Origin of the sequence: Streptomyces sp. NPDC015125 (genome assembly GCF_043080045.1) — a bacterium.
Taxonomy (GTDB): domain Bacteria; phylum Actinomycetota; class Actinomycetes; order Streptomycetales; family Streptomycetaceae; genus Streptomyces.
Window position 1 is genome coordinate 758,825 of the sequence record NZ_JBIBVF010000002.1, and the last position, 114,688, is coordinate 873,512.

General features: G+C 71.0%; 99 protein-coding genes and 4 pseudogenes (2 of these 103 cut by a window edge). 60 read left to right on the forward strand and 43 right to left on the reverse strand.

The features are described from left to right. Together ACF088_RS08860 and ACF088_RS08865 are read left to right on the forward strand one after the other, a co-directional pair. Positions 1-545, forward strand: partial view of a phytoene/squalene synthase family protein gene (locus ACF088_RS08860; protein ID WP_392374703.1) — the 3' portion only. Its footprint begins 445 nt before the window's first position; only the last 545 of its 990 coding nucleotides appear in the window; its start codon lies off the left edge, out of view; the stop codon is at positions 543-545. Further along, a complete protein-coding gene (locus tag ACF088_RS08865) occupies positions 542-1,555 on the forward strand; it encodes a DUF5914 domain-containing protein (protein WP_392374704.1) in 1,014 nt (337 codons plus the stop codon). The genes ACF088_RS08860 and ACF088_RS08865 overlap by 4 nt, the downstream gene beginning before the upstream one ends. A 55-nt stretch (positions 1,556-1,610) precedes the next feature. On the opposite strand, the gene ACF088_RS08870 is transcribed toward ACF088_RS08865, so the two are convergent. Both ACF088_RS08870 and ACF088_RS08875 read right to left on the reverse strand, forming a co-directional pair. After that, positions 1,611-3,170 carry an FAD-dependent oxidoreductase gene (locus ACF088_RS08870; protein WP_392374705.1) on the reverse strand — a complete coding sequence of 520 codons (1,560 nt, stop codon included), beginning with the start codon at positions 3,168-3,170 and terminating at the stop codon, positions 1,611-1,613. Positions 3,171-3,269: 99 nt separating this feature from the next. Further along, positions 3,270-4,460: a lycopene cyclase family protein gene (locus tag ACF088_RS08875; RefSeq protein ID WP_392374706.1), complete on the reverse strand. Its 1,191-nt coding sequence runs from the start codon at positions 4,458-4,460 to the stop codon at positions 3,270-3,272. 304 nt (positions 4,461-4,764) lie between these two features. On the opposite strand from ACF088_RS08875, the gene sigK reads away from it, so the two are divergent. The 10 genes from sigK (at position 4,765) to tgmB (ending at position 14,277) form a co-directional block, all read left to right on the forward strand. Continuing rightward, on the forward strand, positions 4,765-5,352 hold the full coding sequence (gene sigK, locus ACF088_RS08880; protein WP_392374707.1) for an ECF RNA polymerase sigma factor SigK: 588 nt from the start codon (positions 4,765-4,767) through the stop codon (positions 5,350-5,352). Next, on the forward strand, positions 5,349-6,095 hold the full coding sequence (locus ACF088_RS08885; protein WP_392374708.1) for an anti-sigma factor domain-containing protein: 747 nt from the start codon (positions 5,349-5,351) through the stop codon (positions 6,093-6,095). Before sigK ends, ACF088_RS08885 begins: the two co-directional genes overlap by 4 nt. Before the next feature lie 346 nt (positions 6,096-6,441). Continuing rightward, a complete protein-coding gene (locus ACF088_RS08890; RefSeq protein WP_392374709.1) occupies positions 6,442-7,707 on the forward strand; it encodes an NAD(P)/FAD-dependent oxidoreductase in 1,266 nt (421 codons plus the stop codon). After that, positions 7,704-8,477, forward strand: a complete 774-nt coding sequence (locus ACF088_RS08895; RefSeq protein ID WP_392374710.1) for a DUF1365 domain-containing protein — start codon at positions 7,704-7,706, stop codon at positions 8,475-8,477. Before ACF088_RS08890 ends, ACF088_RS08895 begins: the two co-directional genes overlap by 4 nt. Further along, complete coding sequence (locus tag ACF088_RS08900; protein ID WP_392374711.1) at positions 8,474-9,790, forward strand: class I SAM-dependent methyltransferase; 1,317 nt, start codon at positions 8,474-8,476, stop codon at positions 9,788-9,790. Before ACF088_RS08895 ends, ACF088_RS08900 begins: the two co-directional genes overlap by 4 nt. Next, positions 9,790-11,085, forward strand: a complete 1,296-nt coding sequence (locus tag ACF088_RS08905; RefSeq protein ID WP_392374712.1) for a class I SAM-dependent methyltransferase — start codon at positions 9,790-9,792, stop codon at positions 11,083-11,085. Before ACF088_RS08900 ends, ACF088_RS08905 begins: the two co-directional genes overlap by 1 nt. Continuing rightward, a complete protein-coding gene (locus ACF088_RS08910; RefSeq protein WP_392374713.1) occupies positions 11,082-11,909 on the forward strand; it encodes a DUF1295 domain-containing protein in 828 nt (275 codons plus the stop codon). Before ACF088_RS08905 ends, ACF088_RS08910 begins: the two co-directional genes overlap by 4 nt. Before the next feature lie 104 nt (positions 11,910-12,013). Continuing rightward, the gene (locus ACF088_RS08915) at positions 12,014-12,727 is read left to right on the forward strand and encodes an alpha/beta fold hydrolase (RefSeq protein ID WP_392375001.1); all 714 of its coding nucleotides are present in this window, start codon (positions 12,014-12,016) and stop codon (positions 12,725-12,727) included. 422 nt (positions 12,728-13,149) lie between these two features. Further along, entirely contained in the window at positions 13,150-13,341 is a 192-nt protein-coding gene (gene tgmA, locus ACF088_RS08920; RefSeq protein ID WP_030079154.1) for a putative ATP-grasp-modified RiPP, read from the forward strand. Positions 13,342-13,347: 6 nt separating this feature from the next. After that, entirely contained in the window at positions 13,348-14,277 is a 930-nt protein-coding gene (gene tgmB, locus ACF088_RS08925; RefSeq protein ID WP_392374714.1) for an ATP-grasp ribosomal peptide maturase, read from the forward strand. A gap of 136 nt (positions 14,278-14,413) precedes the next feature. On the opposite strand, the gene ACF088_RS08930 is transcribed toward tgmB, so the two are convergent. The 3 genes from ACF088_RS08930 to ACF088_RS08940 form a co-directional block, all read right to left on the reverse strand. Then, on the reverse strand, positions 14,414-14,923 hold the full coding sequence (locus ACF088_RS08930) for a hypothetical protein (RefSeq protein ID WP_392375003.1): 510 nt from the start codon (positions 14,921-14,923) through the stop codon (positions 14,414-14,416). 195 nt (positions 14,924-15,118) lie between these two features. Then, positions 15,119-16,396: an acyl-CoA dehydrogenase gene (locus ACF088_RS08935; RefSeq protein WP_392375004.1), complete on the reverse strand. Its 1,278-nt coding sequence runs from the start codon at positions 16,394-16,396 to the stop codon at positions 15,119-15,121. Positions 16,397-16,684: 288 nt separating this feature from the next. Beyond that, positions 16,685-17,143 (reverse strand): RrF2 family transcriptional regulator, encoded by a 459-nt coding sequence (locus ACF088_RS08940; RefSeq protein ID WP_392374715.1) that lies wholly within the window; start codon positions 17,141-17,143, stop codon positions 16,685-16,687. Positions 17,144-17,321: 178 nt separating this feature from the next. Between ACF088_RS08940 and ACF088_RS08945 the strand changes: the two genes are divergently transcribed. From ACF088_RS08945 to ACF088_RS08975, 7 genes are all read left to right on the forward strand, one after another. Continuing rightward, the gene (locus ACF088_RS08945; protein WP_392374716.1) at positions 17,322-17,858 is read left to right on the forward strand and encodes a (2Fe-2S)-binding protein; all 537 of its coding nucleotides are present in this window, start codon (positions 17,322-17,324) and stop codon (positions 17,856-17,858) included. A 1-nt stretch (position 17,859) separates the two neighbouring features. Next, the gene (locus ACF088_RS08950; protein ID WP_392374717.1) at positions 17,860-18,858 is read left to right on the forward strand and encodes an FAD binding domain-containing protein; all 999 of its coding nucleotides are present in this window, start codon (positions 17,860-17,862) and stop codon (positions 18,856-18,858) included. Then, positions 18,855-21,104, forward strand: coding sequence for a xanthine dehydrogenase family protein molybdopterin-binding subunit (locus tag ACF088_RS08955; protein WP_392374718.1), 2,250 nt, complete (start codon positions 18,855-18,857; stop codon positions 21,102-21,104). The genes ACF088_RS08950 and ACF088_RS08955 overlap by 4 nt, the downstream gene beginning before the upstream one ends. A 118-nt stretch (positions 21,105-21,222) precedes the next feature. After that, positions 21,223-21,933 carry a response regulator transcription factor gene (locus ACF088_RS08960; protein ID WP_392374719.1) on the forward strand — a complete coding sequence of 237 codons (711 nt, stop codon included), beginning with the start codon at positions 21,223-21,225 and terminating at the stop codon, positions 21,931-21,933. Continuing rightward, entirely contained in the window at positions 21,930-23,423 is a 1,494-nt protein-coding gene (locus ACF088_RS08965; protein WP_392374720.1) for a sensor histidine kinase, read from the forward strand. Before ACF088_RS08960 ends, ACF088_RS08965 begins: the two co-directional genes overlap by 4 nt. A 52-nt stretch (positions 23,424-23,475) precedes the next feature. After that, a complete protein-coding gene (locus ACF088_RS08970) occupies positions 23,476-23,880 on the forward strand; it encodes a hypothetical protein (protein ID WP_392374721.1) in 405 nt (134 codons plus the stop codon). Continuing rightward, positions 23,877-24,107 (forward strand): hypothetical protein, encoded by a 231-nt coding sequence (locus ACF088_RS08975; protein ID WP_392374722.1) that lies wholly within the window; start codon positions 23,877-23,879, stop codon positions 24,105-24,107. The genes ACF088_RS08970 and ACF088_RS08975 overlap by 4 nt, the downstream gene beginning before the upstream one ends. Before the next feature lie 193 nt (positions 24,108-24,300). Here ACF088_RS08975 and ACF088_RS08980 read toward each other — a convergent pair whose 3' ends face one another. Together ACF088_RS08980 and ACF088_RS08985 are read right to left on the reverse strand one after the other, a co-directional pair. Continuing rightward, a complete protein-coding gene (locus ACF088_RS08980; protein ID WP_392374723.1) occupies positions 24,301-24,960 on the reverse strand; it encodes an NADPH-dependent FMN reductase in 660 nt (219 codons plus the stop codon). Positions 24,961-25,178: 218 nt separating this feature from the next. After that, positions 25,179-25,436, reverse strand: a complete 258-nt coding sequence (locus ACF088_RS08985) for a WhiB family transcriptional regulator (protein WP_392374724.1) — start codon at positions 25,434-25,436, stop codon at positions 25,179-25,181. 671 nt (positions 25,437-26,107) lie between these two features. Here ACF088_RS08985 and ACF088_RS08990 point away from each other — a divergent pair. From ACF088_RS08990 to ACF088_RS09000, 3 genes and pseudogenes are all read left to right on the forward strand, one after another. Beyond that, a complete protein-coding gene (locus tag ACF088_RS08990) occupies positions 26,108-26,725 on the forward strand; it encodes a hypothetical protein (RefSeq protein ID WP_392374725.1) in 618 nt (205 codons plus the stop codon). Between the two features lie 135 nt (positions 26,726-26,860). Then, positions 26,861-27,850, forward strand: coding sequence for an ornithine cyclodeaminase family protein (locus ACF088_RS08995; protein ID WP_392374726.1), 990 nt, complete (start codon positions 26,861-26,863; stop codon positions 27,848-27,850). A 214-nt stretch (positions 27,851-28,064) separates the two neighbouring features. Next, positions 28,065-28,698, forward strand: a pseudogene (locus tag ACF088_RS09000) (chloramphenicol phosphotransferase CPT family protein). 760 nt (positions 28,699-29,458) lie between these two features. On the opposite strand, the gene ACF088_RS09005 reads toward ACF088_RS09000, so the two are convergent. Next, complete coding sequence (locus ACF088_RS09005; RefSeq protein ID WP_392374727.1) at positions 29,459-29,992, reverse strand: GNAT family N-acetyltransferase; 534 nt, start codon at positions 29,990-29,992, stop codon at positions 29,459-29,461. 147 nt (positions 29,993-30,139) lie between these two features. Here ACF088_RS09005 and ACF088_RS09010 point away from each other — a divergent pair, with 147 nt between their 5' ends. Further along, a complete protein-coding gene (locus ACF088_RS09010) occupies positions 30,140-30,577 on the forward strand; it encodes a protein-tyrosine phosphatase family protein (protein ID WP_392374728.1) in 438 nt (145 codons plus the stop codon). 441 nt (positions 30,578-31,018) lie between these two features. Here the strand turns inward: ACF088_RS09010 and ACF088_RS09015 are convergent, their stop codons facing one another. Further along, entirely contained in the window at positions 31,019-31,447 is a 429-nt protein-coding gene (locus tag ACF088_RS09015) for a DUF6086 family protein (protein WP_392374729.1), read from the reverse strand. Between the two features lie 192 nt (positions 31,448-31,639). Between ACF088_RS09015 and ACF088_RS09020 the strand changes: the two are divergent. Continuing rightward, a pseudogene (locus ACF088_RS09020) lies at positions 31,640-31,801 on the forward strand (GNAT family N-acetyltransferase); the annotation flags it as partial. 112 nt (positions 31,802-31,913) lie between these two features. On the opposite strand, the gene ACF088_RS09025 reads toward ACF088_RS09020, so the two are convergent. After that, positions 31,914-32,051: a hypothetical protein gene (locus ACF088_RS09025; RefSeq protein WP_392375026.1), complete on the reverse strand. Its 138-nt coding sequence runs from the start codon at positions 32,049-32,051 to the stop codon at positions 31,914-31,916. Between ACF088_RS09025 and ACF088_RS09030 the strand changes: the two genes are divergently transcribed. Next, entirely contained in the window at positions 32,050-32,187 is a 138-nt protein-coding gene (locus tag ACF088_RS09030; RefSeq protein ID WP_392374730.1) for a hypothetical protein, read from the forward strand. The two genes, ACF088_RS09025 and ACF088_RS09030, sit on opposite strands and share 2 nt — an antisense overlap. A gap of 81 nt (positions 32,188-32,268) precedes the next feature. Here ACF088_RS09030 and ACF088_RS09035 read toward each other — a convergent pair whose 3' ends face one another. The 3 genes from ACF088_RS09035 to dacB all read right to left on the reverse strand — a co-directional run bounded on the left by ACF088_RS09035 (position 32,269) and on the right by dacB (position 35,933). Continuing rightward, the gene (locus tag ACF088_RS09035) at positions 32,269-33,528 is read right to left on the reverse strand and encodes a globin domain-containing protein (RefSeq protein WP_392374731.1); all 1,260 of its coding nucleotides are present in this window, start codon (positions 33,526-33,528) and stop codon (positions 32,269-32,271) included. 230 nt (positions 33,529-33,758) lie between these two features. After that, positions 33,759-34,205, reverse strand: a complete 447-nt coding sequence (locus ACF088_RS09040) for an RrF2 family transcriptional regulator (RefSeq protein ID WP_392374732.1) — start codon at positions 34,203-34,205, stop codon at positions 33,759-33,761. 96 nt (positions 34,206-34,301) lie between these two features. Continuing rightward, the gene (gene dacB / locus ACF088_RS09045) at positions 34,302-35,933 is read right to left on the reverse strand and encodes a D-alanyl-D-alanine carboxypeptidase/D-alanyl-D-alanine-endopeptidase (protein ID WP_392374733.1); all 1,632 of its coding nucleotides are present in this window, start codon (positions 35,931-35,933) and stop codon (positions 34,302-34,304) included. Between the two features lie 400 nt (positions 35,934-36,333). On the opposite strand from dacB, the gene ACF088_RS09050 reads away from it, so the two are divergent. Beyond that, a complete protein-coding gene (locus tag ACF088_RS09050; RefSeq protein WP_392374734.1) occupies positions 36,334-37,908 on the forward strand; it encodes an alpha/beta hydrolase in 1,575 nt (524 codons plus the stop codon). A gap of 152 nt (positions 37,909-38,060) precedes the next feature. On the opposite strand, the gene ACF088_RS09055 is transcribed toward ACF088_RS09050, so the two are convergent. Beyond that, a complete protein-coding gene (locus tag ACF088_RS09055) occupies positions 38,061-39,881 on the reverse strand; it encodes a TIGR03767 family metallophosphoesterase (protein WP_392374735.1) in 1,821 nt (606 codons plus the stop codon). A gap of 1,193 nt (positions 39,882-41,074) precedes the next feature. On the opposite strand from ACF088_RS09055, the gene ACF088_RS09060 reads away from it, so the two are divergent. The 13 genes from ACF088_RS09060 to ACF088_RS09120 all read left to right on the forward strand — a co-directional run bounded on the left by ACF088_RS09060 (position 41,075) and on the right by ACF088_RS09120 (position 61,246). Then, positions 41,075-43,081 (forward strand): glycoside hydrolase family 5 protein, encoded by a 2,007-nt coding sequence (locus ACF088_RS09060; RefSeq protein WP_392374736.1) that lies wholly within the window; start codon positions 41,075-41,077, stop codon positions 43,079-43,081. Between the two features lie 766 nt (positions 43,082-43,847). After that, the gene (locus ACF088_RS09065) at positions 43,848-45,263 is read left to right on the forward strand and encodes a condensation domain-containing protein (RefSeq protein ID WP_392374737.1); all 1,416 of its coding nucleotides are present in this window, start codon (positions 43,848-43,850) and stop codon (positions 45,261-45,263) included. 153 nt (positions 45,264-45,416) lie between these two features. Beyond that, the gene (locus tag ACF088_RS09070) at positions 45,417-46,373 is read left to right on the forward strand and encodes a fatty acid desaturase family protein (RefSeq protein ID WP_392374738.1); all 957 of its coding nucleotides are present in this window, start codon (positions 45,417-45,419) and stop codon (positions 46,371-46,373) included. A gap of 19 nt (positions 46,374-46,392) precedes the next feature. Next, a complete protein-coding gene (locus ACF088_RS09075; RefSeq protein ID WP_392374739.1) occupies positions 46,393-47,058 on the forward strand; it encodes a GNAT family N-acetyltransferase in 666 nt (221 codons plus the stop codon). Beyond that, positions 47,030-48,739: an aspartate aminotransferase family protein gene (locus ACF088_RS09080; RefSeq protein WP_392374740.1), complete on the forward strand. Its 1,710-nt coding sequence runs from the start codon at positions 47,030-47,032 to the stop codon at positions 48,737-48,739. The genes ACF088_RS09075 and ACF088_RS09080 overlap by 29 nt, the downstream gene beginning before the upstream one ends. Before the next feature lie 107 nt (positions 48,740-48,846). Further along, entirely contained in the window at positions 48,847-50,364 is a 1,518-nt protein-coding gene (locus ACF088_RS09085) for an AMP-binding protein (protein ID WP_392375006.1), read from the forward strand. Beyond that, positions 50,361-51,437, forward strand: coding sequence for an amidohydrolase family protein (locus ACF088_RS09090; protein ID WP_392374741.1), 1,077 nt, complete (start codon positions 50,361-50,363; stop codon positions 51,435-51,437). Before ACF088_RS09085 ends, ACF088_RS09090 begins: the two co-directional genes overlap by 4 nt. Next, positions 51,434-51,682, forward strand: coding sequence for a phosphopantetheine-binding protein (locus ACF088_RS09095; protein WP_392374742.1), 249 nt, complete (start codon positions 51,434-51,436; stop codon positions 51,680-51,682). Before ACF088_RS09090 ends, ACF088_RS09095 begins: the two co-directional genes overlap by 4 nt. Continuing rightward, on the forward strand, positions 51,679-52,662 hold the full coding sequence (locus ACF088_RS09100; RefSeq protein ID WP_392374743.1) for an amidohydrolase family protein: 984 nt from the start codon (positions 51,679-51,681) through the stop codon (positions 52,660-52,662). The genes ACF088_RS09095 and ACF088_RS09100 overlap by 4 nt, the downstream gene beginning before the upstream one ends. A gap of 124 nt (positions 52,663-52,786) precedes the next feature. Continuing rightward, positions 52,787-59,152, forward strand: a complete 6,366-nt coding sequence (locus tag ACF088_RS09105; RefSeq protein ID WP_392374744.1) for an amino acid adenylation domain-containing protein — start codon at positions 52,787-52,789, stop codon at positions 59,150-59,152. Positions 59,153-59,226: 74 nt separating this feature from the next. Beyond that, positions 59,227-59,451 (forward strand): MbtH family protein, encoded by a 225-nt coding sequence (locus ACF088_RS09110; RefSeq protein WP_392374745.1) that lies wholly within the window; start codon positions 59,227-59,229, stop codon positions 59,449-59,451. Next, entirely contained in the window at positions 59,448-60,275 is an 828-nt protein-coding gene (locus ACF088_RS09115) for a thioesterase II family protein (protein ID WP_392374746.1), read from the forward strand. The genes ACF088_RS09110 and ACF088_RS09115 overlap by 4 nt, the downstream gene beginning before the upstream one ends. Beyond that, positions 60,272-61,246, forward strand: coding sequence for an aldo/keto reductase (locus tag ACF088_RS09120; RefSeq protein ID WP_392374747.1), 975 nt, complete (start codon positions 60,272-60,274; stop codon positions 61,244-61,246). The genes ACF088_RS09115 and ACF088_RS09120 overlap by 4 nt, the downstream gene beginning before the upstream one ends. Before the next feature lie 63 nt (positions 61,247-61,309). Here ACF088_RS09120 and ACF088_RS09125 read toward each other — a convergent pair whose 3' ends face one another. Beyond that, entirely contained in the window at positions 61,310-62,533 is a 1,224-nt protein-coding gene (locus tag ACF088_RS09125) for an MFS transporter (protein WP_392374748.1), read from the reverse strand. Between the two features lie 389 nt (positions 62,534-62,922). Continuing rightward, the gene (locus ACF088_RS09130) at positions 62,923-63,615 is read right to left on the reverse strand and encodes a TetR/AcrR family transcriptional regulator (RefSeq protein WP_392374749.1); all 693 of its coding nucleotides are present in this window, start codon (positions 63,613-63,615) and stop codon (positions 62,923-62,925) included. A 75-nt stretch (positions 63,616-63,690) separates the two neighbouring features. Between ACF088_RS09130 and ACF088_RS09135 the strand changes: the two genes are divergently transcribed. The 4 genes and pseudogenes from ACF088_RS09135 to ACF088_RS09150 all read left to right on the forward strand — a co-directional run bounded on the left by ACF088_RS09135 (position 63,691) and on the right by ACF088_RS09150 (position 65,957). Beyond that, positions 63,691-64,206: an NAD(P)-dependent oxidoreductase gene (locus ACF088_RS09135; RefSeq protein ID WP_392374750.1), complete on the forward strand. Its 516-nt coding sequence runs from the start codon at positions 63,691-63,693 to the stop codon at positions 64,204-64,206. After that, positions 64,203-64,632, forward strand: a pseudogene (locus ACF088_RS09140) (pyridoxamine 5'-phosphate oxidase family protein). The gene ACF088_RS09135 and the pseudogene ACF088_RS09140 overlap by 4 nt, the downstream one beginning before the upstream one ends. Before the next feature lie 7 nt (positions 64,633-64,639). Then, positions 64,640-65,512, forward strand: coding sequence for a haloalkane dehalogenase (locus ACF088_RS09145; RefSeq protein ID WP_392374751.1), 873 nt, complete (start codon positions 64,640-64,642; stop codon positions 65,510-65,512). Between the two features lie 148 nt (positions 65,513-65,660). Further along, positions 65,661-65,957: a PASTA domain-containing protein gene (locus ACF088_RS09150; RefSeq protein ID WP_392375007.1), complete on the forward strand. Its 297-nt coding sequence runs from the start codon at positions 65,661-65,663 to the stop codon at positions 65,955-65,957. Between the two features lie 25 nt (positions 65,958-65,982). Here the strand turns inward: ACF088_RS09150 and ACF088_RS09155 are convergent, their stop codons facing one another. Further along, positions 65,983-67,131 (reverse strand): Glu/Leu/Phe/Val dehydrogenase, encoded by a 1,149-nt coding sequence (locus ACF088_RS09155; protein ID WP_392374752.1) that lies wholly within the window; start codon positions 67,129-67,131, stop codon positions 65,983-65,985. Between the two features lie 69 nt (positions 67,132-67,200). Beyond that, positions 67,201-70,125: an FAD-binding and (Fe-S)-binding domain-containing protein gene (locus tag ACF088_RS09160; RefSeq protein ID WP_392374753.1), complete on the reverse strand. Its 2,925-nt coding sequence runs from the start codon at positions 70,123-70,125 to the stop codon at positions 67,201-67,203. Between the two features lie 186 nt (positions 70,126-70,311). Between ACF088_RS09160 and ACF088_RS09165 the strand changes: the two genes are divergently transcribed. Then, on the forward strand, positions 70,312-71,226 hold the full coding sequence (locus ACF088_RS09165; RefSeq protein ID WP_392374754.1) for a LysR substrate-binding domain-containing protein: 915 nt from the start codon (positions 70,312-70,314) through the stop codon (positions 71,224-71,226). A gap of 75 nt (positions 71,227-71,301) precedes the next feature. Here ACF088_RS09165 and ACF088_RS09170 read toward each other — a convergent pair whose 3' ends face one another. Both ACF088_RS09170 and ACF088_RS09175 read right to left on the reverse strand, forming a co-directional pair. Continuing rightward, complete coding sequence (locus ACF088_RS09170) at positions 71,302-72,699, reverse strand: amino acid permease (RefSeq protein WP_392374755.1); 1,398 nt, start codon at positions 72,697-72,699, stop codon at positions 71,302-71,304. Positions 72,700-73,082: 383 nt separating this feature from the next. Beyond that, the gene (locus ACF088_RS09175; RefSeq protein ID WP_392374757.1) at positions 73,083-74,009 is read right to left on the reverse strand and encodes a LysR substrate-binding domain-containing protein; all 927 of its coding nucleotides are present in this window, start codon (positions 74,007-74,009) and stop codon (positions 73,083-73,085) included. A 179-nt stretch (positions 74,010-74,188) separates the two neighbouring features. Between ACF088_RS09175 and ACF088_RS09180 the strand changes: the two genes are divergently transcribed. From ACF088_RS09180 to ACF088_RS09195, 4 genes are all read left to right on the forward strand, one after another. Then, the gene (locus ACF088_RS09180; protein WP_392374759.1) at positions 74,189-75,358 is read left to right on the forward strand and encodes an NAD(P)/FAD-dependent oxidoreductase; all 1,170 of its coding nucleotides are present in this window, start codon (positions 74,189-74,191) and stop codon (positions 75,356-75,358) included. Between the two features lie 28 nt (positions 75,359-75,386). Continuing rightward, positions 75,387-76,778, forward strand: a complete 1,392-nt coding sequence (locus ACF088_RS09185; RefSeq protein ID WP_392374760.1) for a 2-oxoadipate dioxygenase/decarboxylase family protein — start codon at positions 75,387-75,389, stop codon at positions 76,776-76,778. Positions 76,779-76,834: 56 nt separating this feature from the next. After that, the gene (locus ACF088_RS09190) at positions 76,835-78,364 is read left to right on the forward strand and encodes an aldehyde dehydrogenase family protein (protein WP_392374762.1); all 1,530 of its coding nucleotides are present in this window, start codon (positions 76,835-76,837) and stop codon (positions 78,362-78,364) included. Between the two features lie 354 nt (positions 78,365-78,718). After that, positions 78,719-80,548, forward strand: coding sequence for a M28 family peptidase (locus tag ACF088_RS09195; RefSeq protein WP_392374763.1), 1,830 nt, complete (start codon positions 78,719-78,721; stop codon positions 80,546-80,548). Positions 80,549-80,690: 142 nt separating this feature from the next. Here ACF088_RS09195 and ACF088_RS09200 read toward each other — a convergent pair whose 3' ends face one another. The 5 genes from ACF088_RS09200 to ACF088_RS09220 form a co-directional block, all read right to left on the reverse strand. Then, positions 80,691-81,017 carry a hypothetical protein gene (locus tag ACF088_RS09200; protein ID WP_392374765.1) on the reverse strand — a complete coding sequence of 109 codons (327 nt, stop codon included), beginning with the start codon at positions 81,015-81,017 and terminating at the stop codon, positions 80,691-80,693. 98 nt (positions 81,018-81,115) lie between these two features. Then, positions 81,116-81,958 carry a DUF1206 domain-containing protein gene (locus ACF088_RS09205; protein ID WP_392374766.1) on the reverse strand — a complete coding sequence of 281 codons (843 nt, stop codon included), beginning with the start codon at positions 81,956-81,958 and terminating at the stop codon, positions 81,116-81,118. Positions 81,959-82,215: 257 nt separating this feature from the next. Next, entirely contained in the window at positions 82,216-83,505 is a 1,290-nt protein-coding gene (locus tag ACF088_RS09210) for a PP2C family protein-serine/threonine phosphatase (RefSeq protein WP_392375009.1), read from the reverse strand. A 184-nt stretch (positions 83,506-83,689) separates the two neighbouring features. Next, entirely contained in the window at positions 83,690-84,583 is an 894-nt protein-coding gene (locus ACF088_RS09215; RefSeq protein WP_392374768.1) for a virginiamycin B lyase, read from the reverse strand. A 115-nt stretch (positions 84,584-84,698) separates the two neighbouring features. Next, positions 84,699-85,463: a TetR/AcrR family transcriptional regulator C-terminal domain-containing protein gene (locus ACF088_RS09220; protein WP_392374769.1), complete on the reverse strand. Its 765-nt coding sequence runs from the start codon at positions 85,461-85,463 to the stop codon at positions 84,699-84,701. A gap of 69 nt (positions 85,464-85,532) precedes the next feature. On the opposite strand from ACF088_RS09220, the gene ACF088_RS09225 reads away from it, so the two are divergent. From ACF088_RS09225 to ACF088_RS09235, 3 genes are all read left to right on the forward strand, one after another. Beyond that, complete coding sequence (locus tag ACF088_RS09225) at positions 85,533-86,492, forward strand: hypothetical protein (protein ID WP_392374770.1); 960 nt, start codon at positions 85,533-85,535, stop codon at positions 86,490-86,492. 10 nt (positions 86,493-86,502) lie between these two features. Then, positions 86,503-87,120: a hypothetical protein gene (locus tag ACF088_RS09230; protein ID WP_392374771.1), complete on the forward strand. Its 618-nt coding sequence runs from the start codon at positions 86,503-86,505 to the stop codon at positions 87,118-87,120. Positions 87,121-87,269: 149 nt separating this feature from the next. Beyond that, positions 87,270-88,154, forward strand: coding sequence for a SigB/SigF/SigG family RNA polymerase sigma factor (locus ACF088_RS09235; protein WP_392374772.1), 885 nt, complete (start codon positions 87,270-87,272; stop codon positions 88,152-88,154). A 210-nt stretch (positions 88,155-88,364) separates the two neighbouring features. Here ACF088_RS09235 and ACF088_RS09240 read toward each other — a convergent pair whose 3' ends face one another. The 3 genes from ACF088_RS09240 to ACF088_RS09250 all read right to left on the reverse strand — a co-directional run bounded on the left by ACF088_RS09240 (position 88,365) and on the right by ACF088_RS09250 (position 91,078). After that, on the reverse strand, positions 88,365-88,784 hold the full coding sequence (locus tag ACF088_RS09240; protein ID WP_392374774.1) for a PPOX class F420-dependent oxidoreductase: 420 nt from the start codon (positions 88,782-88,784) through the stop codon (positions 88,365-88,367). 179 nt (positions 88,785-88,963) lie between these two features. Further along, the gene (locus ACF088_RS09245; RefSeq protein ID WP_392374775.1) at positions 88,964-90,202 is read right to left on the reverse strand and encodes a PP2C family protein-serine/threonine phosphatase; all 1,239 of its coding nucleotides are present in this window, start codon (positions 90,200-90,202) and stop codon (positions 88,964-88,966) included. Positions 90,203-90,319: 117 nt separating this feature from the next. After that, a complete protein-coding gene (locus tag ACF088_RS09250; protein WP_392374776.1) occupies positions 90,320-91,078 on the reverse strand; it encodes an IclR family transcriptional regulator in 759 nt (252 codons plus the stop codon). A gap of 224 nt (positions 91,079-91,302) precedes the next feature. Here ACF088_RS09250 and ACF088_RS09255 point away from each other — a divergent pair, with 224 nt between their 5' ends. Next, positions 91,303-91,929, forward strand: a complete 627-nt coding sequence (locus tag ACF088_RS09255) for an alpha-ketoglutarate-dependent dioxygenase AlkB (protein WP_392374777.1) — start codon at positions 91,303-91,305, stop codon at positions 91,927-91,929. Between the two features lie 68 nt (positions 91,930-91,997). On the opposite strand, the gene ACF088_RS09260 is transcribed toward ACF088_RS09255, so the two are convergent. From ACF088_RS09260 to ACF088_RS09285, 6 genes are all read right to left on the reverse strand, one after another. Then, a complete protein-coding gene (locus ACF088_RS09260) occupies positions 91,998-92,276 on the reverse strand; it encodes a hypothetical protein (protein WP_392374778.1) in 279 nt (92 codons plus the stop codon). 315 nt (positions 92,277-92,591) lie between these two features. Next, positions 92,592-94,076 (reverse strand): PLP-dependent aminotransferase family protein, encoded by a 1,485-nt coding sequence (locus tag ACF088_RS09265; protein WP_392374779.1) that lies wholly within the window; start codon positions 94,074-94,076, stop codon positions 92,592-92,594. A 200-nt stretch (positions 94,077-94,276) separates the two neighbouring features. Further along, positions 94,277-94,423, reverse strand: coding sequence for an SDR family oxidoreductase (locus ACF088_RS09270; RefSeq protein WP_392374781.1), 147 nt, complete (start codon positions 94,421-94,423; stop codon positions 94,277-94,279). A gap of 114 nt (positions 94,424-94,537) precedes the next feature. Further along, positions 94,538-95,302, reverse strand: a complete 765-nt coding sequence (locus tag ACF088_RS09275; RefSeq protein ID WP_392374782.1) for an ankyrin repeat domain-containing protein — start codon at positions 95,300-95,302, stop codon at positions 94,538-94,540. A 22-nt stretch (positions 95,303-95,324) separates the two neighbouring features. Continuing rightward, positions 95,325-95,519 (reverse strand): DUF4180 domain-containing protein, encoded by a 195-nt coding sequence (locus ACF088_RS09280; RefSeq protein WP_392374783.1) that lies wholly within the window; start codon positions 95,517-95,519, stop codon positions 95,325-95,327. 76 nt (positions 95,520-95,595) lie between these two features. After that, on the reverse strand, positions 95,596-96,204 hold the full coding sequence (locus tag ACF088_RS09285; RefSeq protein WP_392374784.1) for a TetR/AcrR family transcriptional regulator: 609 nt from the start codon (positions 96,202-96,204) through the stop codon (positions 95,596-95,598). Between the two features lie 121 nt (positions 96,205-96,325). On the opposite strand from ACF088_RS09285, the gene ACF088_RS09290 reads away from it, so the two are divergent. Next, on the forward strand, positions 96,326-97,285 hold the full coding sequence (locus tag ACF088_RS09290) for an alpha/beta fold hydrolase (protein WP_392374786.1): 960 nt from the start codon (positions 96,326-96,328) through the stop codon (positions 97,283-97,285). Positions 97,286-97,423: 138 nt separating this feature from the next. Here the strand turns inward: ACF088_RS09290 and ACF088_RS09295 are convergent, their stop codons facing one another. The 3 genes from ACF088_RS09295 to ACF088_RS09305 form a co-directional block, all read right to left on the reverse strand. After that, positions 97,424-98,692, reverse strand: coding sequence for a glycosyltransferase (locus ACF088_RS09295; RefSeq protein ID WP_392374788.1), 1,269 nt, complete (start codon positions 98,690-98,692; stop codon positions 97,424-97,426). Positions 98,693-98,872: 180 nt separating this feature from the next. Then, on the reverse strand, positions 98,873-99,934 hold the full coding sequence (locus ACF088_RS09300) for a class I SAM-dependent methyltransferase (RefSeq protein WP_392374789.1): 1,062 nt from the start codon (positions 99,932-99,934) through the stop codon (positions 98,873-98,875). A gap of 128 nt (positions 99,935-100,062) precedes the next feature. Beyond that, complete coding sequence (locus tag ACF088_RS09305) at positions 100,063-101,259, reverse strand: acyltransferase family protein (protein WP_392374790.1); 1,197 nt, start codon at positions 101,257-101,259, stop codon at positions 100,063-100,065. A gap of 620 nt (positions 101,260-101,879) precedes the next feature. Between ACF088_RS09305 and ACF088_RS09310 the strand changes: the two genes are divergently transcribed. Next, on the forward strand, positions 101,880-102,956 hold the full coding sequence (locus tag ACF088_RS09310) for a S1 family peptidase (RefSeq protein ID WP_392374791.1): 1,077 nt from the start codon (positions 101,880-101,882) through the stop codon (positions 102,954-102,956). Between the two features lie 484 nt (positions 102,957-103,440). Here ACF088_RS09310 and ACF088_RS09315 read toward each other — a convergent pair whose 3' ends face one another. Together ACF088_RS09315 and ACF088_RS09320 are read right to left on the reverse strand one after the other, a co-directional pair. Then, positions 103,441-104,214: a hypothetical protein gene (locus ACF088_RS09315; protein WP_392374792.1), complete on the reverse strand. Its 774-nt coding sequence runs from the start codon at positions 104,212-104,214 to the stop codon at positions 103,441-103,443. A 263-nt stretch (positions 104,215-104,477) separates the two neighbouring features. Further along, entirely contained in the window at positions 104,478-104,804 is a 327-nt protein-coding gene (locus ACF088_RS09320; RefSeq protein WP_392374794.1) for a hypothetical protein, read from the reverse strand. 262 nt (positions 104,805-105,066) lie between these two features. Between ACF088_RS09320 and ACF088_RS09325 the strand changes: the two genes are divergently transcribed. The 4 genes and pseudogenes from ACF088_RS09325 to ACF088_RS09340 all read left to right on the forward strand — a co-directional run bounded on the left by ACF088_RS09325 (position 105,067) and on the right by ACF088_RS09340 (position 109,210). Then, positions 105,067-105,759 (forward strand): hypothetical protein, encoded by a 693-nt coding sequence (locus ACF088_RS09325; RefSeq protein ID WP_392374795.1) that lies wholly within the window; start codon positions 105,067-105,069, stop codon positions 105,757-105,759. A 117-nt stretch (positions 105,760-105,876) separates the two neighbouring features. Further along, positions 105,877-106,622, forward strand: a pseudogene (locus ACF088_RS09330) (IPT/TIG domain-containing protein). Positions 106,623-106,789: 167 nt separating this feature from the next. Continuing rightward, complete coding sequence (locus ACF088_RS09335) at positions 106,790-108,364, forward strand: IPT/TIG domain-containing protein (RefSeq protein ID WP_392374796.1); 1,575 nt, start codon at positions 106,790-106,792, stop codon at positions 108,362-108,364. A 210-nt stretch (positions 108,365-108,574) separates the two neighbouring features. Further along, on the forward strand, positions 108,575-109,210 hold the full coding sequence (locus tag ACF088_RS09340; RefSeq protein ID WP_392374797.1) for a GNAT family N-acetyltransferase: 636 nt from the start codon (positions 108,575-108,577) through the stop codon (positions 109,208-109,210). A gap of 146 nt (positions 109,211-109,356) precedes the next feature. Here ACF088_RS09340 and ACF088_RS09345 read toward each other — a convergent pair whose 3' ends face one another. Continuing rightward, positions 109,357-109,950: an HD domain-containing protein gene (locus tag ACF088_RS09345; RefSeq protein WP_392374798.1), complete on the reverse strand. Its 594-nt coding sequence runs from the start codon at positions 109,948-109,950 to the stop codon at positions 109,357-109,359. A 209-nt stretch (positions 109,951-110,159) separates the two neighbouring features. Next, positions 110,160-111,308, reverse strand: coding sequence for a serine hydrolase domain-containing protein (locus ACF088_RS09350; RefSeq protein ID WP_392374799.1), 1,149 nt, complete (start codon positions 111,306-111,308; stop codon positions 110,160-110,162). A gap of 344 nt (positions 111,309-111,652) precedes the next feature. Here ACF088_RS09350 and ACF088_RS09355 point away from each other — a divergent pair, with 344 nt between their 5' ends. Continuing rightward, positions 111,653-112,234, forward strand: coding sequence for a DUF6817 domain-containing protein (locus ACF088_RS09355; protein WP_392374800.1), 582 nt, complete (start codon positions 111,653-111,655; stop codon positions 112,232-112,234). Between the two features lie 152 nt (positions 112,235-112,386). Continuing rightward, positions 112,387-112,950, forward strand: coding sequence for a GNAT family N-acetyltransferase (locus tag ACF088_RS09360; protein ID WP_392374802.1), 564 nt, complete (start codon positions 112,387-112,389; stop codon positions 112,948-112,950). Positions 112,951-113,055: 105 nt separating this feature from the next. Here ACF088_RS09360 and ACF088_RS09365 read toward each other — a convergent pair whose 3' ends face one another. Together ACF088_RS09365 and ACF088_RS09370 are read right to left on the reverse strand one after the other, a co-directional pair. Further along, positions 113,056-114,615: a SufS family cysteine desulfurase gene (locus ACF088_RS09365; protein WP_392374803.1), complete on the reverse strand. Its 1,560-nt coding sequence runs from the start codon at positions 114,613-114,615 to the stop codon at positions 113,056-113,058. Next, positions 114,602-114,688: the final stretch of a family 2B encapsulin nanocompartment shell protein gene (locus ACF088_RS09370; protein ID WP_392374804.1), read on the reverse strand. Its footprint extends 1,296 nt past the window's final position; only the last 87 of its 1,383 coding nucleotides appear in the window; the start codon falls outside the window, past its right edge — the gene reads right to left on this strand; its stop codon occupies positions 114,602-114,604. The genes ACF088_RS09365 and ACF088_RS09370 overlap by 14 nt, the downstream gene beginning before the upstream one ends.

The window sequence follows — 114,688 nt, forward strand, 5'->3', positions numbered from 1 at the left end:
TGATGGGGCTGGAGATGCTGCCGGTGCTCGGCACGGTCGTGCCGCAGGAGGAAGCCGCACCGCACGCCGCCGCCCTCGGTATCGCCTTCCAGCTCACCAACTTCCTGCGCGATGTCGGCGAGGACCTCGACCGGGGCCGGATCTATCTGCCCGCGGACCTGCTGGCGGCGCACGGCGTCGACCGCACACTGCTGCGGTGGAGCCGGGACACCGGCCACCGCGACCCGCGGATCACCGCGGCCATGGCGGCGGCCGCCGAGCTCACCCGCGGCGTCTACCGCGAGGCGGAGCCCGGCCTCGCCCTGCTCGATCCGGTGTCCCGCCCGTGCATCCGCACCGCGTTCGTCCTCTACCGCGCCATCCTCGATGCCGTGCGCGACGACGGGTACGCCGTGCTGCACCGCCGCTCGGTGGTCTCCCGCAGACGCCGCGCGGCCACCGCTATTGGCGGGCTGGCCCGGGTTGCCGCCGCCCGCACCGCCGCCCGCCGCCCTGCCGTGCGGCGTGCCGGGGCGCCACACCGCCCGCAGGAGGAGACCTCATGACCCGACAGGCCCGCCGGCCTCCGCGGCTCCCGGTCCGGCTGCGGCCGAGGCCCGTGCCGTGGGAAGCGCAGCGTCCGACCTGGCGCGACGCACCACCCGCGCGTATCGCCGACGCAGTCAAGGCCGCCCTCGCCCGCCCGTCCGGCAACTGGTTCGTCCTCGGCGCGACCGGCGACATCGGCGCCCACCGCGCCTTCGGCCGCACCGTCGCCGGTGTCGAGGTCGTCGCCTGGCGCGATGCGGCCGGCCGGCTGATGGCAGGGCCGGGGGCCTGTCCGCACCTCGGCGCGCCGCTGGACCAAAGCCCCGTGCACTGTGGCATCCTCCGCTGCCGTTGGCACGGACTGGCCCTGGACGGCGCTCCGTTCGCGGGCTGGGAGCCGTTCCCCGCGCACGACGACGGGCTGCTGGCCTGGGTCCGCCTCGACGAGGCCGGCGGCGAGCAGCCGCTGCCCGAGCCGGTCCTCCCCGCCCGGCCGCGGACGGCGGGTGCCGTCACCGCGGTCCACACCGTCACCGGCCGATGCGATCCCGAGGACGTGATCGCCAACCGTCTCGACCCGTGGCACGGCGCATGGTTCCACCCCTACTCCTTCGTCGACCTCACCGTGGCCGGCACCCCCTCGGGGAGTGGCGGGGAGCGGTCCGACGGCATCGCCGTCGAGGTCTCCTTCAAAGTCGCCGGGCGCGCCGTGGTGCCGGTCACGGCCCTCTTCACCGCCCCCGAGCCCCGGACGGTGGCGATGCACATCGTGGCCGGCGAGGGCCGGGGCTCCGTGGTGGAGACCCACGCCACTCCGCTGGGCCCGGACGACCGGGGGCGCCCGCGCACCGCGGTCACCGAGGCGGTCGTCGCCACGTCCCGGCGCCCCGGATTCGCCCTCGCGCGCGCGGCCGCGCCCGCCCTGCGCCCGCTGCTGCGCGCCGCCTCGCGACGGCTGTGGCGGGACGACCTGGCCTACGCCGAGCGCCGCTGGGAACTGCGCAGCAGCGGACGCCTCCCGGGCTGACACCGGCCGACGGCCCCGAGCCCCGCCGCCTCGACGGACCGGGAGCACACCCCGGTCACCGCTCCGCCCACCGCGCCGCCCACCGCAGCGCCGCGGAGCGTCCCCTGCCCGGCACGGTCCACAAGGTCTGGCCGCGCACACCCCAGCGCCTCAGCAGCGCATTGGCCGCGAGGAACCCGGTCGTCGCCGCGCGCTCCATCAGCGCCACCGGGAACGCGGTGCGCACCGCATCGCCCGCGACCACCACCCGAGGGTCGGGCGTGTGCACGGTCGGCCGGTCGCCGAAGCCGCCCACCGGGAACAGCGGGCAGTCCGCGCGCCACTCGTGCCGCCGGTCGACGATCCGGACACCGCGGGTCTCCGGGTAGACGGAGTGCAACTGCTCGACCAGGCGCCGCTGTTCGCCTGCCCGGTCGGCTCCCGGGGCGACGGCATAGGCGTGCAGTTCCAGCACCGAGCCGCCGGTGCGGGCCGCCCAGCGGGCCGCCTCCCCCTCCCAGCGCTCCAGCACGCTGACATTGTCCAGCGAGCCGAAGCCGCTGGTGCCCAGGAAACCGGGCCGGTCGGCGCGCACCCGCCGCTCCAGCCACAACCGCGACACCAGGAAGGGCGGCGCGGTCCGCAGCCGCCCGATCCGCGCCCGCCATGCGGCGTCCCCCAACCCGTCCGACGCGGCGACGAGTTGCCGCAGCCCGCCGGGGTCCAGCGCCAGCACCACCGCGTCGAACCGGCGCGCCTCGCCCTGCGCGACGACGTGCACCCCGCCGCCCGCCGCCGGCCCGACCCGCGTCACCGCCGTGTCCGTACACAGCCGTACCCCGTGCCCCGTCAGGTACCGGCCGAGGGGATGCCACAACGCCTGCGGGAAGGGCTCGGCGGGCACGTCGAACAGCAGCCCTTCGCTGGAGCCGAGAAAGTAGATGTGGAACATCAACACCAGTTCCGCGGCGGAGAGCTCTTGAGGGTCCGCGAAGAAGCTCCGGGAGAACACCTCGAACGCGAGGTGACGCGCGGCATCGGGAAAGCGGATCCGGGAGAGGAAGTCCCCGGCGCTGATGCCGTCCAGACGCTCGTAGACCTGCGGCACCCGTACGTCGAGCAGCGGCAGGGCCGCACCCGGACGCATCCGCGCCAGATCCCGCCAGGTGAACGTGGGACTGAGCGCCACAAAACCCAGTGCGCTCCACGGCGGTGTCCGGGGCACCCGCGCAAAACTGTCCCGCGGGCCCGCACGGTGGCGCAGCGGGTAGTCGGGCAGCCGTCTGAGGATGTCCAGTCCCGGGTCGACCCGGCGCAGCAGCCCCCGCAGGTTGTAGTACTGCGGGAAGAAGGCATGGAAGCCACGGCTCATCGTCGCCGTCGAGCCGTCGGCCAGCCGCACGGGCCAGCCCGCCAGCCGGCCACCGAGGTCCCCTGCGCGTTCGTACAGCGTCACCCGCACCCCCCGCTCGGCCAGCGCGGTCGCGGCGGAGAGGCCCGCGATACCCCCGCCCACCACCGCCACACCGGGTCCGTCGGGCGCGGCCCGCTCCCGCCCCGGCGGCCCCGGCACCCGTTGCGCCCGGCGGTCGCGTCCGTGCCGCAAGGCACCGCCCCGCTCACGTCCGCAGATCACGATCTCTCCCGCAGGGCGCGCCCCGTGGACGGTTCGCCCTGGTGCGGCAGTGTCATGGCTGACTCTCCTCCGGTCTTCGGGGACGTGCGACGGGCCGGTTCACCGCACCGTGGTCCGACGGGGCAGCAGCGGAAGTTCGGCGGCGGTGCGGAGCATGGGCGGCACCGGGGTGTGCAGGCCGATGGTGAGGTCCTCCCACAGGCGGGAGCGGCCGTCGAGAAACCGCAGCAGCCGCTCCATCGGCACCGTGCGGAACAGCCCGGTGAAGAACTCGGCTCCGTCCACCCGGCCGCAGTCCAGTGCACGCAGCAGCACGGCGTCCATCGCCCGGTGCCAGGCGGTGTGCGCAGGAGGGGGGAGCGGGGTCCGGCCTGCCAGGAGGGCGGCCGCGATGTGCGCGGACTGCCGTTGTACGGCGGCAAAGGTGTATCCGGTCGACGCACGGGTGGCGCCGCCCGCGGTCCCGATGCGGAACACCGAGCGGCCCGCCCGCCGCGGAAACCGGCCGTCGGTCATCGGGATCGCGCCCTGCTCGGTGGCGGTCACCCGGAACCCGTCCAGCCGCAGGACCTGCGCGGTGTACCGGCGCAACGCCCGCTCGTAGGCGGCGGTGTTGCCGATCCGGCGGGAGAACTCCGTGTACTCCACCAGCGCGGTGCGCTCGCTCAGCGGCAGGACATACCCGAAGGACAGGCCGTGAGCGGGCTGCGGGGTGCGGAAGTCCATCAGATCCGCGGTCCCGGGATCGAACGCCGGCCGCCCGGTGCGGACGAACCAGCCCCGGAAGTGCTGCTGGAGAGTGGTACGGGCCGGCGGGAGCCGGACGCCCGGACGGGAGTCGAAGGCCCAGCGCGCCCGGAAGACCACCGGCCGCCCGGCCTCGTCGTGCCCCCGTACCTCCGCGCCCTCGGCGGCGTCCCGCACGGACTCCACGGTCGCGGTGGCCCGGACGACGGTGCTCCGGCCGGAGAGGCGGGCGCCGACGAGGGCCTCGAAGTCGCGCGAGCGCAGCATCTTGTACCGGAAGGGTGCGGGCCGTCCTTCCGTCGCCGCCCCGTCGGGGCCGTGCACCCGAAGCCGCTCCCACGAAGCGGTCAGCGCGGCGTCGAACGCGCCGTCCGGCGCTTCCCAGTAACACCAGGTCCGTTCCTGCGGGGTGCGCGGCCCGTGCGGGGCGTCGACGAGCAGCACCCTTGGCTGCCGGTCGCCCGCCGCGGATGCGCACAGCCGGTAGGCGAGCGACAGCCCGGCCGCTCCCGCGCCGACGATGACGGCATCCGCGTCCCGCACGCCCGGTCCTCCCTGCGCCTCGATGAGCCCGACGGTGATCCTTCCGCAGCCAGGGGCCGGGAGGCGGTGTCCGACGCGCGGGAAACCGGTGGGCCGATCGACGCCCGGGCCCCGTGGCCACTTTGACTACCGGCCAGGAGCCCAGGAGCACAGGAGCACAGGAGCGCACGGTGGCGGGCCGGCACCGTGGTGGCCGGGCCCGCCCGCGGCGCCCGCCGCGGCATAGGCCAGAATCCTTTCCGACCAATCCAGGTGTCGCCCGGCGCCGAATCACTGGTGACCCTGTCACAGTCCGGAGGTGTCCATGCCCGTCGCAGCCCGCGGCGACCGATCCTCAGCGCCGCATTCCGGTGCCCTGGAATCACTGCTCGACCGCGTCTCCCGCGGTGACCAGCAAGCGTTCGAGAGTCTCTACACAGCAGTGGCCGGTGCCGTTCTGGGTCTGGTGCGCCGGGTGGTACGCGATCCCGCCCAGTCCGAGGAGGTGGCACAGGAGGTGCTGATCGAGGTGTGGCGGTCCGCGGCCCGCTACGACGCGCGGCAGGGCAGCGCCATGGCCTGGATCATGACCTTGACCCACCGGCGCGCGGTGGACCGGGTGCGCTCGGCCCAGGCGGCGGCCGACCGCGACCACCGGGCCGGGGTGCACGGCTACACCGCGGCCTTCGACGAGGTCAGCGAACAGGTCGAACGGCGGTTGGAGCGTGAGCAGGTGCGCCGCTGTCTGGGGCAGCTCACCGAACTCCAACGGGAGTCGGTGACGCTTGCCTACTACCGCGGGTACACCTACCGGGAGACCGCCGATCTGCTGGGCACGGCGCTGGGCACGGTCAAGACCCGGCTGCGTGACGGACTGATCCGGCTCCGCGACTGCCTGGGGGTGTCGGCATGAACACCGTCGATCTGCACACGCTCACCGGTGCCTACGCCCTGGGTGCGCTGTCCGGGCAGGAGGCGGCGGAGTTCGCCCGCCACCTCGCCCAGTGCGAGGCCTGCGCCCGGGAAGTGCGGGAGCTGCAGGAAACCGCGGCCCGGCTCGCCCTGGCGGTCGCCGAAGTGCCCCCGGCGGACCTCCGGATGCGGGTGATGGCGGCCCTTCCCGAGGTCCGGCAGCTTCCCCCGATCCAGCGCGAGGCCACGGTGGTCCCGCTGCGCCGACGGGCGCGGCATCGCCTGCCCTACCTCGCGGCCGCCGCCTGCCTGGCCGTCGCCGCGGTCGCCGGCGCACTGGCCGTCGATGCCCGCTACGACGCCGACCAGCAGCGCGACCGTACCGCGCGCGCCGAGGCACAGGCGGCCGAGGTCAGTGCCCTGATGACCGCGCCGGACGCCACCTTCCACACCACGGCCTTCAAGGGCGGGGGCAGCGGGACCGTGGTGGCCTCCAAGCGGATGGGACGGACCGCCTTCCTCTACCACGGCCTGCCGGCACTGCCGGGACAGCGGGTGTACGAACTCTGGTACAGCCGCAACGGCACGATGGTGCCCGCCGGACTCGTCGAGCCCGGCCGCTCCTCGGGCACGATGCTGCTGACCGGCGGACCGCAGGGCGCGGACGGAGTCGGCGTCACGGCCGAGCCCCCGGGCGGCTCCAGCAGTCCCACCAGTCCGCCGCTGGGTCTCCTGCGGGTGTGAGCTGAAGGAAACGACGGGTGACACCGGCGGCCGGCCGTCCCAGGGCCGGCCGCCGGTGTCTTTCGGGTGTCCCATGGCCGGTCGTGGGGCAGCCGGCCCCCGGCCCGTCGGCCGCCCCACGGCCGGCCGCCCGTCCTGTCGAACGTCCCCCGGCCGGCCGGCAGGCACCCCCGCCCTCTCCGAGCGACCTGCCCGACCCCGACCCACCGCGCGCCACGGACTCCGGCTCATCGCCGTGGCCCGGCACATCACGACCAATCCACCCCGCCCCCGGCACCGAATCCCTCGGTGAGCGGGCCGCCGCACCCCGGACGCGGCCCCGCCCCGACATGAGGAGGCACCTGCTGTGGAGCGCCGACGGATAGCTGTGGTGGGCGGCGGGGTGGCGGGACTCACCGCCGCGTATGTGCTGCAGCAAGGCGGCTGTGAGGTATCGCTGTACGAGGCGGACGACCGTCTCGGCGGTCACGCCCACACCCACGAGACGGCCTCGTCGGACGGCCGGGTGGTACGCGTCGACACCGGCTTCATCGTCCACAACGAACGCACCTACCCGCTGCTGCTGCGGCTGTTCGGCGAACTCGGGGTGGCCACCCAGGACTCCGAGATGAGCATGTCCGTACGGTGCGAGGGCTGCGGCCTGGAGTACGCCGGCGCCCGCGGTGCTGCCGGGCTGTTCGCCCAGCCGCGCAGCGCCCTGCGCGGGCGCTATCTGCGGATGCTGACCGAGATCCGGGCCTTCCACCGCGCGGCGCGCACCGCGCTCGCCGCAGAGCGCGGGGACACGCCGACCCTCGGAAGATTCCTGAGCAATTGCGGCTTCTCACGGTATTTCGTCACCCACTTCGTCACCCCGCTGGTCTCCGCGGTGTGGTCCTGCGCGCCCACGACCGCCGTGCAGTACCCGGCCGTCTACCTGTTCCGTTTCCTCGAACACCACGGGCTGTTGTCCGTCGGCGGCTCCCCGCAGTGGAAAACGGTGACCGGCGGCTCGGTGGAGTACGTCGGCCGGGTCGCCAAGCAGCTCACGGCGGTCCGCACCGGCACTCCGGTGCGGGCGGTGCACCGCGGCCACGACCGGGCCGGGATCGTGACCGAGGACGGCACGGAACGCCCGTACGACGCGGTGGTGGTGGCCGTCCACCCCGACCAGGCCCTGCGGCTGCTCGCCGACCCCACCGACGACGAACGGCGGGTCCTGGGCGCGTTCTCCTACTCGCGCAACACCACCCTGCTCCACCGTGACACCTCGCTGCTGCCCCGCGCACGCGCGGCCCGGGCCTCGTGGAACTACCTGATGGACTCCTGCGCCACCCCCGCGGACAAGGTGCAGGTCAGCTACCACATGAACCGATTGCAGCGGCTGGACACCCCGGAGGACTACCTCGTCACTCTCAACGCCACCGACCGGGTCGGGGCCGACCGGGTCCTGGCGCGGATGGTCTACGAACACCCCCTCTACACACCGGAGTCGGTCGCCGCCCAGCAGAGCCTGCCGCAGCTGAACACGGCGGTCACCGCCTTCGCGGGCGCCTACCACGGCTGGGGCTTCCACGAGGACGGCTGCCGCTCCGGGGTCCAGGCCGCCGCGGCCCTGGGGGTGCGCTGGTGACACCCCGAACGGCCGCCCCGGCCACCGTCCCCGCCACCGGAGTCCGCACACCCGCGCTCTACGAGTGCCTGGTCTCCCACGCCCGCACGGCCCCGGTGCACCACTCCCTGCGCCACCACACCTACCTGTGGCTGGTCGATCTCGACCGTCCGCCGCGGCTCCCGCCCGCCCTGCGCCCGCTGGCCCGGTTCGACCCCCGGGATCACTTCGCCGGCACCGCACCGACCATCCGGGCCGGTCTGGAACGGTTCCTGACGAGCCGTGGGGTACGGCTGGACGGCGGGCGGGTGCTGATGCTCGCGCACGCCAGGGTCCTGGGCCATGTCTTCAATCCGCTGACGCTGTACTGGTGCCACGACGCCGGCGGCGCGCCGGTCTGCGTCGTGGCCGAGGTGCACAACACGTACGGCGAGCGCCACTGCTACCTGCTGCACACCGACGAGCAGGGCCGGGCGGACGTGGCCAAGGACTTCTACGTCTCACCGTTCTTCCCGGTCGACGGTGCCTACCGGATGCGCCTGCCCGAACCGGCCGGCCGGCTCGATCTGACCGTACAACTGCGGCGTGGTGACACCAGGCCGTTCACCGCGACCGTGCGCGGCACCCGGCGGCCCGCGACCCCGGGGCACCTGCTGGCCACGGTGCTGCGCCACCCCTGGTCGACGGCCGCGGTCACCGCCGGGATCCGCCGCCACGGCATCGCCCTGCTCCTGCGAGGTCTGCCCGTCCGGACCCGCCCCCGTCACCGTATCCAGGAAGGTATGCAGTGAAGACTTCCGTCCCGGACCGCACCGAAGCCGGTGCCGCCCTCGCTCCGGCCGCCGCACCCACCACGGCCCGGGAGCGGGTGGACCCTGCCAAGTGGCCGGATGTGGCGCGCCGTCCGCGCGGCGCGGCCGCCCGTACCGCCGTGACCCGGCTCCTCGTCCGACGGGCCCTCGCCTCCCTGCCGCTGCGGGTCGCACTCGGCGACGACCCCGTCACGGGCGTCGAGGGGCCCCTGCTGCGGGTGCACGACCCGGACGCGTTCTTCCGCCGGATCGGTGCCGACGGGCTGATCGGCTTCGGCGAGTCCTATATGGCGGGGGAGTGGGACACGGACGAGCTGGTCGGCGCGCTGACCGTCCTCGCGTCCCACCTCACCTCACTGGTGCCCCGCCCCCTGCAGCGGCTGCGCGGCGCCTGGGCGCACCGCCGGCCGAGCGCACAGCGCAACACACCGGAGGGCGCACGGGAGAACATCCACCGTCACTACGACCTGTCCAACGACCTGTTCGCGCTCTTCCTGGACCGGACGATGACGTACTCCTCGGCCCTCTTCCCCCGGCGCCCCGCCGCATGGAGCGATCTGGCCGACGCCCAGCACCGCAAGATCGACCGGCTGCTGGACCTGGCCGGCGTCGGTGAGGGCACGCGGCTGCTGGAGATCGGCACCGGCTGGGGAGAGCTGGCCCTGCGCGCCGCCGCCCGCGGCGCCCGCGTGCTCTCCGTGACCCTGTCACAGGAGCAGCGCGCGCTCGCCCTGGCGCGTATCGCGCAGGCCGGTTACGCGGACCGGGTCTCGGTCGAACTGTGTGACTACCGGCAGGTGACCGGGGTCCACGACGCCGTGGTGAGCGTGGAGATGATCGAGGCGGTCGGCGAGGACTACTGGCCCGTCTACTTCGAGACCCTCGAACGCCTGCTGGTGCCCGGTGGCCGGATCGCGCTCCAGGCGATCACCATGCCGCACGACCGGATGCGCGCCACCCGCACCACCTACACCTGGATCCACAAGTACATCTTCCCCGGCGGCCTGATCCCCTCCGTCCAGGCCATCGAGGAGTGCGCCGCACCCGCCGGCCTACGGGTCCAGGAGAACGACGGATTCGGCGGCCACTACGCCGAGACGCTGCGGCTGTGGCGCGAGCGCTTCACCGCACAGCCCGCCACGGTCGGCGCACTGGGCTTCGACGGGGTGTTCCGCCGGATGTGGGAGTTCTATCTGGCCTACAGCGAGGCCGGATTCCGCGCCGGCTACCTGGACGTACGCCAGCTGCTCCTGACCAAGGCCGCTGCGACGGCGCAGCAGGGAGGCCTGTGATGAGGCAGGTCGCGCCCCGTCTGGCCGCGCTGCTCGCGGGCCACTTCGCGGGAAATCCGCCGGTGCGGCTGCGCGCCTGGGACGGCAGCGAAGCCGGGCCGAAGGCGGCGCCGGTCGTGGTGCTGCGCTCACCCCGGGCGCTGCGCCGTCTGCTGTGGCAGCCCGGTGAACTCGGCCTGGCGCAGGCGTACATCGCCGGTGATCTGGACATCGAGGGCGACCTCGCCGACGGTCTGAGCAGAGTGTGGCGCTCGGTGCGGGAACACGGCCCGGCGCCCACCGCTCCCGGCCCCGGGCAACTGGCCAGGACGGCCCTGACCGCACTGCGGCTCGGCGCACTGGGCCCGCGCCCGCCCGCGCCCGGGGCCCCGCGGGCACGGCTGCGGGGCGCTCTGCACAGCACCGCCCGCGACCGGGCCGCCATCAGCCATCACTACGACCTGTCCAACGACTGGTACGCCCTGCTGCTGGACGAGACCATGACCTACTCCTGCGGCTACTGGAAACGCCCCGCCGACCCGTCCTACGGCCCGGCCGACGCCCAGCGCGACAAACTGGAGCTGGTCTGCCGCAAGCTGGGCCTTCGCCCCGGTGCCCGCCTCCTGGACATCGGCTGCGGCTGGGGCAGCCTCGCGCTCCACGCGGCGCGGGAGCACCACGCACAGGTCACCGCGGTCACGCTCTCGCGAGAGCAGCACGAATTCGTGACCGCCCGCGTGCGGGAGCTGGGGCTGACCGAGCGGGTCGACGTCGAACTCCGGCACTACCGGTACATCACGATGGACGGCTACGACGCGGTGTGCGCGATCGAGATGGGCGAGCATGTGGGCGACGCCGAGTACCCGGGTTTCGCCGCCCGGTTGCACGCCCTGGTGCGCCCCGGAGGGCGGGTGCTGATCCAGCAGATGTCCCGTGGCGCCGCCGCACCCGGAGGCGGTGCCTTCATCGAGTCCTACATCGCCCCCGATATGCATATGCGCCCCCTGGGCGAGACCGTGGGCCTGCTGGAGGCCGGCGGGCTGGAGGTGCGCTCGGTCGAGTCGCTGCGGGAACACTACGCACGGACCATCGCCGCCTGGCACCACACGCTGGAGACCCGCTGGGAGGAGTTCATCGCGCTGGCAGGGGAACCGACCGCCCGGGTGTGGCGGCTCTATCTGGCCGGTGCCGGCCTGGCGTTCACCGAGCGCCGCATGGGCGTCGACCAGATCCTCGCCGTACGCACCGCACCGGACGGGGAGGCCGGTATGCCGGCGACGCCTTACGGCTGGTATGCGCGGGAAACACGGCAATGACCGGATTGCCCTGGGCGGCCTTTGCCGTCAACCTCGCCGTGGCGGCCGGTGCCGCGCTCGCCGTCATGCTCACCACGTTCGCCGTCGCCCGGGCCAAGGGGGCGCACCGGCTGGCGGACATCGCCTGGGGCGCGGCGTTCACGGCGGTGGCGCTGACGACGGGTGTCCTGTCCGCCGGTTACGGGGACGACGGCCGGCGGGTCCTGGTCACGGTCGCCACGGCGGTGTGGGGGCTGCGGCTGTCCGTCCATATCGCCCGGCGCGGGCGCGGGCACGGCGAGGACCCCCGCTACGAGCGGCTGCTGGCCAAGGCCCCCGGCAGCCGCGACGCTTACGCCCTGCGCACGGTGTACCTGTTGCAGGGCGGGCTGGTGTGGCTGATCTCGCTCCCGGTGCAGGTGGCTCAGTACGTTGCGGTGCCGCTGGGGCCGAGCGCCGTCGCCGGCGGGGTGGTGTGGGCGACCGGCTTCGTCTTCGAGAGCATCGGCGATTTCCAGCTCGGCCGGTTCAGAGCCAACCCCGGCAACCGGGGCCGCGTCATGGACCGCGGCCTGTGGGCCTGGACCCGGCACCCCAACTACTTCGGCGACTTCCTCGTCTGGTGGGGGCTGTTCCTGCCGGCCTGCGGCACCCCGCAGAGCGCCGCGGTCGCCGTGGTCTCGCCACTGGTGATGTCCTACCTCCTGATCTACGGCAGCGGTAAGAGACTGCTGGAGAACCACCTGGGCGACCGCCCCGGATACGCTGCCTACACGGCCCGCACCAGCGGTTTCTTCCCCCTGCCACCGCGCCGGCACCCCCACCCGGAGGACACCCGCCCATGACCACAGGCCCCCAACGGCGCACGGACCCCGGCGACGGCGATGGCGACGGCAACGGCGACGGCAACGGCGATGACAGCGGTATGAACCTGGGCATGGGCATGGGCATGGGCACTGGCGGCGACGGCGGCGACGGCGGCAGCGGCGGCGGGCGCCGGGGCCCGCACCGGCCGCTGCTCGTCCATCGCCATCCGGATCCGCCACGGGCCGCGGTGCTGCTGCTGCACGGGGGCCGGGCGGACGGCCGCACTCCGCCGCCGCGGCTCAACCTTCCCGCACTGCGGATGCGGCCCTTCGGATCCGCGATGTCCCGGGCACCGGGCGGGCGGAAGCTGCTGCTCGCCTCCGTGCGCTACCGCTGCCGCGGCTGGAACGGCCCGCAGGCGGACGCCGCCCAGGACGCCCGCCGGGCGCTCGACGAGCTGGCCGCGCTCGCCGCTGACGTCCCGGTCGTGCTCGTCGGCCACTCCATGGGCGGCCGGGCCGCCCTGCACACCGGCGGGCATCCGGCGGTCCGCGGCATCGTCGCGCTCGCGCCGTGGTGCCCGCCCGGGGAACCCGTCTCCCATCTGCGCGACCGGACCGTCGTCCTGCTGCACGACAACCGCGACCGGATCACCGACGCCGAGGGCTCCCGGCTCTTCGCCGACCGCGCCCGGCAGTCGGGGGCCCGGGCGCACTCGGTCGCCATGCCGCGCGGCGGCCACACCATGCTCCGCGGCGCCCGTGAGTGGCACCGGCTGACTGTGAGGCTCGTCACTGCCATCCTGGACGGTGCGCCGTTGCAGGTGCCGGCCGCAGAGAGTTCGCCTCCCGGGTAGCGGCCCGTATCCCGCACACCAGCCCCGTACGGCACACCTCTTTGCACGCGTCCCGTCAGTCGCAGACGAGGCGGGTACGGAGGGGAAGGTGCACCCGATCCGGCGCGCGGTTACGCGCCTCCTGGATTGCCGTGCCGGGGCCCTTCCGCGTGCTCAAGTCCCGTGTGGGGAAGTCTTCTTCAGGGTGGGCAATCGGTGTGCGCGCTTCCCCGAACGGGCCGTCAGGGCGTGCCTCGACGGCGGTACTTGGCAAGGCCGGCGAGTACGTGATCGTCGCATTTGCGTCAAGAGGATCGCCGGAAACGAGCAAATGAGGCAACTTACTGACCAGATTGTCGCGTCTTCCGTGCAGAGTCATCAAACGGGGCCTTGAAGTGTGCCCCGTGCCAAGGGCTCAGAAACCGGGCTTCGAAGGAGAAGGTATGCGACCGTTTGCGTTGAGCTACGCCCGTCCGGCGGTGAAATCACCGACCACCACCCCTTATAGCTATGACGCCACGCGGCAACTCAACGTCCTCCCGGACGGGCGCCCGGCTACCTGTAGCCGGGCGGTGCTGCTGGCAACCGGCACCACCGCCTCCACCGCCGGTTCCAAGACCCACTTCGACGACTGAGCGCCGATGACCGTCCTGGTCCTCACCTGCGAGGAAGACTTGACGGCGGATATCGTGGTGTCCACGCTGCAGGACCTCGGTGTCCCGCTCGTCCGCCTCGACCCCGCCGACCTGCCCGGAAGGGTCGCCCTATCGGCGGAGTACGCCGGGGACGACTTCCACGGATATCTCAAAGCGGGCACACGCATGGTGAGCCTCAGCAGCCTGCGCTCGGTATGGGTCCGCCGCCCCGGCACCCCCGGGGCGCGCGCCCCGGAACAGTCCGCCTGGATCACGGCGGAATCCGAGCAGGCGCTGTACGGCATGCTCTCCTGCACCCCGGCGCGCTGGATGAACCACCCCGTCGCGTCCGTGCAGGCACGCAACAAGCCCTGGCAGCTCCATATCGCCCATCGCAGCGGTTTCCTCGTGCCCCCCACGCTGATCACCACATTCCCGGCGGTCGCCCGGCAGTTCGCCGCCGCCCACCAGGACCTCGTGGTGAAGTCCGTCAGCGGAAAGCACCCCGGCGACCCACCACTCGTGCTGCCCACCACGCGCATCAGCCCGGACGCGGACTTCAGCGGGGTCGCGGCGGGCCCCACCCTGCTCCAGCAGCACATCCATAAGGAGGCCGATATCCGGCTGACCTGCGTCGGCGAGGAACTCTTCGCCGCCCGCAAGAAAGCCGATCCCGACGAGGTGGACAGCCGTTTCACCCAGCACGGCACCTGGGAGCCTGTCGAGGTACCGGACTCCGTCCACCGGGCGGTGAGCACCTATATGACCACCGCCCACCTTGCCTATGGCGCCTTTGACTTCGCCGAAGACCCGGACGGGACATGGTGGTTCCTCGAATGCAACCAGGGCGGCCAGTTCGGCTTCGTCCAGTTGGAGACCGACCAGCCCATTGCCCAGGCCATCGCCACCTGGCTGGCGGTGGAACCCCTCCCCTGATTCCCCGGAGGCGGCCGTCCGCGGGACCGCGGTGCCGCGAGGGCGGGGGCGAGGCCGTCTCGTTGCCCCTCGCCCTCGCGGTCCCGGCGGGCCGGCGTCCGAGGGCGGCCCGCCCCTGGGCGGCCACCGCCGTCCCCTACTTGCTCAAGACGTTCGCCACCACGATGAACAGCCCGATCAGCACATCGACGCCACCGACCCGGAAGGACCCCGCCCAGCCCCGGCCCGCCACCCGGGCCGCCCACACCCCCCAGCCGAACAGCGCCACCATATTGAAGCCCAGGGCGACGTCGATCGCGCTCGCTTCGCCCCACCACCTCGCCTGGGCGCCGAGCAGCACCGCGATCGTCGGCACCATCGCGGCCACCAGCGGCCATTCGGTCAGCATCGAACGCACCGCGCCGGCGGTGACCTGGGTGTCCTCGTCCGTCCGGTGCGCGATGGAGTGGGCGTAGCCGTGCGCCGCGGCCGACGCCACCGCCGACAGCGCCACCCACAACGCGTCGTACCCGGGATCCGCCGGGGTGCCTTCATGGCCCAGCGCGGCCGCCAGCGCGCTGGCGAGCACCGAGCCGTACACCCCGCCGAACAGCAACCGCTGCAGGGGCTCCCCCCGTCTGGCGGGCGGCAGGGAATCGTTGCGCATCACGGACACGGCGCCACCTCACAGGACCGACGGGGCTGCCCCCGCTCGGGGAGGCCCCCACGAGATGTAGCAGCCCGGGGCGCGGATACGTCCGAAGCTGCGCCGACCGTTCCGGGCGAATTGCCCCTTGTCGCGACGGCGGGGTCCCGCGTATCGCGCGGAACCCCGGACTCCGCCCGATCGGCGGCAGCTTCGTCAGGCGCGCAAGGTCAAGGCCGGATGCGTACCGTTCAGATAGTGGTCGCCGATGTCGCGGAGACTGTGGGTGGGGGAGGCCTGCGCCGTCAGGAGGCGAGCGTTGCGCCAGAACCTGTCGAATCCCAGGACCCGGGCAGGGGAGTCGGCGCCCTGGGTGAGTTCCAGCACGCGGGTCGTGATGTCCATCGCCGACCTGCTGGTGACGGCCTCGGCCGCGGCCACGAGGACCGCGATGTCCGCGCGCTCGTCCACACCGAGTTCCTGCCCCGCGAGGAGACCTCGCGCCAGTGCCTCGGTCGCCGATTCGACCACCGCCGCGGCGGTGTGGGCGGCGGTCACCAACTCCCCGTAGGCGAGCAGCAGGTAGGGATCCGCACCCGCCCGGTCCGGGTACGCATCCGGGTACGCACCGCCGTCCGGACCCGTGGCCGGCCGGCAGCGCGACGCGGCCCGGTCGATGTCCCGGGCCTCGGCGAGTGCTCCTTCGGCGGTCCCCAGGCTGACGTGGACAAGGGCGAGCCGGAGCGCCAGCGGGGCGAGCGTGGCGAAGGGGGAGATGGCGTGTTCATCGTGGGGGACGGCGCCGAGGACCTGGTCGGCGGGGACGGGGACACCGTCGAAGCCGATGCGTCCGGCGCCCGTGAGCCGCTGGCCGAGACGGTCGTTCTCGGGATCGGCCACCGCCCCCGGGTGGGCCGGGTCGACGCATACGATCAGTGACTCACCGCTCGCGGTGCACACCGCGCCGAGCATCAGCCGGTCGGCGACCTGGACGCCCGCGGCGAGCGCCTTGCACCCGTGGAGGACGTACCCGCCGTCGACCGGGGTGAGTGTCAGGTCGGGGCCCGCCGTCGGCTCCAGGTCCGGGATATCGGTACTGCCGCCCCAGAGCCACTGCTCCGCCGCCGACCGGAGTTCGAGCCCGTCGGCCCGTTCCGGGGTGCTGAAGAACCGCGCGCTCCACGACAGCACATAGTGCCGGGCCAGCAGTTCGCCGATGGAGCTGTCGGCCGCCGCGATCTCCCGGATGACCGCGCAGGCGGTACGCCAGTCGGTGCCGCGCCGGGCCGGACCGGGTGGTGTCAGGAGGGCGGGCAGACCCGCTTCGCGCAGCCGTGCGGCCTCGTCGAACGGAGGCTTGCCCGCACGGTCGCGGCTGAGTGCGTCGACGGCGAGATCATCCGCGATCTCCCGGGTGACGCGGAGCCGGATCCCTTCATCGGCAAGGGGGCGGGCCTCCGTGAAGGCGGGGTGTGCAGCGGATTTCTTCGGCATGGCGCCGTTCACCGTCCTGTCGGGTGTCTCCGGCGCGGGCGGGGAGACCAGGCCGCCGGCCGGCGGATCGGTACGTACCGGTGTCCGCACGCCCACTTCTCCCACCCCGGCTTCCCTAGTTTTCCCACTGGATTGATAGGGAATAGAATGCTTCCGGACTGCGGGCGGATCAAGGGGTGTTCAAGGGGCGGACAGGCCGGTCTTGCCATCCGGACCCTCGTGTGGAGGCGCCCTGAGGGAGCCTTAAGGGAGCCCTGAGGGAGCCCTGAGGGAGTCCTGAGGGAGCCCCTAAGGGTTGGCCCAGGACGCCGGGTCCTCGGTCAGGGCGGATACCGGGTCCGGCAGTTCCGCCGAGGCGACATCGGCCAGAGAGACGCCGTCGAGGATCTGGCGGACATTGGCCCGCAGCGCAATCCACAGCGGCAGCAGTGACTCGGCGGGTCCCGTGTAGGACAACTCCGGTGGGCGGACTCCGCGTACCGACACCAGCGGGCCGTCCACGACGCGGATGACATCCGCGATGCTGATCGCCTCCGCGGGCTTGGCCAGCCGGTAGCCGCCGTTGCCACCGCGCTGGCTGTGGACGAGTCCGCCCCGGCGCATGTCGTTCAGGATGCCTTCGAGGAATTTATGCGGAATGTCCTGCGCTTGGGCAATGGCCTCCGCCTTGAGCGGCCCCGCGTCCCGGGCAGCGGCGAGTTGCAGCGCCGCCCGCACGGCATAGTCCGCTCTGGCTGAAATCCGCATGCTGCGCATTATCCCGTAAGGGGCGCGGTCCGGGACCTCCGGGTGCACCCACGCCCGCCCCCCGGAACCCCTTTCGTCACACCCTTCGCCACCCCCTTCGTCACACCCTTCGTCCGGTTGCGAGCCCGCACGACCGGACGGAGGCTCGACGTAGGGCACCGACTCCGAGGTGAGTGTCGTGGCACACAAAGGCGCGTCAACGTCCGTCGCCGAGTCCTCGGCCAGGGAAACGCGAGGGCCCGACAGCGTGGAAATGGCCCTGGTCGTCAACGGCGTCTCCCGCGTCCTGGACCTGGAACCCCGCGTCAGCCTGCTGGACGCGCTGCGTGAACACCTGGCTCTCACCGGTTCCAAAAAGGGCTGTGACCAGGGAACCTGCGGGGCGTGCACGGTCTGGGTCGACGGGCGCAGAGTGCTGGCCTGTCTGACGCTGGCCGTCACCTGCGAAGGCCGGGACGTGACCACCATCGAAGGCCTCGCCGAGGGCGATGAACTGCACCCGATGCAACGCGCCTTCCTCGAACACGACGCCTTCCAGTGCGGGTACTGCACCCCCGGCCAGATCATGTCGGCCGTCGCCGTGCTCAACGAGGGGCATGCCGGCTCCGACAGCGAGATCGCCGAGTGGATGAGCGGCAACATCTGCCGCTGCGCGGCCTATCCCCATATCCGCTCCGCCATCCGCGAGGTGCGTGGCCAAAAGACAGGACAGTGATGTGCGTGCCATCAGCTACACCCGTGCGACGGATGTGACCGGTGCGGTCCAGGCGGTGACGAGGGATCCCGGAAGCTCCTACCTGGCGGGCGGCACCACGGAGGTCGACCTGCTCCGCCTCGATGTGCTGCGCCCCCATCGGCTGGTGGACATCAACCGACTGCCGCTGGCCGGGATCGAGGACCGTGCCGACGGGGGACTGCTCATCGGCGCGCTGGCGCGGATGAGCGAGGTGGCCGAGGCACCGCCAGTCGTGCAGCGCTTCCCGATGCTCTCCCAGGCACTGCTTCTCGGGGCCTCCGCCCAGCTGCGGAACATGGCCTCCATGGGCGGAAACCTGATGCAGCGTGTGCGGTGCGCCTACTACCGGGACCCCGAATCCGCATGCAACAAGCGCGTTCCGGGCAGCGGCTGTTCCGCCCTGGAGGGGGCCCATCGCGGCCACGCGATCCTCGGCACCAGCGACCACTGCATTGCCACCCACCCCTCGGACATGGCGGTCGCGCTCGTCGCCCTGGACGCCGTCGTACACGTGGAGGGAGCCCATGGCTCCCGCAGCATCCCGGTCGACGACTTCTTCCTGCTCCCGGAGGACACACCCGAGCGGGAGCACCCCCTCACGCCCGGTGAACTGATCACCGCGATCGAGGTGCCCCCGGCCGCCGTGGCGCGCAGGTCGCTCTACCTCAAGGTGCGCGACCGCGAGTCCTACGAGTTCGCCCTCGCCTCGGCAGCCGCGGCGCTGGCGCTGGAGGACGGGGTGATCCGTGAGGCCCGGCTCGCCCTCGGCGGCGTGGCGACCAAGCCGTGGCGCGCTCACCGGGCCGAGGACGTCCTCGTGGGGCGGCGCGCCGATGCGGACCTCTTCGCACGGGCCGCGGCCGCGGAGCTGGCCCCCGCCGTCACCCGCCCGATGAACGCGTTCAAGGCGGAACTCGCCCGGCGGACCGTCGTCCGTGCCCTGCAGACCGCTGCCGCGCAAGGAGGCGGGACGGTATGACCACGGGCGCCACCCTCAGGGCCGTCGGCCGGCCTCTCGCTCGCGTCGACGGCCGGGCCAAAGTCACCGGAAGCGGCCGCTACGCAGCGGAGTACACCCTGCCCGGCACCGTATATGCCGCCCTCGTCGGGGCCCGCACCGCCTGCGGCCGGGTCACCGGCATCGACACCGGCGCCGCGGAGAACGCCGGCGGTGTGCTCGCCGTACTGACGCACCGGAACCTGCCGAAAGTCGCCGGCCGCCCCCAGCTGCTGCCGTCGCTGGCCGGTCACGCCGCCCCCGGGGAGAGCTTCTTCCCGATGCAGGACGATGCCGTGCACTACTTCGGGCAGCCCGTGGCCATGGTGATCGCCGACTCGTACGAACGCGCCGGGTTCGCGGCCCGGCAGGTCCATGTCGATTATGAGCGCAGCGCCTCGGTCACCACCCTCGAAGAGGGCCGGGACCAGGCTTATGAACCCGAGGCGATCTTCGCGGGATTCCTCCCCGCACGCAGTGTGCGCGGAGACGTCGAGGCCGGTTTCCGGGCGGCGACCCAACGCCTCGATGCGACCTACCACTTCGCGGCAAACCATCACAATCCCATCGAGCCCTCGGCCACCACAGCGGTCTGGGACGGCGACCGGCTCACCCTCTACGACGCCACCCAGGGAATCGTGGCAAGCCAGAGCACCGTGGCGGCGCTGCTGGGCATCCCCCCGTCGAACGTGCGGGTCCGTGCGCCGTTCGTCGGTGGGGGATTCGGCTGCAAGGCCATGATCTGGCCGCATGTCACCCTGGCCGCCATGGCCGCACGCCATGTGCGGCGCCCCGTCAAGCTGGCACTCACCCGCGAGCAGATGTTCACCTCCTGCGGCCACCGCGAGGAGCAGGAGCAGCGCATCGAACTCGGCGCCACGGACGAGGGCCGGCTCACCGCTCTGCGCCACCACAAGCTCTCGCTGACCTCACCCTTCGACGAGTGGGCCGAACCCTCGCTCAGCATCGCCTCGCAGGCGTACGCCTGCCCCAACTACGAGGGCGTCTACCGGCTGATCCGCAGCAACACCATGACACCCACCTTCACCCGCGGGCCCGGCGAGACCACCGGCATGTACGCCATGGAATGCCTGATGGACGAGCTCGCCCACCGCATCGGCGTCGACCCGGTGCAACTCCGGCTGCGCAACCACGCCCAGTCCGACCCCCGGACCGGCCATCCGTGGTCGAGCGACGGCGCGGAGGAGTGCTACCGCCGCGGCGCGGCCCGCTTCGACTGGCACTCCCGCAACCCCGAACCCCGCTCCCAGCGGGACGGCAACTGGCTGATCGGCAAAGGCATGGCCACCGCCGGATATCCGGTGTTCTTCCCCATGCAGCCGCAACGTGCCCGGGCCCGCCTCTACGCCGACGGCTTCGCCGTGGTGCAGGCCGGCACGCAGGAGTTCGGTACCGGATCGGCCACCGCGATGACCCAGGTCGCCGCCGACGGCCTGGGGATCTCCGTGGAGAAGGTCCGCTTCGAGTACGGCGACACCGACCTGCCGAACGTCGCGGCGACGGTCGGCTCGGCAGGTGCAGGCATGATCAGCGCCGCGGTGCACACCGCGGCCACCACGCTCCGCGACCAGCTGATCGAGCAGGCGATCGCCGACCCCGGCTCCCCACTGCACCAGACGGACCCGGCCGCCGTCGTCGTCCGTGACGGGCGGATGGAGCTACCGGACCGGCCCGGCAGCGGTGAGTCCTACCGCGACCTGATGCAACGCCACTTCATGACCGATATGGACGCCCTCGGCAGCTGGAGCCCGCCGCCCCCGGACCTGCCGTACGGGCTCGCCACCTTCGGTGCGCAGTTCGCCGAGGTCGCCGTCGATCCGGACCTCGGTGTGGTCCGGGTACGCCGGATGGTCGGCGCCTTCGCCCCGGGCCGGATCCTCAACGCCAGGACCGCGCGCAGCCAGGTCATGGGCGGCATGCTCTGGGGAATCGGCCAGGCGCTGTTGGAGGGCACGGTGGTCGACACCCGCGACGGCCGCTGGGCGAACGCAAGCCTGGGGGAGTACTTGGTACCGGTCAACGCCGACGCCCCCGACGTCGACATCGAGTTCGTGGAAGTACCGGACACGGTCGTGAACCCGCTGGGCGTCAAGGGCCTCGGAGAAATCGGCATGGTCGGCGCCGCGGCAGCCATCGCCAACGCCGTCTTCCACGCGACCGGATACCGAGCCCGGGAACTGCCGATCAGGATCGAACACCTGCTGTAGGGCCGGCCGCGCCAGGACGGCCAGGCCGCCTCCCGGACCGTGGCTGCGGGCCCCCGGAGCCCGCCCCGGAGCCCGTGACGGATGATTTCGTCAGGCGGCGGTCGTCACGGAGGCAAGCATGTACGGACAAAGCGGTGCCGGTCGGGTCCTGCTGGTGGACGATGACGCGGCGATCCGGCGGTCGCTCGGCCGCGGGCTGCGGCTGAACGGCTTCACCGTGGGGCTGGCGGACGGCGGCCGGGCCGCGCTGGAGCGGATGGCCGAGGCGCCGCCGGACGTGATGGTCCTCGATATCTCGATGCCCGACCTCGACGGCATCACGGTCTGCCGGCAGCTCCGGGAGAACGGCAGTGACCTACCCGTGCTGATGCTCTCCGCGCTCGACGAGGTCACCGACCGGGTCGCCGGACTGCAAGCCGGCGGGGACGACTACCTCGTCAAACCGTTTGCCCTGGACGAACTGGTACTGCGCCTGCATGCGCTGCTGCGGCGCCGCCCGCCCGCCCCCACCGACGGCGTACGCGTCGGCGGTCTGGCGCTCGACACGGCGGCACACCGCGCACGACTCGACGACCGGGAGGTGGAGCTGACCCGACGCGAGTTCGCCCTGCTGGACGTCCTGGCCCGCAACGCCGGGCAGGTGCTGACCCGCGACCAGCTGCTGGAACGTGTGTGGGGCTACGACTTCGAGGTGCGCACCGACGCGGTGGACACCTTCGTCAGCTATCTGCGGCGCAAGCTGGAAGCGGACGGGCGGAGCCGGATCGTGCACACGGTCCGGGGCGTCGGCTTTGTGCTGCGGGACGACGAGAGCGGGTCCGCGCGATGAGACTGTCCACCCGGATCGCGCTGGTCGTCGGGATGGTGGTGCCGCTGCTGGTGGTGGTGTCCGGCTGGCTCCTGGTGCAGCTGGTGGGCAAGGATCTGCGCATCCAGGCGGACCAGCGTCTCGCCGAACGTGCGCAGAGCGTGGCGGTGGCGGCGCGCGGCCTCTTGCGCGCCAGCTCCCACGACCGGCCCCGCGCCGCACAGGCCCGCCAGCGGAAGCTGTTCACCGCGGCCCTGGACGTCGGCGTCCGGCTGTCCGGCCCCGGCACCACTGTCATGGACGGCCCGCAACCCGCCGCCTCGGTTCCGCTGCCCGCGGGAACACGGCATCCGTCCACCGTGCGGTCACAGGGCAGGAGCTGGCGGGTGCTGGCCGTGCCGGTCACCGACGGCGGCACCGGGGTGCACGGGATGCTGTGGCTGTTCTCCCCGGACACGGCGCGCGAGGCACAGCTCGGGATGGTGCGGCGGAGGGTGATCATGGTGGCGCTGCTCGCGGCCCCGCCGGCCGGTGCCGCGGCCTGGCTGCTCGCCGCCCGCGCGGCCCGGCCGCTGCGGCGTCTGCAACAGGCGGCCGGCGGACTCGACCCGCACACCAGCGCCGCTCGGCTGGATCACGCCCCGACCCACATCACCGAGGTCGACGACCTTGCCCGGACGCTGCAGACCTTCCTGACCCGGTACGACGAACAAGCCGCCCGCACCGCCGAGGCGCTGGCCTCGGCACGCTCGTTCTCCGCCGCCGCGTCCCACGAGCTGCGCACACCGCTGATGAGCATGCAGACCAACCTCGACATCCTCGAGGCGTTCCAGGACCTCGATGCCGCCGACCGAGCGGAGACGGTGGACGATCTGCGGCATGAACACGCCCGTCTGCTGGGCCTCTTGGTGATGTTGCGGGCACTTGCCCAAGGCGATCTGGTCGAGGCGGACTCGTTCGCCGTCATCGACATGGCCGATCTCGCCGACGAGGCCGCCGCTGATGCCCGGCGTCGGCACCCCGGGGCAGAGGTGGTGGTCCACAGCAGCCCGGGGCTGACGATCCACGGATGGCAGCCCGGACTGCGTTCGATGCTGGACAACCTGCTGACGAACGCGCTGGTCCACGGCCGGTCCGCCGAGGCCGGCGCCCATGTCGCGCTCTCCCTCCACACCGGTGAGGACAGCGGCTCCCCCTGCGTCGTCCTCGGTGTCGAGGACCGCGGCCCGGGTGTGCCGCACCAGCGCCGGGAGGCGGTCTTCCAGCGTTTCCAGCGCCGTCCGGACAGCCCGGGTTCCGGCCTCGGTCTCACCCTGGTCGCCCAGCAGGCCGCCCTGCACCGGGCGGGGCTGCGGCTGCTGGACGGCCCCGGCGGCCGGGGAGCCCGCTTCGAGGTCGTCTTCCCCGCCGCACCCGCCCACCGTCCTCAGCACACGGCACTGCCGGCACACCGGGACTGGCTGGCGGACGCCGCGGACCGCCCACAAGGTTTCCACAAAGAACATCCCTAGCTTCTCCTCGTGGACGGGCACCGTGCCCGTCCCGCTCATGAGGAGGACCTTCATGCGTACCCGGAGCATCGCCCTCTCTTCGGTGGCTGTCGCGACAGCCCTGCTCGGTGTCGCGGGCACCGCCGCCGCGGACAGCACCCCGGCACCGTCCGCCTCCGCCAAGACCCGTACCGGAGACGGCGCACAGGCCCTGTGCAAGCGCGCCCCGAAGATCGAGAAGCGCCTCCACCGGGCACTTCACCGTCTGCAGGGCAAGGCCGGGGTCCGTGGATCCGTCGCCCGCCTGGAGCAGCGCGTGGAGAAGGCGAAGGCCGCCGGGCACACCGAGATCGAGACCTTCCTCAACCACAAGCTCGCCCACCGCAAGTCCCTGGTCCCCACGCTCCAGCAGCGGCAGAAGGACCTCGCCAAGGTCGCCACCTGGTGCGGGGCCCACCGCAACACGACCTCGTCGTGACCCGGACCGGACAGGCCGGGGTGCTCGCGGCGACCACCCTGCTGTGCGGACTGCTCGTCGCCGGATGCGGAAACGGGGTGCGTGCCGAGGGCGATGCCCCGCACGCGACACCCTCGCCCTCCGCACCCACACCCGCGCCCACCGGCCTGGCGGACATGCGCAAACTGCTGGACGGCGCCGAGAGCGCGGCGGCTGCCGCGGACTCCGACGCGGCCGCGGACCGCTAGGGCTTGTCTTCAACGTCCCGTCGTTCGCCCGTAGGGCGGGCCTCGCGTGAAGACGGGCCCTGGACCGCACCGGGACGGCGCCCCGCGCACGGGGCGCCGCCCTATCCCGCCGCTTCCTCGCCCCTCGTCTCTCGCCCTTCGCCCCTTGTCCCTCGCCTGAGCGTGCCGGCCCGGCGCGCTCGGGCGAGGCGGCTCAGTCCTCCGCCCGCTGGGTGACGGGAGCCTCTGTACGGTCGCCCGGGAACTCGTACCAACGGCGTTGCAGACAGACATAGCGCGCATCGGCCTCGACCAGATGGAGGAAGGCCGTCACGGTCTCCCGCAGGCGCTCCTGCAGCGCGGGATCGGTCAGCTGTCCGTCCTCGGTGAAGCCCTGATGCGCCGAGGCAAGACTGAACATATCGGGGTAGACACGGGTGCCCAGATGCTCCAGCGGAACCCTGAGTGCCCACAGCCCCCGGTTGCCGCCGACCAGGGACGGGGAGGCGGAGACCAGCAGCGCATGTTTGGTCTTGAACGGCTGCGGCCGGACCCGCGAGACCCAGTCGATCGCATTCTTCACGACCCCTGGCAGGGAAGCGTTGTACTCGGGGGAGGCGAGCACAAAGGCATCGCAGCGCTCCAGCCGGTCACGCAGCGCCAGAGCACCGTCCGGCAGGCCCCTTTCGGCCTCGACATCACCGTCGTACAGCGGCATGTCGAATTCCCGCATCGTGGCGAGATCCACCACGGCGCCGGCCTCGGTCATCATGCGTCCGACAAGGGAAGCCAGCCGGGCATTGGTCGACCCTGCCCGCAGCGCGGCGCCGAGAACAAGGACGTGCAGCGGTCCGGGGTGCGCATTCGTGGGCATGGTGACGTCCTTCCGGCACAGCAGAGCGTGTGCCCGTTGCCGCACACACGGTCACTGCCTGGGGGTGACGAAAGCGTACAGGCGCACAAGCGGCGCACCCGGTACCGACCGCGCCATGTCCCGACCTGCGCCGCAGTCACCGGAACGCGCCGATCCCGTGGGTACCCCGGTGCCGGTGCCGGTGCCGGTGCCGACGCCGAAGTCGGCGCGTGCGCCCCCTACACGGAGGCGCTGCGCGCCCGGTTCCGGGCGGCCCGGCGCCGCATGGCGCGCCGCTCGTCCTCGCTCATCCCGCCCCAGACACCCGCATCCTGACGGGATTCGAGCGCCCACTGCAGGCACTGCCCCATCACCGGGCAGCGGCGGCACACGACCTTGGCCTCCTCGATCTGCAGGAGGGCGGGGCCGGTGTTGCCGACGGGAAAGAAAATCTCCGGGTCCACTTCGCGGCACACCGCATCGTGACGCCAGTCCATGGCTACCTCCGTTCTCCGCGGCCGAGCGCGGTCGGGTCCCTCACTTCGAGGCGCCGGGGCTGTCTGCGCATTTCCTCAACTGCCATGCCCGGCCCCCTTGTTGTCCTTGCTGTCTTGCTGTCCTTGTTGTTCCCGTTGTCCTCGTGTGCCCGCTCCTGTGTCCACAATGCGCCGCCCTCACCCATCGCCCTCGCCATTGCCATGGGACATCGCCAACGGGCAATCCGGTCCGGCGCGGCACAACGACCGTTGTTACGGCTGTCGCGCCGCCTACCCGCGCCTCGCCGTGACACTCCTCCACCGCGCAGGGTGGCGCGAGTGCACTGCGCGGCCCGATGGCGGTGGGCACCCCCTCTCGCCTGGAACCACTTCACCTACCGCCACAACATCCGCGTCTGTACGATCCTCAGCGGCGCCATCCACGGCAACGTCGCACGGCAACGTCGTCCGCAATGCCGACGGTAACGACGACCGTAACGACGACCAGGGGCGGCGCCCGGAATACGACGGCGGCGCTCTCAAGACCGGCGGAAGCCCCGGCAGGTCCGCATCACCGTCGTCGTCCGTTACACCGCTCCACCAAGGACAAGAAGTACGACGCAGGCAAGGGACACAAAGACCGGCGTCGTGAACGCCTTCTGCCGCAACCGGCCCGACAACGAGCGCCCCACATGGATGAACCAGTGACCCACCCCGAAGACCGGCAGCAGCAGGCGACCATCAGCCGCCTGCTGCTGGACTACCTGAACGCACCCATCGCCGAAGGCTGCTGCCTGCGCGGCGTCCTGCCCGCCCCCGGCGCCGTACGGATCGCCGTCCACGCCAGAGACGACCAGACCATCCTCTACGAGATCCCCCACGACACCGTGGCCCCCGCCTACCTCCCCGGCATCCTGCGCACCGCCCTCACCGGGACCCAGATCTACAGCAGCGACGACGTCGGCGACGCCATGGGGATGACCCTCATCCGCCTCCACCCGGAGAAGATCACCCCCGACCCCGACCCCGAGCCCGAACGGGCCCAGGCGCTCAGCGTGCTGCGCGCCCTGTCCGACCCCGGCGACGACGAGGACCCTTTCCTGATCGGCTTCCTGTGGAAAGGCGACAGCCGGATGCGCCTGTACGTGCAGCCTCCCGGCCACACCGGCCTCATCGGCGCCGACATCCGCCTGACCGACATGCTCACCGCGCTGATCTCCTCACTCCCCTCCCTCATCGAGGAGGAGCCCCACCAGCCGGCCCCGGACGATCCGCACTGCGATCTCCTTGTGGACCTGACCGGCTGGTAGGGCGCACTCGCCCTTGCGGCGCTTCCCAGGACCACCCGCGGATCGTTCACCGAACGAAACACGCAGGGGGCGACGGTCGCCGCCACGGCTCGGCGTAACGTCGGCCCTACCGCTGTGATCAGGAGGTTGAAACGGATGCTGGTACTTGGGCGTTCGCAGGTCGAGGCACTGCTCGACCTGGATTCGCTGATCGACGCCCTGGCGTCGGCGATGACGGACCTGAGCGCCGGCCGCGCTTCCTCGCCGGACCGCGTCGCCGCCCTGGTGCCGGAACGGGACGGATTCTTGGCAGCCATGCCGGGCTTTGTACCGTCGGCCGGGGTGCTCATGAGCAAGCTGGTCTCCGTCTTCCCGCACAACGGGGGCACCCCCGTGCCGACCCACCAGGCACTGATCGCCGTCTTCGATCCGCACACCGGAGAACCGGCAGCCCTGCTGGACGGCACGGCCATCACCGCGGCGCGGACCGCTGCCTGTTCGGCGCTCTCGGCACGCCTGCTGGCTCGCGAGGACGCCTCGGTGCTGGCGGTCCTGGGCACCGGAGCGCAGGCCCGGTCGCATGCCGAGGCGATGTGCCGGGTCCGCCCGATCCGGCACATCCGTGTGGCGGGCCGCGACCAGGCGAAGGCGGTCGCCCTGGCCGGCCTCCTGTCATCCACACTCGGCATCCCCACCGAGGCGAGCGCCACCTACGCCGAGGCCCTCGATGGTGCGGAGATCGCCGCCGCGACCACCCACTCCGTCGCCCCCGTGATCCGCCGCCCCTGGCTGACCCCGGGCGTGCACGTGACCTCGGTGGGATTCAACCCGGAGGGCCGCGAGATCGACGACGCCACGGTGGCCGAAGCACTGGTATGCGTCGAGTCACGGCAGGCGGCGCTGGCGCCCTTCCCCGCGGGCAGCAACGACCTGCTGATCCCTCTTCGCGAGGGCGTCATCACGGAAGCACAGGTGCACGCCGAGCTGGGTGAACTCCTCGCAGGCAGCAAACCGGGCCGCTCCTCACCGGACCAGATCACCCTCTACAAATCCGTCGGAGTGGCAGTGCAGGACGCGGCGGCCGCAGCCCTTGTCGTCGCCGCGGCCCGTAAACAGTCGGCAGGGACGGACATCCGGCTGGACTGACGGCTGGAGTGCCCCACACTCATCCGGCTGGAGTGACCCGCGCTGCCTGCCGGGCCACATCCGGTTGGAGTGACCCACGCTGCCTGCCCGGCCACATCCGGTTGGAGTGACTCGCGCTGCCTGCCCGGCTGGACGGCCGGTCCGGCGTGAGAATGATGCGCAGAAGCCACCCGGGAAGTGCAGACGCCGGATGGTGAGAAGCGAAGGAGTCGAGATGCCCCAAGAGCCCAGAAAATCAGCCGCGTCGGCCCTACTGCGTGACGGTGATGCGGACACCTTTCCTCACGGACGCATCATTTTCCTGAACGGCACATCGAGCTCCGGCAAGTCGAGTATTGCCAAGGAACTGCTTCTGGCCCTGGACGAGCCGTACTTCCATCTGCCCGTGGACGCCTTCCACGCCATGAGGTCAAGCAACGAGCTGTCCCCGGAAGAGCTGCCTGCCGTCCTCCATCGCACATGGAGGGGCTTCCATCGAGCGGTCGCCGGTATGGCTGCGGGCGGCAACAACGTGGTGGTGGACCATGTGCTGAGCGAGCCATGGCGTCTGCTGGACTGTCTTGAGCTGTTTCCCCCCCAGGGAAGTTGTCCTGGTCGGTGTGCGCTGTCCGCTCCAGGAACTGGAACGCCGAGAGATCCAGCGAGGCGACCGTCCGGTGGGCCTCGCGGCCCGCCAGTTGGATCAGGTCCACGCCCATGGTCTGTACGACATCGAGTGCGACACCGCCACGGCCGACGCGGAGAAATGTGCGCGGCAGATCAGGGATTTCCTGCCGCAGCGACCGCTCCCCACCGCCTTCGAGCAGCTGAGGGCGAAGCTCCGCCCTGAGCTGCCGGCCGCTGGTTGATCCGGAACCCGACGGCGGCGGCTGCGCTGCGGCGATCCGGACGAGGCGGGTGGCCTCCCCTGGCGCACGCGCCACTTCAGCGTCCGTACGTCCGGTGGCACAACCGCACAAGATCCGAACGGACGTGACCGGACGCCATCCGGCACACCACGCCGGCGTCCATGGTCGGCCGAGGCCGCGAGGTCCGCGGGAGCTGTCGCGGAGCCGGGACCGGAGCCGGGGCCGGGGGGCGCCGATGCCGGGGCACGGCTCGTACCGGCTCCGGACGTGGCCTCGGCGGCGCGGCGTGAGCGGGGTGGGGCAGGGTCCGTCCCACGAGCCGTTGCCGTCGGTTCCCCGGCACGGTATGCCGGGGAGCGGCATCTCCCTTGTGTATCTTCGAGGGCCGTTTCGCCTTCCGCCCCACGGACGCCACCTCCACCAACTGCTCATGCGACGATCCGCGCGTGGGCAGTAGCAACGGGGACGGCCGGGCCGGAGCGACCGTGCGTCCGCCCGGTGCGCGACCGGGACCGTGCAACGGTCCGCCGGCCGGAAGGGACACACAGCTGCTGGTGGCCAGGAGGACGGCCGCCGCTGCGGCGAGGCGAAGGAGTAGAGGGCGCACGTCCTCACGGTGTCGGAGGCCCGGGGGCTGTCCAAACGACGCGCCGAGCGGCCACGCGGACGAAGGACAAAACCGAACTCTCGTGGGGCCCCCGAGCTGACGGGGAAGAGGCGGTGGCGAGAAGCAGCGTTGCCCGTCACCTCAGGGGGCCGATCACATCGGGAGGGACCGCAGACGAACCGGCCCCACGGGCCACTGTGCCCCGTCGCGCAGGGGCACCCACATGGTCCGCAGCGGCATGACCACGGGCCCGTCCGGCTGGTCGACCTGGACGTCCTCCTGCAGCGTCCGCCAGCCGAGGCGTCGGTAGAGGGAGACGAGGTGCGGCCGGCAGAAGAGGAGTCCGTACTGCGGCCCCATCGTGCGGGCGTGTTCCAGAGCGGAGGTGACAACCAGCCGTGCCAGCCCGTGTCCCCGAAGGTCAGGAGCGACGACCACCCCGCCGAAGCCCACCACCTGTGTCTCGACCTGGCCGGCCGAAAGGGGAAGCCTCACCAGACCCGTGTGCGCCACGAGGCGGCCGTCCCATCGGATGCCGAAGTGCTCCTGTTTGGGCAGCCAGGCCAGCCCGGCCTCGGAAACGCCGAAGGGGTCATCGTCGTCCCCGACGATCTCCTTCAGTTCCGTAGTCGCATACCGCGCCAGCCGGACCACGGCGGGCGACACTGAAGTCGGTTTCGTTGTCATTCTCCGCATCATGCTGTCCGTGCCGGCCGCAGGCAACGCCGGCCCACGCACCGGCCGCCACCACCGCCAACCTCTCCCGCCATAAGGTGAGTTGTCACCGCTCACCCATGTACGGCCCGCACGGCCATCGGTCGATAGGGTGCGCGTATGACCGAGCACTGGAGCGCATCGGACCCAGGAGTCCTACGCTTTCCTTCAGGCGCCCTGGTGCGTGGCCGGGGCCTGCGCCACCCCCTTCCCGCAGGACTCACGCCCACCTTCGCGATCTATCTCCTCGGCAAGCAGCCTCCACCGGCCGAGTGGGACGCCCGGTGGCTGCGCTGGCCTGATTTCCGGCTGCCCAAGGACCGCCGCCAGGCTCGTCTCGTGTTCAAGGAGGCGCTGACCCGGGCACCGAACGAACGCGTCGAGGTGGCCTGCGGCGGCGGATGCGGGCGGACGGGAACAGCACTGGCATGTATGGCTGTTCTTGACGGGGTGCCGGCGGACCGAGCCGTCGCCTACGTCCGCCGCCACTACGACCACCGCGCCGTGGAAACCCCATGGCAACGACGCTTCGTACTGAGCTTCGCAGACGACGCGTAGCGGGAGCCCGCCGAGCCGGACGCGTCGCCACGGCCCCGCGGGGGCGGCAGCGACCATCGGCGACGGTCTTCCATGGCCCGAATCTCACAGGGGCTGGTCGACGACACGGTGACGCGGCCCCTGCACGCTCCCGAGTAGTTGATAGTGCTGCGGATCGTGCACATGAACGCCCCTCAGGTAGCCGGCATGTGGTGGTCCCAGCCGTCCTTGGGTGCCGTCCGTGATCGAGAAAGCATGTGTCGCGCCTCCCAGGGGTGGAGACCGATCATCCGACCTCAACCGAAGTTGAGGTCAAGTCGTGGGGTCGGCCTGCACAGCCGGCGGCGAGAGTTGAGCCGGCGGCCGCATGCACCACCGCCGGCGTCGTGCCACACAACGGCGATCGCGGGCAGGCTCGATGGCATCGTTTCTGATGACTTCCCGGGGCCCTGTGGACGCGGCTCAGCGGACCATGAAGCGGTCGAGCTCGCGTGCCTTCTGGCGCAGGGCGGCTGCCCATACCTCCTGATCGGGAGCCGGAGGTGCTGGTACCTGGACGTCCCTGAAGTCGTCGCCCGTGGTGCACTTGCCCGCCTTCCAGCCGACCTCGATGCCGGCCCTCTGCGCGAGGACCAGCACCGTGGCGACGAACCCTTCGGACAGGGCGATCATGACGCCATGGCCGGTATTGCGGTGTCGCGCCAGCAGTGCATCGACGAACGCTGTGAAATCGCTGGGGTCGATCTGACACTCGTCGGCATCCATCGGTCCGACGCCGGATGACAGAGCCAGTTCGGCTTCATAGAGAGCGACTTGGCGCAGGAACAGCCGAGAGACGCCGTTGGACGGGTTCCACAGGGTCTGGTCGCCCATGTCGTAGTACTGGCTCACCGGGACGCCTCTCTGCTGGTCATGGTGACAGCGTAATCAGGCGTTCCTGGCTGGTGCTGTGACCGTATGGTTCTCCGGGTTGCTGGTCGGGACACGGAGTGACGGGTTCGCGAGTGACGATTGCGGCAGGATGACGAGATGATCTCCAGCTCGCCCGTGCCAGCAGTCGTTCCCGCAGGCCGGATGGCCAACATGAACCAGCCGGTGTTCGGCCTTCCCGACGGTCTGGAGCTGCGTCCCTGGCGCCTCTCCGACGCCGACGTCTTGGTGACCGCCGGCCAGGATCCCGGGGTTCGCCAGTGGAACCGCCTGCTGGTCGAGACGCCGGAAGACGCACGCCGACGGATTGACCGCATGCACGAGCGGTGGCGAGCCGAGCTGAGCGCGATCTGGGCCATCGCGCGACCGGACGGCGAAGCCACTGCCCGCAGCGGTCGCCTCGTCCATCGAGTTCGCCTGCCCCGCCTCACCCGAACCAGCACCCCCGGAGTTCGAGGACTTCCTGGCCCAGGGCGTGCTGCGGGAACTGTCCGCCACGGACACCGACGACCCCCGAAGCCCGCCGAGGCGCCCCGGTGAACGCCCGGGTCATCGTGCGCGCCATGTCCTGGCACCCTGTCGACACCTGCGAGCTGGTGTTCGTCCGCCTCGGAGCCCTGGCAGTCCGAGAAGCGCTGCGCTGCGTGGCAGAGGACCGTGTACCGCAGCTGATCGATACAAGGGTCAGGCTGGTCTTGTGATCCCCGGCCGGAGCATGGCCGAACGGCAGCATTCGACGCTTCGCCCGGAGCGCATCTGACCAGGTCGGAGGTGTTTGGCGCTCAGAGCCCGAGATCCGGGCCGAAGACCTCGTAGTGCAGGCGCGAGGCCGGGACGCCGGACGCCAGGAGCTGGGCGCGGACATTCTTCATGAAGGGCACCGGCCCGCAGAGGTAAGCGGTGGTGCCGGCCGGAATGGTGATCTGTGTCAGATCCATCAGCCCGGTGCGCACGGTCACCGGGTCCGTCGTACCGCCTGCCTGCTGCTCCGCTCGCTCTTCCCCGTTCGGCAGCCCGTCCCCGAATCGGAGGCCCTCTTCGTACCAGAGGTCCGCTGTCGCGTCGGTGAGCTTGCCGGTGAGCCGGTGGAGATCCGTACGGAAGGGATGGGTGGCCGGTGACCGGTCGGCGTGGGCGGCGATGATACGGCGTCGGGAGCCGGTGGCCGCGAGGTGCGAGAGCATGCCGATCATCGGCGTACAACCGATGCCCGCGGAGGCGAAGAGCAGGGGCCCCTGGCCGTCGTCGTCACCGAGCACCACGTCACCGAATGGCGGGCTCAGGTGCAGGGTCTCGCCGCCGTGGACGTGCGCGTGCAGATACCCGGAGACCTCGCCCGCGGGGTCGTCGGACGGGGCGCCGGGCCGTCTGGCGCCCACCGCCCGCTTCACGGAGATCTGCAGCCCGTTGTCCGGCTGCCCGGACAAGCTGTACTGGCGTATCTGCCGTGCGCCGTCCGGGAGTTGCACCTGTACGGAGACATACTGGCCGGGGCGGGACGGAGGAACGGGCGCGCCATCGGCCGGCCGCAGGATGAAGGTCGCGACCTCGTCGGTCTCCTCGATGCGGGCGGCCACGCGGTAGGGACGCCACACCCCGCCGTCGGGGACGCCCGCCTCGGTCAAGAGCCGCTTCTCGACGGCGATCAGGGCATGGGCCATCAGCCAGTACACCTCGTCCCAGGCCCGTACCACCTCGTCGGTCACCCCATCGCCGAGCACCTCGGCGATGGCCGCGAAGAGGTGTTCCCGCACGATCGGGTACTGGTCCGGACGCACCCCGAGAGAGGCGTGTTTGTGTGCGATACGCGTGAGCATGGCATCCGGATGGTCGAGGAGACGGCGCGCGAACGCGGCGACGGCGCCGGCGAGAGCCTGCTGCTGAACGCCGTTGGCCTGGTTGCCGCGGTGGAAGAGGTGGCGCTGCCACTCGGGGTGGGCGGTGAAGAGCTTCTCGTAGAAGAGCGTCGTGATCTCGCCGAGGGCTTCGCTGACGGCGGGGAGGGTGGCGCGTACGGTCTCGGTGGACTTCGGCGACAGCATCGACAACTCCGGACTCTTGGGGGGAGGAGAGGGGGAGGGGAGGGGGGATGAAGCCTGTAAAACTTGCATATTGGATTCGTATTTTTATGCTGGGGTGGGGTGGGTGAGGTACGGGGCGTGGGGGTGAGGTGGGGTGGAGTGCGGCGACGTGCGTGTGCGGGGTGTGGCGGGGTGGGTCCGCCGTGCGGTGGGTGCGGGGCGACCGGGTGTCCTGGTCCGCGCCGACGTACTCAGTCCGTGGGGCGTGGGGTCAGGCTGAGCAGGAGCGGGCCGGTCGGGGTTTCGGTCAGGTCGGCGATCGAGAGCGGATCGAGCGAGGCGTAGAACGCTTCCTGTGCCGTCCGTAGTGCGAGGCGCAGGCGGCAGCCGCCGCGCAACGGGCACGGTGGGTCGTCCTCGCAGCCCACGACGTCATCGACCCCCTCCAGTTCGCGCACTAGCCGCCCCAGTGAGCCCGTACGTCCGGTGGCTGTCAGCGTCAGCCCTCCGCCTCGTCCGCGTCGTGCCTCCACCGCGCCGAGGTGCTGGAGCTTGCTCACCACCTTGGCGGCGTGGGTGTAGGGCACTTCGACGGCGCTCGCCACCTCGCGGGTGGTGGGCGCATCGTCCGTATCGCCGAGTACCGCGAGGCGCATGGCGATACGCAGGGCGATGTCGGTGCTCTTGGTGAGTCGCACCCCTGCAGTTTATAGGGCATCCAGTATGCCAATTTATCTTGGGGTCGGTCGGTGCGGGAAGAGCGCCGTGTCCCGGTCGGCGGGCGGAACCGACGTTCAGTGGTGGCCGGAGGCCTGCTGCTGGAGGTGGGCGGCGACATCGGCCACATCGTTGCCGATGGCCAGGACGCCGTTGATGGCGGCGTTGGGGGTCGAGGCGCCGTTCACTCCGGCGAAGAACACATCGAAGTGGCCCGGGCGCGTCTCCAGGTAGCCGGCCGCGGTCTCCGCGCCCACGGCCAGCCGGTCGTTGAGGGCGTCACCGCCGGCCGCGGTGCCGGTCTTGGCGAAGACCTTGCCGCGTGACGGGCAGCTGCGGCAGGAATCCGCCAGGGTCCCGTCGACGCCCAGGACCGGTAGCGAGGTGCGGAAGCGCCGTGCCTCGGCGGTGTGTTGCCAGAACGTCAGGATCTGGGCGAGGGCGCGTGGTGTGGTCCGGTCGGCCGGGTTGCCGCCGCGGCCGTCGGCGAGCTGCACGGCCTTGCGTTCCACCCGTGCACGGTCCAGGAATGTGGCCAGTACGGGGAAGCCGTCCTCGCAGTGGGTGCTTCCCGTGCCGGTGGCCATCAGGCAGATCCCGAGGTTCGCCCCGAGGTTGTGGCTCACCTTGAGGATGAGCTTGGCGTACTCGGCGTACACGGGCGAGGTGTACCGGGCCACCGTTGGCACGCCCTGGTAGGACTTGGGCACGTGCCCGGCCGGGTTGGGCCCGATCGCTTTTGCGCGGACCTCGACCCCGGCCCGTTTCAGTGCCTCGATCAGCGCGGTCCGGCCGAAGGCGTTCGGATCCTTGATGGCGGACACCCGGAGGACGGGAGCCGATCCGGCGGCGATGGTGCCGGACAGCCGGATCCGGGTGCCGTCGGTGGAGCTGCTCACGGTGATGTCGGCCGGTTTGCCCGCCGCGACGGTGCGGACGGAGGACGTGACGTGGTAGGGCGCGACCTTCGGGCGCCAGTCCAGGCCGGCCGGGGTGCCCGCTTCGGCACCGGGGGAGGTCAGCAGATCGATGACGTTGTCATTGATGATCAGTGGTGTGGGGGTCGGGGCGAGGGCGGGATCCGGCCGGAACAGGCGCGCGTCGATGGCCACGTCGCCGTCGACCCGGCGGATCCCCGAATGGCGTACCTGCCGGGCCAGTTGGTCGATGCCGGCCAGCGGATCCTGTGGGGTGAGGGTGGCCCCCGGGACAGCGTTGGCGTAAGTGTGGTCGACGGCGGTGAAGGCGACGGTACCGTTCTTGCGCGTCCGGCCGCCGAGGGTCAGGTCGCCCTGTGCGACCAAGTACAGATTGCCCTTGAGCGTCGTGTTGCGGCGCTGCCCGACGGCGTGGACCGGCGTGACGAAGCGGTGGTCGCCGCCCAGGGTGTGCCAGGTGCCGCTGACGCTGAAGAGTTTGGCCGTTGACCCGGGGATGAAGAACTGGTCGGCGTAGCGGGACTGCGTCAGCTTGCCGGTCTCCGGGTTCCGCTGGAACAGCCCCCACCGGGCATACCGGTAGTCCGGTTTCCGCATGATCGAAGTGATCCGCGGGTCGAGTGCGTGGGGCGTGGGGGAGGGGGAGGGGGAGGGGGAGGGGGAGGGGGCGACCTGGACGAGACCGGTGATGGCGATGCCGACGGCCAGCAGAACGCCCAGGGGTCTGGCGATGCTCCTGCGGGAGGTCCGAGGGGTGACGGAGGGGGGCATGCAGACTCCACCGATGGTGTTGATCTGTCGCGTTTCTACCGCTATATCCCCCTGAAGGTACTGCTCACCGTCACCAGGGGGACGCAGGCGTCGGCCAGGGTCCCCCGGACGCTCCAGCACACCGGCCCGTCAGACCCTTCAAGCCCGTCAGACCCTTCAAGCCCGTCAGATCCGTCAGGCCCGTCAGGCCCGTCACAGGCGAGGAGAGCCGCTGCCGCTCCGCACAGCGCTCCAGGACGGCCACCCGGCGGAAGCCGGCGGAGGCGCCGCGGGGGCCCGGCCCATCGGGGGTGGTCCTGGTGCCACCCCGGAAACGGGCACCAGTGTGATCGAAACCGGGCCCCTGCCCCGCGAAGATCCCTTTCATGGCAGCGCACCCTGCGCGCCGACGGGAGGATCGATGTCCGCGTTCAGAAAACCCTGGTGGCCGGTGGCCGGCCTGTCCGGAACGGTGGCCGCCGCGCTGATATCGGCGGTGCTGCCCACCGCGCCACCGGCCCGGGCGGCGGACCGGCCGGGGCCGCCGGTACCGGCGCGCTACGCCCACCAGCGGCTGCACTGGCAGCCGTGCGTGGCGAAACCCTCAGTGGCGAAACCCGCACTGGAGTGCGCGAGCATGACCGTGCCGCGTGACTGGCACCGTCCGGGAACCGGGGCCGACCTCACCGTCGAGGTGTCCCGGCACCGTGCGGCCGGCCCCGCCCGGCGGCGAGGGGTGCTGATGATGGCGGCGGGCGGGCCCGGGGCTTCGGGACTTGCCCGGCCCGCGGACTTCGTCGCGCGCTCGCCCGCGGTGGGGGCCGCGTACGACGTGGTCGGCTTCGACCAGCGCGGCGTCGGCCGCAGCACGCCCGCGCAATGCCAGACCGACGCCGAGTTCCGGGACTTCTATGCCCACGACTTCCGCGATCGCTCGCCCGCGGCCCTCCGCGGTGTCCTGGCCCGGTCGCGGCAGCTCGTCGCCGGCTGCCTGCGGCACAGCGGCGATCTGGTCCCCTGGCTGACCACCGGCCAAGCCGTGCGCGACATGGACCTGTTCCGCGCCCTGCTGGGCGTGCGCAAGATCTCCTATTACGGCCCCTCGTACGCCACCTGGCTCGGTGCCTACTACGCGACGGAATTCCCGCAGCGTATCGAGCGCGCGGTACTGGACAGCAACGAGGACTTCAGCGGCACGTGGCAGAACGCCCAAGGCGGCCTGCCGAAGAGCTTCCAGCGACGCTTCGAGCAGGACTTCCTGCCCTGGATCACACGCTATGACACGATCTACCACTACGGACGCACGGCGGCCGACGCCAAGGCGAGATGGGAGGCGCGCCGTCGCGCACTCCGCGAGCGTCCCCTCACCGTCGGCACGCTGACGATCGGGCCCAACCAGCTCGACAACGCCACGATTCAGAGCATGTACAACGCGCGGCAGTTCCCGCGGCTGGCGGCCGCGCTCGGGGCCCTCGACCACTGGCCGTCCACCACCCCGGCCGAGCGCGCACGGGTCGCCAAGCTCTTCACGAGCTATCTGTCCCCGGGATTCGCCGCCGTGTACTTTTCGGTGCTCTGCAACGACACCCCATGGCGTCGTGACCTGGGCTACTGGCTCGACCGCAGCGCCAAGGACACCGCCGCTCACCCGCTCGTCGGAGCGCGCGAGCTGGCCTACGCGGCGACCTGCGCGGCCTGGCCGGTCTCCGACGCGCCACGGGTCCGGGTCACCGGCCGGGGCCTGCCCACCACGCTGATGCTCAACTCGGTTCACGACCCTGCCACTTACTACGAGGGCGCCCGCGCGGCACACCGTGCGCTGCGCGGTTCACGGCTGGTCACGGTGACGGGCGGCGGCGATCATGGTCAGTACCAGAACGGCAATGCGTGCGTGGACGGCATCGTGAACGCCTATCTCCTCGACGGAGCCGCTCCGGACCATGACGTGGCCTGCGCGGCGGGCCCGCTGCCCGTGCCGTCGGAACGCCGCGGATAAGGGCGAACGGGCGGGATCGGCAGGGCCGGTGGGGCCGGTGGGGCTGGTGGGGCTGGTGGGGGCCGCGAGGCAATCGGCAGGATCGGTGGGGTCGGTGGGGTCGGTGTGGGCCGGTATGGACCGGTGGAGGCCGGCCCGCAGTGGCTCCCGTCTCACGCCCGGCGGACGAGGAGTTCGGTGTTGCGGTCCGCCGCGGTGCCCGCCATTTTCTCGTGGACGCCGTCGGTAAGGCCCGCGGCGAGGCCGGGAGCGTTGTAGGACAGCTCGCGGTAGAGCGAGGCGAGGCCGACCGCTGAAAGGTCGTCGAAGTCCGTGTGGTGCGGGGCGGCGGATTCGATGAGGGTGGTGAACAGGGACAGCGTCCCGTCGTGGTTGTCCACGAGTTCGATGAGCCGTGCGTGCTGTGGATAGTCCACATGCGAGGCGGTGTTGACCTCCCAGAAGGAGCGGGCGGCCGTCGGATGGGCATGCGGCGTGATGTGGTTGATGTGGCTGTGACCGTTGATCCATGCCACCACGTTCGGGAACCGGCTCAGCAAGGCGATGACCTCTTCGCCGTCGTGCCGCTTCTCCTCCGAGCGGGCGGCGTCGGGGCGCCGGGTCATGCTCGGGCTGTGGTGATGGCTGAACACCAGGACGTGCGCGTCATCGGCACCGGTGTTGCGCACCAGCCGTCCGTCCGCGTCGTAATGGCGGGAACTGTGAGCGGCCAAGGTCTGCTCCAGCCACCGCAGTTGCTCGGTGCCCAGCGACCCTTCGAAGTGGCCGCTGCGGTAGGTGGTGTCGATGCTGATGCCGATGACACCCTCGGCGATGGTGAAGGAGTAGTACATCCGGTCACCGTCGAGGTGGTTGTCGGTGTAGCCGTGCCCGACCGGCCCCGCTCCGGCGAAGGCCGGGTTCAGATGTGCCCGCAGGTAGTCGTGGGGTGTGAACATCCGGCGGCGCTCGTCGGCGGTCACGGTGCGTGCACCGGCGGCGTTATGGCGGAGGATGTCCTTGAGCACGGTGCTCTTGGGGTCGTCGCCGCTGTCCATCACCTTGCGGAAGGCGGCCACATCGGCATCCGGTACGGAGAACAGCTTGCGCGCCCCGGTGACGTAGTCCGTCAGCACGGGGTCCTGCGGGGCCAGACAGCCACCCGGCAGATCGTCGTGGTTGCCGGGTGTCGAGTACCAGGGAAGCCGCAGGCCGGGACTGACGACCGGGCGCATCGCGGCTTCGAGATAGCCGGGTATCGACGGCAGGCCGCGTCTCTTGTCCTGGTCGCGCAGGCTGTTGTCCGGGTGCCAGTACAGCGAGAGGCCGGAATTCTGTACGCCCTCGTACGACGCCGGGTCGCCGGTGTTGGGTGTGATGCGGCCACCGCTCATGAGGGTCAGGAACCACTCCAGCTCCACCATGGAGTGGTTGTCGATGTTGTCACCCGTGGACATGACGAAGGCCGGCGGCCGACCGGTGTGCGGTCCACTGCGGACCGCGTTGGCCTGCTCCACCAGCGACACCGCACCGGCCACCGACAGTGCCTCCTGCGACCGCCACGATCCCGGCGATCCGGCGCGCAGGTACTCGGTACGCAAGGGGCTCTGGACGTCGGCCACATGAAGGTCGGTGAACTGGACGAAGCACGCCAGGGGGGTCCGCCGGTCCTGGCGCCCGGCCGCGGCGGAGGCGAGCTCACCCCGGACGACCAGGGGCCATCCGGGACCTGAGGTGATCCGGCGGTAGCCGCCGCTGCCGACCAGGCGGGCCGTGGTGTCGAGGGTGGTGGTCCCGAACGGGGCCGCGCGTCGCCCACCGGGGCGGGCCGGCGACGTACGGGTGAGGGGCTGTGCGTGTGCGGTGCCCGGGGCCCCGCTGCTGCTGTGCCGGCTCGGCAGTGCCCATGCGGCACCGGCTCCGGCGACGGCGGCACCGGAGCTGAGGAGGAAGTGACGACGGTTGGTGGGGATGTGGGTTTCAATACCGGCCATGAGGCCCTCCGTGCCGTGGCCGGTGGTGTGCCTGACCACAGCGGTGTCACCAAGCGGAATGTCTCATTCCAGATCCTGGGCGGTGTGCGTGACCAGAACTTGAACGGGCCCGGAACTGGGCACACCCATTGCCCATCGGTAGGGTCCGCCCCCTCTGTGGCGCCCCGGTAGCGTCCCGGTGGTGCCCCGATGACGCGCGGTGGGCCGGTGCGACCGGTGTGCTGCCCCGGCCCTTCCTTCTCTCCGTCCGCTGTTGTCTCCGGGCGGTCCGGTAGTGGAGAGGTCTGTCACGAGCCCGAGCCCGAGCCCGAGCCCGAGCCCGAGCCCGAGGCTGAGGCTGAGACGCTTCGACGGGTCGGACGACGTCATGTCGTATCCACCTGCTGTAGTGAGATCCGCAGTCCGCAGTCCGCAGTCCGCAGTCCGCAGTCCGCAGTCCGCAGTCCGCGCCCGCAGTCCGCTGGCGGCGATGCGGCGCACGGGAACGGGGCCCCCGACTCGTGAGGGCCCCCTCTCCCCATAGCAGGAGAGGCCGTGCCCATTAGCGTCGCCGTGGTCCGGATCAGGTCCTACGGCGCTCGCTGGGGTGCCCCGCCTCGCCATGACATCGGCGCTCTCGTGCTGGACGTCCGTTTTCGGACGGGGGACCCTCTCACACCGCGGTCACCGTGCCGCCCGCGCCAACGACCGGCTCAGGGAAGTCGAAGGACTCCAGGCCGGCCTCGATGCCGAGACGGCCACGCTCCGCAGCCGCAAGCTCCCGCTGACTTCACTCGGCCCGAGTCGAGGTTGCCCGGGCCCTGCCATGGTCGGGGCTGTCCGCCGCGCTGATCCGTCCGGACGGCTATATCGCCCGCGCCTGGACCGCCGCCGACGTCGAGGATGTGGCCGCGGTGCTCCGCTCCTGGACGACACCTTCGCAGGCCCCGGCCCCGGCCCCGGCCCTGAGTCCCGAGCCCTGAGCGCTGGCCCTGAGCCCTGAGCGCTGACGGGCAGACGCGGTGTGGTGGTGCCGCCGTCGACGGCGGCCGGGCCGCCGGGCCGCCGGGTGGCCGGGCCGAAAACGGCCGCAGAGGTATGGCCCCGCCGGGCACTCGTCGGTAGTTTGTCGGTGCCCCGCCGGCGGTGCGCCTGCCGCGGGGCTGCCCGACGGGCACCCCCGACGGGCGCCCCCGACGAAGCAGGCGGATGACGTGCAGCCTCTCTTAGGCTCGGCATGCGGTGCCGTGGCGCTGTGCCTCGCTCTCGCCCTCACGGGCAGCGGTGCCCCCGGCGCGGCCGCTGCCCCTGTCGGGCCGGACGCTTCCGCTGCCGGCGCGTCGGCCGGGCGCACACCCGCTGCGGCGTCGGCCGGGCGCACACCCGCCGCGGCGTCAGTCGAGCACACACCCGCCGCCACCTGGACGGCACCGCTGTCCACCAGAGGCCGCTATATCGTCGACGCCGAGGGCAAGCGGTTCCGGCTGAAGTCGGGCAACTGGGACGGCGCGCAGGGCTCGTGGAACGGTTCGGGCGACATCAACGACGACGCCGCACACCACAGCGGTCAGAACTCCCACGGCATACCGCTCGGCCTCGACCGCGTGGGTATCGCCTCGCTGCTGCACGACTTCCGCGCCCTGGGCCTCAACAGCATCCGGCTGCCGTTCTCCAACGAGATGATCCACTCCGACGCCCCGGTGCCGGATGCCGCGGTCGCCGCCAACCCGCAGCTACGCGGCAGAACACCGCTGCAGATCTTTGACGCCGTGGTCGCGGCACTGACCGCGGACGGCTTCGCCGTCATCCTCAACAACCACACGAACACCACCCGATGGTGCTGCGGCCTCGACGGCAACGAGCGCTGGAACAGCCACCAGAGCACTCGTCAATGGGCCGACGACTGGGTCTTCCTGGCCCGCCGCTACCAGGACAACAGCCGTGTCGTGGGAGCTGACCTCTACAACGAAGTGCGCCGTGACATCTGGGACGATCCCAACTGGGGCCTGGGCGACCAACACGACTGGCAGGCGGCCGCTCAGGAAGCGGCAGACCGGATCCAGACCGAGGCCAACCCCCGGCTTCTCCTCATTATCGAAGGCATCAACTGGACCGGGCTGCCGGTGGACGGTCTGCCGCACGGCCGCCCCACCCTCACCCCGGTCCGTACGCTCTCGCACACCCTCGTCCGCTCCGGGAAACTCGTCTACTCGGCCCACTTCTACGGCTACACCGGCCCGCACCACAGCGGCGCCACCGGCGTGGGGGAGACCAGCGACCCCCGCTATCAGGACCTGACCCGCGACCAGCTGCGCGCCGTACTGCACGATCAGGCGTTCTTCGTCTCCGCCGAGTCCGGACAGCATTTCACCGCACCCTTGTGGATCAGTGAATTCGGCATCGGTTCGGACGAGTCGGGCACCGCGGCCCGCGCCTGGTTCGCCAACCTGACGGATGTCCTCGCCGCCAACGACACGGATTTCGCCTACTGGCCGCTCGTCGGCTGGAGCACCGACGCCCAGGGTCGCCCTGCCGGGGACAGCTGGGCCATGCTGCGTTACGACGGCGCCGGGCGCCGCAGCGGAATCCTGGACGGCAACGACTGGCGTACAACGGCGTGGAACCGGCTGCTGACGGCACCACAACGGACCGGCCCTGTGCCACCGATCCCGGCCTGGCACCAACTCGCCCTCGACCACCGTGATGTCATCCAGTCCCTGAGCACCCGAGCCCTGGGCGACTGGGACGGCGGAGCCCGCAAAGCAGCCTGCCCCGACGGAGAACGGCTGATCGGCATCAGCCACACCCAAGGCCGCGGCCTGTGCACCGACGCCCCCGCGGCCCGGGATCTGCGCGCCCCCGGCAGCACACCCGAGGTCGTACGCGACGAGCGGTACGTCCCTGCCGGTGGTGACTGGGCACCCGGCTACCGCAAACTGCAGTGCCCCACCGATCACTTCCTCACCGGATACAGCCTGCGCGGGGAGACGGTCTCCGCCGCACTGTGCATGCCCGCCCGCACCTCCCTGGGCACAGCAGGGCAAGCCCTCTGGTTCGACCGCGGTGACCACCGCCCGCCCGGTGACCCCGGCGGCGACTTCGCCTACGGCCACTACAAAGGCCAGTGCCCCTCCGACTCCTATGCGGCAGGTATCGCCCACACCAGCCGCCCCGGACACCGGGGCAGCCCCGATGCCCTGCTCTGCCGGCCCCTTTCCTGACCGCAGCAGGGGCACATCGTCTCGACGGCCGTGGTGGGTCCGTCGGCCTTCCGGACAAGGGCGGCCTGAAGACTGTCAGGAAGACATCCGCTGTGCGGCCATGGTCAGAGTTCCTCTCATCAGGACCATCCGACCTCAGTCCTCTTCCTCCGCTCCGTCCGTGTCTCGGGGGAACCTCGAACAGCTGGCTGTGATCAGCGCGGTCATGCCCAGCAGGTGTCCTTGACTGCGGCCCACTCGCGCTCGCGCCGCGCCTCCGGATCCACTGTCAAGATGGCCCTGACGGAACTGGCCAGCTCATCGCCGGCCGGTGAGCTGGTGACGAAGTCCCCCGCTGGACGCCACCGGTCCCGCTCCCACCGCTGCTACCAGCCGTCTCCCCCCGGCCGTCAGCTGCCCCTGGGTGGGCGGGACGTCCTGACCACCGGTCACACGAGGCAGGTTGGACCACACCGTTCACTCTGGCCAATCTGGCAACGGCGTTCCCGTGACCAGCGGATCTTCCGCATCCCCCGGGTGCGTGGTGAGCAAATTGAGCCGTATCGCAGCCTGTCTTGATCACAATCTCGGCTGATCATTGATCCTTGAGGCCATCTGGCTGCGCGTGTAGCGTCTCCCCGGTCGACTGATGAACATCATTTTCGGGCCGCAAGATGGTCGACATTCGGACTGTTCACAGCGTTTATCGGCACCGACTATCAGCCGTGGTCGCCGGCATGACTTCCATGCCGGTGATCTCTTCTCTCCTGCCGGTCGGCTACCGAGCATGACCAATGACGAGTGTATCCAGCCAATTTCTCCGCACTCGCTTCTGAATATTTCGGTTTGTCTCACATCAGAGAAGGGACGCACGGTGCACGCACCTCACGGGGGACACTTTCCGCTGCTCCCAGCACAGTTAAGAACCTGGAATGCACAGATCGGCGACCTCACCGACCCCGTCTTCTTCATCTGTGACTACTTGGAAATCCGCGGCCGTGTGGACCCCGATCTCCTGCGTGCCGCGCATCTGCAGGTCGAGCGCGAAGCCGACGCGCTGCGTCTGGAGATCATCACGGTGGAAGGCGAGCACCGCCAATTCGTGCACCCGGACCCTACTCCCTTGCAATGGGTCGACCTGAGTGCACGGAGCGATCCGGCTGCGGCGGCTGCGGCGTGGATGGCGGAGGACGTCCACCGGCCGGTGGATCCGCTGAGGCTGTGCGGTGCTGCCGTTATCAAAACGGCGGACGACCGTTTCCTGCTGTACTGGAAGGTCCACCACGCCGTCGTCGACGGCTGGAGCCTCGCGCTGATCTTCAACCGCATGGCGGCCGTCTACAGCGCCCTGTCGGAGGGGCGGAGTGACGAGAAGGGGATGCTCCAGCCCTTCGAGCGGCTGCGGGAGAACGAGGCCGCGTATCGGCAGGGGAAACGTTTCCTCGCAGATCAAGCACACTGGCACAGCAAACTGGCGGACCGCCCGGAGCCCGTCGGGCCGTCCCGTCGCCGGGCCCAAGTCGCCGCAAGCCGGCGGCTTCGGCACGAGCTGGCGCCCGACCGGGTCGCCCGCCTGGGGGAGGTGGCGGACGGCCTGGGCGTGACCTGGTCCGATCTGGCCATCAGTGTGATGGCCGCGTACGTGGGCAGCACGGTCCAGGCGCCCGAAGTGCTCCTCGGGCTTCCGACAGCCGGCCGGCTGAGTCCGCAGGTGCGCAACGCCGTCGGCATGGCGACGAACATCATGCCGCTGCGGGTCCCCTTTGACGACGGATCCTCCCTCGCCGGTCACGCACAACGCGTCTCGCGCGAAGTGCGTGAACTTCTGTTGCACTCGCGCTATCCCACCGCCGAATTGTCGCGGGAGATCACCGAACGGGGCGGCAGCGGACGGCTGTGGGCCGCAATGGTCAACGTCATGCTGTTCGACCACCGGCTGGACTTCGCGGGAGTCCCGGCGATCCAGCACACGGTTTCGATCCCCCTCACCGTCGACATGACGCTGTACCTGATCCAGATCGCGTCCGACGGGACCATGGAACTCATCCTCGACACCCACCCCGACCTCTACAGCGTGCCGGAGACCGAGGCGCATCTGGCGGGGCTGCTGTCCATGTTCGACGCGATCGAAAAGGCCGGTCCGCACACGCCGCTCCACGCGCTGTGCCCCGGGCCCGAGCGGTCCCGTGCGTCGACGGGCTGACCACGCCCCGACCCGAGCAGAGCCGAACGGCGAACCAGGCCTGGCCAGATCCGGACCGGGCCAGGTCGAGGGCGGTGTGCCACGAACACACCCTGCCCGCACGTGCCTTCAGCTCTGCACACCTTGCGTCGTGATCGGAAAGGAGGCAGGAGCGTGGACACGTCCGCAGGCGAGACGGTAGTCCCCCGTTCATCCCGGCAGCAGGAGGCCGTTGATCTCAAAGCAACGCTGAAACACCTGCGCACCCAGCCCCGGGGCTGGGTGTTCTCTCTCAAACTGACCCTGTGCGCCGTCCTCACCGGGGCGGGTGTCGCAGTGGCGCTGCAGCCGGTGCTCTGGTGCCGGATCGTCGGAGTGGCCCTGACCGGCGCCATGTTCGCGCACGCCGCGGAGCTCCAACACGAGACGCTGCACAATCTGGCCTATCGCAGCCGACGGGCGAATACCGTCGCCGGCATCGTCCTCGGGCTGCCGATGCTCATCTCCTTCGCCGCCTACCGGGCCACCCACATGCGCCACCACCGCGATCTGGGAACCCCGATGAACCGTGAGTTCTTCGACTACGGCGACCAGTACGGCGCCAAAGGGGACCGGTCGCGACTGGCCATCGGTCTCGACTGGGCCGTTCGTTTCTCCATGGCCCACCACTACGTGTTCTTCGTCGCGAATCTCGGCCGCTCGCTGCTGGGCCGGGATTTCCCCGATGAGAACGCCCTGGTATCCCGCAGGATCCGGCGGGACCATTTTCTTGCGGCGGCCGGCATTGCCGGATTGGGCGCACTGACCTGGTGGACGGGGTATGCCGTCATCGTCTGGGTGTGGCTGCTGCCGCTTCTGCTCGTCGCCGCTCCGGTGCACGCGGTCATCGAACTGCCCGAGCACTACCGGTGCGAGACCCTCAATCGGGACCCGTTCGCCAATACACGGACGATACGTTCCAACCGGATCGCCATGTGGTTCACCAACGGCAACAACTACCACGTCGAGCACCACTTGATGCCGAATCTTCCGATCGAGCGACTGCCCGCTCTCCACACCGAAGTCCGAGACCGGATCCGCTATTTCCACAGCGGATATCTCGACTTTTTCGTGAAGCTGCTCCGCAAGTGATCTCAAAGGGGTGAAGGTCGTGGATGTTACTTATCGAATAGCCCGGACCGAGGCCGAGCGAGCCGATGTGATCCTGCTGCGCGACGCCGTCTACGTGCAGGACCAGGGCCGGCTCGCCGACACGGCCGACACGGCAGCCACCTTCGACCGCTTCGACGGGACGGCCGAATACATCGTCGGCTACCTCGACGGCGCGCCGGTGGGCACCGTCAAGGTCGTTCCGGACTCACCGTCGGGGCTGCCCTGCGACGACACCGTCGACCTTTCCCTGCTGCGGCCGGGAAACCGACTGGTGGAGTTCGGCCACCTGATGACCCTGCCGAAGCTTCGGCACCAGGAGATCGGCATGGCGCTCATGCGCCAGGCGCTGGTCCACAGCGTCCGTACGCACGGGGCGACGCACATCATCGGCGACTTCTTCGTCGACGACTCGGGCGGCCTGCGCAGCTTCTACCAGGACATCGGCTTCGTGGCGCTCGGCAAGCCGTACGCGGACGAACGCTTCCAGGGCGCGCCGCTCAGCCTGGTGGCGACCCTGGACGTGTCCGGAGCCGCACAGGCGGCGCGCGATGACGTACACCGCGGCAATCGGCTGCTGCAGTACTTCTTCGGCGACTACGACACCTACACGTCCGCCGATCCGAAGGAGGCCGTATATGCGCACTCGACGCCAGCGGCTGGCTGAACTGAAGGCGGCACACAACCACCCCACCTACGCCAAGATGGCGTTCGTCATGGGCTGCAAGGTCCAGGACAGGGGGGAGGGCAGCCGCGTCAGCGACGACGAGGGACGGTCGTTCCTCGCGATGTTCGACCAGTACGGCAACCAGTCCTTCGGCTACTCCCATCCGCGGATCGTCGCGGCCGTACGGGAACAGCTCGACACCGGGGTGCTCAACAGCACCAAGATCATGTTCGAGGAGGTGCAGATACGGCTCTCCGAGCGGCTCGCGCAGCTCACCGGGCAGCGTCTGCCGTACTCGTACCTGGCCAACGGCGGCGGGGAGACGATCGACAACGCGCTGAAACTGGCCCGCGCCGCGACCGGCCGCCCCGGTGTCATCAGCGCCCGCGGCTGCTTCCACGGCAAGACCTTCGCCACCCTCAGTGCCTCCGACCGCCCCGAACACCGCGCGCATCTCGCCCCGTTCATGGAGCACTTCCGGCAGGTGACCTTCGGTGACACGGCCGAGCTCGCCGCCGCGCTGGACGACTCGGTCGGCGCGGTTCTGCTGGAACCCGTACAGGCGGAGGCCGGGGTGATCGTGCCGCCGCCCGACTACCTGCGGGAGGTGCGCAGGCTGTGCACCGAGGCAGGGGCCCTCCTCATCCTCGACGAGATGCAGACGGCCTTCGGACGGTGCGGGACCTTCTTCGCTCACGAGCAGTTCGGCATCGTCCCCGACCTGGTGTGCGTGGGCAAGGCGTTCGGTGGCGGTGTGCTGCCCGTCTCGGCGGTGCTGGGCACCGAGGAGGTGTGGGGAGTGCTGCGGGAACTGCCCTCGACATTCGGGTCGAGTCTGGGCGGCAACCCGCTGTCGTGCCGGGTCGGTCTGGAGAGTGTCGCCATCGCCTCGGACCCCCTTTTCCTCGACGGAGTGCGGGAAAGGGCGCGGACGATCGGGCAGCGGCTGGCCGCGGCTGCGGGGCGGCACCCCGGCGTGGTCGCCGCGCACCGCGGTGTGGGCATGATGCACGGCCTGGAATTCCACGACCAGGCCCTGGCCGGTCTCGTCCTGGGACGGCTGCTGGAAGAGGGCATCACGTCCACGTATTCGCTGTACAACCCGAGGGTGCTGCGGGTCCAACCCCCCATGGTCATCACCGTGGACGAGCTCGACCACTGCCTGTCGGTCCTCGACACCCTCCTGGCGGAGGCCGACGCGCATCTACGTGCTGCCGACGAGGGACGTGCCGACGGCTCCGGCACCGAACTGTCCCCGCTCACCCGCACCGTGTCGCTGCCGCACCCGGTCCACGAGGTGCTGGAAATCCTGCACGCCCGGCCCCGCATCCTGGATCCCTTCGCCACGGCCGACACCGGGCCGAAGGGGTACGACGCGGAGTTCGCCGGACGGCTCGGTGCGGACACCGTGGTCTGGGCCGACCGTACGGAGACCACCGCCCAGGGTGTCCGGCTGAGCGCCGAGGCCGGGTGGCTGTGGCGCACCCTCTGCCGCGAGGCGACGGTCACGCCCGCCGCCGACGGCGGCAGCCTCCTGCACCTGTGCATCACCTGGGACACCGACAGCGGCTCGTACGAGGAACTGCTCGGCGGCCGCATCGGCTTCCTGGCCGGCCGGGCGCTGACCGAGTGCGTCGCGGCGCTGCGGTCCGCGCTCGGATCCGTGCGGGAGACCGTGTGAGCCGCGCGCAGCCCCCTGCGGGCAGCCCTGCGAACGCCCCGAACGACGAGACGGCAACAGCGGCAACAGCGGCAACAGCGGTAACGAAAGGCGAACCCGAAGTGAGCATGACCCTGCACGACCTCACGAACCGGTACGGCGGCCACACGGACGCCCGCGTGGTGGAGATCGACGTCTCGGGCAGTCGCCGGGAGATGACGCACAGCGATCTGCACGCCCTGGCCTCCGACCGCGCCGGGCAGTTGACCGCCGCGGGCGTGCGGCGGGGGCACCTCATCGGGATCAAGGCGGGCAACAGCCTCGACTGGCTGGCCTGGGACCTCGCGGCACTGGCCACCGGCGCCCTGCTCAAGGCGTTCCCGGACTCCATGGAGGTGGCCGACCCCGCGGAGTTCGTCGCCCGGCACGACCTGGCACTGCTGATCGCGGACGACTCCGTACCGCTCACGGCACCCACCGTGATCCGGCCCGACGGCGTCCCCGGGGAGAACGTGGTGCCGCCGAGTGCCGAGGTGTACGACCGCGAGGACGTGCACAGCCTGGTCTACTCCTCGGGCACATCGGGCCGGCTCAAGGGGCTTCAGATCAGCGGAAGCGGCACCGACTATGTCATCAACCGCTTCATCGACAGCTTCCGTCTGACCGCCGCCGACCGGCACCTGATCTTCCTGCCGCTCTCCAACTACCAGCAGCGGCTGTCCGTCTACTGCTGCCTGTGGCTCGGGGCGGATCTGGTGCTCGCCCCCTACCAGCGCGTTTTCCAGGCCCTGCGCAAGGAACAGCCGACCTTCCTGATAGGCCCACCCGTCTTCTACGACACCGCGCTGCAGCTCTGTGCCTCAAGCGGCGCGGACATCACCCTGGGCGACTTCCTCGGTGGGCGCATACGCTTCCTGATCACGGGGATGGCGCCGATCCGGCGTGAAACCCTCGAAGGGTACTGGGAACAGGATGTCCGACTCCTTGAGGCCTACGGGCTGACAGAGACCGGCATGGTCGCCTGGAACACCCAGGACGCCTACCGCCTCGGCTCCGTCGGCAAGCTGATCGACCCGGACGCGGTGACCTTCCTGGACGACGGGGAGGTGGTCATCAACCGCCCGGCGCCGCTGAGCCGGGGCTACTTCGAGACCGACGACGGCTCGACGCCCGAAGACTGCTTCCGTCCCGACGGCTCCATCCTGACCGGTGATTACGGGCGGCTGGACGAGGACGGGTACCTCACCCTGATCGGCCGCAAGAAGGACGTCATCGTGCTCGGCAGCGGGCGCAAGGTGCACCCCGCCGAGATCGAGAGTGCGTTCGTCGCCGTCGAGGGCCTCAGCGAGATCATCGTGGTGCCGACTGCGCAATCGGCCAGGCTCGGCGCGATCATCACCCCGACCGACTCCAGGGACGCCGCCCTGCGCACGCAGCTCCGCAAGCGCGTCGAGGAGGTCAACGGGTCGCTCCCGGCCCACCAGCGCGTGATGTCGGTGGTCTTCTCCGAGCGGCCGCTGCGCTCCGACCCCGCCTTCCTGACCGGCAATCTCAAGCTGAGCAGGGCCCGTGCGGCGGAGCACTTCACCGCCATGCTCTCCGCCGCGCCGGCAGCGGACCCCGCAGTGGACGAGGGGGCCCGGTGAGCGAGTCGGCCGGCCCTATAACGGCCGGAAGAACTGCCGGCAACGGTACGGGGGCCGGGAGTTCCGACCGGCCGCTCGTCGTCGACGCGCAGGTACAGCTCGGCAGCGAACTGGCCATCCCGCGCGCCTTCTTGGAGTACCAGGCAGCCAACGCCCATCACCGGCTGGCCTCCTACGGCCACCGGGTGCGACCCTCGCGCACCCTGGAGCACGTACTCGCCCTCCACCAGGACGACGAGGCCGACAAGCTGGTCGCCGAGATGGACGAGGCGGGTGTCGACCAGGCGTTCCTGGTCGTCCCCGACTTCTCCCAGGTGGCGCGGTGCCGCCTGTCCCGTCCCGAACTCGCGGCCTGGCACGACCGGGTCGCCCGTCGCCACCCGGGCCGCTTCCACGTCTTCTGGGGCGTCGACCCGAGAGCCGGCCAGGACGGCATCGACCTCTTCGAACAGTGCGTGACGGAGTACGGCTTCGCCGGGCTGAAGCTGTATCCGCTGTGCGGCTACTCGCCCAGCGACGCGCGGTTGGACCCGTACTTCGAGAGGTGCGCGCACTACGGACTGCCCGTCCTCACCCACACGGGTCCCGGCTGGGGGCCCTTGGACTTCTCCTACGGCAGTCCGCTCCTGCTGGACCGCGCGGCCCGCGACTTCCCCCAGGTCGACTTCATCCTGGGGCACGGCGGGGTCACCCACGTCGACGAGGCGACCTATCTGTGCGCCCACCGGCCCAACGTGCACCTGGACATCAGCCAGTTCCACTCGGTCCTGGCCGCGGACGGCTGGCAGGCGCACCTGAACCGGCTCCTCCGCACGGGGATCAGCCACAAGATCCTCTTCGGTACCTGCTGGCCCTCCTACCGGCTGTCGGAGTCGCTCAGCGGCCTGGTCGGTGCCTTCGCCCAGGGTTCCCCCGCCGTCGCCGGTCTGCGGGAGCCCGACCGGCGACTGCTGATGAGCGGCAACAGCCTGCGCCTGATCGGCCGCAGGAAGTCCACGGGAACCGCTCCCGGGGAGCCGCACCGCACACCACCACACGATGCCGAAACGACGCACAGGAGTGGCCTGATATGAAGCAGGACAGCGCGGAACTGGAAAAGTCCCTGATCGCATGGGTGGAGGACTGGAACGCCGGGGAGACGCAGACCGTCGTCGACGCGGACACCAACCTCAGCCACACCGGTCTGCTCGACTCCATGGCGGTCGTCGGCCTGATCGCTCACCTGGAGGAACAGATCGACACCACCTTCGACTTCGCCACCTTCGACCACAGTGACGGCGTCACCGTCCGGGGCATCGTCCAGCACTGCATCGGATGACCACCATCTACGACGGCCACTGCCATGTGGCCTCCACGCGCTTCATCCCCCCGGCGTTCGTCGAGGACGTCGCGGGCAACGTCCACAGCAAGCTCTCCGCGAGGGGCGCGTCCCCGTCGGTCGCCCGCATCGCCCGCGGCTACGCCGACCAGCACCAGGACCACCTGGCCGACGGGCTGGTCGCCGAGATGGACGCCGCCGGGATCGCACGGGCGGTGCTGCTGGTACCGGACTTCAGCCTGCGCATGCCCGGAAGCGTGCCGCCCTCCGAGGCGGCCCGGCTCCACCACGAGATCCGGCAGCGCCACCCGGATCGCTTCTGGGTCTACATCGGGGTCGATCCGCGGCGCGGCCCCGAAGGGGTGCGAGCCTTCGGGCAGATGGTGGACGAGTACGCCCTGGACGGGGTGAAGCTGTATCCGCCCTGCGGCTATTCGCCTTCCGACCCGGATCTCTACCCGTACTACGAGATCTGCGCGGCCCTGTCGCTGCCCGTGTTCGTACACACCGGACCCACGGCCGCGAGCCTGGACTACGAGCCCGCGGACCCGATCAGGATCGACCGGGCGGCCCGCGACTTCCCGCAGGTCGACTTCGTCCTGGGGCACGCAGGGCTGACCCACGTGGACACCGGTGGCTACCTCGCGGCATACCGGCCCAACGTGTACCTGGACATCGGCGGGTTCGCCAGCACCCCGACCCTTCGGGACTGGCCGGAGCATCTCAACCAGCTCTTCCGGGCGGGTATCAACCACAAGATCATCTTTGGGACGGACTGGCCGCTGGGCCGCATGGGCGGCGGGCTGAAACGCCTGACCGACGAAATCCTGCACGGGCCGACCGTCTTCTCCGGGGTCTCCCGCACCGACCGACGACTCATCCTGTGCGACAACCTGCTGCGCGTCCTGGCGCCCGGCAGCCGCCCCGCTCCGCACCCGGCGGCCGCACCGCGAAACGGGGCCGCCGACGTCGCTGGCTGACGACACGACGGACCTGGACACCCCGCCCGCCGCAACCTGGAACAGACCGGCCGCCTACCTGGAACAGAGACCTGGAACGGACCGGCCGCGGGATCCGCCGGACGAACGAGTGAGGAGCTGAGCCATGGCAATCACCGGGTCAAAAAGCGTACCGGCGTGCCACCGGCACGCGGCCGACGGTACGGCCCTGACAGACCTCTTCGAGGCTCAGGCGCTGCGCCATCCCCGCCGCACGGCCGTCAACTACGGTGGCGACAGCCTCGACTACGCCGCACTCGACGCACGCGCCAACCGGCTGGCACGCGTCCTGATCCAGCGCGGGGCGGGACCCGAACAGCTCATCGCCCTCGCCCTGCCGCGCTCGATCGACCTCGTCGTGGCCGTTCTCGCGGTCCTCAAGTCCGGCGCCGCCTACCTCCCGCTGGACCTGCACCACCCCGAGGAACGGCTGGAGAGCATCGTGCAGGACGCCCGCCCGCTGCTCCTGCTCAGCCTCGACCCCCTTGACCTGCACGCCGCGACGCCACGACTGGTGCTCTCCGCCCCGCAGACCGCCGCGGAGCTGGCGGAACAGGACGCGACCGCCCCCACCGACGCGGACCGCACCGCCCCCGTGGGCCCGGACACGGCCGCGTACGTCATCTACACCTCGGGATCCACCGGCCGGCCCAAGGGGGTCGTGGTCAGCCATCGGAACGTGGTCCGCCTCTTCACCCACAGCGCGTCCCACTTCCACTTCACCGAACAGGACGTGTGGAGCCTCTTCCACTCCTACGCCTTCGACGTGTCGGTCTGGGAGATGTGGGGTGCCCTCCTGCACGGCGGAAGACTGGTCGTCGTCCCCTACGACATCAGCCGCACACCCGACCGCTTCCTCACCCTGCTCGCCGAAGAACGCGTCACGGTCCTCAGCCAGACCCCGTCGGCCTTCTATCCCCTGATCCAGGCCGACCGGGACCGGCCCGCACAAGGAGACCGGCTCGCCCTGCGCGCCGTCGTGTTCGGCGGCGAGCCACTCGACTTCGGGAAGCTGGCCGCCTGGTACGAGCGCCACGCCGACGATGCACCGGTCCTGGTCAACATGTACGGCATCACCGAGACCACCGTCCACGTCACCTACACGGCGCTCACCCGGGACGACACCCTCGGCCGGCCCGCCAGCAGGATCGGCACCCCACTCACCGACCTGTCCACCTACGTCCTCGACGAGGCCCTGCGCCCCGTGCCGGCCGGAGTCCCCGGCGAGCTGTACGTCGCCGGGCCCGGCGTCGCACGCTGCTACCTGAACCGGCCCGCCCTCACCGCGGGACGCTTCGTCGCCGACCCCTTCGGGCCGCCGGGCAGCCGCATGTACCGCAGCGGGGACGTGGCGCGCCGGAACGCCCAAGGCACACTGGAGTTCCTCGGCCGCGCGGACCGGCAGGTCAAGATCCGCGGCTTCCGCATCGAGCCGGGCGAGATCGAGTCGGTCCTCACCACCCACCCCGCCGTGAGCCAGGCAGCCGTCGTCGTCCGCGAGGACCGCCCCGGCGACCCCCGCCTGACCGCCTACGCCGTCACCGCCCCCCGGACCGGCGAGGCACCCGATGACACGGCCGCCGAGCAGGTCGGCGACTGGGCGAAGGTGTTCGACTCCCAGTACGCGCGCACGCGCTCCGCCCCTACCCCCGCCTTCGGCGAGGACTTCTCCGGCTGGCACGACAGCTACCTCGACGGTGCATCCCTGCCCGCACCCCACCTGCGGGAATGGCGCGAGGAAACCGTCCGCCGCATTCGCGCCCTGCACCCCGACCGCGTTCTGGAGATCGGCGTCGGCACCGGCCTGCTGCTGTCGCAGCTGGCTCCCGGCTGCCAGGAGTACTGGGGCACGGACGTCTCCCGGCAAGCCGTGGACCTGCTGCGCCGCGAAGTGGCGGCGCGGCCCGCCCTGGCCCCGAGGATCCGGCTGAGCTGCCGGGCGGCCGACACCGTCGGCGAGCTGCCCGCCGGTCACTTCGACGTCGTCGTCCTCAACTCCGTCCTGCAGTACTTCCCGAACCCCGGCTATCTCCACGACGTACTGACGCAGGCCCTCGCGCTGCTCGCACCCGGCGGGGCCCTCTTCGTCGGCGACGTCCGCGACGCGCGCTCCCTGCGCTGCTTCACCACCGCCGTGCAGATGCACCGTGCCGCTGCGGACGACGACACGGCCAGGCTGCGCCGGGCCGTGGAACGCGCCCTGACGCTGGAGGAGGAACTGCTCCTGGCGCCCGACTACTTCCACGCCTTCGCCCGTCGGCAGCCGTCGGTCGCCGCGGTCGACATTCAGGTGCGCCGCGGCCGCCACCACAACGAGATGACCCGCTACCGCTACGACGCCGTGCTGCACAAGACGACGACACCGCCCGCAGCCGGCCAGGACGACGCGACCGTCCGGCTGCGTCGGCCCGACATCGAGGACACCCCGGCCGCCCTCACGAAGTACCTGCGCGAGCACCGTCCCGCGCACCTGCGGATGTCCGCGATCCCCAACCGGCGAACGACCCAGGAGGCCGCGGCCGCCCGGGCCCTCGACGAGGGAGCGACCCCGGCCGAGGCACGGAACCTCCTGTCGGCCGCACCGCACGGGGTCGAGCCCGACGAGCTGTACGCACTCGGTGCGGAACTCGGCTACCAGGTGGCGGTCGCACCGTCGCCGACGGACGTGGCCGCTGTCGACGTCCTCTTCTCCCGCGCCGACACCACCCTGCAGGCGTACGAGCCCGCCGACGACCTGGCCGCACCGGCCGCGTACGCCACCAGTCCGGCAGCGGCGCGCCACGGCACGCGACTGACCGCCGCACTGCGCGCGTACCTGCGCGAACAGCTGCCCGACTACATGGTGCCGACGGCGATCGTGTTCCTGGAGCGGCTGCCCCTGACGGTCAACGGCAAGCTCGACCGGGCGGCGCTGCCCGCCCCGGCCGTCGATACCGGCTCCGGCCGCCCCGCGCGCACGGACCTCGAACGCGAGCTGTGCGAGCTGTTCGGCGAGATCCTCGGCGTCGCGGACATCGGCATCGACGACGACTTCTTCGCCCTCGGCGGTCACTCCCTGCCGGCCACCCGCCTCGTGGCACGGGTACGTGCCGCGCGGGGTACCGAACTCCCCATCCGCGCACTCTTCGACAGCCCCACCGTCGCCCAGCTGGCCGACCGGATCCAGGACCGCGAGTTCGACACCGACACCCGCCCCGCGCTGCGGCGGGCCGACCGCCCCGGCACACTGCCGCTGTCCTTCGCCCAGCGCCGCCTGTGGTTCCTGCACCACCTGGAAGGACCGAGCCGGGCGTACCACGTGCCCTGGCTGCTCCGGCTGACCGGCGAACTGGACACCGGCGCGCTCCGCGCAGCCCTCCAGGACCTCATCGCCCGCCACGAAGTCCTGCGCACGGTCTTCCCCGACCAGGACGGCGAGCCCTGCCAGCGGATCCTCGACCCGGCGGACGCCCCCGCGGCCATGCCCGTACGGCGCATCACCGACGACGCGCTGACCTGCGCCCTCGACGAGGCGATCGACCAGCCCTTCGACCTTGCCGGTGACATTCCGCTGCGCGCCCACCTCTTCTCCCTCGGCACGGGCCGGCACGTACTGCTGCTCCTGATCCATCACATCGCCTGCGACGGCTGGTCCTTCGCCCCGTTGGCCGAGGACCTGATGGCGGCCTACGAGGTTCGCTCCGGGGCCGTGCCCGAGGCCGCTGCCACGCCCCCCGTCCCGGCCGGAACACCCGCCGACGCCCATGCCGCCGACGCCCATGCCGGCGAACGGCCCGGGCCGCCCGTGCAGTACGCCGACTACACGCTGTGGCAGCGCGACCTGCTCGGCGACCCCGGCGACCCGGCCGGCCGGCTGGCCCGCCAACTCGCCTACTGGCGGCAAGAACTCAGCGGTCTGCCCGCGGAACTGGACCTCCCCTCGGACCGCCCGCGCCCCGCGGACCCCACGTACCGGGGCGCGACGGTGCCGGTCGCCTGGGACGCGGAACTGCACCGCGCCCTGGCCGACCAGGCCCACCACAGCGGCAGCAGCCTCTTCATGGCGCTGCAGGCCGCCCTGGCCGCCCTGTTGACCCGGCTGGGTGCGGGACACGACATACCCATCGGCTCACCCGTCGCCGGACGTACCGACCAGGCCCTGGACCGGTCCGTCGGATTCTTCGTCAACACCCTCGTCCTGCGGGCGGACACCTCCGGCTCCCCGAGCTTCCGGGAACTGCTCCACCGCACACGCGACACCGCGTTGGGCGCGTACGCACACCAGGACGTGCCCTTCGAGTACCTCGTCGAGGACCTCAACCCGGCCCGCGCCATCGGCCGCCATCCGCTCTTCCAGGTGTCCCTGGCCCTGCAGAACGCCCCCGAACCCAGCTGGGCCACCCCCGGGCTGAAGATCGACAGCGAGCTCCTGCACCCCGGGGCGGCCCGCTTCGACCTGCTGCTCAACCTCACCGAGCAGCAGACGGCGGACGGCGAACCGGACGGGCTGACCGGATTCCTCGAGTACAGCACCGACCTGTTCGACCGGGACACCGTCCTCGGCCTGGTCGCCCGGCTGACCCTCCTGCTCACCAGGGCGGTGGCCGCCCCGGACACGCCCGTCGAGGCCCTGGACGTCCTGACCCCCGAGGAGCACCACCAGCTGCTGGCGGAACGCACGCGCACCGACCGCCCCCGGCCCGCCACCACCCTGCCCGCCCTCTTCCAGGACCAGGTCGTCCGCACCCCGGACGCGACGGCCGTGATCTGCGACGGCGACCGTCTCACCTACGCCCGGCTCGACGCCCGTGCAGACCGGCTCGCCAGGCGTCTGACCGCCGCCGGAGCGGGACCCGAGCGGCTCGTGGCCCTGGCCCTGCCCCGGTCGGCGGACATGGTGGTGGCCGTACTGGCCGTACTGAAGACCGGCGCCGCCTACCTTCCCCTGGACCCGCGCCACCCCGCAGGGCGCATCGCCCTGGTCCTGGACGACGCGGCCCCCGTCTGCGCGGTCGCCACCGACGAGACCACCGCACTGCTTCCCGGCGGCTCTCCCGACGGCCTTCCCGTTCTCCGCGTCGACGGCCTGGCGGATGACGGCCTGGCGGATGACGACCTCGCCGACGCACGCGTCGCCGACCACGGCCGGCCGCAGGCACCGCTCCCCGGCAACACCGCGTACGTGATCTACACATCCGGGACGAGCGGCCGCCCCAAGGGCGTGGCGGTCCCGCACTCCGCTGCAGTGAACCTCGCGCTCTGGGCCCGCGGCACCTTCGGGCGACAGGGGCTCTCCCATGTCCTGGCCGCCACCTCACTGACCTTCGACGTCTCCGTCTTCGAGATCCTGTGCCCCCTGCTGTGCGGCGGCAGCATCGAGATCGTCCGCGATGTGCTGGCGGTGGCGGAGCGCCCGGCAGGACGTTGGACGGGCAGTCTGATCAGCGGTGTGCCGTCGGCCGTGGCCAACCTCGTCGGTCACCACGACGTGGACCTCAAGGCGGAGACCGTGGTATTGGCGGGCGAAGCACTGCCCGCCCATGTCGTCGCGGAACTGCGGACCGCCGTCCCCGGCGCCCGAATCGCCAACATCTACGGGCCGACGGAAACGACCGTCTACGCCACGGCCTGGCTGGGTGAGGACTGCGGCCACCGCACTCCGCCGATCGGCCGCCCCCTCGACAACACACGCGTCCATGTGCTGAATCGGCACCTCCAGCCCGTTCCGCCCGGTGTGGCAGGTGACCTGTACATCGCGGGCGCCGGACTTGCACACGGATACCTCGGCCGCCCCGCGCTGACCGCGGAGCGCTTCGTCGCCGATCCCTTCGGCGGCCCGGGAGAGCGGATGTACCGCACCGGCGATCTGGTCCGTCGCCACCGGGACGGCTGCCTGGAGTTCATCGGGCGGACGGACGACCAGGTCAAGATCCGTGGATTCCGAATCGAACCGGAGGAAGTGGCGGCGGCCCTGACCGGCCACCCCGGCGTCGGCCAAGCGGCCGTGACCGTACGGGAGGACCGGCCGGGCGACAAGAAGCTGGTCGCGTACTACGTGCCCAGCCGCGGCACGCGGGACGCGGTGGCTCTCCGGTCGGGGCCCCAGCAGGAGGAACTGCGTACGCACCTGGAACGGACCCTGCCCGCGTACATGCTCCCCGCCGCCTTCGTCGAGCTCGACCAGCTGCCCCTGAACGCGAACGGCAAACTCGACCGCCGCGCCCTGCCCGCACCGGACACCGCGGGACACGGGGCGGGGCGGACCCCGCGCACGCCGGACGAGAAGGCACTGTGCGACCTGTTCGAGCAGGTTCTCGGGGTGCCCCGGGTCAGCATCGACGACAGCTTCTTCGATCTCGGTGGGCACTCCCTGCTCGCCACCAAACTGGTCGCTCGCATACGGGCCGACCTCGATGCGAGCATCCGCGTCCGGGCCCTCTTCGAAGCGCCCACCGTGGCCGGCCTCGCCGCGCGTCTGCACGCAGAGGCATAGACGCACAGACGCCACAGAGACAACAGACGCCCAGACGCGCCATTCCCGACTCCGGGAGACAAGGAGGCAGAACCGTGCCGAACCCTTTCGAGGACCCGACGGGATCGTTCCTTCCCCTGGCCAACCATGAGGGCCGGCACTCGCGGTGGCCTGCGTCCGCCGAGGTGCCGGCGGGCCGGCCCGCCGTGTTTGGCCCCGACAGCCGCGTGGCCACCCTGGAACACGTGGAGCGCACCTGGACCGACATCCGTCCCGTGTCCCTCCACAGTGACGGTCTGCCGTACGGGGAGCGGCAATGACCCAGCACGCCTCGTTCCCGGTCCTGACGACGCTGACCGACCCGGCGGACGTGGCAGCGGACATCGTGGTCATGCCGTTCGGTGGTGGCGGACTGTCGGTCTTTCTGCCGTGGGCACGGCGACTACCGGCGGCTTGGCGGCTTTCCGCCGTGTGCCTTCCCGGGCGTGGACCGCGCTTCGTGGAGCCCCCGCACACCGATGCGGCATCGGCCGCGCAGGAGGTGGCCGCCGCCGTGCGGTCCCGCCTGGGCGGTACCGGCCGCCCCCTGGTCTACCTCGGCCACGGTCTGGGTTCTCTGCTCGCCCTGGACGTCGCCGCCCTGGTCGAGCCCGACCTGCTGTGCGTGGCGGGCTGCTCCCCTCCGCACCCGAGCACACCCGTGGACCACGGTCGGCTCGACCCCGCCGAACCGGAGCGCACCACCCGGGCGTTCAGTACGTCCCTGGACCCGGCCGACCCGGCGCTGTTGGCGGAGATCATCGAGCTCACCACCCCGGTCCTGCGGGCCGACTTGGAGCCGTACGACGGCCATCTGCCGCCCACCGCACCCCTGTCCTGCGACATCGTCTCCTATTACGGGGACCAGGACGACGTGCCCGCACTCGCCTGGAAGCAACACACCACAGGACGGGCAGCAGTCGTACCGATGCCGGGCGACCACTACTTCGTCCAACGGTCGCCAGGCCCCTTGGTCGCAGATCTGGAACACCGGCTGAACTCTCTCCGATCCACCCGATCCACCCGGTCCACCCGATCCATCCGATCCATCCAATCCGCCCGGTCCCCGGGCTCCCGTCACGAGGTGGAGGCACCCGCATCATGAAGTACGCCAATTTGGGACGCTCGGGGCTCGTCGTCGGACGCCTCGGTCTGGGCACCATGAACTTCGGCCCCCACACACCGGAGCCCGAGGCGCACGCCATCATGAACTTGGCCCTGGACAAGGGCGTGAACCTCTTCGACACCGCCGACATCTACGGCGCGCAGATGGGCGAGGGGATCACGGAGCAGATCATCGGCAACTGGCTCACCGAGGATCCCGCACGTCGCGACCAGATCGTTCTGGCCACCAAGGTCTACGGAATGATGGGCCTCAAGCCCAACTCCGGCCGGCTGTCCGCCTTCCACATCAGGAAGGCGTGCGAGGACTCGCTGCGCCGGCTCCGGACCGACCATATCGACCTGCTGCAGGTGCACCACATCGACCGGACCACACCGTGGGAGGAGACCTGGCAGGCACTGGACCTGCTGGTCGCCCAGGGAAAGGTCACCTACGTCGGCACCTCCAACTTCGCCGGATGGCACCTGGCCAGGGCACAGGAGCACGCCCGGCAGCGCAACACACCCGGCCCGGTCAGCGAGCAGTCCGTCTACAACCTCCTGGAACGCACCGTCGAGCTGGAAGTGCTTCCCGCCTGCCGCGACTACGGCATCGGCCTGCTCCCCTACAGCCCGCTGCACGGCGGCCTGCTGGGCGGAGCGGTGCGCCGCGGCACTGCCGACGGCCGCGCGGCGGAGCCCAAATCGGGCAAGCAGCTGAAGCGGCACCACGATCGGATCGCGGCGTACGAGAAGTGGTGCGCCGACCTCGGTCTGCCGCCCGCCCAAGTGGCGCTGGCCTGGCTGTTGCACCAGCCGGGTGTCACCGCGCCGATCCTGGGTCCACGCGTGGCCGAGCAGCTCGACCAGGGTCTCGCAGCGCTGAAGATCTCCCTGGACAGGAGCCAGCTCAAGGAGCTCGATGCGCTCTTCCCCGGGCCCGGCGGGCCCGCACCGGAGGCCTACGCCTGGTGAGAGGGCCCGACGGGGCGTCGCCTGTCGGGGGCGTCGCCCGCCGGGGGGCGTCGCCCGTCGGTATCAGCGGTGCTCGGCGGGGCTGCTGTCCGCCGTCCGGCGGGATTCGGCCGGACGGCCCTGCTCCACGGGCGGCAGCATCCGCTCGGTGAGCAGTGCCGCGAACGCGGCGACGGTCAGCAGCCCGCCCACCAGGAACGTGGCCCGCACGTCCCAGGCGGGCAGGATGAGGCCGCCGAGCAGCGCCCCGCCCGCGACCCCGGCGTTGAAGGCACCGGAGTTGGCCGCCAGGGCGATTTCGGTACGGCCGGGAGCGAAGCGCAGCATCTGGTTCTGCGTGGCCATGAACACCGGGCCGAGCGAGCCGCCCAGCAGCACCAGGAACGCGACGGCTCCGGCCCGGTCGGTACCGAACGCGTACAGGCCCAGCATGCCGGCCGCCTGGGTGGCCACCGGAACGGCCAGCGTGCCGCGCGGGTAGCGGTCCAGGAGCGGCCCCGTGATCGTCACACCGACCACGCCCGCGATGCCGGAGACCATCAGCAGAGCGCTGACGGAGGTGTCGGAGAAACCGCTCACGTCACCCAGGAACTTCACGAGGTACGTATAGCCCGCGAACGCGCCCGTGACGGACAGGGCGGTGGTCGCCAGCACGATCGTGAACCGCCGCTTGTCGGGTGCCGAACCGTAGGCCGCGTGCCCCTCCTCCGGACGGGACGTCGGGAGCAGAACAGCGATCGTGACGAGGGAGACCAGCCCCAGCCCGGCCAGCACGACGAGCGGGACCTGCCACGCGCTCTGCTGGCCCAGCCACGTACCGAGCGGGACACCCAGCACCAGGGCCAGCGAACCGGCCACCGACAGCACCCCGATCACCCGCCCCCGGACAGCCGGTGCGAACAGGCCGACCGCCACCGGCCCCATCACCGCCCAGAACAGCGCCTGGGCGAGCGCGGTAACCAGCCGGGCGGCCATCAGCAGCCAGTAGCCGGCGCCCAGCGCCGAGATCAGGCTGGACAGGACGAGCGCGGCCAGCAGCACGGTGAGCACTTGGCGGCGCGGCATGGACCGGGTGGTGTGCGCGAGAGGCAGGGAGACCAGGGCGACGGTCAGCCCGTAGGCGGTGACCAGATAGCCCACCGCCGAGAGTGACACCTGCACGTCGGCCGAGATGAGCTTGAGCAGCCCGATCGGCAGGTTCTCCGTGGTGTTGAAAGTGAACGCGGCCAGCATCAGGGCCGCGAGCACGGCCAGCCTGTGCCAGCGTGCCGACGGTGCCGTTGCCATGCAGCCTCTTCCCGCTTGCCTACGTCGATCACACTCCCATTGAACATACACACAACTCATCTGCCTCGTTGGTCACTTGAGGCCACATTGGCCGAGAACGCCATGCTGCAGGGCGGGCAGGAGGGTCCGGGCTCGCGAAGGGTGGCTCGAATTCCCTCCCCGCCGCCAGGATCCAGGTGTATCGACCTGGCGCGTTGTTCACACGGCTGAGGGGTGACTTGCCGTCCGGTGCGGTTCGACGGTCCAGGGGCGGACACCGTCCACGCCGACTCCCCCTGCGCATTCGGAACACACTGCTCGACGTCCTCTGCCGGCCCGCTCCAGGGCCAGGGCAGCAGCTACGGGGAGATCAGCACCAAGACCGGCATCCCGAACACCTCCTTGCACCGTTACGACAGGGGTGGCCGAACCGGAGGCATTGAGGAGGCAAGGCCGGACTGCGCCGCCACCCGAGCCGGTGAGCCACGACGGCCCGCTCCGGTGGCTGCCACGGTGCGCCGCCTCGGGGCCAGTGCCGCGCGCAGCGCCGGTGTGAGCACGTGGCGGGCCTCGGACGGGGTGAGGGCGGCGGGGGTGGGGAGGGGGTTGAGGTAGCGGGTGTAGATGAGGCCGCCGAGGATCGTCACCACAGCCGTGGCGCGGGCGGTCGCGTCCCGGCCGCCGAGAAATTCAACAAGCCGGGTCAGCAGCTCGCGTTCCAGGTATTCGCGGATCACCTCGGCGGCCTCCTCGCCCCGGGTGGTCAGCTGCCGGAAGTCCGCGTCCTCCCACAGGTCCGTCACCGCGTCGATCAGGCGGTCGGGGAGGGTGGCCGGGTCTCCGCTGAGGACGGCGTCCACCGTCAGGGCGTTGGCGCACTGGAACTGCATCACGTCCGCGAACAGGCCCTTCTTCGACCCGAAGTGGTACGCGATCAGCGCCGGGTCGACCCCGGCGGCCCCGGCCACCCCGCGCACGGTGGTGCGCCGGTAGCCGTGCTCCAGGAACAGCGCACGGGCCGCGGAGACGATCGACTCGCGGGTCGGCGGGTTGCCGCGGGGACGGCCTCGGGGCCGGTTGGGTGCGGGGGCAGCGTTATTCATCAGTGGTGAGCCTGCGTTTCGTGATCGGCACAGTCAAGGGCATTCCGGAACCACAGGAAGGGATGCCCCGACACCATGCGTATCGCCCTCTTCGGCCCCAACGGACCGACCGGCCGCCGACTCACCGACCAGGCCCTCGCCGCCGGCCACCAGGTCGTCGCCGTAACCCGCCGCTCCGGCTCCGTCTCCGCACGGCCCGGCCGCACCGTCGCCGTCGCCGACGCCACCGACCCGGCGGCCGGCGCCACCGACCCGGCGGCCGTCGACGCCGCGATCGACGGCACGGACGCCGTCCTGTCCGCGCCGGGCGCCCGCTTCAGCAAGGAGCCCATCACCACCTACTCGGCGAGCGCCACGGCCATCACCCGGGCGATGGCCCGCCACGGCATCAAGCGACTGCTCGCCGTCGGCTCCGGCACCGCCGAGAGCAGCGCCGACGGCGTCTTCACCGCCCGCGCCGAACTCGCCGCCGGCATGCTGCACGAGACGGCGGAGCGGCGCTATGTCCGTACGGCCATGGGCCTCATCACCACGGCCGTGCAGCCGAATCTCGCCAAGCTGCTCTGGAACGAGGGCGTGAAGAAGAAGTGAGCCCGGCGCGCGCCGAACCCGCGGCCGCCGCACGGGAATTCCTCGCCCGCGCCCACACCGCCACCCTCACCACCCTCCGCCCCGACGGCACCCCGCATGTCACCCCCGTCCGCTTCAGCCTCGACCCGGCCTCGGGCCCCGGCCCGGGTGACCACCCGGGCCGGGGCCCGCAAGGCCCGGAACGTGGCGTCCGGGGGTCCGGCGGCCCGGGCCGCGCTCTGCCAGGCGGACGGCTTCCGCTGGATCACCCTCGAGGGCCTGGCCGTGGTCAGTGACGACCCCGAGCGCCTGGCCGAGGCCGTCCGCCGCTACACCGCCCGCTACCACGCGCCGCCGCCCGCCCCGCCCGACCTGGCCGTCATCGAGATCACCGTCGACCGTGTCCTGAGCCTCAACCTCTGCATCCCCGTACCGAAAGCGATGTGACACCACGATGCCCACGACCCCGGTCCTCGACTCCACCATCCACCACCGCGAGTGCGGCGACCACGACGGGCTGCCGTTCGTCTTCCTGCACGGCAACCCCACCTCCTCCCACCTGTGGCGGAACGTCCTGCCGGGCGTGGCCGCGCCCGGCCGCCGTCTGCTCGCCCCCGACCTGATCGGCATGGGCGACTCCGGCAAGCCCGACCTCGCCTACTCCTTCGACGACCACGCCCGTTACCTCGACGCCTGGTTCGACGCCCTCGGCCTCGACGAGGCAGTCCTCGTCGGCCACGACTGGGGCGGCGCCCTCGCCTTCGACCGGGCCGCCCGCCTCCCGGGCCGCGTCCGCGGACTCGCCTTCACCGAGACGATCGTCAAGCCGCTCTACGGCGATGAATTCCCCGAGGCAGGCCGGGAGTTGTTCACCCTGCTGCGTACCCCCGGCGTGGGCGAGGAGATGATCCTGGAGAAGTCGCTGTTCATCGAGGGGCTCCCGGACACCCTCGCCACGCCGCTCGCCACTGCCGACCTGGAGGTCTACCGCCGCCCCTTCCCGACCCCACGGAGCCGCCGCCCGGTGCTGGCGTGGACGCGCATGATGCCGCTGGACGCCGAGCCCGCCGACGTCGTGGCCCGTATCGAGCACTACGACGCCTGGCTGGCCGCCAGCCCCGACGTCCCCAAGCTGCTCGCTGCGTTCGAGCCGGGCCCGGGTGCCATGACCGACCGAGGGGCCGTGGCCTGGTGCGAGGAGAACATTGCGGGCCTGGAGGTCTCCCGCCACGGTGTCGCCGGTCACCACACCCCGGAGGACCGCCCCGAGGAGCTGGCCGCGGCGATCAACGCCTGGGCCGGCCGCCACGGGCTGGCGCGGCAGTAGGTGCCGTCGATCACGGCGGCCCGAGTCCGGTTGACCGCGCACGGCCGGCCGGTTTCGTTCCCTTCCTTGATCCTCGGCATCTGATGATCCTTGAGCCGGGACAGTGAACCCCGAGGTGACCGTTGCGCATGGTGATCGTTCTCCGGTGATGAACAGAATCGTCACTGCCTCGGTCCTTTCCCTCTGCTGCCTGGTTCCGGCCGTTCCGGCCCATGCCGACGGCCCCAGGACGATGCCGCAGGTGGCAGGCCAGGGGCTGGTCTCCGCCTACGAGGCTCTCCGCTACGACACCTCCGTTCAGCTCAAGGACGGGCGCGGCGCCGGCCGCCATGTGCTGTGGCCGGCGGGCTGGAAGGTCTGTGCGCAGGATCCGGCGGCGGGCACGGCTCTGCGGGGCCGGCGGGTCACGCTCACCGTGGTCAAGCGCACGGAGTCGTGCCGCTAGTGCGGCGCGGGTTCCGCCGGCCGTATCAGTCGCGTGGGATGCGCCCCTTGCTGTGCATGGCGGTGCGGACGCGGTCCTCGGCCAGGCGGCGGCCGGCGGCGTGCGGGGTGATGTGCTGCAGCCGGGCCTCGTCCAGGACGGTCATGGTGTTGGCGCGCAGCCGCGCGGAGACCGTCTCGACGATGGTGGACGTGTCGGGCCGGAACCCGGAGTAGCGGGCGTCCATCGCGAAGGCGGCTGCGACGACACCGCCGGCGTTCGCCACGAAGTCGGGGAGCACGGTGATGCCGCGCTCCGCGAGGATGCTCCGGGCTTCGGCAGAGGTGGGCAGATTGGCGCCCTCCACGACGAGCTTCGCCTTGATGTCGCGCGCGGTGGTGTGGTCGATGACGTCCTGCAGGGCGGCGGGCACCAAGATGTCGCAGTCCACGGTGAGTTCGCGGCCCGGAGCGAGCGCGGTGCCGGAGGAGTGGCGGGTGACGAAGTGGTCGCCGTGCTCGTCGCGCGCCGCCAGCAGAGCGTCGACGTCGAGACCGCTGGGGTCGTGCAGCGCCCCGTGGGCGGTGGACACCGCCACGACGGTGGCACCGAGGGCGGCGAAGCGGCGGGCGGCTGCGCTGCCGACCGCACCGAAGCCCTGCAGGGCCACCCGGGAGCCGGCCATCGGCAGTCCCTGGTGGCCTGCCGCGGCGTCGGCTGCCTCGGCAACGCCGTAGCCGGTGACTCCGAGCTTGTCGTAGGCCACGCCACCGAGGTGCGCGGGGGTGCCGACGGCGGCGCCGCGGTCGCCCAGTTCGTCCTGGATGATGGCGGCGTCATCTTCGGTCAGGCCCATGTCGAGGCCCATCACATACTCGCGGGGCACCTCGTTGGACAGCGCGCGGGCGAAGGCACGCAGCACCGCCTCCTTGTCGCGGGAGGCCGGATCGGCGACGATCCCGGCCTTGGCGCCGCCGTAGAAGAGGTCGACGGCGGCCCACTTCCAGGTCATGACGCGGGCCAGCCGGGACACCTCGTCGACGGTCACGCCGGGGCTCATCCGGGTGCCGCCCTTGCCGATGCCGCGAGCGGTGTTGTCGATCACCAGGACGCCCTTCATACCGGTGCGCCGGTGCGAGACGACGACGATCTTCTCGGGGCCCCACTCGTCGACGAGGGAGAGTGCATCAGTCACGGTGTGTTCCTTGTCGGTAGGAAGGGAGAGGGAGGAAGAAGAAGGGAGAAGAAGGGAGAGGAACGCGGGTCAGGCGGGGGTGTCGGTCGGGGGCAGTGCCTGGGCGATCAGTTCGGCGAGATGGGTGCCGCTGCGAGGCGTCTGCTGGGCGATCTGGGTGCGGCAGCTGAAACCGTCGGCCAGGATCCGGGTGTCGGCAGCGGCCGAGCGCACGGCGGGGAGCAGCACCTGTTCGCCCGCGGCGACCGAGACGTCGTAGTGGCCGCGCTCGAAACCGAAGTTGCCGGCGAGGCCGCAACAGCCGGAGTCGAGCGTGCTGTTGTCGATTCCCATACGGGCCAGCAGTGTGCTGTCGGCGTCGAAGCCGGACGTGGCGTGCTGGTGGCAGTGGGTCTGGCTGAGCGTGCTGCCCTCGATCCGCGGGGGCTGCCAGCCGGGCGTGTGGTGGACGAGGAGTTCGGCGAGGGTGAGGGTGGACCGGGAGAGGGCGCGGGCGTCTTCGTTGCCGTCGAGGAGTTCGGGGAGGTCGCTCTTGAGGGCCGCGGTGCAGCTCGGCTCCAGTCCGACGACGGGTACGCCGGCGCGGACCGCGGGAGCCAGCGCGGCGGTGGTGCGCCGGGCGATACGGCGGGCGATGCCGAGCTGCCCGGTGGTGATCCAGGTGAGCCCGCAGCACTGTGTGCCCTCGGGGACCTGCACCCGGAAGCCCGCGTCTTCCAGCACGGCCACGCCGGCTTGGAGGACTTCGGGACTGAAGTGGTTGTTGAAGGAGTCGACCCACAGCAGGACCGGGCCGCGCCGGCCGTCGCCCCGGGGCGTGCGGTGGCGGAACCACGTCAGGAAGGTCTGCGCGGCGAAGCGGGGGAGGTCCCGCTGCGGGGCGATGCCGCCCAGCCGTTTGAGGACCGGGGCCAGGCGGGAGGAGGTGAGTGCGTTGACCAGGCCGGGAATCCGGGCGGCGGCCCGGGAGAGCAGTGGCAGCCAGCCCATCGTGTAGTGCGAGGCGGGCCGGAGGCGTCCCCGGTAGTGGTGGTGGAGGAACTCCGACTTGTAGGTGGCCATGTCCACGCCGACGGGGCAGTCGGCGCTGCACCCCTTGCACGACAGGCACAGATCCAGGGCGTCGCGGACCTCGGTGGAACGCCAGCCGTCGGTGATCACTTCACCCTGGGTCATCTCGTACAGGAGTCGGGCGCGGCCGCGGGTGGAGTCCTTCTCGTCCCGCGTGACCCGGTAGCTGGGGCACATCACGTCGCCTCGGTGGGCGGCGGAGCGGCACTTGCCGACGCCCACGCAACGGCGGGTGGCCTTGGCGAAGTCGCCGTCGTCGGCGTGGAAGGGGAACACCGTGGCCAGGGGCAGGGGAGTGCGGTGCGGGCTGACGCGCAGGTTGCCGTCGACGGGCAGCGGCTGCACGATCATGCCGGGATTGAGGCCGTTGTCGGGGTCCCAGACGTTTTTGAATTCCTCGAACAGGGCGATGACGTCGGGTCCGTACATCAGGGGCAGGAGTGCGGAGCGGGCCTGGCCGTCGCCGTGTTCGCCGGAGAGCGAACCACCGTGTGCGGCGACCAGGCGGGCGGCGTCGGCAAGGAAGGTGCGGAAGACGGCGGTGCCCTGCTCGGTGGTGAAGTCGAAGTTGATCCGGACGTGCAGACAGCCCTCGCCGAAGTGCCCGTAGACGGCCCCCTGCAGGCCATGGCGGTCCAGCAGGGCGGTGAACTGGCGGAGATAGGAGCCCAGTTGATCGGGCGGGACGGCCGCGTCCTCCCAGCCGGGCCAGGCCTCGGCTCCGCTCTCGGCCCCGATGCCCGCGGGCAGGCGGGTGGCCAGGCCGGCACCGTCCTCGCGGATCCGCCACAGACTGCGGGCCCGCGCGGGATCGGTGACGATCTCGCTGCCGGTGAAGCCCGCGGCCCGCTGCGCCGTCCCCGCCAGCGCTTCGGCCTGCCGGGACAGCGTCTCCGCGGGGCCGCCGAGTTCCGCGAACAGCCAGGCCTGCGCGGTGGGCAGGGTGTCGATGGTGGTCCTGGTCGCGGGCCGGGTGACGATGTCGGTCAGTCCGCGATCGAGTCCTTCCAGGGCCAGCGGCTCGTGCCGGAGCAGTGCGGGAACCGCATCGGCCGCGGCACCGGCGTCCGAGAAGCCGAGGACGACCAGGGCCCGTGCGGGGGGAGGCGTCACGAGGCGGACGGTCGCCGAGAGGACGACGGCCAGCGTGCCCTCGCTGCCGACCAGGGCTCGGGCGAGGTGGAAGCGCCGCTCGGGCAGCAGCTGTTCCAGCGCATAGCCCGACACCTGCCGGGGGAACTGTCCCAGTTCGGTGCGGAGCGTCGCCAGATTGCGCTGGGCGAGCCGGTGCAGGGCGGCGATCAGCTCTCCGCGGTCGTCTCCCGCGGCAACGGCCGCGTCGATCTCCTCCCGGGTCATCTCGCCGAGCCGGACCACCGTGCCGCGGTAGGTGACCACTTCGAGTTCGACGATGTTGTCCGCGGTGCGTCCCCAGGCGAGCGAGTGGGAGCCGCACGCGTTGTTGCCGATCATTCCGCCCAGGGTGCAGCGGCTGTGCGTGGAGGGATCGGCGCCGAACAGCAGACCGTGCTCGGCGGCGGCGCTCTGCAGGTCGTCCAGGACGATACCGGGCTGCACGGTCGCGGTCCGGGCATCGGGATCCAGCGCCGTCAGCCGGTTGAAGTAGCGGGAGAAGTCGAGCACCACACCCGGCCCGACGGCCTGCCCGGACGTGCTGGTGCCCGCGCCGCGGGCGGTGACCGGCACTCCCAGGCGCCGGCACACCCCCAGCGCGTTGAGGACGTGCTGCCGCTCGCGGGGGAAGACCACGGCGAGCGGGATCTGGCGGTAGTTCGAGGCATCGGACGCGTACTGTGCCCGGTGACCGGCGTCGCCGGCGACCTTGCCGCAGTCTCCGTGGTCGAGCGCTTCGGCCACCGCTGCCGCGTCGAGACTGCCGACGCCCTGGGCTGTCGAGGTCACCCTGCTCGCTCCTTCGTGCTCACCGGTCGTGTGCCGCCTGGTCCCGTCCACGATGTGGGGCGCCCGGGGCCGGGGACAAGGCCCAGCAGGACGAAAGAATCGATGCTTGAGGGCAAGGAATGCTGGGGCTCGCGTTCCGGGGCGGTGGATGTTTATGCTCGCTTCCTGCGTCGTTGGGAGCCCGCGTTGCTGAAGCCACTGCATCTGCTCACCCTGAAGGCCGTCGTCCACAGCGCCTCGTTCGCCCTCGCGGCCCGCGATCTCGGGTACACCGCCTCCGCCATCTCACAGCAGATCTCCGCGCTGGAGAAGGAGACCGGCCTGGTGCTGTTCGAGCGGGAGGCGCACGGGATCCGCCCCACCGCCGCGGCCCACCGCCTGGTCTATCTCAGTACCCATGTGCTGGCGGCCATGGAGGATCTGGACCACCACGTCCAGGAACTCGCCACCGGCGCCACCGGCCGGCTGCGGCTGGGCAGCTTTCCCACGGCCGATGTGCGGCTGGTGCCCGCCGCCCTGTCCGCGCTCGTCGAAAGCCATCCGCGGGCACGGATCCAGCTGGAGGAGGGCGAGCCCGAAGAGCTCATCACCGCGCTCAGCCACGGCGATCTCGATGTCGCGCTCGTCTTCGAGTACGGGCTCAGCCCCCGCCAGTGGCCCGACGGCCTGACCTGCCATCAACTGCTGCGCGAGGACCTGGTGCTGCTCAGGGCCCGCGACAGCGGCCTCGGCGCCCAGCTGCCCCAGCTGGCCGGGGCCCGCTGGATCACCAGCCGGGAGGACACCGCCGGGGCCCGGTCCTTCGTCCGCCTCTGTGCGGCCGCGGGGTTCGAGGCCGCCGTCGCCTTTCGCAGCAACAACTACGCCGTGGTGCGGGAGCTGGTGTCCGCGGGCCTCGGCGTGGCCGTCGTCCCGGCGCTCGGCCATGTTCCCGGCGACGGGATCGAAGCGACCCGGGTCACCCAGCGCTCCGCACACCGCACGGTGATGGCGCTGCACCGCAGCGAGAACAGCAACCCGCTGCTCCCCGCCGTGATCCGCTGTCTGCGGCGCGCGGTACCCGACGGCGAGCCGTATGTGCACCCCGCGTGCGAGGAGTGACCGGCCGGGACGCGGGCGGGCTCCGCCGCTCCCGGTGCGGGGAGTGGCGGAGCTACCCGCGTGGGCGGCCGGCCGTCACCGGATGGGCGCGGGCTCGGCTGTGTCGGAGTCGGACATCTGGTCAAGGGCGTCGAGGTCCACCGAGCCTCCCGGCATGACCTTGCGGGTGCGGCGGTAGCCGTACGTGGCGTAGATGACCAGGCCGACGACCAGCCAGCCGCCGAGCCGCACCCAGGTCTCCCACTGCAGGAACGACATCAGCCAGACGGAGAAGGCCATCCCGAGGACGGGCACCACCGGCATTCCCGGGCAGCGGAAACCGCGCTTGAGGTGCGGTTTGCGGTAGCGCAGGACCAGCACGGAAGCGGAGACCACCACGAACGCCAGCAGCACTCCGATATTGGTGAGTTCCGCGACCGCGTTGATGGGCAGCAGCCCCGCCAGCACGGCGGACACGCCACCGATCAGCCAGGTGGCACGGTGCGGAACTTTGCGCCGGGGGTGGATGGCCCCGAACCAGGCCGGCATCAGCCCGTCGCGGCTGAGCGCGTACCACAGTCGGGAAGCGCCCATCATGAAGGAGAAGGTCACGGTGACGATGCCGATGACCGCGCCGACGGCGATCACGTTGGCCAGCCCGTTCAGCCCCACGCTCTGGAACGCGCTGGAAATGCCGCTGTTCGGGTTGAGCTCGCTGTAGTGCTGCATCCCGGTGAGCACGATGCAGACCAGCACGTACAACACCATGGAGACCGCCAGCGACAGCATCATCGCCTTGGGCAGCTTGCGCCGTGCCTCCATCGACTCCTCCGCTGCCGTGCTCAGCGCGTCATAGCCGAACACGGCGAAGAAGACCGTGGCGGCCCCGGTGAAGGCCCCGCCGAAACCGAACGGTGCAAAGGGATGGAGATTGCCGGTCTTGACCTTGGTGAAGCCCACCACGATCACCAGCAGCACGATGCCGATCTTGATGATGGTCAGCACCGTCTCCACCCGGGCCGAGGTGCGGGTGCCGCGGGTCAGCAGCCAGGCCACACCGAGGCAGATCGCCATCGCGAGCAGGTCCACCCGGTGGCCGGAGCCGGTGCCGGGGGCGCCCAGGGCCCAGACCGGCAGGTGGATGCCGACCGCCTGCAGCAGAAATCCCAGATAGCCCGACATCCCGATCGCCACGACGGCGACGATGGCGGTGTACTCCAGGAGCAGGTCCCAGCCCACGATCCAGCCGACGATCTCCCCCAGGACCGCGGCGCAGTAGGTGTAGGACGAGCCTGCCTTCGGCACCATCCCGGCGAACTCGGCATAGGCGAAGGCGGCACAGAGCGAGGCGGCCCCGGCCACCAGGAACGAGATCAGGACGGCGGGGCCGGCGACGTCCCGGGCGACGGCCGCGGCCAGGCTGAAGATCCCGGCCCCGATGATGGCGCCGATGCCGATCATTGTCAGCTGGGTGAGGCCGAGCGTGCGCACCATGCGCTCACCGGTGGGCTGTTCATGGGGAAGCGTTCGCCTGAAGATTCCCTGGGGGCCTCTTCCCAGCAACGCGCGAAGGGGAGATTTCGGGGTGTGATGGGGGGACATCGCTCGCTCCCTGTCAGGCAACGGCGGCACGACGGGCCACCGTCGTGGCGGGGGTCACCACTGGCCTGAACCCTCACTCACGATCCGCCCCGGCAAAAGGGACCCCAGCGCGACAACTTGCGTGGCTGAGGGCAAGCGGAACTGGTGGAGGTGCTCCGCAGGACGAGCAGCCCGGATTCTCGTGCACCGGGCACCTTGTTCCGGTGCAGCCCAACTCGTATAGGGGACAAGCCTGTTGACGGCGGGACGCGGTGCGACGGCGGCCGGGGCCGGTCTCACGGGTCGCGGCGGGCCGGGGTGCCGTGCCGGGCCCCGGACACCGCCCGCAGGACGTCGACCAGCGCGGCCACCGTGGGCCGGTGCTCGACGGAGGAACGGAACAGCACCACGATGTGCCGCTCGACCTTCTCCCGCAGCCGTACGACATCGAGACGGGACGCGCGCAGGCCGAGCATCAGATCCGTCACCGTGCTCACCCCGATACCCGCCTCGACGAGCGCCAGTGTGGCCGCGGTATCGGTGACCTCGTGCTGGACCCGGGGTTCGATGCCCGCGCGCCGGCAGGCCGTGCGCACCGCGCGGCCGTAGTAGCTGTCGGCCGACGGCAGGATCCACCCCAGCTCCTGCGTTTCGGCCAGGCCGACCACCTCCCGGCCGTCCATCGACCCGGCGGGCACCGCCAGCGAGAACCGCTCGCGGTACAGCTGCCGCACCTGCAGGGCGGCCTCGCGCGCAAGGGGCACATCCGGGTAGTCCAGCCCGAGCGCCAGGTCCACCGCTCCGGAGGCGACTGCGTCGTGCACCTCGTCCACGTCCATATCGCGGCTGTGTACCGCGAGCCGGGGATGGAGCTGCCGCACCTCCTGCAGGGCCGGCGGCAGGATCTCGGCGGCGGCCGTGGCGAACAGCCCTACGTGCAGTACCCCGGAGATCTCGTGCCGGGTGCGCTCCAGAGCCTCGACGGCCTCCGCCTCCGTCGACAGGATCCGCTCGGCGTGACACGCCAGCGTGCGGCCGGCATCGGTCAGCTCCACCCGTCGTCCGACCCGCCGCAGCAGCTCGGTGCCCGCGGCCTTCTCCAGCGCGGCGATCTGCTGGGAGACGCCACCGGGCGTGTATCCAAGGGCCTGGGCCGCCGCGGTGATCGTTCCGCGCCTGGTCAACTCCACCAGGGACCGCAGCTGGGCACTCGTCCAGTCCATATAGAGATCCTAATAGATCGGACGTACTAACTGTTCGTAGACGTCAAAGGTTGGAGTGCTGCACGATGACGGGCAGCTAGCTGATCAGCTCTTCTCGCCATGCACTGACAGCCCGCCACGCGCCGGACGGATGCCCCCGGCGCAGGCGCCGGCCTCTGGAAGGGATCGGCCTCTTGTCCATGTCATCCACCTCCCGCACCGTTCCGCCGACTGCCGACGTCGTGATCGTCGGCGGCGGTGTGATGGGCACCAGCATCGCGTTCCACCTGGCCGAGGCCGGGGTGTCCAACATCGTCGTCATCGAGCGCGGCGAGCTGGCCGGCGGCAGCTCGGGCAAGCCCATCGGCGGAGTGCGCGCGCAGTTCTCCGATCCGCTCAACATCGCCCTGGGCAGCAGGAGTCTGCGCGCCTGGCAGGACTTCGGACAGCGTCCCGGCGCCGACATCAGGCTGGACAGCGTCGGCTATCTCTTCCTGCTCACCAGCGACCAGCAGGCCGCGGACTTCGAGACCGCCGTCCGGATCCAGAACAGCCTCGGCGTCCCCAGCCGCATGATCGGCCCCCGCGAGGCACAGCAACTGTGCCCCTACGCCAGCACCGACGGGCTGGTGGCCGCCGCCTACTCCCCGACCGACGGCCACGCCCGGCCCCGACTCGCCGTCCAGGGCTATGCGCGCGCCGCCGCGAGCGCAGGCGTCGCGTTCGCCACGCACACCACCGTCACGGGCCTCGACACCACCGGTGACCGGGTCACGGCCGTCCACACCGATCACGGCCGGATCTCCTGCTCCACGGTCATCTGCACCGCGGGCGCCTGGTCCGCGCGGCTCGGCGAGATGGCGGGTGTCCACCTCCCGGTGCGTCCGGTACGCCGCCAGCTCGCCTTCACCGCGCCGCTCGCGCCGCCCGCCCCGCGCATCCCCTTCACCATCGACTTCGCCTCTACCGCCTACTTCCACAACAGCGACGACGGCCTGCTGTTCGGCCTCGCCGACCCCGGCCAGGCCGACGGCTTCGACACCACCTGGACCCCGGACTGGCTCACCCAGTTCCGCGACGCCGCACAGCGCAGGGCCCCCGCCCTCGCCGATATGGAGACCACCGGCGGCTGGGCCGGACTGTACGAGGTCACCCCGGACCACAATGCACTGATCGGGCGGGCCGGCGCGCCGCACAACTTCCTGTACGCCACCGGGTTCTCCGGCCATGGCTTCCTGCAGGCCCCCGCCGTCGGCGAAATCGTGCGCGACCTCTACCTGGAGCGCACACCGTTCGTCGATGTCGCCCCCTTCAGCGCCGACCGCTTCACGGCCGGTGCCGAGATCCGCCCCGAAATCCACGTGGTGTGAATCCCCCCGACGGAAGGACGACCTGCCGATGATCAGCCAGTGGCAACTGCGCGCCGCGTTCGCCGAGCGGCTCTCGGACATGTACGGGCGGGAGGTGCCCGCCTACACCACGCTGGTGGACGTCTCACGCGAGGTCAACCACGACGTGCTGCGGGCGCAGGGCGCCGACGCCGAGCGCCTGGGATCCATCGGCCGGGTGACCGCGGAGCGGCACGGCGCCATCCGCGTCGGCTCTCCGGAGGAACTCCGCCAGGTCGCCCGCATCTTCGGCGCCCTGGGGATGCACCCGGTCGGCTTCTACGATCTGCGGGAGGCCGCCGCCAGCGCGATCCCCGTCGTGTCGACCGCGTTCCGCCCCGTCGACGCCGGGGAACTGGCCCGTAACCCCTTCCGCGTCTTCACCTCCCTGCTCACCCCCGCCGACCCCCGGTTCTTCGACCCCGACCTGCGCACCCGCCTGGAGAACTTCCTCGCCGGCCGCCGGCTCTTCCCCCCGGAACTGCTCGCCCTCGCCGACCGCGCGGAAAGCGCCGGGGGGCTGCCCGAAGCGGACGCCGAACGGTTCCTCCACCTCGCCGTGCAGGCCTTCGAACTGTCCCCCGAGCCCGTCGACCAGGCGTGGTACGCCACCCTGGAACGGATCTCCGCCGTCGCCGCGGACATCGGGGGCGTGGGCAGCACCCATATCAACCACCTCACCCCCCGCGTCCTGGACATCGACGAGCTCTACCGGCGGATGACCGAGCGCGGTGTCGAGATGATCGACACCATTCAGGGACCTCCCCGCTGGAAGGGCCCCGACGTCCTGCTGCGCCAGACCTCCTTCCGGGCGCTGGCCGAGCCCCGCGCCCTGCGCACCCCGGACGGCAGCGTGATCAGCGGAGCCCTGCGGGTGCGCTTCGGTGAGGTCGAAGCCCGCGGTATCGCCCTCAGCCGCGAGGGCCGGGCCCGCTACGACCGGCTGCTCGCCCGCGTCGACGAGGAGGCCGCCGGCCTGCCCCGTGCCGACCGGGCCGAACTCGCCCGCCGCCTGTGGGCGGAGGAACTTCCCGACAGCGAGCAGGGACTCGCCGCGGCGGGCCTGGCGCACTTCACCTATCACGTCGCGCCCGACCGCCCACGGGATGGCAGCCGCCCGCCCACCGGGCTCCACGACCTGCTGGAACAGGGCTGGGTCCGGGCCGAACCGCTGGTCTACGAGGACTTCCTGCCGCGCTCCGCAGCCGGCATCTTCCAGTCCAACCTCAGCGAGGAGGGCTCCAGGAACAGCGACCGGCAGGGTGCCGCCTACGACAGCGCATGGCTCTCCGGCGTCCTCGGCCGCGAGGTCCTGGACCCGTTCGACCTCTACGAGGAGCAGCAGAACCGCTCCCTCGCACAGGTCGCCGGAGAACTCGGACTCGACGGTACGCCCGGCTGACCCCCGACCCGCCACCCCCACCCCATCGACACCCCTCAACACCCCAGAGGAGCATCATGACCAGCACCACCCTCCCCACCACCGAGGACCTGCGCACCCGTGCCCGCAGCAGCCTCGCCGCCCTCGGCGTCACCGTCCCGGAAGGCGACGACTTCTCGGCCCGCAGCCCCATCACCGGTGAGGACCTCTTCGGCCTGAGCGCGGCCACCGCCGCCGACACCGAGGACGCCATCGCCGCCACCCGGGAGGCGTTCCTCACCTGGCGCACCACACCGGCGCCCCGCCGTGGCGAACTCGTGCGCCGCCTGGGCGAGTTGCTGCGTGACCACAAGGGCGACCTGGCCGACCTGATCACCATCGAGGCGGGCAAGATCCGCTCCGAGGCGCTCGGCGAGGTCCAGGAAATGATCGACATCTGTGACTTCGCCGTCGGTCTGTCCCGCCAGCTCTACGGCCGCACCATCGCCTCCGAGCGGCCGGGCCACCGGCTCGCCGAGACCTGGCACCCGCTGGGCGTGGTGGGCGTCATCTCCGCGTTCAATTTCCCCGCCGCGGTGTGGTCGTGGAACACCGCCGTCGCGCTGGCCTGCGGTGACACCGTGATCTGGAAGCCCTCGGAATTCACCCCGCTGATCTCCCTGGCCTGCGACCGGCTGCTGGCGCAGGCCGCCGAGGACGTCGGCGCCCCACGCGAGGTGCACCGCCTGCTGCTGGGCGACCGCACCACCGGCGAAAAGCTCGTCGACGATCCCCGTATCGCGCTGATCAGCGCCACCGGCTCGACCCGTATGGGACGCGAGGTCGGCCCCCGCGTCGCCGCCCGCTTCGGGCGCAGCCTGCTCGAACTCGGCGGCAACAACGCGGCCGTGGTCGCGCCCTCCGCCGACCTCGACCTCGCCGTGCAGGGCATCGTCTTCGCCGCGGCCGGCACCGCGGGCCAGCGCTGCACCACCCTGCGCCGTCTCATCGTCCACCGGGACATCGCCGACACCCTCATCGCCCGGCTGACCGCCGCCTACCAGAAGCTCCCCATCGGCGACCCCTTCGACGAGGCCACCCTCGTCGGCCCCCTCATCTCCACCACCGCCCTGGACGCCATGCAGGACGCCCTCACCCGGGCCCAGGCCGAGGGCGGCAAGATCCTCGCGGGCGGCAACCGGCGCCTCGCCGACGCCGCGCCCCGGGCCGGTTACGCCGAGCCGGTCCTCGTCCGCGTCGACGAACAGACCGACGTCGTCCGCGAAGAGACCTTCGCCCCCATCCTGTACGTGCAGACCTACGACACCCTGGAGCAGGCCATCGCCCTGCACAACGACGTGCCGCAGGGCCTCTCGTCCAGCATCTTCACCCGCGATCAGCAGGAGGCCGAGCTCTTCCTGTCCGCGGAGGGCTCCGACTGCGGCATCGCCAATGTCAACATCGGCACCTCCGGCGCCGAGATCGGCGGAGCCTTCGGAGGGGAGAAGGAGACCGGCGGCGGTCGGGAATCCGGCTCCGACGCCTGGCGCGCCTACATGCGCTCCGCCACCAACACCATCAACTACTCCAGCCGGCTCGCCCTCGCCCAGAACGTCAGCTTCCTGTAGCCGCCGGACGGGCCCCGCACCCGCTTCAGCGCACTCGACCACCCCCGCCCTGCTCCGCGCAGAGCGGGGGTTCGTCCTGCCCGGGGCGTGAAAAACCGCTACCAGGACCCGGCCAGGTGCCCGGATATCGGGCGCCACCTGCTGTTTTTCGACAAACACGGCGCTGTGCGGGGACATCCGTTGACGCGGTGGGCGCCGCGGTGTGATGGTACGGCGGCCTGGGTCATGGACATGTCGTTCTCTCACCGCGCTGATGCCGCCCCACGTGGCCGAAGCCGGCCGGACGAGACGCCGCCACAGCCCGGTGCTCCACCAGAACCTCCGTCGGTAGAACTCCCTACCCCTCAAGGAGCCATGGTGTTACGAAGACTCGCGGTGGCCGGCGTCTCCCTCGCCGCCACCCTCCAAGCAGCCGTGCTGGCCCTCGCCCCCACCGCCGCGGCGACCTCGCAGACCGCCCCGCCACCCCACCCGGCGGGCGCCGCGATATCGGCCGTCGACCGGGCAGCACCCAGCGGTGCGGCCACGCCCGTCGAAGGCCCCGTCGCCGTCCGCACCCGGGCCGCCGACGTCCCCGACATCGATGTGGCAAAGGTCCAGGCGCATCTCACCGAACTGAACGACATCGCCACCCGCAACGGCGGCACCCGCAAATCCAGCGGCCAGGGCTACCGGGACTCGGTCGCCTACGCCAAGGCCAAGCTCCAGGCGGCCGGTTACACCGTCACCGAACAGCCCTGCACCTCCGGCTGCGCCACCGGGGCCGGGCCCAACCTGATCGCCGAATGGCCGCAGGGTGACGCCACCAAGGTGTACATGTTCGGCTCCCACCTCGACAGCGTCGGGGCAGGGCCGGGCATCAACGACAACGGCTCCGGCTCGGCCGCGCTGCTGGAGACGGCACTCACCCTCGCCCAGCAGCACCCCGCCATGGCGGCCCGCGTCCGGTTCGGCTGGTGGACCGACGAGGAACAGGGCCTCAACGGCTCCGACTTCTACGTCGGTTCGCTCCCCTCCGCCGAGCGGTCGAAGATCAAGGCGTACTACAACTTCGACATGATCGCCTCGCCCAACGGCGGTTACTTCATCAACCACCTGGCCTCCGCCGCCGCCCAGCCGATGAAGGCCTACTGGGACTCCCTGGGCCTCCAGCCCGAGGAGAACACCGAGGGCGCCGGCCGCTCCGACGACTACTCCTTCGAGCAGGCGGGCATCCCCACCTCCGGCTATGCGATGGGCGCCGGTGCGCGGAAGACCTCGGCGCAGGCGGCCAAGTGGGGCGGCACCGCCAACCGTGCCTACGACTCCTGCTACCACCAGTCCTGCGACACCACCGGCAACATCAACAGCACCGGACTGAACCGCAGCGTCGACGGCATCGCCGCCACCCTGTGGAAGCTCGCCGTCGCCGACACCACCCCGGCGAACGACTTCTCCCTGACCGCCGGCCCCGCCGCCGGCAGCGTCGACCCCGGCGCCTCGGCCACCAGCACCCTCTCCACGGCCACCACCAGCGGCTCCGCACAGACGGTGGCGCTGTCGGCCTCGGGCGCTCCGTCCGGGGTGACCGTCTCCTTCAGCCCCGCCTCGGTGACCTCCGGCGGCAGCTCCACCATGACCGTCGCCACGACGTCGAGCGCGGCGCCCGGCACCTACCCCCTCACCGTCACCGGCACCGGGTCCGTCACCCACACCACGCCCTACACCCTGACGATCAAGGGCGCCGGGGGCTGCACCGCCCAACAGCTGCTCGCCAACGGCGGATTCGAGAACGGCACCACCCCCTGGACGGGCGACACCGGGGCGATCGGCGCCCACGCCGGCCAGTCCGCCCACAGCGGCAGCAGGTTCGCCTGGCTCGGCGGCTACGGCTCCTCCGCCACCGACTCCCTCAACCAGTCGGTGACCGTGCCGGCCGGATGCGGCAAGGCCACCTTGGCCTACTGGCTGCACATCGACACCGATGAGACCGACCGCGTCGCCTACGACACCTTCAAGGTCAAGGTGGGCGGCACCACCTTGACGACGCTCTCCAACACCGCGGCGTCGAGCGGCTACACCCAGCGGACCCTGGACCTGACCCCCTATATCGGACAGCGGATCACCCTGACCTTCACCGCCACCGAGGACTCCAGCCTGCAGACCAGCTTCGTCATCGACGACGCGACCCTGCAGACCGGCTGACCGGCTGACCGGCTGACCTACGGCCCGGAGGGGCGGGGCGGATGTCCGGCTCGCCCCTCCGGCGCCACCTCACTCCGGTCGGCGCCCGGACCTTTGGCGCAACGTGCGAGGCCCGTTGCGCCGCCGCGAGGTGCCCGACACGTCAAGCAGTCGTCTCGTCCGTCGCGTAGCACGAGGCGGCGTAACGGCCTCGGTCACCGGTGGGCGTCCAGCCCCCGGTGCCCTGGCCGGGGTCGGCGAGGGTGAAGCCGCTGTCGCGCAGTTGCGCGCCGAGGGAGGCGGCGGGGAAGCCGCTGCCGTTCGGCGCTTCTTCGACGGGCCACAGCGTGACGAGCAGGGCTTCGGTGTCGCCGGTGTCGGGTTCACTGTCGAGGCTGGCGACTTCCAGGTGCCAGCGGCCGTTGCGCACAAAGGCCTCGGCGCGGTAGACGGCCCGTGCAGCCGGGGCATTCTGATGGGTCTCGGTCATCCGAAGGGAGCTCCTGTCGTGGGGTGGGAGTGCGTCGTGGGGTGGGAGTACCGGAATTGCGGTGATGATTCCGGGGACGGCGGGTGGGCCTCGCAGGTTCAGACGTCCCGCCAGCGGGCCATGGCGCACGAGAAGGCGCCGAACAGTGCCAGACCCACGGCGATCGCGGCCAGCAGCCAGGGACCGGCCGGGGTGTCGGCGAAGGAACGGAGCGTATCGTCCATGCCTTTGGCGCGGCCGGGGTCGTAGGTGACCGCGGCCTTGACGACGTAGCTGCCGGCGATCGTGAACACCCCACCGCGGGCGATGCCACCCGAGACGCCGAGCACATCGATACCGCGCCGGGCAGCCCGCGACATGCCCTTCCTGTCGAGGTGCCGGTGGAACGTGCGCAGGATGGCCCGCACCGCGATCCAGATTCCGGCCACGGCAACGCCCACCCCCGCGATGGCCACCAGCCAGGGGCCGCCGGGCAGGTCCAGCGCTTTCGCCGTCGCGTCCCGGGACTGCCGGTCGCTCGCCCCGCTTCCGCTGCCCTCCTTCCCCGCCGCGAAGGACAGCACGGAGAAGGACACCACGGCGTAGAAGACGCAACGGACGAGCGACAGCAGTCGCGTCCCGGCCTTGTGCCCGTCGGGCCCTGCCGCACCGAACGCCGCTTCGGACAGGCGCCACAGCGCCATCCCGGCCAGTCCCAGACCGAGCGCCCATATCAGCACGCTGCCGAACGGCCGGGCGGCGATTTCCGCCAGCGCTCCGCCCCGGTCGGCCTGCTCACCGGAGTCGCCGAACGCGATCCGCAGCGCCAGTACCCCCACGAGGAGGTAGATCACACCCCGGGCCGCGAACCCACCGCGTGCCGCGGCCCGGACCACCGGGCTGCGCGCGGCGCGGTGAGCGGTGCGTCGTCCGATGTGCGGTACCGCAAGAGTCGATGGCATGTGACCTCCAGAGGGCTTCTGCCCCGCCGTCGGGGGGGCACCCGGCCGGTCTCCGGAACCGACGAGAGCGGAATACTTCTGCCCCGCCGTCGGCGGCGCACTCCGGTAGCCGCTGCCGAGGGGCCCCGGTGCCGCTGCCGAGGAGCCCCCGGTGCCGCTGCCGAGGACATCCCCACCGGTCATCCACCCGCCTCGGGCAGGGGCCCGGTGGCCCCGGCGCATTGCGTGGCCCCGGCGCCTCGTGTGGCCCCGGGGCTTTAGAGGACGTCTCTGGTGGGTGTGCTCCAGGGGGCGGCCAGGGGTGTGTCGGTGGTGGAGTGTTCCGGGAGGCCGGCGAGGGCTTCGACCCGTGCGAGGCGGTAGGGGGTGGGGCCGTTCCACTCCAGCAGCAGGACCGTGGCATCGTCGTCGAGCCGGCCGTCGTGGTACGCCAGATGACGCCTGATCAGGCGCCGCAGGGTCTCCGGGACGGGCAGCCCGTCGGCGTGGTGCCGGATGAGGAAGTCGGTGAAGCCCGCCAGGCCGAATTCCTGGCCCGCGTGGTTACGGGCTTCGGTGATGCCGTCGGTGTAGAGCAGCAGGCGGTCGCCGGGCTCCAGCTGTTCCCGGACCAGGGTGGGCGGCAGGCCCAGGTCGGTGCCCATCGGAGGGGCGGGCGGGCAGGTCAGGCTCAGTGCGGTGCGTCCCTTGCGGATGATGACCGGCGTAGGGTGCCCGACGCTGGTCCAGGTGAGGAGCCCGGTGCCGGTATTCAGCTCGGCCAGAATGCCCGTGGCGTAGCGGCTGCAGCCGAACTGTTCCACCAGCGCGCGTTCCACGGCTTCGGCGATCTGCAGGATTCCGGGGCCCTGCCGGCGCCGGTTGCGGCTGGCGGCGACCGCGAGGTTCGCGGTCAGGCCGGCGGCCGTGTCGTGGCCCATGGCGTCGAAGAGCGCCAGATGCACGGTTTCCCCGGCGATGGCGTAGTCGAAGACATCGCCACTGACCTCATAGGCGGGCTCCATCACCGCACTGACCAGCACCCGGTCGGTGGCGAAGGTCCTCGGTGGCATGATGCGCCACTCCATCTCCGCGGCCACGTTCATCCTCCGGCGCCGCACCAGCCGGGCATAGGTGTCGCTCGCCCCCCGCTTACTGACGATCATCAGCGCAATCAGCCCGGCAAGGTTGCGCAGGTCCTGGGCCGCCTGGGAGTCCATCTCCGTACCAGGGGGGCCGGAGGCGCGCAGCACGCCCAGTCGCTCGGTGCCGTCGAGCAACGGGACCCACCACTGGTCCGCCTCGGGGGTGGGACCCCCGACGATGCCCCCGGTTTGAAACGCCCGCCCGGCGAGGGTGCCTTCCACCCGCACCACATCCGGCGGCGCCTCGGCGCCGCCGCCGGCCCCCGGCCCCTGACCGGCAAGCAGGCACAGCACTTCCTGCTGCAGATCGGCCAGGTAGATCAGCACCCCCGGCCAGCCGACCCGGGCCGCGTGCTTGACGACCAAGTCCGGCACCTGCTCCAGCGTGATCACGTGACTGGCGGCGATCAGGTCACCGAGCATCCGGGCCCGGGCGGCTGGACTGCTCATTCAGGCACCTCTCCTCGGTTTGCAGCTCGCCGAGCCTTCGCCCCGTGGGCTGTCCATGTCGTGGCACCGTCGGTCGCCCTTGCTCCCAGCGGCGATGCCTGTCTCTCTCGATGGTGACACCGAGAGGCAGCTTGCCGAGAGCGACACCGCGGTGCGCTCAGGGAGCCATGCGGGCAATCGCTCCGGTTTCCAGCGCCACGTAGAGGGCGCCGTCAGCTCCGAAGGCCAGGCCGTGCGGTTCCGATGAGGGACTCGGAAGGTCGTACTCCTCGATTTGGCCGTCGGGAGTGATGGACCCGATGCGGTTGGCTCCCCATTCGGTGAACCAGCAGTCACCGGCCGGGCCGGCGACGATCGCATGGGGCCGGGACGCCGGGTCCGGCAGCGGGAACTCGTCGATCCGACCGTCCGTGGTGATACGGCCGATCCGGCCGGCACCTATCTCGACGAACCAGAGCGCGCCGTCCGCCCCGCAGGTGATGCCGACCGGCGCGGCGTTCTCGGTCGGAAGCCGGTGGAGGGTGAGGTCGCCCTCGAAGCTGAGGCGACCGATCGCGTCCGCCTGGTTGAGGGTGAACCACAGGGCGTCGTCGGGGCCGGTCGTGATGGCTGAGGGGAAGGCACCGCGCAGCGGCAGCGGGAACTCAGTCACTCGGCCGTTCGTGTCGATACGCCCGATGCGGTCGGTGTGCAGCTGTGTGAACCACAGGGCTCCGTCGGTGGCGGCCACGATCCCGAAGGGGCCGCTGCCCGGGCTCGGGAGGGGGAACGAGGTCGCCTTCCCGTCCACGGTGATCCGTCCGATCCGATGGTCCTGGCTACGGGTGAACCACAACGCCCCATCGGATCCCGAGGTGATGAGGGAGGGACCGCAGGTGGCGGAGTCGAGCGGATAGCGGTCGAGTTGCCCGCCCGGTGCCAGCCGGGCGATCTGCCCGGCGTGAACCAGAGTGCACCACACTGCATCGTCGGGGCCCGTAGCGAGGGCGTAGGGGCCTGAGCTGGCGTCGGAGACCGGAATCTCCTCGAACAAAACGGTGCGGCGGGACATCGGCTGGTTCTTCCCCCGGGAGACTCTTACTGCTACGAATGTTGCGTTAAGAGAAGGGTGTCATGACGCCACCGCGCACGCAAGGGAATTTCGGCGCGATCTCCAGGTGTGACCCTCACGTCGTCGCGGCGTCGACCCCTCCTGCGGGTGCGCCCCGGCGCGGCAGACGCGTCGCGATGCCATCGATGAGGAACGCGAGGCTGAGCTCGAACTGCTCGTCCATGCCGGCCCCCGACGGGGCGGTCATCCACTCCGTGAGCAGCGGATGGCGCCCGCCCTCGGCCGCCAGGTCGCGGGCGGCGGTGATGGCCTCGCTGAGCTGCTGTGGCGAGTGGAGTCCATACCGGCGGCGCATGGCGAGCTCCTCCGCCTCCTGCTGTGCGCTGCCGAGGATGTGCCGGTCCAGGAGGGCCGCGTAGGTCATGGCCTCGCCGACCGTGAAGCCCTGCCGCACCAGTACCCCGAGGATGAACTCGGTGCGGCGCATCAAGTGCGGGCCCAGGGGCGGGCGCGTCGGCATGAGCTGGGCGTACCAGAGGTGGCGCTTGATCATCGCCCAGCTCTCCGAGGCCAGTGCGTGCAGGTCGGCGCGCCAGTCGGCGCCCGGCTCCTCGGGCACCGGGATCTCTGCCGTGACGCTGTCGAGCATCAGGTCGATCAGGCCGTCCTTGCTGAGCACATAGCGGTACAGCGCCATCGGCGTGTAGGGCCCGAGCCGCTTGGCGACCGCCGTCATCGTCAGTGCCTGCGCCCCGCCCTCGTCGGCGACCGCGACGGCGGCCTGCACGATGTCGTCCCGCTCCAGCGGGCTGCGGCGCCGCGAGGGTGAGGGCCGGGTCCAGATCAAGGGCGCGGGTGCGCTGCTCGGATTCTCCTTCATGGCGTGAGTTTATCTCGTCAAGGTAAGGTATATGTCATATACGCAAGCCCAGGGAGTTCAGGAGTCCACATGAACCAGTCCGTTGCCCCGGCCGGGGTCCGTCTGGGTGTCGTCAGGGGAATCAGCTACGGCATGTTCGGAGCTCCGGACAGCTTCGTGCCCGAGATGCGGAAGCTCGGCGGCACGCTGGTGCGTGTCTATGTCTACTGGGGCCAGGTCGAACCGGAGCCGGGACGCTATGACTGGACGGTCGTCGACGCGATCCTCGGCCAGCTGGATCCGGCCGACGAGGTATGGGTGACCGTGTGTTCCAGCTCCCCGTGGGCGACCCGGCACCCGACGGGCTTTCTGCCGTCGTCGCCCGCCCGCGACCCGCGGCACTACGAGCGCTTCGTCGGCGATCTGGTAACCCGCTGCCGGGGGCGTGTCCACTACTGGCAGTGCAACAACGAGCCCAGCAACACCGGCCTCCTGTGGGCGGGTACCGCGCCGGAGTACGTGGACCAGCTCACCGCCTTCCACCACTGTGTGCGCGGCGCGGACCCGGCAGCGAGGGTCGTCCTCGGGGGCTGCGGCTATGACGTGCTCTCCAGCCCGTCCGGCAGTCCGGCCCGGCAGTTCTTCGACCATGTCGTCGCGCACGGCCGGGATTTCTTCGACCTGTTCTCCGTCCATCTCTACGGCGATCCGCACCACATCCCCGAGCAGGTGGAATCCGTCCGCGAGATGATGCGCCGCCACGGCTATGAGCGGCCGGTGGTGGCGGGGGAGTACAACGGGCCGACGCTCTTCGAATTCCCCGAGGCCCAGGCCGTGTTCCAGCAGACGATGATGGCGGCCTTCGCGGGGCCGGCGCCTGCCACCCCCCGAGACGCAGCCCGCGGACGCGACCTCGGACGGAACGGGGGACGCGACCTTGGGCGAGACGTGGAAGGAGACCACGGACGAAACGGTGGACGCGGCCTCGGACACGGCCTCGGACACGGTCTCGGACGAGCACCCGGACGAGGCCTCCCGCGAGCCCCCTGACCGCACGGCCATGCGCACCCTCTACGCCCGCATGGCGCAACTGCCCCCGCAGTTACAGATGTTCATGGAGGGCTGCCCGCCCGAGCTCGCCGCGAAGCGGGACCGGATCAACTGCCGCCAGATCGTCACCCGTAACGTCCTCGCCCTCGCCGCCGGGGTGACCCGCACGGCATGCTGGGATCTGGCCCCCGAAATCCCGGGCTACCGCGACCGGCTGAACATGATGGGATTCCTCTTCGGCAGGCTCGCCCTGATGGACTACGACGGCACCGGCCTGACCCGGCGCCACCCGTCCGCCGATACCTTCGCCCTCGTCACCGCCTGCCTCGACGGCACCACGCAGGTCCGCCGCCTCCAGGCCGCAGCCCGACCGGAGTTGTACGCGTTCGAGGTGTCACGTGAGGGCCGCGGACCGCTGCACGTCCTGTGGATGGCCGGGGACGCCTTCACCGGAGAGGACGAACCCGGGACACCCGTCGACTGGCCGTGGCCCCACGCGACGGTCCACGCGCTCGACGCGTTCGGCACCCACGTGCCCGTCGAACGGAACGGCGCCACCGTGCACCTCTGTGCCTCGGTCACCCCGCTGTTCCTCTCCACCCGGCCGGAGGCGTCGGCACGGCCGTGAGACGTCCTGCCGGGCACGTCAGGTCAAAGCCGGGTCATCGGGAGCGCCGGCAGGCGGGCCGGACAAGGGAGGACGACCTGACATGCCTGCGGCAGCGGCGGGTAGGGGAGCAGGCGACGGGGGCTCAGCAACAGGCGGGAGCCAGCAGCATGAGCAGCAACAGCACCATGAACGCGGGAACGGAGTTGGCGACCACACCGCAGGAGTGTGCCGTGCCGGCCCCGACGGTGCTGCCGCAGATCCAGGTTCCGCTGCGCGTCGCTCCGTCCGACGCACGGGAGTTGTCGAAGCAGTTCCTGCTGCGGCTGCAGGAACTGGAGGAGGGGACCCCCGAGTACCAGTACGCGCGCAACACCCTCATCGAGATGAACCTCTCCCTGGTGCGCTACGTCGCCCGCCGCTTCTCCAGCCGCAAGGAGTCCGCGGAGGACGTCCTGCAGGTGGGGACGATCGGTCTGATCAAGGCGATCGACCGCTATGACCCTTCCCGCGACGTGGAGTTCACCACGCTGGCCGTCCCCTACATCCAGGGCGAGATCAAGCGGTTCTTCCGCGACACCACCTGGTCGGTGCGCGTGCCGCGGCGCCTGCAGGAACTCCGCATCGACATTGCCCGAGCCCGGGAAGAGCTGGAGAGCGAGGGCAGCCACGAGCCGTCCGTCGCCGACCTCGCGGCCCGCCTCGATCTGGCGGCGGACGAGGTGGCGGAGGGGCTCGTGGCCAGCAACGGCTACGACAGCGACTCCATAGACCGGCCCGTCCAAGCCGGCGGCGGCAAGCAGCAGACCGGTCTCGTCGCCGACCTCATCGGCGCCGAAGACCCCGCCCTCGCCCTGGCAGAAGACGTCCAGGCTCTCAAGCCGCACCTGGCCAAGCTCGATGACCGCGAACGCACCCTCCTCCGGCTGCGCTTCGGGGAGGAAATGACACAGTCCGAGATCGGTGAGGAGCTCGGCCTCTCCCAGATGCACGTCTCGCGTCTGCTGACCCGCGTGTGCACCACCCTGCGCAAGGGACTCCTGGCCGGGAGGTGACCGCGCCCGCCGGGACGACGGCTGGGCATCGGCCTTCGGCCGCCGGCCGAGGTGACCGTCGGCCGAGATGACCGTCGGCCGAGATGACCGCCGGGCATCCGCCCCCGGTGCGCGCGCCCCACCGCACAAGTGCGGGTGAGAGGCACGGCGTATGACCGCCGCCGTACCGCGGCACCGGGGAGGAGAGGGAGGGCCGCTCCGCGGCCGTCGTCAGCCCGGCTGGCTGCTGTCCTTCATGCTGCCCCAGCCGTGCCAGCGGTCGATCTCGATCCAGGCGCTGACCCGGCGGCGGTCCCGCTGTGGGTACGGCTTGCCGAGGTACTGCTGTGCCAGCCGGTCGATATCGGCGAGCCCTTCGTCGTCACGGAGTGCGGCGACGTGGCCGACGATGCTGAGGTGCGTGTACCAATTGCCCTCGTCCAGCACGGTCAGCGAGACGCGGGGGTCGTTGCGGACATGCTCCAGCCGTCTGCGGCCCTCATCCATATTGACCAGGACCCGGCCGTTGTCCCAGAGGTACCAGGTGGCCGTGGACACCGGCTGCCCATCCGGCCTCAGCGTCGTGATGACGGCCGGATTCGGCTTGCTCAACATGGTGGCTGCGGCATCGGGAAGCGGTGGTTTCGACATACGAGGCGCTCCTCAGTACGTGAGTACGGTGCTGTTGGCCGTTCGGGCCGGTAGGTGAGGGGCGATCAACTCGATCGACCGTACTCAGCTCACCACCGGTTCCCGCCTCCCGGTGCGCCGCCACACCGCACACCCCCCGGGTGCGCCGCCACACCGCACACCCCCCGGGTGCGGCGCTCCTATTCGGCGGCCACCGGAGGGCAGGGCCGCCGCCCGGCCGAGGGGGCAGGTGGGTTCGGGACCGCCGAGGGGGCGTCGGCCGTCTTCCGGAGAAGGAGCATGGCGGCGTCGTCGTGCAGCTCGCCGCCCACATGCGCGAGCAGGTCCTCGTGGAGCGCGGCGAGAGTGTGGGACGGCTCCTGCGACAGGTGCCGTGACAGCCGCTCCACGAGCGGGTAGAACTGCCGCTTGTGGTCCCGGGCCTCGGTCACGCCATCGGTGTAGAAGAGCAGCTGGTTCCCGTCGCGCAGGGCGATTTCCTGGAGGCCGGGGGCCTCGTCGGCCAGGGCCCGCAAACCGAGCGGCGGGGCCGGACGGGCGGGCTCGACGGGCAGTACGCCCGAGTCGTGGACCAGGAGCGGAGCGGCATGCCCGCAGTTGACCAGCTCCATACGGCCGGCCTCGGGATATCCGGCCAGCACGGCGGTGACGAAGTCGTCCGGACCGAGGTTGCGCGCCAGGCTGCGCTCGATCCTGTGGACCACATCGAGCAGATCCGGCTCGTCGTAGGCCGCTTCCCGGAACACTCCCAGGACCAGTGCGGCGATTCCCACCGCGGGGAGCCCCTTGCCGCGCACATCGCCCACGATCAGCCGGACCCCGTACGGCGTCGGCACCAGGGCGTAGAGGTCCCCGCCGATCCGGGCCTCGGCAGCGGCGGCGCTGTAGTGGACGGCCGTCTGGAAGGGCCCGACCGTCGCCGGCACGGGTTTGAGGAAGGCGTGCTGCGCCGCCTCGGCGACCGAGCGGACGGCGGCCAGCACCTGCTCGCGACGCCTGCGCAGGGCGCCGGCCAGACTGCTGGCCAACGTCACGGCGGACAGTGTCGACAGTACGATCGCCTGGTCGCTGCCCGGCGCACCGTCGTGCAGACCGAGCGCCGCACCCAGTGCCACCGCCAGGACACCCACGCGGAGCACTCCCCACGGCCCGTTGGTGGCGGCAGCCAGCGCGGGGCCCACGGCGAGCAGCGGCAGCCAGCTCATACCGGTTCCGCCGGAAAAGGCGAGGATCGCCACGGCCGCGATGATCAGAACCGGCAGGCAGGAGGTGTAGTGGCGGCGGGTGTCCGTCGCACGGGCCGGTGCCTCCCCCCGGGGCGGAGCGGGCCGGCGGGCCGCTGCCCGCAGAGTGGAGAACGGCTTGGGGAGCTGCCACCGCGGCAGGCGGTCGTGGTGATGGGTCCGGGTTTGGCGCATGTACTGGTCCGCGACTCGCTTCCCTGCTCAGAGCCCTGGGCTCAGGGCACTGGCACCTGAAATGTCCGTTTCATTAAGGAAAGCGGCATCTGCGGGGAAGTGGCAAGGGCTGGAATTTCACATAGTGAGTGAGAGTCCTCTGGTGACGCGGCTCGCCGTCGGAAGTAGTCGGCTGCGGACCTCGTCGATGCGCGAGATGCGGTCCGCCCGCAGCGATACGCCGAGGGATCCGAGCGTCTCGCCGCTGTAGACCGGCACCGCGACGCAGAACGTGCCGAGCGCGTACTCTTCCATGTCCATCACGAGCGGTGCCATGGGCAGAGTGTCGAGCTTGCGCAGCAGTTCGGCCCGTCCGGTGATGGTGCGGGGCGTGAGGTCGGCAAGAGGGTGCCGGGAGAGGTAGTCGTCACGGGCCTCGTCGTCCAGCTCGCGCAGCACACACTTCCCCAGTGCCGTGGCGTGCCCGGCGTCCTCGAAGCCCACCCAGAGGTCGACCCGGGGTGCCCGGGGGCCGTCGACGATCTCGGCCACCCGGATCTCGCCATCCTCGTAGAAGGTCAGGTAGGCGGCGGCCGAGAGGTCGTCGCGTAGTGCTGCGAGCGCGGGGCGGACCCGGTTGAGCAACGCCTGCCCCCGCCCTCCGGCGTGCAGGGTGTCCAGCTTGTCACCCAGGACGAAGCCGCCGTCCTCCAGTTTCCGGATGTACCCGTCGTGCGCCAGCGTACGCAGGAGGTGATAGGTGGTGGCCAGCGGCAGCTCTGTCTCGCGTGCCAGCTGTTTCGCCGGTGCGCCGCCCTCGTGGGCACCCACGGCCTCCATCAAGCGGAAGGCGCGCTGGACGGAAGTGATGAGCGTAGGGCCTTCTCCATTGCCCATGTATTCAGCCTGCCCCCGGTGTCCCGGGGAGGCAAGGCCGTCGCGTGGCGGCTGCCGCTTCCTCGCGAACGGTGCGTGTCGATGCGCGCCCGTGTGTGTCGGTGTGTGTCGGGGCGTGCCGAGCGTGCCGAGGCGTGTCGGTGCGGGGCCGGTGGCGCAGGGGGTGCCCATGCGTGACGGCCACACTACAGAACACTTATTCGAATAATGGGTACTCTGGAAGCATGGCCATGCACCTTCAGGGCTCGCTCTTCGACCAGGCCGACGAGGTCCGTCTCGGCCCGCTGCGCGGCGTGCGCAGGACCGAGCTCGGTGACGGGGCCTGGCTCGATCTGCTGCCCGGGTGGCTGAGCGGGGCCGACGCCCTGTTCGCGCAGCTCGCCGCCGAGGTGCCCTGGCAGGCCGAGCGTCGGCGGATGTACGAGCGGGTGGTGGATGTGCCACGGCTGCTCGCTTTCTACGAGGCCGGCGACCCCCTGCCGCACCCCGTGCTGGCCGAGGCGAGGGACGCGCTCTCCGCCCACTACGCCACCGAACTCGGTGAACCGTTCACCACGGCGGGGCTCTGCTACTACCGCGACGGCCGCGACAGTGTGGCCTGGCACGGCGACCGGATCGGCCGCGGCCGGCGCGCGGACACGATGGTCGCCATCCTGTCCGTGGGTACGCCGCGCGATCTGCTGCTCCGCCCGCGGCGCGGCGGCGGCACCGTACGGCGGCCGCTGGGGCACGGCGACCTGATCGTGATGGGCGGCTCCTGCCAGCGGACCTGGGAACATGCGATCCCCAAGACCACCCATGCGGCGGGGCCGCGGATCAGTATCCAGTTCCGGCCCCACGGTGTGCGCTGAAGCCGTACACGGGTGGGCCCCCGAGTCCGCGCCGGCTCGGGGGCCCTGCAACTACTGCGGGGGAGTGGTCAGTGGCGGTGGCAGACCAGGTGCTCCCGGTGCCAGGTGCGGGTCCAGTAGCCGGGGTGGCGCACGCCGTGCCGGTCACGCCAGGCCGGGTGCCAGGTGCGGGACCAGTGTCCGTGGACCATGTGACACCGGCCCCTGTCGACGTGTCGGGTGGCCGTGTGGTCTCCGTGGTGCGACGACGTGGCCGAGGCGACACCCACCGAGGAGAGGAGGGTGCCTCCGGCGAGAGCAACGGTGGCGGCGCCGAGAGCGAGGGCCCGCTTGAATCCGTCAGTCATGGATCGTGCCTTTCTGCATTGCCATGGCGCGAGGCCATGGTGCGAGATGCCCTGCCGATGGCCGGGCATCACTGACCATGCACCCGTTGCACCCTCTATATGCGGCTAACACCAAAGGTTTTACACAATGCAGACGGAGTGTGAAAGAAAGCAATAATCCGACTAATGGGTTGTGGGTGGGGGCGGGTGTGGCGTGGTGGCCATGACGGAGGACCGGCCGATGTGTGGCCGCGCGGGGAGCGCGTCAACTCCGGTGCGGTGCATGCCGACTGGAAGCGCCGTTACCGAAGGGGTCAGCTCACAAGCCGTCCCGATTCAGGCAACCCAGTGCGCTCGGCGGGTGGCGGACGACGGTGAAGGCCCATCGGCGAGGGCGGCGGCCATGCGGTGCACGGCCTCGCGCAGGGTCTCCGGCGACATGGTGTAGGGGATACGCAGGCGCTGTTCGAACAGGCCCGGATCGGTGCCGAAGTACGCACCGCCCTCGATCCGTACCCCGTAGTCCAGGGCCCGCTCGGACAGCGCCGAGGCGAGGGGTGCGCCGAGGTCGACCCACAGCGACAGTCCGCCGGGCGGCAGTTGCCAGGTCCACTGCGGCAGGTATTCGGCCAGGGCCGCGGCCAGGGCGGCGCGCTGTCGGCGCAGCTGTTCCAGGCGGGGCGGCAACAGCTCCCCGGCTCGGGCCAGGAGGGGGAGGGCCAGCAGCTGGTCCAGCACCGAGCCGCCCATGTCGGTGGCGACTCGCTGGCCGGCGAGTTCGGTGACGAGCCGCGCGGGGGCGCGCACCCAGCCCATGCGCAGACCGCCCCAGTGGGTCTTGCTCATCGAGCCGATGGTGATGACCTGGCCGGTCCCGCCGGGGGCGCGGGAGGCGAACGGCGGCGGGGCGGGGACGTCGAGGGCGAGGTCGGCCAGGGTCTCGTCGATGACCAGCCAGGCGCCGGAGCGCTCCGCGGCGCGCAGGATGCGGACGCGCTCCTCATCGGGCATGAGGCAGCCGGTCGGATTGTGGAAGTCGGGCAGCAGGTACGCCAGTTGGGGCACCGCCTGGCGGAAGGTCGATTCGATGATCTCGATGTCCCAGCCGGTGTCGGTCACCGGGACCGACAAGGTGCGCAGCCGGGCGCGGCGCATGGCCTCCAGGGCGTTCGGGTAGGACGGATTCTCGACCATGACCCGGTCACCGGGTCGGCACAGCAGCCCCAGGACGAGCGTGAGCGCGTGCTGGGCGCCGGCCGTCACCAGGATCTGTTCGGGCATGGTGGCCAGTCCCCGGCGGGTGAAGCGCTCGGCGACGGCGGCGCGCAGTTCCGGAAGGCCGTAGGGATGGTAGCCGGGGGTGTGCGCGTGCTCGGTCAGCCGAGGGGTGATCTGAGCAAGGGCGTCGAGGAGTGTCTGCTCCGGCAGTCCGGGGGCGGCACTGGCCAGGTCGATCGCGGTGTCCTGGGGCCCGAGGAGCCGTGCGATACCGCTGGGGGCCCGGCCCTCCGGCAGGGCCGTCCACGTACCGGAACCCTGGCGGCTGTGCGCGTAGCCGCTCTCGCGCAGCAGGTCGTACACGGCGGTGACGGTGGCCCTGCTGCTGTTGAGGGCCGTGGCCAGCTCCCGTTCGGCGGGGAGCCTGACGTGCAGCGCGATGCGTCCGTCCAATATCAGCCCACTGATCGCCCTGGCCAGATGGCGGTAGGCGGGCCGTGCTTCCGCCGGGTCGGGCAGCATCGCGGCGAGCTGCCGGCTCCCCAGGCCGCGGTCGGCGCGGTCCGTCCGGTCCGCGTGCGGGAACCGATGCCGGTCGGCCATGCCACTCTCCCAGGATCGGTTGTGCTCACCAGGCCAATCACTCTACAGAGACGGCAGGTTGGCCCTGAGGCACAGGGGCCGTGCAGGGTTCGTCCCTTTCGTCGCCTTGTCGTCTACGGTCCGCGATCGAACGGCCCACCGCATGTGACCACTCATGCGGGCGTTGCCCCGACCCGGGTGCGGTCTTCGTGCGGAGGTCGCTACAGGTTGACGCCGCCGGTGACGTCGATCTTGGTGCCGGTGATCCAGCGGGCGTCGTCGGAGGCCGGGAAGGCGACCGCGTCGGCGATGTCCGTGATCTGGCCGATCCGGCCGGGGGTGGTCACGGGCCGTCGGACGAACGGCAAGCTCAAGTCCTGTGCGGCTACCGGGGAACTGCCGGACGCACCCCCGAACGCGGCGGTGGCGCAGGGTCGTCCAGGGCGGCGTATCCCCGTGCCCGTGAACCTTGCCGACGAGCCTCAGTCCCGCGTGGCGTCCTGCAGGAGTGCGGCGATCAGGGCGTGTCCCGTTTCACCGTGCCACTGGGCTGCGCCCCGTCCGTTCGCTGAGCTGACCGTGATCTCGACCAGCTCCGTGCCCTCGGAACGGGGACTGCGCCGGACCTCGCACCTGCTGTCCGGGGCGGCGCCCGCTCTCTCCCGCAACTCGCTCTCGACGTCCCTGCCGCACCTTTCGCGGGCCATGTCCCCTGCCGTCCGGCCCCACGTATCGGTGAGACGGGGGTCGGCGCCGTGGCACAGCAGAGCCCGCACCACCGCAATCGATCCCCGCTCGGCCGCCGCCATCAACGGGGTCCGGCCGCGATGGCGCGCGTCCGGATCGGCATCCGCTTCGAGCAGGAGCCGGGCGGTCCGGTGGTGGCCGCCGGTGGCCGCCCACATCAAGGGGGAGTAGGAGCTGCCGTCATCCTCCCGCCGGTCGGGGTCGGCGCCGTGAGCGAGCAGTTCGCGTACCACCTCGAAGTGGTCCCAGCACGCCGCCGCACACAGCGGCAGACCCGAACTGCCCGGCTCTCCCCGGCTCTCCGCATCGGGTGCGGCGCCCGCTTCGAGGAGCAGTCGCACGATGTCCGTGTGTCCGCTCACCGAGGCAAGGTACAACGGGGTCTCCCCGTCGGCGCTCGCAGCGGACGGGGAAGCCCCCTGCTGCAAGAGTGCGTCCACCCGGCGCACCTGTCCCTTGTAGAGGGCGGTGATGAGTCGTTGGGTCAACGGCTCGGTCATGCGGATTCCTTTCCTGGGGGCGTCATCGGGACAGGCCCCGGCCCTTCGGCCGCTGCTCCCGCAGTGCTCCGGCATCGGCGAGGAACCACGTCTGCCGCCCGCGGTTGCCGTCGAGGACGACGTCCCGCAGGGTCGAACTGGCCGTTGCGGGGAGGGAGATGTCGCCGCGGACGGCGATCCGGACGGACACGTCATCCATGGTCGGCAGGGTGGTCATGGAGGCCGAGGCTAACTGCAGATGCCGGGGGAGTCGACGTAATTGTCCGGGCAGCGGCTCCGGTCGCCCGGCCGCTTCACCCACCGTCCGGGAAGAGCCGGTCCAGGTGGTGGCGGAGGACCGCTGCTGCGGCCTCCGGGGTGCGCTGGCCCACCAGGACGCTGGTGCCGAGGCCCGCAGACAGGGCGAGGAGGCTGATCGCCTCCGTGCGCACGTCCGTGCCGGGTGCGGTGAGGCCTGCTTCGCGCGCCCGCTCCAACTGGTCGGCCACCACGTCCTCGGCGGCATTGGGGCCGTCGATGAACGGCTGGGCGGCCAGTGCCTCATCCGTCACGGAGAGCACGGCGTAGGAGGTGTACACGAGGTGAAAGGTCCGGCTCTCCTCGTCGGTGGGGAGGGATTCGAGGAGGATGGCCTCGATCAACCCGCGCGGTCCCGGGGCGTTCCCGGCGGCCCGGACCCGGCCGGCGATACGGGCGCCGAGCCCGGTGGTCAGCTGCTGCAATCCGTGGAGCAGCAGCTTTTCCTTGGTCTCGAAGTAGTACTGCACCAGCCGCAGGGACACTCCTGCTTCGGCCGCCACGTCGCGCATCCCGATGGCGTGCAGGCCGCGCCGCCCGGCGACCCGGACCAGCGCCTCGGCGATCTGGGTGCGCCGCTCTTCGTGGTCCACGCGCTTCGGCATCAGCCCGTGCCCTCCGCCTCGTTCGTTCCGTCCGGCCTGCGGGATCGGCTACATGGTACCGCTGTACCACCTTGGTGATACGGTGGTACCACTAAACCTGCTGTCCCGGAGGTGGCCTGCTGTGCCCGACACCAAGACGCAAGACCACAACCCCGCCGTCGGCCGCTATGTGAACGAGGCGGTGCGCGACCGGTACTTCGCCGCGTGCGACGCCGTCTACGCCCTGGGGCCGGCCCCGGGCGGGGAGTGCGACGTCGAGACCCGCTTCGGGACCACACACGTCTACCGGTACGGGCCGACGGAGCCCGGCGCCGCCTCCCGCACCCCGGTGGTTTTGGTGCACGGCGCCGGAGGCAACTCGTCGCAGTGGTACCCGAACGTCGCCGCCCTGAGCGCACAGCGCCCGGTCCATGCGATCGACACTCCCGGCGACCCGGGACGCAGCGTGCAGCGCGAACCGATCCATCAGCCTGAACGTGCGGCACAGTGGCTCGACGAGGCGCTCGAAGGCCTCGGACTCGACCGGGTCCACCTCGTCGGGTCCTCCTACGGCGGATGGCTCGCCCTGAACCAGGCGCTGCACCGGCCCGGCCGACTGGCCTCGGTCACCCTGCTGGACCCGGGCGGCCTGGAGAAGGTGGGCCTCCGGTTCTTCGCCTGGGTCTTCGTCAGCCTCTTCGCGACCTGCGCGCCGAAGGCGCTGCGCCCACGCCTCGCTGCCTGGCTCGACCAGCCGGTCCTGGTGGTGCCGGAACTGCGCGCGATGGTGCGGCTCGGCGTGCGCGCCTACCGCATCCGCCGCCCCGCCCCGCGCCCTCTCGCCGAAGACGAGCTGCGCAGTATCCGCACTCCGCTCTACCTGCTGCTCGGGAAGCGGAGCCTGCTGGTGCATCCGCAACGGCAGCAGGAGCGCGTCCCGCGCCTGGTGCCCGGCGCCCGGGTCGAGATCGTCGCCGACACCGGCCATGGACCCCAGATCGACCATGCGGAGTCGGTCAACAGCCGCATGGTGAGCTTCTTCGACGCACGGGACGCACGGGCCGCACTGGACGCATTGGATTCACGGGACTCCGCTGACTGAGGTACACCGGCGTCCGGCCGAAGAGGGGGACGGAGGGGGGCGGCAGGTCAGGGTCCGGGCAGGTCAGGGCCGCAGCTCAAGGCTCGGCGGGTCGGCGGCCGTTCGCCGTGGTGCGTAGTGACATTCCGTCAGGCAAGCTCAACGGCCTGGATCTTGGTCCCCCCTGCGGTCTCCTCCCGCCCATCGCTCGACCGCCGTCAGCACCCGGCCGGCACCGTCCTCCGTGGCGAGCAACGCCGCTACCTGACGGGCGCGATGACGGTATCGGGGATCACGCACGGCTTTCCCCACGGCGGCCGCGAGATTCTCCGCAGTCAGCCGCTGGAAGGGGAGCTTTCCGGGACCGACTCCGAGCGACGTCAGACGTGACGCCCAGAAGGGCTGGTCCAGCATCATGGGAACGGGGACCGCCGGCACGCCCGCACGCAGGCCGGCCGCCGTGGTTCCGGCACCCGCATGGTGGACGACGGCTGCCATCTGCGGAAACAGCTGGGCGTGCGGGACCTCGCCCACCGTCAGGACATCGTCCCCCTCCACCGACAGACCCGCCCCGCTCGACTGGACGACACCGCGTACCCCGGCGAGCCGGAAGGCGCGTGCCAGGAGACGTCCGAGTCGCTCCGGGTCACTGGGCGCCATGCTGCCGAAGCCCACGAAGACCGGTGGTGGACCGGCCTGGAGGAAATCCGCCAGCCTGGATTCCGGTGTCCAGTCGGGGACTTCCGACGGCCACCAGTAGCCCGACACCTCCATGCCCGGCCGCCAGTCGGCGGGCCGGGGAACCACCGCCGGGCTGAATCCGTGGTGGACGGGCCACGTGGCCCGACGCCGCTCCAAGGCCTCCCGTGTCACGCCCAGCCGGCGCTGCAGATGGCGCACCCCGGGAGCAAAAGCCCGGGCCAGCAACGACTGTGCGCACTGTCCCAGCGCCCGGTTGGCGAGCGGTCCCCACGACGGCACGTCGAAGATGACCGGTGGGAACTCCCGGGTGGGCTCCAGGGGCTGCAAGAACACGCCGATGCCCGGCAGTTGCAGCCCCTCCGCCGCCACGAGCCCCAGGGGAGCCAGGCTGCTGGAGAACAAGAGGACCTCGGCACCCGAGGAACAGGCCTCGGTCACCGCGTCGGCCATCTCCGGCGCCAATTCCCTTGCCAGCCGTATTTGTTCGGCCTTGGAGAGGCCGGCGCCCTTCCCCGGACCGCGCCCCCGCGTGTCGTCCGCTTCGGACGTGGCGTACCGGTCGAGCGGAAGGGGGTGGAAGCCCAGGCCGCTGCGGCGCACCAGCTCGGCCGAGCGCGTATGGGTGGCCATCACCACCCGGTGTCCGGCGCGATGGAGCCGGGCTCCCAGACCGGTGTAAGGAGCGACGTCCCCGTGCGAGCCTGCGGTAGCGATCAGGATGTGCATGGTCGGCAGTGTCCCGTTTCGTCGGCTGCGATGATTCCGACTGCGACCGGCTTCACTCGGGCGGTGTAACCGCCGCATTCCTTCTGCAGCCGAACGTGCCGGAATCCCCGCGCAGTTGTGTGGTGGACGAGGGCCGGGTGACCTCTCCGCGGGCGTTTCCGCGGCATCCCGGCGCGGTGGTCAGTCGCGGCGTGCGATCACCCGGTAGGCGTTGGACAACCGGGTGCGCCGGGTGAAGGGCGCCAGCAGGAGGTCGAGCGCGATGAGGACGAGGAGCACGGGTGCGACGGCCAGCAGGGAAAGTCTGCGGATCCAGCGGCTGACCTGGCCCGGCCTCCGGGGCAGCCAGGGCAGATCTTCGCTCGGCAGGACGGATTTGAGCAGGTTCACCGCCGCGGAGGTCAGATCGGTGGGGACATGGGGCTCGTGCCGGTCGGTGGCCACGACGGTGAATCCCTGGTCGGCCAGTGCACTGCACAGGTTGTCCAGGGGGACGAAGTGCAGATGCTGCGGCTGGAGCCACGGTCCCCACCATTGGCCGAGCAGCCGGGCGGAGGCGGATTCCGGGTCGGGCACTTCCACCAGGAGGTGACCGCCGGGCCGCAGCGCGGTATGGGCGGCGGCCAGCTCCTGCCGTGGCGCCAGGGTGTGTTCCAGGTAGTGATGCATGCTCACCACGTCGTACTGACAGGCCAACTGACCTGCCAGCCCGACGAAGGAACCCCGAAAGGCCCGGGAGATACGGCCGTTGCGTGCGGCGAGCTCGACGCCCTCGCCCCAGTCGAGCCCGTGGAATCGGGTGTCCGGATGGATTCTTCGGGCTTCGGCACAGAAGTGGCCGTGACCGGTGCCCACATCCAGCCACCGTGACGGGCGGCCGAACGGGAGCAGCGCCCGGGCGCGGGCCCGGTAGAGCTTCACTGCGAGGGGGGAGCGGGCCAGCCGGGCCATCGTCGCCTCGCCCAGGCCGTCGTAACAGTCCCGGTAGTAGAAATCCAGCCCGTCCGCGCTCAGCCGGGGATTCTGGAACACGTGCCCGCAACTGCGGCACTGGTCGAGTACGAACGTCCCGGGCTTGTGCTGGGGATGGTCGGTGGTGCGCAGGCGCCCGCGCAGCCGGGAGGAGGTGCACCAAGGACACGTGGTGCGCCGTGGTTCGAAGAACCGCTCCAGCCCGTGTGCCAGCTCGTCTTGGTAACGGGGCCGGTGGGCGGCGATCTGCTCACTTCGCGTACTCGTCATGGGGGGCTTCTTTCCGATGTAGTCCTGAGGGGGAGCGCTGACACCGGTGCGGAGGGCGGCGGCCGAGGCACGCCGGGTCGCTCCGGGGGCCGGGCGGACCGCACGGACACCGGAACGCCCGGGTGCACTCACGGAGTGGTGGCGGCACGAGGGCGGGCACGGCGGGGTACGGAGAAGCGCCGCACACACGGCCGCTCCACCCCCGCATACAGCAGCCACGAGGTCAGCAGTACGACGGGAAGGCCGGCCAGAACCACGGAGAGGTTGCTCCATCCATGACCCGTCAACGACAGGTACATCACCCCCAGCACCGTGAAGTGGACGAGATACATGGCATAGGAGATCTCCCCGAGGAACACCAGGGCAGGTGCGCGCAGCAGCGATTTTCTGCCGCGCAGGTCCAGCTCGGCGGTCGCATAAACGAGCGTGGCGAGCGGGATCACGGTCGAGGCCGCGTACAGGAAGCTGTGCGGCAGGTACGCAGCGTTCACCACGATCGTGCTGATGACGCCCAGGGCGGCCGGGAGAACGCCGATGCGCGGAAGCCGCATTTCCGCCGAGGAGATACGGGCCAGCATCATGCCGAGGACGAATTCGGGCAGCCGCGTGATCGGCAGCATGTACAAGGACCAGTATCCGGGAAATGACGGTCCGCCCGGGTTGAGGACGAACTCGTAGAGCACCGGGCATGTCCAGACGAGGACGACGGCCCCTCCCGCGCCGATCAGCAGTCCACGACGTGACAGCCGCACGACCCACGGCAGGAGCAGGGGGAAGAGAAGATAGAAAAACCCTTCGGCGGCCAGCGACCAGGAAACCGGATTACCCGCGGAGACAAAGCGCTGACTGGGCACCCAGGTGTTCACCAGGAAGAGGCTGGAGAGGTTCGCCGGCCATCCGGAACCGTGTGTCGTCGTCGCCGCTCCGGCGCAGGCGAGCGCGGCCACGACCACGCACCAGGTCAGTACGTGATTGGGCAGAATCTTGGCGGCCCGCCGCCGCCAGAAGGCGCGTGCGGTGTCGGTCGGTCGGGCGGAATGCGTCAGCACATAGCCACTCAGAATAAAGAAAAGCGAAACCGAACTCGCCCCCACCCATACCTCGGGCCCAAGCGTCCGGGCGAGGTGAGGGTTGACCATCAGCGCACTGTGGGTGAAGACGACTCCGCCCGCAGCGGTGAAACGCAGACCGGTCAGAGAAGGCAACCGCCGGGGACGGCCGGATCGTGTGCCGCCCTTCGCCGACGGGTCCTCGGTGCCGATGTGGCCGACGACGCGGCCGACCGTTGCGGTGGGCCGGGACGACGGTCCGGGGAGATCGTGCACGAGTGGCCTCCTGCGAGAACGACCGGGCCCAAGACCACCACGCAGATGCACAAGGGTGCGCGGAGGGGGTCGCCGGGGGATCGATGGGAATGACTGATCCGGCCCGTGCGGAGGAATGGGCGGCCCGTCGCGCGGATACCTTGATTGACCCACCGCTCCACGCCCGTGCCTAGGGAGGGCGGCCCGATTTCACTCATACGGCCTAGGGCCTCGTAAGTCCCGTCCGCATCAATGACCGTATCCGGGCGGTGGCCGATGCGCGCCCCCGGCCGTACAGGTGATTCCTGCAGGCCTGTGGCCGGGCGGGTGGAGCGCGCAGCAGCCGCGGGAAAGAATGATGTCAATTCCGCGTGCCATGCACAGCGGCTGCCTGTGACGCCGATAACCCTCAAGGGCAGGGCATATGACGAGGCAATGCATTCCGGTGGACAGGGTGCTCGGTAACAGCGGTACCGCGATATAGGAGCGAACTGATGCGTCGCTGCGTGCGTGCGGCAAAAGCCCTGCGTGAAGGTCCGGGGGCGGCGCGGACACGGTTGCATCAAGGGGGAGGGAAAAGCCTGCCTCCGGCGGTCCCGGATATCCACCGTATTCCCCACTCCGACACCAGAGGTCTTGAGTTGAAGCACACAAGCGCACCTGACTCCCGCACCGTCCTCGGCAGTGCGGGGACCGTGGTTCTGATCGCCGCCGCACTCACCCTGCAGTGCGCACAGGCCGCCCCGGCCAAAGCCCCTGAGCCCCCGTCAGCCACCGCTGCCGCTCAGCGCGCCAGGACCATCAGCTCCGCCCTCGGAGCCAACGCGGCGGGCTTCTACTACGACGCGCCGCGCAACAAACTCATCGTCAATGTGACCACCGCGGCCTCCGTGGACAAGGTCCGTGGGGCCGGCGCCGAGGCCAAGATCGTCAAACACTCCCTCACCTCGCTGAATGCGGCTCGTGCGACCCTCAAGCAGAAAGCCACCATTCCCGGGACGTCCTGGGCGATGGACCCCAGGACCAACCAGGTGGTCGTCGTCGCCGACCGCACGGTCAAGGGCGATCGCCTGGAGCAGCTCAAGAAGGTCACCTCCTCGCTCGGCGACCGCGCCGTCCTCAGACAGTCGGCGGGCACACTCCGGCCGCTGATCGCCGGCGGCAACGCCGTCTGGGGCAGCGGCGCGCGCTGCTCACTCGGCTTCAACGTCATCAGGGACGGACAGCCGTACTTCCTGACCGCCGGCCATTGCACCAACGCGGTGCGCAACTGGTCCGCCTCACAAAAAGGCCCGGAGATCGCGGTGACGGAGGCCGGCGCCTTTCCCGGTGACGACTTCGGGATCGCGAAGTACACCGACGCCGCCATCGCCCACCCCAGCCGGGTGGACCTCTACAACGGCAGCATGCAGTCGATCGGCAAGGTGGGCGATGCCATCGTAGGCGAGCGGGTACAGCGCAGCGGCAGCAGTACGCATATCCGGAGCGGTGAGGTCATCGCCGTCGAGGTGACGGCCAACTACCAGGAAGGGCCGGTCGATGAGCTGGTCCAGGCCGGCATCTGTGCGGAATCCGGGGACAGCGGCGGCGCGCTCTTCGACGGAGACACCGCGCTGGGCCTGACCTCGGGCGGCAGGGGCAACTGCGTTCTGGGCGGCGAGTCCTTCTACCAGCCCGTACGCGAGGCCCTGGAGAAGACCGGATCGCACCTCGGCTGACCCGCCGGACCGGGCCGACAGGAGACCGGCGTCCCCGGGGTGCCGGTGGCGCCCAGCCGGGCGAGTGCGGTGGCGTAGTCGGTTCCACGGCCCTTCGGTGCGGGCGGGCCGGTCCGCCGGTGGAGCCGGAGAAAAGGGTGATCGACTCGCCGCCCCCCAGATGCGGCGATGCGGGATGCGGCCGTGCCATGTGTACGGCGCTGCGCACGACGAAACAGCGGGCCGGACCGGGCCCCGTCGGTACCACCGTCCGGACCGCGCCCCGTCATTACCACCGTCCCGACCGCGCCCCCGTCGGTACCACCGTCCCGACGGGGGACTCGGACGGTCCGGGGAGGAATGGCTACCAACCCGCCTCGCCGGCGGAGGAGACCGTCACCCAGGCCCCTCTGGAGGGACCCTGAGCGGGCCCTCGTCCGAGGTGCCCGCTGCGGGTATCAGGTCGTCCCCGCCGCCGAGAGCTCCGCGTAGCGCGTGGCTCGGCTCAGCCGATGGTGGCGCCGGTGGAGGTGGCGCCGGTGGTGCCGCCGGCTCCGCCGCCGATGGTGGCGCCGGTCGTGGTGGCGCCGGTGGTGCCGCCGGCTCCGCCGCCGATGGTGGCGCCGGTCGTGGTGGCGCCCGTGGTGCCGCCGCCCAGGCCGCCGCCGATGGTGGCGCCGGTGGTGGTGGCGCCGGTCGTGCCGCCGGTGCGTCCGCCGATGGTGGCGCCGGTGGTGGTGGCGCCGGTCGTGCCGCCGGTACGTCCGCCGATGGTCGCGCCGGTCGTGGTGGCGCCCGTGGTGCCGCCGCCTCCGAGCCTGCACCCTGCCGGTACCAGGACAACCCTGCCGTTGACGATACGGAACTGGCAGAGCACGCCGCCTCCGCCGCCGATGGTGGCGCCGGTGGTGGTGGCTCCTGTGGTGCCGCCCAGGCCGCCGCCGATGGTGGCGCCGGTGGTGGTGGCTCCTGTGGTGCCGCCTACGCCGCCGCCGATGGTGGCGCCGGTGGTGGTGGCGCCGGTCGTGCCGCCTACGCCGCCGCCGATGGTGGCGCCGGTGGTCGTGGCTCCTGTGGTGCCTCCTCCTCCGCCGCCGATGGTGGCGCCGGTCGTGGTGGCGCCCGTGGCCTGTTCGGTGCTGGTCGGGGCCGAAGCCTTCGTTGTCTGAGGCGCTTCACTGCTCATCGCGGTGATTGCGCCCACCGTTCCGGTGAGTGTCACGGCCAGGAAAGACGCACCGATCACGTGGGGAATGCGCTTCCGGATGTTTGTCGCCATGATGCCTCCTCTTGAGTGGACGGGCCGTCGATAGCCAGCGTGGGAGGTCGGCCATGACCGCGGTGTTGATCCGGCGTGGCCCTCGCGTGACGCGCTCGGTACCGGCCGGGCATCCGCCCCTTCCCACCGGCCGTTCCGTCCCTGGTGAGCTGTCCCGCCCATCGGACGGACCGGTCCGCGTTTGATCAGGCCGGCACCCGATCCGATCACTGAGGATGCCGAGATGGTCACTGGCCGTGCCGGCGGCACTGTCTCGCTGATCTTCACCTCGCGGATCCGATGCCCCTTGAGGGGGGCGAGCGCTTGGTGGCTCTTCCGCGGGTGAGGCGTAAGGCGCCGTTGTCGAGCTGGATGAGCGCCGTGCCGGTGCCCATGACGCCGCTGGAGGAGAAGGGGCCGAGCAGGACACCGCCGAACCGCACCCGGCCGAACCGCACCCGGCCCGGCCGGAGCCGGGTGGGCAACTGCCCTCGATCGGGCCGCGGCGCCACGGTGCCGGTGTCCGGGATCACGGCGGGAAGGGGCCGCGAGGTCACACGTCCGTTGCTGTCTCCGGCGTTGTGCCCCACGGCCGATGTGCGCTCTGCCATACGAGTGACGGGGCGTCAAGAACATTGCAGGCATGCTCACTCGGGTGGATTACTGAAGTCATCCAATCCGATGGGCCGCCTACCCTCTCGGGCGAGTGGCAGCCCGCCTGCCTCGACAACATCCCACATGAGGGCAGGCGGCGGTGCAGCACTGGCACCGCGACGGATGCCCTCCCACGCAGAGGCGTGAAGACACCGGGCATGTGCCGTTCGTCGGCATCGGCTGGTGCGGCGGCTCACATCACCTCTTCCTGGGGACGTCATGCGAACTGTCCGTACATTGCGCGCCATCCTCGGTGTCTGCGCCCTGACCGTGGCGCTGACCGCCGGGCTGGTCGCGGTCCCGAACGAGGCGCACGCCCAGACGCCTGTGCTGTGCAGTGAAACCTCGCTGGTCAACGCGATCACGGCGGCCAACGCGGCCGGCGGGGACACCCTGGCGCTGGTCCCGTTCTGCACCTACCAACTCACCAGCGCGCACGGCAGCGGACCCACCGGTCCGGTGGGGCTACCGCCCATCACCACGTCGATCACCCTGCTGGGAATGGGCGTCACCATCGCCCGTGCCCCGGGCGCACCGGCCTTCCGGGTCCTCCAGGTCCAGGGTGCCGCGAACGTGCCAGGAACCAAAGGGAAGTTGAGCCTGGTGGGGGTCACCGTACGCGGCGGCAGTGCCGTGCCTCCCTTTCCGGGAGGCGGCATCTCGAATCTGGGCGGCACGGTCTCTCTGCTCACCAGTGCCGTCACCGGCAACACCGCCGTTGCCGGTGGCGGGATCTACAACGACAACGGAGCCGTATCGCTGACCGCCAGTTCCGCCACCGGTAACACCGCCACCTCCAGCGGTGGCGGCATCTACGTCAACTCCGGGGGCGTGACCCTGCTGGGCACGGCCGTGAGCGGCAACACCCCCGACAACTGTGCTCCGTCAGGCAGCGTCATCGGCTGCACCTGACGGCCGGCCGGCGCATCGGCCGACGCACCAAGCAGCCCATCCCGACGCCGGCGGCGCACACAGCCGCCCGGTTTTGGCTGATCACTCCCACTCACACTCCACCGAAGGAGCATCACCATGCCCATCTCTCCCAGTCAGGGGTCGACCGGAGGCGGGACCACCGTCACATCCCCGGTACCAACCTCGGCGGCGCCACCACCGTGCACTTCGGCACCAAGACGGCCACCATCACCGGCAACACCCCCACATCGGTCACCGTCACCAGCCCGTCGGGCTCCGGTACGGTTCCCGTGACCGTGACCACCCCCGGAGGAACCAGCAATCCGCTGTCGTTCTTCTACGTAGGTGCGCCGTTCAAGTCCAGCATCTCCCCCGTATCCGGCGTCACCGCGGGCGGTAACACCGTCACCATCAACGGCACCGGCCTGACCACCGCCACCGCGGTGCACTTCGGTGCCGCCACGGTGACCCCGACCGTGGTCAACGACAGCCAGCTGACCGTCGCCGTACCGGCGGGCACGGGACCCGGAGCGGTGGGCGTCAGTGTCACCACCGCGGGCGGTACCAACAGCGGCCTGTCCTACACCTACGTCGACGCCCCGACCCTCACCACGCTGAACCCCGACTCCGGCCCGGCCAGCGGCGGAACCGTGGTGACCATCACCGGCACCAACCTCAGCAGCACCCAGTCGGTCGTCTTCGGCGCCACGCCCGCACCGTTCACGGTCATCAACGACACCACTGTTTCCGTCGTCACCCCGCCCACGCCCGACGGTGCCCCCGGTCCCGCCGACGTGACCGTGACCACCACGGGTGGCAGCGCCACGCTCGGCTTCACCTACCTGGCCGGCCGCGGTATCTGACCGGCACCCCGAGCCGCTGACGGCCTGGTCCCCCCGGACCAGGCACCCGAACCACCCGTCCGGACAGGGCGCGCCCTGCCCTGCCCGGCCCTCTCCCAGCTCACTTGACGAACCTCGGCCCGGAGCTCCCCTCGGCGGCCGGCCGGGGCTCACGCTCTCGAAGGACCATGGCCGTGAATCGCTCAGCAGAACCGCCAACCGCTTCCGACGCGCAGTCGTCGGCCGCAGCCACGCCCGCAGTCATTTCCGTCTCTCCCACCTCGGGTGCTTCCGCGGGTGGCACCACCGTGACGATCACCGGCACCGGCTTCACCGGTGCCATCGCCGTGCGCTTCGGTGCCACACCGTCGCCCTCGTTCACCGTCGTCTCCGACACCCAGATCACCGCCACCACCCCGCTCGGCACCGGCACGGTACAGGTCACCGTCACCACCCCCATCGGCATCAGCAACCAGTTCGTCACCTTCAGCTACGTCGCCACCCCCGCGCCGGTTCTGACCTCGGTGATTCCTGCTTCGGGTCCGTCGTCGGGTGGTACGTCGGTCACGTTGACGGGGTCGGGTTTTACGGGTGCGACGGTGGTGCGGTTCGGTGCGGTGTCGGCTGCGTTTGTGGTCAACTCCGGTACGCAGATCACGGCGACGGCGCCTGCGGGGTCGGGCACGGTGCAGGTCACCGTGGTGGGGCCCGGGGGTACGAGCAATGGTGTGCCGTTCACGTACACCACGGCTTCCGTACCGGTCCTGACGTCCGTGACCCCCGCTTCGGGCCCCGCTGCCGGGGGCACCACGGTCACTCTCACCGGTACGGGCCTGGCCGCCACCGGCTCCGTACGGTTCGGTACCACGGCGGCAACCTCCTTCACCGTCGTCTCCGACACCCATGTCACCGCCGTCGCCCCTGCCGGGACCGGCACGGTGCAGGTCACCGTCACCACCCCCGGCGGCACCAGCAACGGCGTCTCCTACACCTACTCCGTGACGCCCGCCCTGAGCGGCGTCAGCCCCAACCAAGGGCCCACGTCCGGCGGGAACACGGTCACACTCACCGGCGCCAACCTCACAGGAACCACCGCGGTCACCTTCGGCGCCACCCCCGCGACCTCCTTCACGGTCCTGTCCCCGACCCAGATCTCCGCCGTGGTCCCTGCGGCGACCGCGGGGCCGGCCGATATCACCGTGACCACCCCGGGCGGTACCAGCACCCTCCAGAGTGCCTACTTCTACGTCAGTACCCCGGTCCTCACCGGTGTCGCCCCGCCCTCGGGCCCGCTCTCGGGAGGGAACACCGTCACGCTTACCGGTGTCCACCTCGTCGAAGCCACCGCAGTGCGCTTCGGGACGACCGCAGCAACGGCATTCACCGTGGTCTCGGACACCCAGATCACCGCCGTGGTTCCGGCGGGAGCCGCCGGCCCGGTCGACGTCACCGTCAGCACCGCCGGGGGAACGAGCAACGGGATCCGCTACACCTACCTGGCGGCACCGGTGGTCACGACCGTGGTCCCGAATCAGGGGCCCACCGCCGGTGGTATCACCCTCACCCTCACCGGCACCGGCTTCGCCCAGGCAACCCAGGTGCTCATCGGCACCGACCCTGCGGGGTTCACCGTCGTCTCCGACAGTCACCTCGTCGTCGAAGCCCTGCCCGGAGCCGCCGGTCCGGTCGATGTCACCGTCACCAGCCCCGGCGGCACCAGCGCACCGAAGACCTACACGCGGGTCGCCTCACCCGGGATCTGAGGTGGCGGGTCGGCTCATGGCACGGAGGTGGCGGGCCGGTTCGGGCGTCGCGGGGAGCGGGAGGCATTCCTCTCGCCCGGAGACCCGGAGACCCGGAGACCCGGAGACCCGGGGACGAGGAGACCCGGAGACGCGGAAAGGAATGGTGCGCCCCCACACCGTAAAGTAAGGTGCCCTCTCGCGGAGCATCACTTACTTCTGGAGGGCTTGATGGTTCCGGAACTTGCCAGGAACTGGGCGTCCGGCTGGGCCGTTTCACGGCACACGCCCCGGCCGGTCGAGCATCCGTGGGGGCTCTATATCGAGGTGGGCCGGCCCGAGCAGGTGGGGCGACATGTACTGCTCCACGCCGATGAGTCCTCGGTACGCCAGGCCGCCGACGCTGTGACGGTGCCGCACACGTGGCTCAAGGTGCCCATGGAGCCGACGGACGTCGGGCACTGGCTGCCGCAGGGCTGGGTGGTGGACAAGGACGAGGCAGGACATCTGATGGCCGTGGACCTGCAGGTCACCGCTCCGGTGGTGCCCAAGGGCTACACCGCGGCCGTGGAGACCGGCGAGGGAGTCGTCCACGTCCGGGTACAGGATGCCGCGGGCGGCATAGCCGCTGCGGGGCAGATGGCCGTCCTCGGGCGGGCCGCGGTCGTCGACCGCGTCACGACCGAGGAGGGGCATCGCCGCCGCGGCCTGGGCAACTTCGTGATGCGTGCCCTCGCCGACCTTGCCCTGGCCGAGGGCGCGGACCTCGGCATTCTGGGGGCGACCGACGACGGGCGCGCGCTCTACGAAACGCTGGGCTGGAAGGTGCACGCACCGCTGGCGGCATGCATCTACCAGCCCCGGTAGGGGGTTTCGGCACTCCCGTCGGGCTCGTGTGACGACCTCGCTGCCCTCGCCCGGCTGTGGACCGCCAGGCGGCAAGGTGATGCGGGCGCAGTCGCCATCGCCTCACCTCATGGACGTCATCGCCTCACCGCATGGACGGCGACACCTCACCTCGTGGACGACTTCCCGGCGCAGCGGGCAGCCACCCGCTCGACGCGGGGCCGCCAGTGTTCCAGGCCTGCCACCCGAAGGCCCACGACCTTCCCCGCGTCATCGGCATGGCGCAGCGCGACGGCCGCGAGGAAGTCCGGTTGCGCCTCGAACGCGGCCTGCTCCTCCGGCGTCATCGGACCGCCCTGGAGGGCGAGGGTACGTGTGCTCTCCGGGGACAGTCCGGCCGTACGCTCCGCATCCGTCACCGCGAGGTATCGCTTGGCGGGGATGTGGAGCGCGACCAGCCGTGCGACCCGCGCGCCCAGCAGGCCTCCGACGGCCGCGGCGGCGTGTTCGCCGTGCCGCGCCTCGTCGCCGGGAACCAGGTGGTGGCCGAGGTCGTGCACCAGGCCCGCGACCTGAAGTTCCTCGTCGTGCGGGTGCCGCTGCGCCAGGACGGCAGCGACCTGAAGGCCGTGGTCGAGGATGTCCACCGGGTCGCCCGAACGGTCCGGTGTGTCCCAGACGTCCTCGCAGTCGGCCAGCATGGCCATCAGCCCGTCCACGGAGAGCAGGTGCTGATTCCTTCTGCCTGCGGGTTCGTTCATCGCCTCTTCCTCGCCCTGCCTGCTTGCTCGTGTGCATGCCTGCATGACTGCATGTCTCCGCAGCTCACGGCACCGGACTCTGCCGTATGCGGTTGTCCACGAGGTGTCCACGAGCCGTCCGGGCGGGTACCGGCCGCTTCTCCCCGGGCCGGTTGTCCGGATCTGCCCTATCGGCCTTGCGGAGTCGCCGGCCGGGCACCCTCCCGGCCTCAGACCCCGGCCGCGTACCGCCAGAAGTCCCGCATGAGAGCAGGCGGGGTCGGCCCGGCCAGTTCCAGCTGGGTGAGCAGGATGGCAACCACACCGGTGGACGGGGTGAGGTGGGCGGTCGTTCCCGTGCCGCCGACCCAGCCGTAACGTCCGGGCACGTTCCAGGGATCGATGGCCTCGATGTCCACCGAGCCGCCGAAACCCCAGCCCTGGCCCTCCAGGAACAGCCTCCCGGCATCGCGCTGGGCCCGGGTCAGATGGTCGGTGGTCAGCTGCCGCACCGACGCGGGCGACAGCAACGGGCGGCCGTCGGCGCTCCCGTCCGCGAGCAGCATCCCGGCGAAGGCGTGCCAGTCGTCGACGGTCGAGACCAGCCCGCCGGCGCCGGACGGGAACGCAGGCCGGCTGCTCCACTGCCCGTCGGGCGCGTCGACCAGCTCGCGATCGCCCGCCGGACCGAGCCGGCAGTAGCTGGTGAACCGGTCGAGCTTGCCGGCCGGTACCTCGAATCCGGTGTCGGTCATGCCCAGCGGCTCGAACAGCCGCTCGGCCAGGAACTCGGGCAGCGGACGTCCGGAAACCCTGGCGATCAGCACCCCCTGGATGTCCGAGCAGGTGTTGTACAGCCAGCCGTCGCCCGGCTGGTGCAGCAGCGGGATGCGGGACAGTGCCGCCATCCATGCGTCCGGCGCCGGGACGAGCTGCGGTTGCGGCGGGCCTTGCTTGAGATCGCTGAACAACGGTCCGACCGCCGGCAGCGAGAAGTCCGACGGGAAGCCGTAGCCGGCGCGGGAGGCGAGCAGATCGAACACGGTGATCGGTCCGGCGGCCGGGACCACGTCGTCGACCGGACCGTCCGGCGTGCGGACGACCGACGGTGACGCCAACTCCGGCAGCCACGTCGCGACCGGGTCGTCCAGCGCGATCCGGCCCTCGTCGACCAGCATCATGACCGCCGCGGCGACGACGGGCTTGGTGAGCGAGGCGATACGGAAGATCGAATCCCTGGCCATCGGGGAGCTGCCCTCCGCGTCGGCCGAGCCGGCGGCCTGCACCTCGACCCGGCCGCCGCGAGCCACCAGGGCCACCGCGCCCGGCACCGGCCCCTCGCCGATGTACGTCTCCATGATGTTGTGCAGGGTGGTCATCCGTCCGCCTTCCCGAGTCTTTGGTCAGAGGTAAGACTCCCGCCATGACGCGGAATCATCGGGCTGAAGCGTCGAATCCGACCCGATCAGCCCTCGGTGACGCCGCGGACTCCGGCGGTCACGGTCTGGTTCTCGTCGTGGGCCTGCGAAGAACTCGGGGCTCGGCCAAGCTCCGGCTTGGGGCGGACCAAGGAAACCCTGGGATTGACCTCCGAGGGGTCGCCCTCGATGATCAACACAGGGCCCAAGGGCGGCAACCGTGCCGCTCTCCACACCGGACAGGACCGTCCGCGGAGAGCACGGAGCAGGTGCCGACCCGCCACGCCCCGAGAGGAGCCCGACCCATGTCCGTGCCTCTTACCGCGACATCCCAGGCCATCGCGCTGCTCGGCGAGTTGGGTGCACAAACCCTCGATCACCCCGGGGGTACCCTCCTTGCGCACCTCTGCCGCGTACGGAAACAACTCGCCTCATGGGGCGCCCGCCCCGCCCTGCAGCTCGCGGGCCTGTGCCATGCGTTCTACGGCACCGACGGATTTCCGGTCCCCCTTCTGCCGCTCGATCGCCGCGCAGAACTGGCGGCGGTGATCGGCTCCGAGGCCGAGGCGACGGTGTACCTCTACGCCGGCTGCGACCGGCGCTTCTCCTATCCCACCCTCCAAGAACCCGACGCCGCCTTCCGCGACCGTTTCACCGGCCGCACCGTTGTGCCGGACCTCGGGCAGCGACGGGACTTCGCCGAACTGTCGGCCGCGAACGAACTCGACATCGCCCGCGTCGACCCCGCGTTCCGTGCGGCCTCGGGCGCGGCACTGCTCACCCTGTTCACCCGCCTGCGGCCGCTCTTGAGCGAGCCCGCGTGGCAGGACTGCCGCACGGTGCTCGCCGCCCCACCACGCTCCGATGGCGCCGCCCCACGCCCGTGAGCCGCCCCACTCCCCGTGATCAGCGGAGGCGCTCGGCCCGGGCGCTGTGGGACGATTCCGGGCGCAGCGCACGGGCGACGACGACACAGTGGCTCGTCCGGGCAGGCGAGCACAAAACAGGCTGACGGGGAAACGAGACGGGGAAGAAGCAGATGTTCGCGATGTCGCTGGGTGACGACGGTGCGGAGCTGCGGCCACTGGAGCCGTGGCAGGCCGGGGAGTATCTCGCGCATATGGACCGGGGCCGTGAGTACATCGGCCGCTCCATCGGGCTGGCGGACCGCGTCACCGATCTCGCGTCCGCCACGGCGTTCTTGCAGTTCTATGCGGACAAGGCGGCTGCCGACACCGGTCGGCTCTACGGAATCTGGGTGGACGGTGTGCTCGTCGGCGGCGTCCTGTTCAGGACGTTCGACACCGAGACCGGCAACTGCGAGGCCGGCTGCTGGCTGGAGGAGGCGGCCGTCGGGCGCGGGCTGATCACCCGCGCGATCCGGGTGATCATCGACTGGGCGGTCGAGCGGCGTGGGATGCACCGGGTGGAATGGATCGCGTCCTCCGCCAACACCGCGAGCATCGAGGTCGCCAAGCGGCTCGGCATGGTGCGGGAGGGAGTGCTGCGGGAGAGCCAACCGTACCGCGGTGTACGTCACGACATGGAGATCTGGTCGGTCCTGGCCCGAGACTGGCGCACGCAGCGCGCGTCCGGCCGGTGACCTCTGTCGGCCGGTGACCTCTTCCGGCCGGGGCCCCGGTGCCGGCGTTGCCGACCGGCGTTGCCGACCGGTGGGGCCGGTCGGCAATCCGGACGGACGGCAGGGTCAGGCGGCCTGCTGCAATCGGTGCAGCGATGCCACCAGCTTGTCCACCTCCTCGGATGTGTTGTAGAGCGCGAGCGACGCACGTGCCGCGCTCTCCAGGCCGTAGTGGGCCAGCGCCGGTTGGGCGCAGTGGTGGCCGGCACGGATGGCGATGCCGTCGCGGTCCAGCCAGTCGGCGATCGTTGACGGGTCGTGGCCGGCGAGGGTGAAGGTCAGTACCGCGATTCTGTCGGGCGCGGAGCCCAGCAGCTCAAGGCCGGGGACCGTGGCCAGGGCCTGCTGCGCGTACGCCATCAGCGAGGTCTCGTAGGCGGCGATGGCGTCCCGGTCGAAGGAGGTCAGCCAGTTCAGGGCGGACAGCAGACCGACCACGCCGGAGATGTGCCCGGTTCCGGCCTCCAGGAGGTGCGGTACCGGTGCGTAGGTGGTACGGCTGAAGTCGACCGACTCGATCATGTTGCCGCCGCCCTGCCACGGCGCCATGTTCTGCAGGATCTCCGGCTTTGCGTACAGGGCGCCGATGCCCGTCGGGGCGAACAGCTTGTGGCCGGAGAACACATAGAAGTCGGCGTCCAGGTCCTGCACATCGACAGGGAAGTGGGCCACCGCCTGTGCCCCGTCCACCAGCACCTTCGCGCCGTAGCGGTGGGCGAGTGCGGTCATCTCGCGCACCGGAGGGACGGTGCCGAGCACATTCGACGCCTGACTGACCGCCACGAGCCGGGTGCGCATGGAGAGCAGGTCGGCGTACGCGTTGAGGTCGATCTGCCCGTCCGGCTGCAGGGGTACGGGTACCACCCGGGCACGCGTCTCCTTGGCGATCAACTGCCAGGGGACGATATTCGAGTGGTGCTCCAGTACAGGCACCAGGATGTCGTCCCCGGGGCCGAGATTGGCCCGTCCCCAGCTCTGGGCGACGAGGTTGATCGCCTCGGTGGTGCCGCGTACGAAGACGATGTCGTCCGGTGACGGTGCGCCCAGGAACCGGGCGACCGCCGCCCGGCCTGCTTCGTAGGCCTCGGTGGCTTCCCGGGCCATGGTGTGCGCACCACGGTGGATGTTGGAGTTGGCGGATCCGTAGAAGCCGGCCAGTGTCTCGATCACCTGGCGTGGCTTCTGTGTGGTGGCCCCATTGTCGAGCCAGACCAAGGGGTGCCCGTTCACGGTCCGGTGCAGGATCGGGAAGTCCCGGCGCGCCATCTCGGGCGAGAAGGCGATGTGTTGGCCGGGGAGGCCGGTGGGTTGTACGGGCTGGGTGGCGGCGGATTGCAGAGGCTGGGTGGTGGGGTGTGCGGGTCGGTCGGTGGACTGGGTGTGGGCGACTGGATCAGTGCTGACCGGAGCCGTGCTGACCGGAGCAGCGGCGAGCGGAGCAGTGGTGACCGGATCAGTGGCGACCGGGTCCGCGGGCGCGTCCGTCGCCGTGTTCATGGCCGACGCTGCGGCCGGTGCCGCCGTCAGTGCCGTGGCCGGGTCGGCGGATGTCAGGCCGCCGGCCGGCAGGTTCGCGGGGAGAGCCGTGTGCGGCCACCGGCTCCCGGGAACGTCAGGAATAGTCATGGTAGTTGGAGACCTCGACGTTCTGGAGCACGGCGAGCGCGTCCTCCACCAGCACCGCGGAGTTGAAGTACGC

Excerpts from the sequence above, each read along its gene's own strand:
- ACF088_RS08865 (WP_392374704.1), top strand. The coding sequence starts at position 542 with ATGACCCGACAGGCCCGCCGGCCTCCGCGGCTCCCGGTCCGGCTGCGG.
- sigK (WP_392374707.1), top strand. The coding sequence starts at position 4,765 with ATGCCCGTCGCAGCCCGCGGCGACCGATCCTCAGCGCCGCATTCCGGT.
- ACF088_RS08885 (WP_392374708.1), top strand. The coding sequence starts at position 5,349 with ATGAACACCGTCGATCTGCACACGCTCACCGGTGCCTACGCCCTGGGT.
- ACF088_RS08905 (WP_392374712.1), top strand. The coding sequence starts at position 9,790 with ATGAGGCAGGTCGCGCCCCGTCTGGCCGCGCTGCTCGCGGGCCACTTC.
- ACF088_RS08910 (WP_392374713.1), top strand. The coding sequence starts at position 11,082 with ATGACCGGATTGCCCTGGGCGGCCTTTGCCGTCAACCTCGCCGTGGCG.
- ACF088_RS08915 (WP_392375001.1), top strand. The coding sequence starts at position 12,014 with ATGGGCACTGGCGGCGACGGCGGCGACGGCGGCAGCGGCGGCGGGCGC.
- tgmA (WP_030079154.1), top strand. The coding sequence starts at position 13,150 with ATGCGACCGTTTGCGTTGAGCTACGCCCGTCCGGCGGTGAAATCACCG.
- tgmB (WP_392374714.1), top strand. The coding sequence starts at position 13,348 with ATGACCGTCCTGGTCCTCACCTGCGAGGAAGACTTGACGGCGGATATC.
- ACF088_RS08930 (WP_392375003.1), bottom strand. The coding sequence starts at position 14,923 with ATGCGCAACGATTCCCTGCCGCCCGCCAGACGGGGGGAGCCCCTGCAG.
- ACF088_RS08935 (WP_392375004.1), bottom strand. The coding sequence starts at position 16,396 with ATGCCGAAGAAATCCGCTGCACACCCCGCCTTCACGGAGGCCCGCCCC.
- ACF088_RS08940 (WP_392374715.1), bottom strand. The coding sequence starts at position 17,143 with ATGCGGATTTCAGCCAGAGCGGACTATGCCGTGCGGGCGGCGCTGCAA.
- ACF088_RS08955 (WP_392374718.1), top strand. The coding sequence starts at position 18,855 with ATGACCACGGGCGCCACCCTCAGGGCCGTCGGCCGGCCTCTCGCTCGC.
- ACF088_RS08960 (WP_392374719.1), top strand. The coding sequence starts at position 21,223 with ATGTACGGACAAAGCGGTGCCGGTCGGGTCCTGCTGGTGGACGATGAC.
- ACF088_RS08965 (WP_392374720.1), top strand. The coding sequence starts at position 21,930 with ATGAGACTGTCCACCCGGATCGCGCTGGTCGTCGGGATGGTGGTGCCG.
- ACF088_RS08970 (WP_392374721.1), top strand. The coding sequence starts at position 23,476 with ATGCGTACCCGGAGCATCGCCCTCTCTTCGGTGGCTGTCGCGACAGCC.
- ACF088_RS08980 (WP_392374723.1), bottom strand. The coding sequence starts at position 24,960 with ATGCCCACGAATGCGCACCCCGGACCGCTGCACGTCCTTGTTCTCGGC.
- ACF088_RS08985 (WP_392374724.1), bottom strand. The coding sequence starts at position 25,436 with ATGGACTGGCGTCACGATGCGGTGTGCCGCGAAGTGGACCCGGAGATT.
- ACF088_RS08990 (WP_392374725.1), top strand. The coding sequence starts at position 26,108 with ATGGATGAACCAGTGACCCACCCCGAAGACCGGCAGCAGCAGGCGACC.
- ACF088_RS08995 (WP_392374726.1), top strand. The coding sequence starts at position 26,861 with ATGCTGGTACTTGGGCGTTCGCAGGTCGAGGCACTGCTCGACCTGGAT.
- ACF088_RS09005 (WP_392374727.1), bottom strand. The coding sequence starts at position 29,992 with ATGACAACGAAACCGACTTCAGTGTCGCCCGCCGTGGTCCGGCTGGCG.
- ACF088_RS09010 (WP_392374728.1), top strand. The coding sequence starts at position 30,140 with ATGACCGAGCACTGGAGCGCATCGGACCCAGGAGTCCTACGCTTTCCT.
- ACF088_RS09030 (WP_392374730.1), top strand. The coding sequence starts at position 32,050 with ATGTCCTGGCACCCTGTCGACACCTGCGAGCTGGTGTTCGTCCGCCTC.
- ACF088_RS09025 (WP_392375026.1), bottom strand. The coding sequence starts at position 32,051 with ATGGCGCGCACGATGACCCGGGCGTTCACCGGGGCGCCTCGGCGGGCT.
- ACF088_RS09035 (WP_392374731.1), bottom strand. The coding sequence starts at position 33,528 with ATGCTGTCGCCGAAGTCCACCGAGACCGTACGCGCCACCCTCCCCGCC.
- dacB (WP_392374733.1), bottom strand. The coding sequence starts at position 35,933 with ATGCCCCCCTCCGTCACCCCTCGGACCTCCCGCAGGAGCATCGCCAGA.
- ACF088_RS09050 (WP_392374734.1), top strand. The coding sequence starts at position 36,334 with ATGTCCGCGTTCAGAAAACCCTGGTGGCCGGTGGCCGGCCTGTCCGGA.
- ACF088_RS09055 (WP_392374735.1), bottom strand. The coding sequence starts at position 39,881 with ATGGCCGGTATTGAAACCCACATCCCCACCAACCGTCGTCACTTCCTC.
- ACF088_RS09065 (WP_392374737.1), top strand. The coding sequence starts at position 43,848 with ATGACCAATGACGAGTGTATCCAGCCAATTTCTCCGCACTCGCTTCTG.
- ACF088_RS09080 (WP_392374740.1), top strand. The coding sequence starts at position 47,030 with ATGCGCACTCGACGCCAGCGGCTGGCTGAACTGAAGGCGGCACACAAC.
- ACF088_RS09085 (WP_392375006.1), top strand. The coding sequence starts at position 48,847 with ATGACCCTGCACGACCTCACGAACCGGTACGGCGGCCACACGGACGCC.
- ACF088_RS09095 (WP_392374742.1), top strand. The coding sequence starts at position 51,434 with ATGAAGCAGGACAGCGCGGAACTGGAAAAGTCCCTGATCGCATGGGTG.
- ACF088_RS09100 (WP_392374743.1), top strand. The coding sequence starts at position 51,679 with ATGACCACCATCTACGACGGCCACTGCCATGTGGCCTCCACGCGCTTC.
- ACF088_RS09105 (WP_392374744.1), top strand. The coding sequence starts at position 52,787 with ATGGCAATCACCGGGTCAAAAAGCGTACCGGCGTGCCACCGGCACGCG.
- ACF088_RS09115 (WP_392374746.1), top strand. The coding sequence starts at position 59,448 with ATGACCCAGCACGCCTCGTTCCCGGTCCTGACGACGCTGACCGACCCG.
- ACF088_RS09120 (WP_392374747.1), top strand. The coding sequence starts at position 60,272 with ATGAAGTACGCCAATTTGGGACGCTCGGGGCTCGTCGTCGGACGCCTC.
- ACF088_RS09125 (WP_392374748.1), bottom strand. The coding sequence starts at position 62,533 with ATGGCAACGGCACCGTCGGCACGCTGGCACAGGCTGGCCGTGCTCGCG.
- ACF088_RS09130 (WP_392374749.1), bottom strand. The coding sequence starts at position 63,615 with ATGAATAACGCTGCCCCCGCACCCAACCGGCCCCGAGGCCGTCCCCGC.
- ACF088_RS09135 (WP_392374750.1), top strand. The coding sequence starts at position 63,691 with ATGCGTATCGCCCTCTTCGGCCCCAACGGACCGACCGGCCGCCGACTC.
- ACF088_RS09145 (WP_392374751.1), top strand. The coding sequence starts at position 64,640 with ATGCCCACGACCCCGGTCCTCGACTCCACCATCCACCACCGCGAGTGC.
- ACF088_RS09150 (WP_392375007.1), top strand. The coding sequence starts at position 65,661 with ATGAACAGAATCGTCACTGCCTCGGTCCTTTCCCTCTGCTGCCTGGTT.
- ACF088_RS09170 (WP_392374755.1), bottom strand. The coding sequence starts at position 72,699 with ATGGTGCGCACGCTCGGCCTCACCCAGCTGACAATGATCGGCATCGGC.
- ACF088_RS09175 (WP_392374757.1), bottom strand. The coding sequence starts at position 74,009 with ATGGACTGGACGAGTGCCCAGCTGCGGTCCCTGGTGGAGTTGACCAGG.
- ACF088_RS09180 (WP_392374759.1), top strand. The coding sequence starts at position 74,189 with ATGTCATCCACCTCCCGCACCGTTCCGCCGACTGCCGACGTCGTGATC.
- ACF088_RS09185 (WP_392374760.1), top strand. The coding sequence starts at position 75,387 with ATGATCAGCCAGTGGCAACTGCGCGCCGCGTTCGCCGAGCGGCTCTCG.
- ACF088_RS09190 (WP_392374762.1), top strand. The coding sequence starts at position 76,835 with ATGACCAGCACCACCCTCCCCACCACCGAGGACCTGCGCACCCGTGCC.
- ACF088_RS09195 (WP_392374763.1), top strand. The coding sequence starts at position 78,719 with ATGGTGTTACGAAGACTCGCGGTGGCCGGCGTCTCCCTCGCCGCCACC.
- ACF088_RS09200 (WP_392374765.1), bottom strand. The coding sequence starts at position 81,017 with ATGACCGAGACCCATCAGAATGCCCCGGCTGCACGGGCCGTCTACCGC.
- ACF088_RS09205 (WP_392374766.1), bottom strand. The coding sequence starts at position 81,958 with ATGCCATCGACTCTTGCGGTACCGCACATCGGACGACGCACCGCTCAC.
- ACF088_RS09210 (WP_392375009.1), bottom strand. The coding sequence starts at position 83,505 with ATGCTCGGTGACCTGATCGCCGCCAGTCACGTGATCACGCTGGAGCAG.
- ACF088_RS09215 (WP_392374768.1), bottom strand. The coding sequence starts at position 84,583 with ATGTCCCGCCGCACCGTTTTGTTCGAGGAGATTCCGGTCTCCGACGCC.
- ACF088_RS09220 (WP_392374769.1), bottom strand. The coding sequence starts at position 85,463 with ATGAAGGAGAATCCGAGCAGCGCACCCGCGCCCTTGATCTGGACCCGG.
- ACF088_RS09225 (WP_392374770.1), top strand. The coding sequence starts at position 85,533 with ATGAACCAGTCCGTTGCCCCGGCCGGGGTCCGTCTGGGTGTCGTCAGG.
- ACF088_RS09230 (WP_392374771.1), top strand. The coding sequence starts at position 86,503 with ATGCGCACCCTCTACGCCCGCATGGCGCAACTGCCCCCGCAGTTACAG.
- ACF088_RS09235 (WP_392374772.1), top strand. The coding sequence starts at position 87,270 with ATGAGCAGCAACAGCACCATGAACGCGGGAACGGAGTTGGCGACCACA.
- ACF088_RS09240 (WP_392374774.1), bottom strand. The coding sequence starts at position 88,784 with ATGTCGAAACCACCGCTTCCCGATGCCGCAGCCACCATGTTGAGCAAG.
- ACF088_RS09245 (WP_392374775.1), bottom strand. The coding sequence starts at position 90,202 with ATGCGCCAAACCCGGACCCATCACCACGACCGCCTGCCGCGGTGGCAG.
- ACF088_RS09250 (WP_392374776.1), bottom strand. The coding sequence starts at position 91,078 with ATGGGCAATGGAGAAGGCCCTACGCTCATCACTTCCGTCCAGCGCGCC.
- ACF088_RS09255 (WP_392374777.1), top strand. The coding sequence starts at position 91,303 with ATGGCCATGCACCTTCAGGGCTCGCTCTTCGACCAGGCCGACGAGGTC.
- ACF088_RS09260 (WP_392374778.1), bottom strand. The coding sequence starts at position 92,276 with ATGACTGACGGATTCAAGCGGGCCCTCGCTCTCGGCGCCGCCACCGTT.
- ACF088_RS09265 (WP_392374779.1), bottom strand. The coding sequence starts at position 94,076 with ATGGCCGACCGGCATCGGTTCCCGCACGCGGACCGGACGGACCGCGCC.
- ACF088_RS09275 (WP_392374782.1), bottom strand. The coding sequence starts at position 95,302 with ATGACCGAGCCGTTGACCCAACGACTCATCACCGCCCTCTACAAGGGA.
- ACF088_RS09280 (WP_392374783.1), bottom strand. The coding sequence starts at position 95,519 with ATGACCACCCTGCCGACCATGGATGACGTGTCCGTCCGGATCGCCGTC.
- ACF088_RS09285 (WP_392374784.1), bottom strand. The coding sequence starts at position 96,204 with ATGCCGAAGCGCGTGGACCACGAAGAGCGGCGCACCCAGATCGCCGAG.
- ACF088_RS09295 (WP_392374788.1), bottom strand. The coding sequence starts at position 98,692 with ATGCACATCCTGATCGCTACCGCAGGCTCGCACGGGGACGTCGCTCCT.
- ACF088_RS09300 (WP_392374789.1), bottom strand. The coding sequence starts at position 99,934 with ATGACGAGTACGCGAAGTGAGCAGATCGCCGCCCACCGGCCCCGTTAC.
- ACF088_RS09315 (WP_392374792.1), bottom strand. The coding sequence starts at position 104,214 with ATGGCGACAAACATCCGGAAGCGCATTCCCCACGTGATCGGTGCGTCT.
- ACF088_RS09320 (WP_392374794.1), bottom strand. The coding sequence starts at position 104,804 with ATGGCAGAGCGCACATCGGCCGTGGGGCACAACGCCGGAGACAGCAAC.
- ACF088_RS09325 (WP_392374795.1), top strand. The coding sequence starts at position 105,067 with ATGCGAACTGTCCGTACATTGCGCGCCATCCTCGGTGTCTGCGCCCTG.
- ACF088_RS09335 (WP_392374796.1), top strand. The coding sequence starts at position 106,790 with ATGGCCGTGAATCGCTCAGCAGAACCGCCAACCGCTTCCGACGCGCAG.
- ACF088_RS09340 (WP_392374797.1), top strand. The coding sequence starts at position 108,575 with ATGGTTCCGGAACTTGCCAGGAACTGGGCGTCCGGCTGGGCCGTTTCA.
- ACF088_RS09345 (WP_392374798.1), bottom strand. The coding sequence starts at position 109,950 with ATGAACGAACCCGCAGGCAGAAGGAATCAGCACCTGCTCTCCGTGGAC.
- ACF088_RS09350 (WP_392374799.1), bottom strand. The coding sequence starts at position 111,308 with ATGACCACCCTGCACAACATCATGGAGACGTACATCGGCGAGGGGCCG.
- ACF088_RS09355 (WP_392374800.1), top strand. The coding sequence starts at position 111,653 with ATGTCCGTGCCTCTTACCGCGACATCCCAGGCCATCGCGCTGCTCGGC.
- ACF088_RS09360 (WP_392374802.1), top strand. The coding sequence starts at position 112,387 with ATGTTCGCGATGTCGCTGGGTGACGACGGTGCGGAGCTGCGGCCACTG.
- ACF088_RS09365 (WP_392374803.1), bottom strand. The coding sequence starts at position 114,615 with ATGACTATTCCTGACGTTCCCGGGAGCCGGTGGCCGCACACGGCTCTC.